This window comes from Streptomyces sp. NPDC037013 (assembly GCF_055607265.1).
Map to the genome: position 1 here is coordinate 1 of NZ_JBVJRV010000006.1, position 113,254 is coordinate 113,254.

Annotated in this window: 91 protein-coding genes, 13 tRNA genes, 1 other RNA gene and 1 riboswitch (1 of these 106 cut by a window edge); of the genes, 51 read left to right on the forward strand and 54 right to left on the reverse strand. The window is 72.1% G+C overall.

The window, feature by feature from the left end; all coding sequences use genetic code 11:
• Positions 1-320: 320 nt before the first annotated feature.
• Entirely contained in the window at positions 321-869 is a 549-nt protein-coding gene (locus tag ACZ7DY_RS22210; RefSeq protein WP_471137750.1) for a MarR family winged helix-turn-helix transcriptional regulator, read from the reverse strand.
• A 122-nt stretch (positions 870-991) separates the two neighbouring features.
• Here ACZ7DY_RS22210 and ACZ7DY_RS22215 point away from each other — a divergent pair, with 122 nt between their 5' ends.
• Positions 992-2,278 carry an MFS transporter gene (locus ACZ7DY_RS22215; protein ID WP_471137752.1) on the forward strand — a complete coding sequence of 429 codons (1,287 nt, stop codon included), beginning with the start codon at positions 992-994 and terminating at the stop codon, positions 2,276-2,278.
• A gap of 6 nt (positions 2,279-2,284) precedes the next feature.
• Here the strand turns inward: ACZ7DY_RS22215 and ACZ7DY_RS22220 are convergent, their stop codons facing one another.
• Positions 2,285-3,982: an ATP-binding SpoIIE family protein phosphatase gene (locus tag ACZ7DY_RS22220; RefSeq protein ID WP_471137754.1), complete on the reverse strand. Its 1,698-nt coding sequence runs from the start codon at positions 3,980-3,982 to the stop codon at positions 2,285-2,287.
• Positions 3,983-4,147: 165 nt separating this feature from the next.
• Complete coding sequence (locus ACZ7DY_RS22225; RefSeq protein WP_471137756.1) at positions 4,148-5,542, reverse strand: NAD(P)/FAD-dependent oxidoreductase; 1,395 nt, start codon at positions 5,540-5,542, stop codon at positions 4,148-4,150.
• A 372-nt stretch (positions 5,543-5,914) separates the two neighbouring features.
• On the opposite strand from ACZ7DY_RS22225, the gene ACZ7DY_RS22230 reads away from it, so the two are divergent.
• Both ACZ7DY_RS22230 and ACZ7DY_RS22235 read left to right on the forward strand, forming a co-directional pair.
• Positions 5,915-6,685 carry a TetR/AcrR family transcriptional regulator gene (locus ACZ7DY_RS22230; RefSeq protein ID WP_471137757.1) on the forward strand — a complete coding sequence of 257 codons (771 nt, stop codon included), beginning with the start codon at positions 5,915-5,917 and terminating at the stop codon, positions 6,683-6,685.
• Positions 6,686-6,904: 219 nt separating this feature from the next.
• Complete coding sequence (locus ACZ7DY_RS22235; RefSeq protein WP_471137758.1) at positions 6,905-8,896, forward strand: sigma-70 family RNA polymerase sigma factor; 1,992 nt, start codon at positions 6,905-6,907, stop codon at positions 8,894-8,896.
• Between the two features lie 19 nt (positions 8,897-8,915).
• Here the strand turns inward: ACZ7DY_RS22235 and ACZ7DY_RS22240 are convergent, their stop codons facing one another.
• Positions 8,916-12,212: an AfsR/SARP family transcriptional regulator gene (locus ACZ7DY_RS22240; protein ID WP_471137760.1), complete on the reverse strand. Its 3,297-nt coding sequence runs from the start codon at positions 12,210-12,212 to the stop codon at positions 8,916-8,918.
• Between the two features lie 117 nt (positions 12,213-12,329).
• Positions 12,330-14,438, reverse strand: coding sequence for an asparagine synthase-related protein (locus tag ACZ7DY_RS22245; protein ID WP_471137762.1), 2,109 nt, complete (start codon positions 14,436-14,438; stop codon positions 12,330-12,332).
• 909 nt (positions 14,439-15,347) lie between these two features.
• On the opposite strand from ACZ7DY_RS22245, the gene ACZ7DY_RS22250 reads away from it, so the two are divergent.
• From ACZ7DY_RS22250 to ACZ7DY_RS22265, 4 genes are all read left to right on the forward strand, one after another.
• A complete protein-coding gene (locus ACZ7DY_RS22250; protein ID WP_471137763.1) occupies positions 15,348-16,790 on the forward strand; it encodes an MFS transporter in 1,443 nt (480 codons plus the stop codon).
• 272 nt (positions 16,791-17,062) lie between these two features.
• Positions 17,063-18,283, forward strand: a complete 1,221-nt coding sequence (gene lhgO, locus ACZ7DY_RS22255) for an L-2-hydroxyglutarate oxidase (protein WP_471137764.1) — start codon at positions 17,063-17,065, stop codon at positions 18,281-18,283.
• Between the two features lie 308 nt (positions 18,284-18,591).
• Entirely contained in the window at positions 18,592-19,401 is an 810-nt protein-coding gene (trmB, locus tag ACZ7DY_RS22260) for a tRNA (guanosine(46)-N7)-methyltransferase TrmB (protein ID WP_471137765.1), read from the forward strand.
• Positions 19,402-19,444: 43 nt separating this feature from the next.
• A complete protein-coding gene (locus tag ACZ7DY_RS22265; RefSeq protein ID WP_471137767.1) occupies positions 19,445-20,827 on the forward strand; it encodes a PrsW family intramembrane metalloprotease in 1,383 nt (460 codons plus the stop codon).
• Here ACZ7DY_RS22265 and ACZ7DY_RS22270 read toward each other — a convergent pair.
• The 11 genes from ACZ7DY_RS22270 to ACZ7DY_RS22320 form a co-directional block, all read right to left on the reverse strand.
• The gene (locus ACZ7DY_RS22270; protein WP_471137769.1) at positions 20,824-21,768 is read right to left on the reverse strand and encodes an aldo/keto reductase; all 945 of its coding nucleotides are present in this window, start codon (positions 21,766-21,768) and stop codon (positions 20,824-20,826) included. The two genes, ACZ7DY_RS22265 and ACZ7DY_RS22270, sit on opposite strands and share 4 nt — an antisense overlap.
• 77 nt (positions 21,769-21,845) lie before the next feature.
• A complete protein-coding gene (locus tag ACZ7DY_RS22275; protein ID WP_471137771.1) occupies positions 21,846-22,925 on the reverse strand; it encodes a M23 family metallopeptidase in 1,080 nt (359 codons plus the stop codon).
• 11 nt (positions 22,926-22,936) lie between these two features.
• Positions 22,937-23,099, reverse strand: a riboswitch (cyclic di-AMP (ydaO/yuaA leader).
• Between the two features lie 220 nt (positions 23,100-23,319).
• Complete coding sequence (locus ACZ7DY_RS22280; protein ID WP_471137773.1) at positions 23,320-24,462, reverse strand: PP2C family protein-serine/threonine phosphatase; 1,143 nt, start codon at positions 24,460-24,462, stop codon at positions 23,320-23,322.
• A gap of 219 nt (positions 24,463-24,681) precedes the next feature.
• Positions 24,682-24,755: transfer RNA gene (locus ACZ7DY_RS22285), tRNA-Met, on the reverse strand.
• A 51-nt stretch (positions 24,756-24,806) separates the two neighbouring features.
• The gene (locus ACZ7DY_RS22290; RefSeq protein WP_471137775.1) at positions 24,807-26,147 is read right to left on the reverse strand and encodes an alginate lyase family protein; all 1,341 of its coding nucleotides are present in this window, start codon (positions 26,145-26,147) and stop codon (positions 24,807-24,809) included.
• A gap of 318 nt (positions 26,148-26,465) precedes the next feature.
• Entirely contained in the window at positions 26,466-27,155 is a 690-nt protein-coding gene (locus ACZ7DY_RS22295; protein ID WP_471137777.1) for a GAF and ANTAR domain-containing protein, read from the reverse strand.
• A gap of 160 nt (positions 27,156-27,315) precedes the next feature.
• Positions 27,316-27,388, reverse strand: a tRNA-Lys gene (locus ACZ7DY_RS22300).
• 75 nt (positions 27,389-27,463) lie between these two features.
• Positions 27,464-29,020, reverse strand: a complete 1,557-nt coding sequence (locus ACZ7DY_RS22305; protein WP_471137778.1) for an amino acid permease — start codon at positions 29,018-29,020, stop codon at positions 27,464-27,466.
• 122 nt (positions 29,021-29,142) lie between these two features.
• On the reverse strand, positions 29,143-31,428 hold the full coding sequence (locus tag ACZ7DY_RS22310; protein ID WP_471137779.1) for a DEAD/DEAH box helicase: 2,286 nt from the start codon (positions 31,426-31,428) through the stop codon (positions 29,143-29,145).
• A gap of 249 nt (positions 31,429-31,677) precedes the next feature.
• A complete protein-coding gene (locus tag ACZ7DY_RS22315) occupies positions 31,678-32,238 on the reverse strand; it encodes a hypothetical protein (RefSeq protein ID WP_471137780.1) in 561 nt (186 codons plus the stop codon).
• A gap of 133 nt (positions 32,239-32,371) precedes the next feature.
• Positions 32,372-32,722, reverse strand: coding sequence for a metallopeptidase family protein (locus ACZ7DY_RS22320; protein WP_471137781.1), 351 nt, complete (start codon positions 32,720-32,722; stop codon positions 32,372-32,374).
• 71 nt (positions 32,723-32,793) lie between these two features.
• On the opposite strand from ACZ7DY_RS22320, the gene ACZ7DY_RS22325 reads away from it, so the two are divergent.
• The 4 genes from ACZ7DY_RS22325 to ACZ7DY_RS22340 all read left to right on the forward strand — a co-directional run bounded on the left by ACZ7DY_RS22325 (position 32,794) and on the right by ACZ7DY_RS22340 (position 34,711).
• Positions 32,794-34,344, forward strand: coding sequence for a metallophosphoesterase family protein (locus tag ACZ7DY_RS22325; protein ID WP_471137782.1), 1,551 nt, complete (start codon positions 32,794-32,796; stop codon positions 34,342-34,344).
• Positions 34,345-34,426: 82 nt separating this feature from the next.
• Positions 34,427-34,499: transfer RNA gene (locus ACZ7DY_RS22330), tRNA-Glu, on the forward strand.
• A gap of 39 nt (positions 34,500-34,538) precedes the next feature.
• A tRNA-Asp gene (locus tag ACZ7DY_RS22335) sits at positions 34,539-34,613 on the forward strand.
• A 24-nt stretch (positions 34,614-34,637) separates the two neighbouring features.
• Positions 34,638-34,711: transfer RNA gene (locus tag ACZ7DY_RS22340), tRNA-Phe, on the forward strand.
• 669 nt (positions 34,712-35,380) lie between these two features.
• On the opposite strand, the gene ACZ7DY_RS22345 is transcribed toward ACZ7DY_RS22340, so the two are convergent.
• The 4 genes from ACZ7DY_RS22345 to ACZ7DY_RS22360 form a co-directional block, all read right to left on the reverse strand.
• Positions 35,381-36,505 carry an ABC transporter permease gene (locus ACZ7DY_RS22345; RefSeq protein WP_471137784.1) on the reverse strand — a complete coding sequence of 375 codons (1,125 nt, stop codon included), beginning with the start codon at positions 36,503-36,505 and terminating at the stop codon, positions 35,381-35,383.
• Between the two features lie 72 nt (positions 36,506-36,577).
• Positions 36,578-37,423 carry a cytochrome c biogenesis CcdA family protein gene (locus ACZ7DY_RS22350; RefSeq protein WP_471137785.1) on the reverse strand — a complete coding sequence of 282 codons (846 nt, stop codon included), beginning with the start codon at positions 37,421-37,423 and terminating at the stop codon, positions 36,578-36,580.
• Positions 37,420-38,229, reverse strand: a complete 810-nt coding sequence (locus tag ACZ7DY_RS22355) for a DsbA family protein (protein WP_471137787.1) — start codon at positions 38,227-38,229, stop codon at positions 37,420-37,422. Before ACZ7DY_RS22355 ends, ACZ7DY_RS22350 begins: the two co-directional genes overlap by 4 nt.
• 63 nt (positions 38,230-38,292) lie before the next feature.
• Positions 38,293-38,667, reverse strand: coding sequence for a hypothetical protein (locus ACZ7DY_RS22360; protein ID WP_471137789.1), 375 nt, complete (start codon positions 38,665-38,667; stop codon positions 38,293-38,295).
• 135 nt (positions 38,668-38,802) lie between these two features.
• Here ACZ7DY_RS22360 and hrpA point away from each other — a divergent pair, with 135 nt between their 5' ends.
• The 3 genes from hrpA to ACZ7DY_RS22375 all read left to right on the forward strand — a co-directional run bounded on the left by hrpA (position 38,803) and on the right by ACZ7DY_RS22375 (position 43,421).
• On the forward strand, positions 38,803-42,783 hold the full coding sequence (gene hrpA / locus ACZ7DY_RS22365) for an ATP-dependent RNA helicase HrpA (RefSeq protein WP_471137791.1): 3,981 nt from the start codon (positions 38,803-38,805) through the stop codon (positions 42,781-42,783).
• Positions 42,784-42,889: 106 nt separating this feature from the next.
• Positions 42,890-42,964, forward strand: a tRNA-Asp gene (locus ACZ7DY_RS22370).
• Positions 42,965-43,091: 127 nt separating this feature from the next.
• Positions 43,092-43,421 carry a DUF6274 family protein gene (locus ACZ7DY_RS22375; RefSeq protein ID WP_471137793.1) on the forward strand — a complete coding sequence of 110 codons (330 nt, stop codon included), beginning with the start codon at positions 43,092-43,094 and terminating at the stop codon, positions 43,419-43,421.
• Positions 43,422-43,910: 489 nt separating this feature from the next.
• Here the strand turns inward: ACZ7DY_RS22375 and bldC are convergent, their stop codons facing one another.
• Positions 43,911-44,117, reverse strand: a complete 207-nt coding sequence (gene bldC, locus ACZ7DY_RS22380) for a developmental transcriptional regulator BldC (RefSeq protein ID WP_003949541.1) — start codon at positions 44,115-44,117, stop codon at positions 43,911-43,913.
• A gap of 486 nt (positions 44,118-44,603) precedes the next feature.
• Positions 44,604-45,449, reverse strand: coding sequence for a DUF8083 family protein (locus ACZ7DY_RS22385; protein WP_471137794.1), 846 nt, complete (start codon positions 45,447-45,449; stop codon positions 44,604-44,606).
• Positions 45,450-45,681: 232 nt separating this feature from the next.
• Between ACZ7DY_RS22385 and ACZ7DY_RS22390 the strand changes: the two genes are divergently transcribed.
• Together ACZ7DY_RS22390 and ACZ7DY_RS22395 are read left to right on the forward strand one after the other, a co-directional pair.
• Positions 45,682-46,761, forward strand: coding sequence for a Leu/Phe/Val dehydrogenase (locus ACZ7DY_RS22390; RefSeq protein ID WP_471137796.1), 1,080 nt, complete (start codon positions 45,682-45,684; stop codon positions 46,759-46,761).
• A 281-nt stretch (positions 46,762-47,042) separates the two neighbouring features.
• A complete protein-coding gene (locus tag ACZ7DY_RS22395; protein ID WP_361172967.1) occupies positions 47,043-47,294 on the forward strand; it encodes a DUF3073 domain-containing protein in 252 nt (83 codons plus the stop codon).
• 141 nt (positions 47,295-47,435) lie between these two features.
• Here ACZ7DY_RS22395 and purM read toward each other — a convergent pair whose 3' ends face one another.
• Both purM and purF read right to left on the reverse strand, forming a co-directional pair.
• On the reverse strand, positions 47,436-48,509 hold the full coding sequence (purM, locus tag ACZ7DY_RS22400; RefSeq protein ID WP_471137798.1) for a phosphoribosylformylglycinamidine cyclo-ligase: 1,074 nt from the start codon (positions 48,507-48,509) through the stop codon (positions 47,436-47,438).
• A gap of 36 nt (positions 48,510-48,545) precedes the next feature.
• Positions 48,546-50,072 carry an amidophosphoribosyltransferase gene (gene purF, locus ACZ7DY_RS22405; RefSeq protein ID WP_471137800.1) on the reverse strand — a complete coding sequence of 509 codons (1,527 nt, stop codon included), beginning with the start codon at positions 50,070-50,072 and terminating at the stop codon, positions 48,546-48,548.
• Positions 50,073-50,285: 213 nt separating this feature from the next.
• On the opposite strand from purF, the gene ACZ7DY_RS22410 reads away from it, so the two are divergent.
• Positions 50,286-51,719, forward strand: coding sequence for a sulfatase family protein (locus tag ACZ7DY_RS22410; protein ID WP_471137802.1), 1,434 nt, complete (start codon positions 50,286-50,288; stop codon positions 51,717-51,719).
• Here the strand turns inward: ACZ7DY_RS22410 and ACZ7DY_RS22415 are convergent.
• The 3 genes from ACZ7DY_RS22415 to ACZ7DY_RS22425 form a co-directional block, all read right to left on the reverse strand.
• On the reverse strand, positions 51,710-52,552 hold the full coding sequence (locus ACZ7DY_RS22415) for an META domain-containing protein (protein WP_471137804.1): 843 nt from the start codon (positions 52,550-52,552) through the stop codon (positions 51,710-51,712). The two genes, ACZ7DY_RS22410 and ACZ7DY_RS22415, sit on opposite strands and share 10 nt — an antisense overlap.
• Before the next feature lie 73 nt (positions 52,553-52,625).
• Positions 52,626-53,435, reverse strand: a complete 810-nt coding sequence (locus tag ACZ7DY_RS22420) for a maleylpyruvate isomerase family mycothiol-dependent enzyme (protein ID WP_471137805.1) — start codon at positions 53,433-53,435, stop codon at positions 52,626-52,628.
• Positions 53,436-53,445: 10 nt separating this feature from the next.
• Positions 53,446-54,087, reverse strand: a complete 642-nt coding sequence (locus tag ACZ7DY_RS22425; RefSeq protein ID WP_471137807.1) for a TetR/AcrR family transcriptional regulator — start codon at positions 54,085-54,087, stop codon at positions 53,446-53,448.
• Positions 54,088-54,180: 93 nt separating this feature from the next.
• Here ACZ7DY_RS22425 and ACZ7DY_RS22430 point away from each other — a divergent pair, with 93 nt between their 5' ends.
• On the forward strand, positions 54,181-55,677 hold the full coding sequence (locus tag ACZ7DY_RS22430; RefSeq protein WP_471137808.1) for an MFS transporter: 1,497 nt from the start codon (positions 54,181-54,183) through the stop codon (positions 55,675-55,677).
• Here the strand turns inward: ACZ7DY_RS22430 and ACZ7DY_RS22435 are convergent.
• The 5 genes from ACZ7DY_RS22435 to purS form a co-directional block, all read right to left on the reverse strand.
• Positions 55,607-56,482 (reverse strand): M23 family metallopeptidase, encoded by an 876-nt coding sequence (locus tag ACZ7DY_RS22435; protein ID WP_471137809.1) that lies wholly within the window; start codon positions 56,480-56,482, stop codon positions 55,607-55,609. The genes ACZ7DY_RS22430 and ACZ7DY_RS22435 overlap by 71 nt on opposite strands.
• A gap of 38 nt (positions 56,483-56,520) precedes the next feature.
• Positions 56,521-57,027, reverse strand: coding sequence for an ArsR/SmtB family transcription factor (locus ACZ7DY_RS22440; protein WP_471137811.1), 507 nt, complete (start codon positions 57,025-57,027; stop codon positions 56,521-56,523).
• Between the two features lie 141 nt (positions 57,028-57,168).
• Positions 57,169-59,418 (reverse strand): phosphoribosylformylglycinamidine synthase subunit PurL, encoded by a 2,250-nt coding sequence (purL, locus tag ACZ7DY_RS22445; RefSeq protein ID WP_471137813.1) that lies wholly within the window; start codon positions 59,416-59,418, stop codon positions 57,169-57,171.
• Positions 59,415-60,095, reverse strand: coding sequence for a phosphoribosylformylglycinamidine synthase subunit PurQ (purQ, locus tag ACZ7DY_RS22450; protein ID WP_471137815.1), 681 nt, complete (start codon positions 60,093-60,095; stop codon positions 59,415-59,417). The genes purL and purQ overlap by 4 nt, the downstream gene beginning before the upstream one ends.
• Positions 60,092-60,373, reverse strand: coding sequence for a phosphoribosylformylglycinamidine synthase subunit PurS (gene purS, locus ACZ7DY_RS22455; RefSeq protein WP_356261532.1), 282 nt, complete (start codon positions 60,371-60,373; stop codon positions 60,092-60,094). Before purS ends, purQ begins: the two co-directional genes overlap by 4 nt.
• 359 nt (positions 60,374-60,732) lie before the next feature.
• On the opposite strand from purS, the gene ACZ7DY_RS22460 reads away from it, so the two are divergent.
• The 8 genes from ACZ7DY_RS22460 to ACZ7DY_RS22495 all read left to right on the forward strand — a co-directional run bounded on the left by ACZ7DY_RS22460 (position 60,733) and on the right by ACZ7DY_RS22495 (position 65,455).
• Positions 60,733-61,050 (forward strand): histone-like nucleoid-structuring protein Lsr2, encoded by a 318-nt coding sequence (locus ACZ7DY_RS22460; protein WP_471137816.1) that lies wholly within the window; start codon positions 60,733-60,735, stop codon positions 61,048-61,050.
• Between the two features lie 110 nt (positions 61,051-61,160).
• Positions 61,161-61,232 (forward strand) — tRNA-Gly (locus tag ACZ7DY_RS22465).
• 79 nt (positions 61,233-61,311) lie between these two features.
• Positions 61,312-61,387, forward strand: a tRNA-Gly gene (locus ACZ7DY_RS22470).
• 158 nt (positions 61,388-61,545) lie between these two features.
• Entirely contained in the window at positions 61,546-62,595 is a 1,050-nt protein-coding gene (locus tag ACZ7DY_RS22475; RefSeq protein WP_471137817.1) for an ABC transporter ATP-binding protein, read from the forward strand.
• Between the two features lie 2 nt (positions 62,596-62,597).
• Entirely contained in the window at positions 62,598-63,383 is a 786-nt protein-coding gene (locus tag ACZ7DY_RS22480; protein ID WP_471138685.1) for an ABC transporter permease, read from the forward strand.
• Between the two features lie 12 nt (positions 63,384-63,395).
• Positions 63,396-64,751: a sensor histidine kinase gene (locus ACZ7DY_RS22485; RefSeq protein ID WP_471137818.1), complete on the forward strand. Its 1,356-nt coding sequence runs from the start codon at positions 63,396-63,398 to the stop codon at positions 64,749-64,751.
• Positions 64,748-65,356: a response regulator gene (locus ACZ7DY_RS22490; protein WP_471137820.1), complete on the forward strand. Its 609-nt coding sequence runs from the start codon at positions 64,748-64,750 to the stop codon at positions 65,354-65,356. The genes ACZ7DY_RS22485 and ACZ7DY_RS22490 overlap by 4 nt, the downstream gene beginning before the upstream one ends.
• Positions 65,357-65,379: 23 nt before the next feature.
• Positions 65,380-65,455 (forward strand) — tRNA-Gly (locus ACZ7DY_RS22495).
• A gap of 47 nt (positions 65,456-65,502) precedes the next feature.
• Here ACZ7DY_RS22495 and ACZ7DY_RS22500 read toward each other — a convergent pair.
• The 6 genes from ACZ7DY_RS22500 to ffs form a co-directional block, all read right to left on the reverse strand.
• Positions 65,503-66,399 carry a phosphoribosylaminoimidazolesuccinocarboxamide synthase gene (locus tag ACZ7DY_RS22500; protein WP_471137821.1) on the reverse strand — a complete coding sequence of 299 codons (897 nt, stop codon included), beginning with the start codon at positions 66,397-66,399 and terminating at the stop codon, positions 65,503-65,505.
• 130 nt (positions 66,400-66,529) lie between these two features.
• Positions 66,530-68,011 (reverse strand): N,N-dimethylformamidase beta subunit family domain-containing protein, encoded by a 1,482-nt coding sequence (locus tag ACZ7DY_RS22505; RefSeq protein WP_471137823.1) that lies wholly within the window; start codon positions 68,009-68,011, stop codon positions 66,530-66,532.
• A gap of 471 nt (positions 68,012-68,482) precedes the next feature.
• Positions 68,483-70,507 carry a hypothetical protein gene (locus tag ACZ7DY_RS22510; protein ID WP_471137825.1) on the reverse strand — a complete coding sequence of 675 codons (2,025 nt, stop codon included), beginning with the start codon at positions 70,505-70,507 and terminating at the stop codon, positions 68,483-68,485.
• Between the two features lie 315 nt (positions 70,508-70,822).
• Complete coding sequence (gene purD, locus ACZ7DY_RS22515; protein WP_471137827.1) at positions 70,823-72,097, reverse strand: phosphoribosylamine--glycine ligase; 1,275 nt, start codon at positions 72,095-72,097, stop codon at positions 70,823-70,825.
• Between the two features lie 157 nt (positions 72,098-72,254).
• Complete coding sequence (locus ACZ7DY_RS22520; RefSeq protein WP_471137829.1) at positions 72,255-74,747, reverse strand: DNA polymerase III subunit gamma and tau; 2,493 nt, start codon at positions 74,745-74,747, stop codon at positions 72,255-72,257.
• Positions 74,748-74,791: 44 nt separating this feature from the next.
• Positions 74,792-74,890: signal recognition particle sRNA small type (gene ffs / locus ACZ7DY_RS22525), an RNA gene on the reverse strand.
• Positions 74,891-75,021: 131 nt separating this feature from the next.
• Between ffs and ACZ7DY_RS22530 the strand changes: the two genes are divergently transcribed.
• From ACZ7DY_RS22530 to ACZ7DY_RS22545, 4 genes are all read left to right on the forward strand, one after another.
• Positions 75,022-75,106: transfer RNA gene (locus ACZ7DY_RS22530), tRNA-Ser, on the forward strand.
• 197 nt (positions 75,107-75,303) lie between these two features.
• Positions 75,304-76,059 (forward strand): hypothetical protein, encoded by a 756-nt coding sequence (locus ACZ7DY_RS22535; protein WP_471137831.1) that lies wholly within the window; start codon positions 75,304-75,306, stop codon positions 76,057-76,059.
• Between the two features lie 95 nt (positions 76,060-76,154).
• Positions 76,155-76,937, forward strand: a complete 783-nt coding sequence (locus ACZ7DY_RS22540) for an ankyrin repeat domain-containing protein (RefSeq protein WP_471137833.1) — start codon at positions 76,155-76,157, stop codon at positions 76,935-76,937.
• 216 nt (positions 76,938-77,153) lie between these two features.
• Complete coding sequence (locus ACZ7DY_RS22545) at positions 77,154-77,879, forward strand: sensor domain-containing protein (protein WP_471137834.1); 726 nt, start codon at positions 77,154-77,156, stop codon at positions 77,877-77,879.
• An 18-nt stretch (positions 77,880-77,897) separates the two neighbouring features.
• Here the strand turns inward: ACZ7DY_RS22545 and ACZ7DY_RS22550 are convergent, their stop codons facing one another.
• Positions 77,898-78,461: a GNAT family N-acetyltransferase gene (locus tag ACZ7DY_RS22550; protein ID WP_471137835.1), complete on the reverse strand. Its 564-nt coding sequence runs from the start codon at positions 78,459-78,461 to the stop codon at positions 77,898-77,900.
• 247 nt (positions 78,462-78,708) lie between these two features.
• Between ACZ7DY_RS22550 and ACZ7DY_RS22555 the strand changes: the two genes are divergently transcribed.
• Positions 78,709-79,041, forward strand: coding sequence for a RidA family protein (locus ACZ7DY_RS22555; RefSeq protein ID WP_471137837.1), 333 nt, complete (start codon positions 78,709-78,711; stop codon positions 79,039-79,041).
• 142 nt (positions 79,042-79,183) lie between these two features.
• Here the strand turns inward: ACZ7DY_RS22555 and ACZ7DY_RS22560 are convergent, their stop codons facing one another.
• Complete coding sequence (locus tag ACZ7DY_RS22560) at positions 79,184-80,785, reverse strand: ABC-F family ATP-binding cassette domain-containing protein (RefSeq protein ID WP_471137838.1); 1,602 nt, start codon at positions 80,783-80,785, stop codon at positions 79,184-79,186.
• Positions 80,786-80,991: 206 nt separating this feature from the next.
• Between ACZ7DY_RS22560 and ACZ7DY_RS22565 the strand changes: the two genes are divergently transcribed.
• The 3 genes from ACZ7DY_RS22565 (at position 80,992) to ACZ7DY_RS22575 (ending at position 82,328) form a co-directional block, all read left to right on the forward strand.
• Positions 80,992-81,585 (forward strand): HhH-GPD-type base excision DNA repair protein, encoded by a 594-nt coding sequence (locus ACZ7DY_RS22565; protein WP_471137840.1) that lies wholly within the window; start codon positions 80,992-80,994, stop codon positions 81,583-81,585.
• Between the two features lie 96 nt (positions 81,586-81,681).
• Entirely contained in the window at positions 81,682-82,023 is a 342-nt protein-coding gene (locus tag ACZ7DY_RS22570; protein WP_471137841.1) for a hypothetical protein, read from the forward strand.
• A 59-nt stretch (positions 82,024-82,082) separates the two neighbouring features.
• Complete coding sequence (locus ACZ7DY_RS22575; RefSeq protein WP_471137842.1) at positions 82,083-82,328, forward strand: hypothetical protein; 246 nt, start codon at positions 82,083-82,085, stop codon at positions 82,326-82,328.
• A 62-nt stretch (positions 82,329-82,390) separates the two neighbouring features.
• On the opposite strand, the gene ACZ7DY_RS22580 is transcribed toward ACZ7DY_RS22575, so the two are convergent.
• Complete coding sequence (locus ACZ7DY_RS22580; RefSeq protein WP_471138686.1) at positions 82,391-83,938, reverse strand: helicase HerA-like domain-containing protein; 1,548 nt, start codon at positions 83,936-83,938, stop codon at positions 82,391-82,393.
• Between the two features lie 210 nt (positions 83,939-84,148).
• Between ACZ7DY_RS22580 and ACZ7DY_RS22585 the strand changes: the two genes are divergently transcribed.
• On the forward strand, positions 84,149-84,445 hold the full coding sequence (locus ACZ7DY_RS22585; RefSeq protein ID WP_003955420.1) for a type II toxin-antitoxin system VapB family antitoxin: 297 nt from the start codon (positions 84,149-84,151) through the stop codon (positions 84,443-84,445).
• A 145-nt stretch (positions 84,446-84,590) separates the two neighbouring features.
• On the forward strand, positions 84,591-85,301 hold the full coding sequence (locus ACZ7DY_RS22590; protein ID WP_471137844.1) for a LytR C-terminal domain-containing protein: 711 nt from the start codon (positions 84,591-84,593) through the stop codon (positions 85,299-85,301).
• A 44-nt stretch (positions 85,302-85,345) separates the two neighbouring features.
• On the opposite strand, the gene upp is transcribed toward ACZ7DY_RS22590, so the two are convergent.
• Positions 85,346-85,981: a uracil phosphoribosyltransferase gene (gene upp / locus ACZ7DY_RS22595; protein ID WP_362375107.1), complete on the reverse strand. Its 636-nt coding sequence runs from the start codon at positions 85,979-85,981 to the stop codon at positions 85,346-85,348.
• Positions 85,982-86,081: 100 nt separating this feature from the next.
• Between upp and ACZ7DY_RS22600 the strand changes: the two genes are divergently transcribed.
• The 9 genes from ACZ7DY_RS22600 to ACZ7DY_RS22640 all read left to right on the forward strand — a co-directional run bounded on the left by ACZ7DY_RS22600 (position 86,082) and on the right by ACZ7DY_RS22640 (position 91,868).
• The gene (locus ACZ7DY_RS22600; protein ID WP_471137845.1) at positions 86,082-86,252 is read left to right on the forward strand and encodes a hypothetical protein; all 171 of its coding nucleotides are present in this window, start codon (positions 86,082-86,084) and stop codon (positions 86,250-86,252) included.
• 251 nt (positions 86,253-86,503) lie between these two features.
• Positions 86,504-87,076 carry a tRNA adenosine deaminase-associated protein gene (locus tag ACZ7DY_RS22605; RefSeq protein WP_471137846.1) on the forward strand — a complete coding sequence of 191 codons (573 nt, stop codon included), beginning with the start codon at positions 86,504-86,506 and terminating at the stop codon, positions 87,074-87,076.
• Between the two features lie 117 nt (positions 87,077-87,193).
• The gene (gene tadA, locus ACZ7DY_RS22610; protein ID WP_471138687.1) at positions 87,194-87,625 is read left to right on the forward strand and encodes a tRNA adenosine(34) deaminase TadA; all 432 of its coding nucleotides are present in this window, start codon (positions 87,194-87,196) and stop codon (positions 87,623-87,625) included.
• 60 nt (positions 87,626-87,685) lie between these two features.
• Positions 87,686-87,773, forward strand: a tRNA-Ser gene (locus tag ACZ7DY_RS22615).
• Positions 87,774-88,206: 433 nt separating this feature from the next.
• The gene (locus tag ACZ7DY_RS22620; protein WP_471137847.1) at positions 88,207-88,386 is read left to right on the forward strand and encodes a hypothetical protein; all 180 of its coding nucleotides are present in this window, start codon (positions 88,207-88,209) and stop codon (positions 88,384-88,386) included.
• Between the two features lie 46 nt (positions 88,387-88,432).
• Complete coding sequence (locus tag ACZ7DY_RS22625; RefSeq protein ID WP_471137849.1) at positions 88,433-88,726, forward strand: Dabb family protein; 294 nt, start codon at positions 88,433-88,435, stop codon at positions 88,724-88,726.
• A 245-nt stretch (positions 88,727-88,971) separates the two neighbouring features.
• Entirely contained in the window at positions 88,972-89,826 is an 855-nt protein-coding gene (locus ACZ7DY_RS22630; RefSeq protein WP_471137850.1) for an RNA polymerase sigma factor SigF, read from the forward strand.
• A gap of 244 nt (positions 89,827-90,070) precedes the next feature.
• The gene (locus tag ACZ7DY_RS22635; RefSeq protein ID WP_471137851.1) at positions 90,071-90,934 is read left to right on the forward strand and encodes an RNA polymerase sigma factor SigF; all 864 of its coding nucleotides are present in this window, start codon (positions 90,071-90,073) and stop codon (positions 90,932-90,934) included.
• Positions 90,935-91,046: 112 nt separating this feature from the next.
• Positions 91,047-91,868: a hypothetical protein gene (locus tag ACZ7DY_RS22640; protein WP_471137853.1), complete on the forward strand. Its 822-nt coding sequence runs from the start codon at positions 91,047-91,049 to the stop codon at positions 91,866-91,868.
• Between the two features lie 194 nt (positions 91,869-92,062).
• Here ACZ7DY_RS22640 and ACZ7DY_RS22645 read toward each other — a convergent pair whose 3' ends face one another.
• Entirely contained in the window at positions 92,063-92,284 is a 222-nt protein-coding gene (locus ACZ7DY_RS22645; RefSeq protein WP_471137854.1) for a hypothetical protein, read from the reverse strand.
• A 174-nt stretch (positions 92,285-92,458) separates the two neighbouring features.
• Here ACZ7DY_RS22645 and ACZ7DY_RS22650 point away from each other — a divergent pair, with 174 nt between their 5' ends.
• The 3 genes from ACZ7DY_RS22650 (at position 92,459) to ACZ7DY_RS22660 (ending at position 96,604) form a co-directional block, all read left to right on the forward strand.
• Positions 92,459-92,986 carry a MarR family winged helix-turn-helix transcriptional regulator gene (locus tag ACZ7DY_RS22650; RefSeq protein ID WP_471137856.1) on the forward strand — a complete coding sequence of 176 codons (528 nt, stop codon included), beginning with the start codon at positions 92,459-92,461 and terminating at the stop codon, positions 92,984-92,986.
• A 97-nt stretch (positions 92,987-93,083) separates the two neighbouring features.
• Positions 93,084-95,582 carry an MFS transporter gene (locus ACZ7DY_RS22655; RefSeq protein ID WP_471137857.1) on the forward strand — a complete coding sequence of 833 codons (2,499 nt, stop codon included), beginning with the start codon at positions 93,084-93,086 and terminating at the stop codon, positions 95,580-95,582.
• Between the two features lie 200 nt (positions 95,583-95,782).
• The gene (locus ACZ7DY_RS22660; RefSeq protein ID WP_471137859.1) at positions 95,783-96,604 is read left to right on the forward strand and encodes a YceI family protein; all 822 of its coding nucleotides are present in this window, start codon (positions 95,783-95,785) and stop codon (positions 96,602-96,604) included.
• A 228-nt stretch (positions 96,605-96,832) separates the two neighbouring features.
• On the opposite strand, the gene ACZ7DY_RS22665 is transcribed toward ACZ7DY_RS22660, so the two are convergent.
• From ACZ7DY_RS22665 to ACZ7DY_RS22695, 7 genes are all read right to left on the reverse strand, one after another.
• Complete coding sequence (locus ACZ7DY_RS22665; RefSeq protein WP_471137860.1) at positions 96,833-97,606, reverse strand: TetR/AcrR family transcriptional regulator; 774 nt, start codon at positions 97,604-97,606, stop codon at positions 96,833-96,835.
• 115 nt (positions 97,607-97,721) lie between these two features.
• On the reverse strand, positions 97,722-99,224 hold the full coding sequence (locus tag ACZ7DY_RS22670) for an MFS transporter (protein WP_471137862.1): 1,503 nt from the start codon (positions 99,222-99,224) through the stop codon (positions 97,722-97,724).
• Positions 99,225-99,354: 130 nt separating this feature from the next.
• Complete coding sequence (locus tag ACZ7DY_RS22675) at positions 99,355-100,104, reverse strand: response regulator transcription factor (RefSeq protein WP_471137863.1); 750 nt, start codon at positions 100,102-100,104, stop codon at positions 99,355-99,357.
• Positions 100,105-100,195: 91 nt separating this feature from the next.
• The gene (locus tag ACZ7DY_RS22680; protein WP_471137865.1) at positions 100,196-101,089 is read right to left on the reverse strand and encodes an amidohydrolase family protein; all 894 of its coding nucleotides are present in this window, start codon (positions 101,087-101,089) and stop codon (positions 100,196-100,198) included.
• A 190-nt stretch (positions 101,090-101,279) separates the two neighbouring features.
• Positions 101,280-102,158, reverse strand: a complete 879-nt coding sequence (locus tag ACZ7DY_RS22685) for a DUF2797 domain-containing protein (protein WP_471137867.1) — start codon at positions 102,156-102,158, stop codon at positions 101,280-101,282.
• Between the two features lie 96 nt (positions 102,159-102,254).
• A tRNA-Arg gene (locus ACZ7DY_RS22690) sits at positions 102,255-102,327 on the reverse strand.
• A gap of 185 nt (positions 102,328-102,512) precedes the next feature.
• Positions 102,513-102,603, reverse strand: a tRNA-Ser gene (locus tag ACZ7DY_RS22695).
• A gap of 257 nt (positions 102,604-102,860) precedes the next feature.
• Between ACZ7DY_RS22695 and ACZ7DY_RS22700 the strand changes: the two genes are divergently transcribed.
• Both ACZ7DY_RS22700 and ACZ7DY_RS22705 read left to right on the forward strand, forming a co-directional pair.
• Positions 102,861-103,283 carry an SSI family serine proteinase inhibitor gene (locus ACZ7DY_RS22700; RefSeq protein ID WP_471137869.1) on the forward strand — a complete coding sequence of 141 codons (423 nt, stop codon included), beginning with the start codon at positions 102,861-102,863 and terminating at the stop codon, positions 103,281-103,283.
• A gap of 168 nt (positions 103,284-103,451) precedes the next feature.
• Positions 103,452-108,035 (forward strand): PAS domain-containing protein, encoded by a 4,584-nt coding sequence (locus tag ACZ7DY_RS22705; RefSeq protein WP_471137871.1) that lies wholly within the window; start codon positions 103,452-103,454, stop codon positions 108,033-108,035.
• 39 nt (positions 108,036-108,074) lie between these two features.
• Here ACZ7DY_RS22705 and ACZ7DY_RS22710 read toward each other — a convergent pair whose 3' ends face one another.
• Entirely contained in the window at positions 108,075-108,650 is a 576-nt protein-coding gene (locus ACZ7DY_RS22710; RefSeq protein ID WP_471137873.1) for a TetR/AcrR family transcriptional regulator, read from the reverse strand.
• 132 nt (positions 108,651-108,782) lie between these two features.
• Between ACZ7DY_RS22710 and ACZ7DY_RS22715 the strand changes: the two genes are divergently transcribed.
• On the forward strand, positions 108,783-110,072 hold the full coding sequence (locus ACZ7DY_RS22715; protein ID WP_471137874.1) for an MFS transporter: 1,290 nt from the start codon (positions 108,783-108,785) through the stop codon (positions 110,070-110,072).
• Positions 110,073-110,149: 77 nt separating this feature from the next.
• Here the strand turns inward: ACZ7DY_RS22715 and ACZ7DY_RS22720 are convergent, their stop codons facing one another.
• From ACZ7DY_RS22720 to ACZ7DY_RS22730, 3 genes are all read right to left on the reverse strand, one after another.
• Entirely contained in the window at positions 110,150-111,820 is a 1,671-nt protein-coding gene (locus tag ACZ7DY_RS22720) for a long-chain fatty acid--CoA ligase (protein ID WP_471137876.1), read from the reverse strand.
• Between the two features lie 125 nt (positions 111,821-111,945).
• Positions 111,946-112,527 carry a SigE family RNA polymerase sigma factor gene (locus ACZ7DY_RS22725; RefSeq protein WP_471137878.1) on the reverse strand — a complete coding sequence of 194 codons (582 nt, stop codon included), beginning with the start codon at positions 112,525-112,527 and terminating at the stop codon, positions 111,946-111,948.
• Positions 112,528-112,698: 171 nt separating this feature from the next.
• Positions 112,699-113,254 carry the 3' portion of a DUF1906 domain-containing protein gene (locus ACZ7DY_RS22730; RefSeq protein WP_471137879.1) on the reverse strand. The gene runs 290 nt beyond the window's last position, so only the last 556 of its 846 coding nucleotides appear in the window; its start codon lies beyond the right edge, outside the window — the gene reads right to left on this strand; it ends in the stop codon at positions 112,699-112,701.

Sequence of the window (113,254 nt, forward strand, 5' to 3'; positions counted from 1 at the left end):
TTTCCCTTTCCGGCGGTTCCGACTCTATCAGATCCTTTCGGGCCTGACTCCCAGTCAGCGGGCGTTGTCCTCACGGCTGTTGGGCCGTTCCGACGTCTCAAACTCTAGCGGGTTTTCCCGGCGACTCATAATCGAGCCTTGGAATTGAATTCGGGCATGCCGAATGCGTTCCGTTGGGAGGTTGTGCAGAGTTTGGTTTGCCGCTCAGCAGCGGCGGGAGGTGCTGTCGCAGAACCGTTACGGCTCCGTGGCAACCCGAAGAACCTTACGGGGCGGGGAGGTGGCTGTCAACCCCCACCCGGCGTGCTCCGGACGGCCCCTCAGTCCAGGTCCGTGAGGCGGCCGCCGGCGTCCGGCTGGGCGTGTTCCACGCGGCGCAGGAGACGGGTCAGTACTTCCCCGAGGGCTCCCCTCTCCTCCTGGGACAGGTCCTGGAGGAGGTCCTCCTCGAAGACCGTGGCCAGGCGCATCGCCTCGAGCCACTTCTCGCGGCCCTCCGCGGTCAGCTCCACGATGACGCGGACGCGGTTGGACTCGTCGCGGTCGCGGGTGACCAGGCCCTCCGCCACCATGCGGTCGATCCGGTGGGTCATCGCGGCCGGCGTGAGCCCGAGCCGCTTGGCCAGGTCGCCCGGGCCCATTTGGTACGGGGCGCCCGAGAGGACGAGTGCCTTGAGGACCTCCCACTCGGCGTTGCTGATGCCGAGGGTCGCGGTCTGGCGCCCGTAGGCGACGTTCATGCGGCGGTTCAGGCGGCCGAGGGCCGAGACGATCTCCTCGACCTGGGGGTCGAGGTCCTGGAACTCCCGCTGATACGCGGCGATCTGTTCTTCAAGTGTCGGCTCGCTCGGGCCGGGGGTGTCACCCATGGCCGCAGTATGGCACGCCCCGACTTGGCATTGAAGTCCTTCGGTGTGTACAGTTTAGGTTCTAACTTTAGCTTCGAAGTCTTCGCTTACGACTCCTAAGGCAGGTGAAAGTGACCAGGGCGATGGGCGCAGCGATGCGTCGCATTCAGGCAGGCAGCGCGCTGAGCGCGTTCGGCATCGGGTTCACGGTTCCGTTCCTCTACGTCTACGTGGCGCAGGTGCGGGGCCTTGGGGCCAGTACGGCGGGGATCGTGCTGGCCGCCTTCGCCATGGCCGCTCTGATCGTCCTGCCCATCACCGGCCGCGTCATCGACCGGCGCGGGCCGCTGCCCGTGCTCGTCGGCGCGGCGGTCGTCGCCTCCGTGGGCGCGGTCGCGCTCGGCCTCGCGAGTGCCGAGACGACGGCGATCCTCGCCGCGGCGCTGCTCGGCGCGGGTACGGCGGTCATGCAGCCGGCGCTCGCGACGATGATCGTCTGGTCGTCGACGCCGGCCACCCGTACGCGCTCCTTCGCCATGCAGTTCTTCCTGCAGAACCTGGGTCTCGGCATCGGTGGTCTCATCGGCGGTCAGATCGTCGACGAGGACCGGCCCGGCAGCTTCACGCTGCTGTTCTCCATCGAGTCGGTGATGTTCCTGGTGCTCGCGGCCATCGCGCTGACCGTGCGGCTGCCACACGCCCCGTCCATCCAGGACGCGATGCCCAAGGACGCCGCCGCGCCGCAGGGCGGGCTGCGTGCGCTGTTGAAGCACAAGGCGATGGTGCAGCTGTGCGTGCTCGGCTTCGTGATCTTCTTCGCCTGCTACGGGCAGTTCGAGTCGGGGCTCTCCGCGTACGGCGTGGAGGCCGCCGGGATCTCGCCGTCGACGCTCGGCATCGCGCTCGCCGCCAACACGGCGATGATCGTGGTCGCGCAGTTCGCGGTCCTGAAGTTCGTCGAGCGGCGCAAGCGGTCTCGGGTGATCGCCTCCGTCGGTCTGATCTGGGCCTTCGCGTGGATCCTCGCGGGGTACGCGGGGCTCGGGCACGGCAGCCAGGCGATGGCGACCGCCGCGTTCATCTCGACGTACGCGCTCTTCGGGCTCGGTGAGGCGATGCTGTCGCCGACCGTCGCGCCGCTGGTCGCGGATCTGGCGCCGGGCGGCATGGTCGGTCAGTACAACTCGGCCTTCGCCCTGGTGAAGCAGCTCGCCCTCGCGGTCGGTCCGGCCGTGGGCGGGCCGATGGGTGCCGCGCTGCACGTGCCGTACATCGTGACGTTCGTGCTGTTCTCACTGGGCATCACGGTGCTCGCGGTGCGTCTCGGGCGCGGGCTCACCCCCGTGCAGAACCAGCCCTCGCTGGCGAAGAGCCCGGTGGTGGCGCAGGGCGGCCCTACTACGGCCGCGCCCGCCACGGCCGACGCGTAACGCCCGCTACTTGGGGAGCGCGAACTCGCACCAGACGGCCTTGCCGCCGCCCGGTGTGCGGCGCGAGCCCCAGTTCGACGCGATCGTGGCGACGATGGCGATGCCGCGTCCCGCCTCGTCGGCGGGTTCGGCGCGGCGGCGGCGCGGCAGGTGGTCGTCGCCGTCGGTGACCTCGATGATCAGCCGGCGGTCGGTGCGGCGCAGGCGGAGCCGCATCGGCGGGGTGCCGTGCTGGAGGGAGTTGGCGACCAGTTCGCTGGCGGCGAGGACGCCCAGGTCGTGCAGTTCCGGTGAGAAGCGCCAGCTGGCGAGGACGCCGGTGGCGAAGGCACGCGCGCGTGGCGCCGCTTCCACGCCGCCGAGAAGCTCCAGGGCGGCGTTGCGGAAGAGTTCGGCGTCCGATCCGGTGCGGGCCGGGTGCTGGAGGACCAGGACGGCGACGTCGTCGTCGTGGTCGGCGGTGACGCCGAGAGCGCGGATCAGGCGGTCGCAGACCACCTGGGGCGTGCCGGTGGCGCCGGCCAGGGCGCGCTCCAGGGAGGCCACCCCTTCGTCGATGTCCTCGCTGCGCCGTTCGACCAGGCCGTCCGTGTAGAGGACGGCGGTGGAGCCGGGGCCGAGCGGGACGGAGCCGGAGGTGTGCAGCCAGCCGCCGGTGCCGAGCGGGGGTCCTGTGGGTTCCTCGGCGCGGTGGATGGTGCCGTTCTCGTCGCGGACGAGGATGGGCAGGTGTCCCGCGGAGGCGTAGACGAGGCTTCCTTCGTTCGGGTCGTGCACCGCGTAGACACAGGTGGCGATCTGGCTGGCGTCGATCTCGGCGGCCAGGCCGTCCAGGAGCTGCAGGACCTCGTGCGGCGGCAGGTCCAGGCGGGCGTAGGCGCGCACCGCGGTGCGGAGCTGGCCCATGACGGCCGCGGCGCGCACGCCGCGGCCCATCACGTCGCCGATGACGAGGGCGGTGCGGCCGCCGCCGAGGGTGATCACGTCGTACCAGTCGCCGCCGACCGCCGCTTCGGTGCCGCCCGGCTGGTACGTGGCGGCGATGCGCAGGTCGTCGGGCTGCTCCAGCTCCTGGGGCAGCAGGGACTTCTGGAGGGTGACGGCCGTCTCGCGCTGGGCGCGCTCGCTGGTGCGCAGGCGCTCGGCGGCCTCGGCGTGGTCGGTGACGTCGGCGGCGAACACCAGGACGCCGCCCGCCTCTTCGGGGACGGTGGCCACGCTGCCGAGCGGCAGGGTGACCGGGGTGCACGTGAAGGTGTACGACCGGCCGGAGGGTGCCTTGCGGGACTTGACGGTGCGGGGTCTGGAGCTGCGCAGGACCTGGTCGAGGAGCGGCAGCAGGCTCAGCTCGTCCAGTTCGGGCAGGGCCACGCGCGCGGGTTCACCGACGGGGCGGGGGCCGAAGGCGGCGACGTACGCGTCGTTGACGTAGGCGATGCGGTGGTCGGGGCCGTGCACGAGGGCGACGAGGGCCGGGATGCGGTCGAGCACCTCGCGGACCGGCAGTTCGTCGACCCCGTCGGGGCGGGTGCCGTCGGGGGCGGGGTCCGGGGGGCCGGCCTCCGCTCCGTCGGTGGGCCGCTCGGCGCGGGCCGCGGGGACGGAGCCGTCGCCGCGCGGTGCGGCGGCGACCGCCTGTTCGGTCCGCGCTGCTGCGCGGCGCTGCGTTCCGGGGAGCCGGGCGCTCCAGCGCGTGAAGTTCACTGCGGTAGGCCTCGTGGTGTCGCTTCTGGATCGGGAACACAGCATGTCGAGACGGACGGTCCCGGGTGTCGGCCTGGCGGCCTGCCCATGGTCACACGAGCAGTCTGACCGACCGGACTGACATCCGTCTGACGCCGGTCCTGTGCGGGGAGTTCCTGTGGCGGGTCAGGGGGACTCCTTCGGGCGCTCGCCTCCGGCCGCGAGTTCGAACTCCGCACGGGGGTGTTCGAGCGATCCGAGGGAGACGATCTCGCGTTTGAACAGGCCGGAGAGGGTCCATTCGGCGAGCACGCGGGACTTGCGGTTGATGGTCGGCACTCTGCTCAAGTGGTAGACGCGGTGCATGAACCAGGCAGGGTAGCCCTTCAGCTTGCGTCCGTAGACGTGCGCGACACCTTTGTGCAGTCCCAGGGAGGCCACGGAGCCCACGTATTTGTGCCTGTACTCCTGGAGCGGCTTGTCGCGCAGGGAGGCGACGATGTTGTCGCCGAGGACCTTGGCCTGGCGTACCGCGTGCTGGGCGTTGGGCGCGCACTCCTTGCCGGCCTCCTCGGCGGTGACGTCGGGGACGGCGGCCGCGTCTCCCGCGGCCCACGCGTGCGTGGTGCCTTCGACGGTCAGCCGGGCGGTGCACGTGAGGCGGCCGCGTTCGTTCAGCGGCAGGTCCGAGGCGGCGAGTACGGGGTGGGGTTTGACGCCCGCGGTCCACACGACGGTGCGGGTGGGGAAGCGCGCGCCGTCGCTGAGGACCGCCACCCGGTCCTCGCAGGAGTCGAGGCGGGTCTCCAGGCGTACGTCGATGTTGCGGCGGCGCAGTTCGCGCACCGTGTACCGGCCCATTTCCTCGCCGACTTCGGGGAGGATCCGGCCGGCCGCCTCGACGAGGATCCACTTCATGTCCTCGGCCTTGACGTTGTGGTAGTAGCGGGTGGCGTAGCGGGCCATGTCCTCCAGTTCGCCGAGCGCCTCGACGCCCGCGTATCCGCCGCCCACGAAGACGAAGGTCAGGGCGGCGTCGCGGATCGCGGGGTCGCGGGTGGAGGAGGCGATGTCCATCTGCTCGATGACGTGGTTGCGCAGGCCGATGGCCTCTTCGAGGGTCTTGAAGCCGATGGCGTGGTCGGCGAGGCCGGGCACGGGCAGCGTGCGGGCGATGGAGCCGGGGGCCAGGACGAGTTCGTCGTACGTGATCCGGGCGGGCCCGGCGCCCTCCTCCTCGGTGGCGAGGGTGGCGAAGGTCGCGGTGCGCTCGGCGTGGTCGACGGACTCGACCTCGCCGATGATGATGCGGCACTTGTCGAGGACGCGGCGGAGCGGGACGACGACGTGGCGCGGTGAGATGGAGCCGGCGGCCGCTTCGGGCAGGAACGGCTGGTAGGTCATGTACGGGTCGGGCGTGATCACGACGATCTCCGCCGCGCCCTGCTTGAGCTCGCGCTTCAGCTTTCGCTGGAGTCTCAGCGCGGTGTACATGCCGACGTATCCGCCGCCGACGACGAGAATGCGCACACAGTCCGGGGATGCGGGGGTGGTCCCCCGGGAGATCGCAGCCTTCACCATCCCATGACGCACCCGGCTTCGGAGTTTGTCCACAGGCCCGGCAATTTGTGTGACCGGCAGCAGTGTGTGCGAAAGGCCCGCCGAGCCGCCGCGGAGCGGGAAAGGTGTGCAGGTCAGCACCGGCGAAGGGGGTGTGGGGGCGGGGTGCCTCAAGGCCGGAAAGGGTCCGTACTCCGATCGGGGGGCTCGCCGTGCGGAACCCGCCTCTTCTGAATTGACCCCCGCTCAACTATGTTCGTGGGACGTCGGGGTGTCGGGGGATGCGCTCGTCGGGCCGGAATTCCGGCTCGCGGAAGGGCTCGCTCCTCACACGTCGGTAGTCAATGGCGGGGAGTGTCTCCGGGGGGAGACGTCATTACCGGGGGAACGTGTATGCACATTCAGGAGACTCACTGGACTTCCGCTGCCGTGCCGGCCTCAGCCGCCGGCCCGAGCGGGAACGGACGTGACATGGGGGAAGGAGCGCGCACGACGCCACTGCGTGTCGACGCACAGCGCAACCTCGAACATGTGCTCAGGGCGGCACGCGAAGTCTTCGGCGAGCTGGGGTACGGCGCGCCGATGGAGGACGTGGCGCGCCGTGCGCGGGTCGGTGTCGGCACCGTCTACCGACGTTTCCCGAGCAAGGACGTGCTGGTCAGGCGGATAGCCGAGGAGGAGACCTCCCGGCTGACCGATCAGGCGCGTGCGGCGCTCGGGCAGGAGGACGAGCCGTGGTCGGCGCTCTCGCGCTTCCTGCGGACGTCCGTGGCCTCGGGTGCGGGCCGGCTGCTTCCGCCGCAGGTCCTGCGGGTGAGCGTCGAGGACGGTCCCGCCGAGGAGGACGGGGTGCGGGTGCCGCAGCAGCGGCAGGCGGCGCCGGACTCCCCGGAGCTGCGTCTCGTCGAGCAGCGCCAGGCGCCGGCCGAGGAGTCGGCCCCGCCGGCTGACGACGCGGGGGCGGCGACGCTGCTCGATGTCGTCGGCCGTCTCGTGGACCGCGCCCGCGCGGCGGGCGAGCTGCGCACGGACGTGACGGTGTCGGACGTGCTGCTGGTGATCGCGACGGCGGCGCCCTCGCTGCCGGACGCGGCGCAGCAGGCGGCGGCCTCTTCGCGGCTGCTGGACATCCTGCTGGAAGGGCTGCGGTCGCGGCCCGCGTGACCCCTCGGGGCACGCGCACGGCGCTCCCATGCGGTGAAGGCTCGACCTCGTGTCGAAGGGCAGACGTTGAGCCTTCCCCGAATGGGTGAACGGTAGTGCTCGGTGCCGTGAATTCACCCCGGACGGGTGGTTGACCGTCGACACCATCGGTCGCGGCGCGACCGTGTGGCACGCTTTCCCGGTGGTCGGGTCTGAGTGTGCAACCGGGGGCGTTCCGCGATGAGTGTTGACGGTCGGGACGAGGCGTCCGGCGGCTTCGGCGAGGAGGCCTCTCCGGGCGGTGCCGGCACCGAGAGCGGCGACCCGCCGGCCCATCAGGTGCCGCCCCAGGGCGGCGCCGGTGGTGGCCCAGGCGGGGGCTCGGGGTCGGCTGCGGCCGGGCCGGGTGGCGCCCCGGAGGGTCCCGCGCCCGGGGCCGGGCCCAGTGTGCCCTCGCAGCGTGCGGGGGGCGCGAGCGTCCCGGTGCTGCCGGACGACGAAGGCCCGCTCTCCGACGCCGACTTGATCGGCCGGATGCGCGGCGGCGACGACTCCGCGTACGCGGAGCTCTACCGCCGTCACGCCGAGGCCGTGCGCCGCTATGCGCGCACCTGCTGCCGCGACGCCCACACCGCGGATGACCTCACGGCCGAGGTGTTCGCCCGCATGCTGCAGGCGGTGCGCGGCGGCAGCGGCCCCGAGCACGCCGTCCGCGCCTATCTCCTGACGACGGTGCGCCGGGTCGCCGCCGGGTGGACCAAATCGGCGAAGCGGGAGCAACTGGTCGACGACTTCGCGGTGTTCGCGGCGCAGGCCGCACGCGGCACGGACGTCTCCGACGACGACACCCTGGACCTCGGCGCGGACGTCCGCGCGATGCACGAGGCCGAGCAGTCGATGGCCATGCAGGCCTTCCGGAGTCTGCCGGAGCGCTGGCAGGCCGTCCTGTGGCACACGGAGGTCGAGGAGGAGTCCCCGAGCGAGGTCGCCACGCTCTTCGGTCTCGACGCGAACGGCACACGGGTGCTGGCGAGCCGGGCCCGCGAGGGATTGAAACAGGCCTATCTGCAGGCGCACGTCAGCGCGACGCTCACCGAGAGCGAGGAGTGCGCCCGCTACGCCGACCGCCTCGGCGCCTACGCCCGCGGCGGCCTGCGCACCCGCGCGGAGCGGGGGCTGCGCAAGCACCTGGAGGAGTGCGCCAAGTGCCGGCTGGCCGCGGGCCAGATCCAGGACGTCGCGAGCGGCATCCCCGCGGTCGTGCCGATCGCCGTCATCGGCTGGTTCGGTGCCGCCGGGTACGCGAAGGTGGCCGCGCTCATCGGCGGCGGCGGCGCGGGAGCGGGCGCGGCGGGTGCCGCGGCCGCCGCGAGCGGCTCCTCCGGCGGTTCGGCCGCCGGGGGCGGTGCCGCCGCGTCCGAGGGGCTCGGCGCGCCGGCGAAGGCCGGCATCGCGGCGAGCGTGGTGGTGGCGGCCGCGGTCGCCGCGGCGATCGCCCTCACCGGGGGCAGCGGCAAACCGAAGGCGGATCCTCCGCCGAAGTCGAAGGAGCCCGCGGTCTCCGAGTCGATCGTGCCGCAGAAGCCGCCGCCCCCCGACCCGAAGCCGAAGCCTCCCCCGCCGCCCGCGCCGAAGCCGAAACCGCCCGCACCCGCGGCGAAGCCCAAGCCGAAACCGCCCGCCGAGGAGAAGCCCGCACCGAAGCCGAAGCCGAAACCACCGGCCCCGAAGCCCAAGCCCCCGCCGAAGCCGAAACCGAAACCACCGGCCCCGAAGCCGAAGCCCCCGCCGCCCGCGCCGCGGGTCTACCAGTGGAGCGAGCTGGAGTACGGCCTCACGGGCGACGGCACCAAGCCCGAGATGCGGCTCACCGAGAGCAGCTGGGTGTGGCAGCGCCGTGGCCTGTCGGTCGGCGACAAGCGGTACTCCCACGGCGTGACCGTGCACGGCCGGTCCTCCGTCACGATCGACCTGAACCGCCGCTGCTCGACGTATGACGCGCTCGTGGGAGTCGACGACATGACGATGGGGCTCGGCAGGGTGCGCTTCTCCGTGTACGCGGACGGGGTGCGGTTGTGGCGGTCGCCGCTGATCAGGGGCGGTGATCCGGCGGTGCCCGTGCGTGTGGGCCTGACCGGCCGCAAGACCGTCAGGCTCGTCGTGGAACCGCACACGCCGTTCGACGCGACGGCCCTCGCGGACTGGGCGCAGTCACGGATGAGCTGCGTCTAGGGCTCCGGATGAGCTCCGTCTAGGGCTCGCGGGCGGGCCGCGGCGGGGTGCGCGGGCCGGCCGGGGCCGCAGGTACGGCCTCGGCGGTCTCGGTGAGCACCGCCTCGGTCGTCAGCACGCTGCCCGCGGCGCGCTCCCGCTCGTATCCGTCGGGGCCTAGCTCGGCGAGGGCGGCCTTCTCCACGCGTTCGGCCTCCGTGGCCTCCGGCAGGGGGCGCGGGTGGCCGTTGCGCAGGGCCGTGGCCGCGGCGAGCATGCGTACCGCGCGCGCGTGGTCGCCGAGCCGGCTCACCAGGGCGGCGGCGGCGTCGATCAGCGACGAGAGGATCACCTCGGAGCACTGGGCCGAACGGGCGGTGCGCAGCGTTTCGGCGATGAGGGGCAGCCCGGCCGCGGGCCCGGACTCGGCGGCGACGACGCGGGCCTCGATCCCGCCGAGGGCCGCCTCGAACTGCGGGGGCGGTGTCCCCACGTCGATCTCGGCGCGTGACTCGTCGCAGAGCCTGCGGGCCCCGGGGACGTCGCCCTCGTCCAGCAGCATCTGGGCGCGCAGCAGCCGTACGAAGGCGCGGGAGTCCGTCACTCCGGACCGGTCCGCCTCCTGGGTCGCCTCGTCGAGGACCTTGGACGCGACGCCCAGGTCGCCCTCGCGGTAGGCGATCTCGGCGAGCCGGGCGAGCAGGAACGGCGCCTCGGCATAGGCACCCACCTCGTAGGCGAGGCGCAGCGCCTCCTCGTACTCGGCGCGGGCCTCGGCGTGGTGGCTGCGGGCCATGGCGGCCTCGCCCGCCGCGCTGCACACCTGGGCGCGCATCCAGCGGTCGCCGACGCGGCGGCTCAGTTCGCGCAGCTCGGCGAGGTCCTCGTCGACGCCGGAGAGGTTGCCGGGCATGTCGACGGCCATGTGGGTGCGGAACATGAGGATGACGCCGAGGTCCCAGTCGGTGCCGTGCCTGCGGCAGTTCTCGACGGTGCTGTTGAGCGGGGCGAGCGCCTCGTTGTGGGTGCCGCCGGTGAAGAAGATCGTGAACGGCCAGATGAGTCCGGGGAAGCGGGCGGCCTCGGGCACCGGCCGCGCGAAGGCCGCGCGCAGCCCCTCCACGTACTCGGGGTCGGCCCAGTCCTTCCGGTGGGGTGGCGTCTCGGTGGAACCGGACTCCGAGAGCAGGAAGAGGTGCAGCAGCCGGAGGTTCATCCACGGCCAGTAGAGCGGGTCGTCCTCGTCGGGCAGGCGGTCGTCCGGGGCAAGCTCCACGACACGGCCCAGCCAGTCGGCGCCCTCCCTGCGGTAGTTGCGCAGCCACCAGAACCAGCCCGTGTGCAGCACCATCGCGATCGCCGCCGCCACGTCACCGGTGTCGATGGTGCGCTGCAGGGCTGCCCGGATGTTGTCGAGTTCGGTCTCCAGGCAGGTGATCCAGGGGAGTTGGCCGGCGGAGCGGAGCAGCGGGTCGGCGCGGGCGACGAGGTCGGCGAAGTACGCCGAGTGGCGGGCCTCCGCCGCGGCGAGCAGCTCCGGGGTCTCGGCGGCGCGCTCGGCCGCGTATTCGAGGATGGTCTCCAGGAGGCGGTAGCGCATGCCGGTGTCCGTGGGGCCTGCGGCCGGGACGGCGACGACCAGGGACTTGTCGACCAGGGCGCCGATCAGGTCGGTGGCGGGCGCGGTGCAGACGGCCTCGGCCGCCGTCAGGTCCCAGCTGCCGGCGAAGACGGACACCTCGCGCAGGACGGTCCGCTCGGCCTCGTCCAGCAGTTCCCAGGACCAGTCGACGACGGCCCGCAGGGTCTGCTGGCGGGGCAGGACCGTGCGGCTGCCGCTGGTGAGGAGGCGGAAGCGGTCGTCGAGCCGGTCGGCGATCTGGCGCGGGGTGAGCAGCCTGAGGCGGGCCGCGGCCAGTTCGATGGCGAGCGGCAGGCCGTCGAGGCGGCGGCAGATCTCGGCGACGGCCGGGGCTTCCTCCTCGGCGTCGAAGCCGGGCCGCACGGCGGCGGCCCGCTCGGCGAACAGGCGGTGCGCGGGGTGGGGCGGCAGCGGCTCCACGGGGCGCACCGACTCGCCCGGCACGCCGAGGGGTTCGCGGCTGGTGGCGAGGATGGTCAGGCCCGGGCAGTGCGTGAGGAGGGTCTCGGCGAGCTGGGCGGCGGCGCCGATGACGTGTTCGCAGTTGTCGAGGAGCAGGAGCAGGGGGCGCTGGGCGCAGTACTCGACGAGGAGGGCGAGCGGGTCGTCCTGCGGTGCGGTCAGCTCGCTGGTCATCAGCACGGTCTCGCGCAGGCCGAGCGCGCTGACGACGGCGCCGGGGACCGCCTCCGGGTGGTCGAGCGGGGCGAGCTCGACCAGCCACGCCCGCGGATGCCCGGCGGCGGCTTCCTCGGCGAGGCGGGTCTTGCCGGAGCCGCCGGGTCCGGTGAGGGTGACGAGGCGGTTCCTCTGCAAGTCCGAACGGATGGCGGCGAGTTCTGGTTCCCGGCCGACGAAGGACGTCAAGCGGGCGCGGATGTTCCCGTTCCGCTCGGCCGGGGTGGGGTGGTCGGAGGGGGCGACCGGTGCCTCGTGGGGCGGGTCCGGGTGCGGGTTCGGGTCCGGGTGCGGCGCGTCCGCCCCTTCCAGCAACTGGGCGTGCAACGCGCGCAGTTCCGGCCCCGGGTCGGTGCCGAGGCCGTCGGCGAGGGTGCGCCGCGCCTCCTCGTAGGCGGCGAGCGCGTCCGCCCCGCGCCCGGCCGCGCGCAGGGCGCGGATCAAAAGGGCGTGGAGCGTCTCGTCGTACGGCTGGACGGCGGTCAGTTCCCGCAGTTCCGGTACGACATCGGGGGCGCGGCCCAGCGCCAGGTCCGCCTCGATCCGTGCGCGGACGGCGTCGGCGCGCAGGGCGTCGGGGCGCGCCGCGACGCCCTGGTCGGGCAGGTCGGCGAGGGCGGGCCCGCGCCACAGGGCGAGCGCCTCGCGCAGGGAACGGGCGGCTCCGGCAGGGTCCCCGCCGTCCAGCGCCCGACGGCCCTCGCGCACGAGCCGCTCGAAACGGTGCAGGTCGACGTCGTCGGGAGCGACCGCGAGACGGTAGCCGCCGGGGGCCGACGCGACGGCGTCCTTGCCCACGGCACGGCGCAGCCTGCCGATCAGCGCCTGCAGGGCGGCGTGGGCGTCGGCCGGCGGGTCGTCGGCCCAGACCTCGTCGATGAGGGTGGCGACGGTGACCGCGCGGTTCGCGTGCAGCGCGAGGGCGGCGAGAAGCGCGCGCAACCGCTGGCCCCCTACGGGCAGGGGAAGGCCGTGGTCGTCGTACGCCTCGGTGGCGCCCAGAATTCTGTACCGCACCAAGCCATTCTCCCCGCTGAAGCACGCCGGGGCGCGTGCTTTCTTTTTGGCAGCGCGTCGAGGGGGTGGGGGCGTGGGGGGCGGGCTTCGGAGGAGGTCGACGGGCGGGGCCCCGCCTCAGAGTGCCGATGCTCCGCTCGACGGGCGGTGGCCTGTTCCTAGGGCGCCTCTTTGCGGGGCCACACTCCCCGTAGGAACAGCCCGTTGGCGTGCCGGCGTGCCCGTCCAGCACGTTCCTCTTCGCGACAGGAGCCTGCGCAGCCACAGTTCGGTGGAGACGAGGTCGGCCAGGCCGTCCAGGGGCAGCGGCTCTCCCTCGGCGGCCGAGCGCAGGGCCTTGCGGACGACGCGGGCCTCCACCAGTCCCGCCTGGGCGAGCAGGGGCGTGTCGAAGAGGGCGATCAGCTCGTCCACGGCGACGCGGATTCCGGTGCGGGCGGCCGCGTTCGAGGCGTGGGACGGGGCGCCCCAGCCCGGTGGCAGGTCGGCGACGCCCGCGCCCTCCAGGACGGTCCGCAGGATCGCCGCCCTGGCCCCGGGCTGGACGCGCAGGGCTTCGGGGAGCGCGCGGCAGGCGCGCACGACCTGGTTGTCCAGGAAGGGGGCGTGCAGGCGCTGGAAGCGCACCTCGGCGGCCTGTTCAAGGACGCGGAGGTCCGCCGCGTGCCGGGCGAGGGCCGCCCGCGCGCGGAACTCGCCGGGGCGCTGGCCGGGACCCCCCGCGCGCAACGTCGTGTCCTGGAGGCGAACCGATACTTCAGCGAGGGCCTCCCCGGTCAGCCAGCGGGCCGCGGGCCCCGGTCTGGCCCACGCGAGGGCGGCGAGCGACGCCCCCACCGCTCCGCCCGGTTCGTCGAAGCGGCGGTGCAGCAGCCGGTCGGCGAGCGATTCGACGCCCGCGCGGTGCGGCATGCGGGCCAGCTTGCGCGCGGCACCGTACACGCGCGCGGGGACCATCACGGAGCCGTCGGCCTTCGCCAGCGCCGCCACGGGCCGCACCATGTGGCGCCGCTTGCGGTCCATCAGGAGGTCGGCGAGGCGGGCCGGGTGCGCGTCGAGGACCTGCCGGGCGCCGTACCCCGTGAAGTGGTCGGCGCTGCCCGAGGAGAGCCGGGCGCGGTGGCGCTGGGCGGTGACCAGGGTGGCGCTCGGCTCGTCCGTCAGGGGGCCGTCGAGGTTGGCGTAGGGCAGGGCGTCCTCGCCGCCGGCGACGACCACATGGTGCAGGCGGGGGTTGGCGGCGAGGGCGCCCGCGCGTTCCAGTTCGGCCTCGCGGCCCTTGACGGCCAGGTCGTTGAAGGTGACGGCGAGGAGCCGCTCCCCCGCGCCCGTGCCGTGCCCGAGGACCGTGCCGGGCATCCCGGGCAGCCCGGCGGCGAGAAGGGCGAGGGTTCCGGACGCGGGGCCTCCGGAGAGGTCGGCTCCGATGCCGGGCACCGGCATGCCGCGGGCGGCGCGCCGCTCGGCGGGGCCCATGCCGGGGACCGGGCCGGGGTCGACGTCCATGCCGGGCACGTGGCGGGGGGCGGTGAGGCGGGCGCGTACCGCCTCGATGAGGGCGTCCCGGACGCCGTCCACCGCGCTGTCGGCGTCGCCCGGGGGCGCCGCGACGGCCAGCGAGGCCACCGGCTCGTACCCGGCGATCTCGCGTGCGCCCGCGCGCAGGATCAGCGCATGCCCCGGGGGTACCCGGCGCACGCCCTGGTAGGGGGTGGAGTCGTGCAGCGCCTCGGGGACGTCGGGGGCGGCGAGCAGGGCCGCGAGGTGGCCGATGTCGAGGTGGGCCTCGACGAGGTCGGCCAGGGGCAGCGCGGCGGTCGCGTAGGCGGTGCCGCCCGCCCAGGGGGTGTAGAAGACGGGGCGGGCGCCCGCGAGGTCACCGGCGATCATGACGCGGCGGCCGACCTGGACGACCGCCGTATAACTGCCGGACCAGGCGGTCAGATGGCGCAGGGCGCCGCCGCGGGCGGCGATGAGGCCGACGCGCAGCTCGTCGTCGGAGGCGCCACAGGTGCCGAGGACCGCGATGCGGGTCTGCTCGTCGGCCGTCACTGTCCGTACTTCGTCGGCGCGCCAGTCGCCCACCGCCCAGAGCGGATCGGGGTCGCCCCACAGGAGTTGGGAGCCCACCGGATGCACGGTCTCGCCGTCGTCGCCGGTGGCTCCTGCCGAGCCCAGGAGCGAGGACCTCGCGGTGGTACTGCTCCACCCCACCAACCACCGCATCGCTGCCTCCACAGGCTGTGGACGAACCGTCGGCGAAGCGCCGCCGGCACGGCCGACCGGTGCACCGAAGAACTGGGGACCCATGCTGCCACGAAGGAGGCGCGCGGGAAGGCCTGCGGGACGGCTTGCGGCACAGTGAATGCGCCGCGGAGAAGCGGTGGTTGAAGGACGCGACGACGGCGCCCTCCTCGGCGGGGCCCCGGGCAGACACCGGACAGACCCCGGGCAGGCTCGCGCCGACACCCCGCGTCCGCGGCCCGCACGACGCGCGCGACCGCACCCAACTCCCCACCCATGGGCGAAATGCCCCTTTGGGTACACGGGCGTTTTTCGGCCAAATCGGCCTGGGATGAGCCCACCACGGAACCGTTCGAAGGCAACGCACAGCCCGGGAGGCGGTGTTCGCCTCCCGGACCGGTCCGCCGCCCGCGGGGATGGAGGCGGCGGTGTCCCCCAGCCCACTGACTCCAGCGCAGCGGGCCGACCCACGCACCGCCAATGGAAGCGCTCCCCCCATGGCCGGAGAAGAGCGCACACACGGGCGCACGGCCACACGACGGGAGCACGCCGAGGCATCGACGCGCTTCCGTACGGGCAACAATCTCGCCATCCGGAACTGCGCCTCTTAACGCTTGGGATGCGGCGAACTACGCTGTGTGTGCTGATGTTTTCGCGGAGGCATATACCTGGAGGATCGGCCAAACGCTCTTGCGGCCGCCATTCCGGCCACCGCGCACGGGGGCCCGGGCACCACGCCCGGACCGCGGTGCGCACCGGCCCGGGTCAGGGTGCCCGTGGCCCATGCCACGGCGCTCACGGCCAGGGGTGCCGCTGCCCCCGGGGGAACCCAGCACGAATGCCGAGCGGTCCAGCCACTGCCCGGCAGCCGTCTGTGTCGAGGGGTGGCGCATGTCCAGGGAGCAACGCGGGCCGAACGAAAAGCTCGGCACCGTTCTCGCCCTCGCGGGAATCAGCAATGCGGGACTCGCCCGCCGGGTCAACGACCTCGGCGCACAACGCGGGTTGACGCTCCGTTACGACAAGACATCGGTGGCCCGCTGGGTCTCCAAGGGCATGGTGCCCCAGGGCGCCGCGCCCCATCTGATCGCGGCGGCCATCGGGCAGAAGCTCGGCCGCCCCGTACCGCTGCACGAGATCGGCCTGGCCGACGCCGACCCCGCGCCCGAGGTGGGCCTCGCCTTCCCGCGCGACGTGGGGGCCGCGGTGAAGTCCGCGACCGAGCTGTACCGCCTCGATCTGGCCGGCCGCCGCGCGGGCGGCGGCATCTGGCAGTCGCTGGCCGGCTCCTTCGCGGTCAGCGCCTACGCCACGCCCGCCTCGCGCTGGCTCATAACCCCGGCCGACAGCTCCGTGGCGCGCGACGTCTCCCGCGAGGCCGCACGCGACCTCGCGCACGCCGACGACGGCGCGCCCATGAAGGTCGGCCACAGCGACGTCCTGAAGCTGCGGGAGGCCGCCGAGGACGCCCGCCGCTGGGACTCCAAGTACGGGGGCGGCGACTGGCGTTCCTCGATGGTCCCGGAGTGCCTGCGGGTCGAGGCGGCGCCGCTGCTGCTCGGCTCGTACTCCGACGAGGTCGGCCGGGCCCTCTTCGGGGCGTCGGCCGAGCTGACGCGCCTCGCCGGGTGGATGGCCTTCGACACGGGCCAGCAGGAGGCCGCCCAGCGCTACTACATCCAGGCGCTGCGGCTCGCGCGCGCGGCGGCGGACGTGCCCCTGGGGGGATACGTCCTGGCCTCCATGTCCCTCCAGGCCACCTACCGCGGCTTCGGGGACGAAGGGGTCGACCTCGCGCAGGCCGCCCTGGAGCGGAACAGGGGCCTGGCCACCGCCCGCACCATGAGCTTCTTCCGGCTCGTCGAGGCGCGGGCACACGCGCGTGCCAATGACGCGCAGGCGGCGGGGGCGGCGCTGCGGGCCGCCGAGGGCTGGCTGGAGCGGGCCCGCGACGGCGACAACGACCCCAGCTGGCTCGGCTTCTACTCCTACGACCGCTTCGCCGCGGACGCCGCCGAGTGCTACCGCGACCTGAAGGCGCCCCGGCAGGTGCGGCGCTTCACGGAACAGGCGCTGTCCCGCCCCACCGAGGAGTTCGTGCGCTCGCACGGCTTACGCCTCGTGGTGTCGGCCGTCGCCGAGCTGGAGTCGGGGAACCTCGACGCGGCCTGCGAGCAGGGGACGCGGGCGCTCGAGGTCGCCGGACGGATCTCCTCCGCGCGGACCACGGAGTACGTGAAGGATCTGCTGCACCGCCTGGAGCCGTATGGGGACGAGCCCCGGGTGGTGGAGCTGCGCGAGCGGGCGCGACCGTTGCTGGTGGCCCCGGCGTAGGGGCGCGGGTTCGGGGGGTGGGTCTTGGGGGCGGGTTTTCGGGGGCGGGGTTCTTGGACAGCCGCTGAGGGCGGCGGGGCGGCCGCAGGGTTGCCCGGGTCCCCCGGGTTGCTCAGGCCTCTCGGGCTGCGCCCTGTCTGCCGGCGCGGGTGGTGAACGGGTGGGTGGGGGCGGATGAACCCGCGCGGAGCGGTGGGGGTTGATCCGGCGTCCCAGGTTTGGCGGCGTTGTCAGTGGCGCAGGGCAGTATCTGTGGTGGGAGGTGAGGCGCGGTGAAGAAGGTCGCGTACGACTGCGACGTGCTGGTGATCGGCGGGGGGATCGTCGGGCTCGCGACGGCGTATGCCCTCACGCGCACCGCCCCCGGCACCCGGGTCACCGTCCTCGAGAAGGAGCCGGGCCCCGCCCGCCACCAGACGGGGCGCAACAGCGGCGTGATCCACAGCGGGATCTACTACCGCCCGGGCTCCCTCAAGGCGAGGTACGCGGTCCGCGGCGCCGCCGAGATGATCAAGTTCTGCGCGGAATACGACATCGCGCACGAGGTCACCGGCAAGCTGATCGTCGCCACCGAGCGCGCGGAGCTTCCGCGCCTGCACGCCCTCGTCCAGCGCGGCCGGGAGAACGGCATCCCGGTCCGCGAGCTCGGCCCCGCGCAGATCACCGAGTACGAGCCGGAGGTCCGCGGCCTGGCCGCCATCCACGTGGGGACGACGGGCATCTGTGACTACGGCGCGGTGGCGAGACACCTGGCCGAAGCCTCCGGAGCCGACATCCGCTACGGGGCGGGCGGGGACGTCGTCCACATCGACCGGCGCCCCGACCGCGGCGTGGCGGTCCGCACCGCCGACGGCACGATCGTGCGCGGCCAGGTCCTGGTGAACTGCGCGGGGCTGCACTGCGACGCGGTCGCCCGGCTCAGCGGGGACGACCCGGCCATGCGGATCGTCCCGTTCCGGGGGGAGTACTTCGACCTGGCCCGGCCCGAGCTGGTGCGCGGCCTCGTCTATCCCGTGCCGGACCCGGCCTTCCCGTTCCTCGGCGTCCACCTCACCCGGGGCATCGGCGGCGGCGTCCACGTGGGGCCGAACGCCGTTCCGGCGCTGGCCCGCGAGGGATATGCCTGGTCGGTCGTCCGGCCCCGCGAGCTCGCCGGGACGCTCGGCTGGCCCGGTTCCTGGCACATGGCCCGCCGCCACTGGCGGTACGGGGCGGGGGAGCTGCGCCGTTCCGTCTCCAAGTCCGCGTTCACGGAGGCGGTGCGGAGGCTGCTGCCGGCGGTCGGGCCCGAGGACCTGGTGCCCGCGGCCGCGGGGGTGCGGGCGCAGGCGGTGCTGCGGGACGGGACGTTGGTCGACGACTTTCTGATCCGGGAGGGGGCGCGGACCGTTCACGTGCTGAACGCGCCCTCGCCTGCCGCGACGGCGTCTCTCCCTATTGGGAGGGAGGTTGCTCGGCGTGCGCTTGGGGCGCTTCGGGGGGTGGGGGGCTGAGTTTTTCGGCTGACGGGCCGTCGTGGCTGGGCACGCAGTCGCCCTCGTCCGTCCAGTAACCCCACCCGGCCCACTGTGCGCAGTTCCCCGCGCCCCTGAAAACACCGCCCCCCGTCCGTCCAGTAACCCCACCCCTGCCGACCGTGCGCAGTTCCCCGCGCCCCTGAAAACACACCCCCCGCACCACCGCCAACCCCGTCCGCCCAGTCGCCGCACACCGGCCGACCGTGCGCAGTTCCCCGCGCCCCTGCCCCCTCCGCTCTCGGTCTCCCCGAGGAGCCCCCGTAGGCCGGTAAAATTGCTGCACTGTGTCTGAGTCATCCCATACCCCCGAAGCCCCACGGTCGTCCGGGCGGCCGCAGGCCGTGCCGCGGTTTCCCGGGGGGCCCTCGCCCGATCCCGCCGGCTCGCACCATGAGCGGCGGATCCGTAGTTTCCAGCCCCGGCGCAGCCGGGTGACCGCCGGGCAGGAGGACGCGCTGCGGCGGTTGTGGCCCACGTGGGGCCTGGACATCGACGGGATGGGCACGCTGGATCTCGCGGAGCTCTTCGGGGACGGCGGGAAGTCGTCCGACAAGCCCGTCGTCCTGGAGATCGGCTTCGGCATGGGCGAGGCCACCGCGCAGATGGCCGCCGCCGACCCGGACACCTGCATCCTCGCGGTCGACGTGCACACCCCCGGCCAGGGCAACCTCCTCGCCCTCGCCGAGCGCAACGGCCTCACCAACGTCCGCGTGGCCAACGGCGACGCGATCATCCTGCTCCGCGAGATGCTCCCGCCCGCTTCGCTCGACGGGCTGCGCGTCTACTTCCCCGACCCCTGGCCCAAGGCCCGCCACCACAAGCGCCGCCTGATCCAGCCGGAGTTCCTGACGCTGGCCGCGCCCTCCCTCAAGCCCGGCGCGCTGCTGCACTGCGCGACCGACTGGGAGCCGTACGCGGAGCAGATGCTTGAGGTGCTCACCGCGCACCCCGATTTCGAGAACACGCAGGCCGACGGCGGATACGCCCCGCGCCCCGACTTCCGGCCCCTCACGCGCTTCGAGGGTCAGGGCCTGACCAAGGGCCACGTCGTCCACGACCTCCTGTTCGAGAGGACCGGCCGCCGCGAGGCGTGAGGCACCGTCGCGGCCGTCGTCATCCCTCGTTAGGGTCAACGACGTGGCCACGAGTCCTCCGTATCCGATACCCCCCGAGGCGCCCGCCCCGGGGGAGCTGCGCCGCGTCCGCTGGTGGCAGCGGCGCGCGATACGCGGAGCCGCGCTCGTCACGCTGCTCGCCCTCTCGGGGCTGGTGATCCTCGCCCTGGTGCGGGAGCAGACCGGCACCGAGGGGTTCCTGGTCGGGCTCGGCCTCGCGACCGTGCCCGTGCCGCTGCTCGTCGCCGCCTTCCGCTGGCTGGACCGGGTGGCGCCGGGCCCCTGGCGGAATCTGCTCTTCTCCTTCTCCTGGGGCGCCTGCGCGGCCGCCCTCATAGCGATCGTCGCGAACAGTTTCGCGATCCGCTGGATAGCCACCGCCACCGCCGACCCCGGCAGCGCCGACACCCTCGGCGCGACCGTCATCGCCCCGATCGTCGAGGAGAGCGCGAAGGCCGCGGCCGTGCTGCTCGTCTTCCTCTTCCGCAGACGTGACTTCACGGGGCTCGTCGACGGCGTCGTCATAGCGGGGGTGACCGCGACCGGCTTCGCGTTCACCGAGAACATCCTCTATCTGGGCAACGCCTTCGTCACCGACCAGCTCAGCCGCGAGAGCGGCCTGGCCTCCGTGACGGCCGCGACCTTCTTCGTGCGGGTCGTCATGTCGCCGTTCGCCCACCCGCTGTTCACGGTCCTGACCGGCATCGGCTTCGGTTTCGCCGCGTTCGCCGCCGAGCGCCAGCATCTGCGCCGGGTGCTGCTCCCGCTCGCCGGGCTGCTGCTCGCGATGGGCATGCACGCGCTGTGGAACGGCTCGGCGGTCTTCGGGCAGTACGGCTTCTTCACCGTGTACGCGGCCTTCATGCTCCCGGCGTTCGGCCTGCTGACCTGGCTGGCGGTCTGGACCCGGCAGCGCGAGCTGCGCATGATCCGCGCCGAGCTGCCCGTGTACGCGGCGGCGGGCTGGCTCACGCCGCCCGAGCCGTACGCGCTCGGCTCGATGCGCGCCCGCTCACTGGCCCGCGACTACGCCTCGTACACCTGGGGCAAGGCCGCGGCCCGCACGGTCGCGGAGTACCAGATGTACGCGACGTCGCTGGCGTTCCTGCGCCACCGCGGGCGCCGCGGCCGGGCCGGCGCCGACTTCGTCGTACGCGAGCGGGAGCTCCTCGAAGAGCTCTGGGAGCGCCGCGGTCCGTCCCGGCCCGCCCTGGCCTACGCGGCGGGCGCGACGGCACCACCCCCGCGCCCCATGCCGTACGCCCCGTACACCCCCTACGTCCCGTACGCGCCCGTCGCCCACGGCTTCCCCCACCCGCCGCAGCCGTACCCGGCGTACGGACACGCATACGGGTACGGGTACGGCCGTCCGGGCGCGTACGAGACCAACCCCTACCGCTCCTAGGCGGACGCCGCCGTCAGGCGCGCGACCTCCGCCTCCGTCAGCTCGAGGTCGCCCACCGCGAGCAGCGCCGGCAGCTGTTCGACCGTGCGCGCGGAGGCGATCGGCGCCGCGACGGTGGGCTGGGCCGCAAGCCAGGCGAGCGCCACGGTCGCGACCTCGGCGCCCCGCTCCCCGGCGATCTCGTCGAGCGCGGCGAGGACACGGTTGCCGCGCTCGCTGCCCACGTACTTCTCGACGCCTCCGCTGCGCGCGCTCTGCACCTGCGCGCCCGGGCGGTACTTGCCGGTGAGGAAACCGGAGGCGAGCGCGTAGTAGGGGACGGCCGCGAGGCCGGAGCGCGAGGCGACCTCCTGGAGCGGGCCCTCGTAGGTGTCGCGGGAGACGAGGTTGTAGTGCGGCTGCAGGGCGACGTAGCGCGCGAGGCCCTCGCGGTCGGAGAAGTCGAGGGACTCCTGGAGCCGTTCGGGGGTGATGTTGGAGGCGGCGATCGCCCGTACCTTGCCGTCCCGCACCAGCCCGTCGAGGGCGCCGATGATCTCCTCTACGGGGACCGACGGGTCGTCGTAGTGCGTGTAGTACAGGTCGATGCAGTCGGTGCCGAGACGGCGCAGGGAGGCGTCGACGCCGCCCTTGATCGTGGCCGGGGAGAGGCCCTTGAAGTCGGGGTGCGCGCCGACCTTCGTGGCGACGACGACGTCGGAGCGGTTGCCGCGCCGGGCCAGCCACTCGCCGATGAGGGTCTCGGACTCACCGCCCTCGTTGCCCTCCACCCAGGCCGAGTAGACGTCGGCGGTGTCGATGAAGTTGCCGCCCGCGGCGGTGTAGGCGTCGAGGACGTCGAAGGACGCCGTGCGGTCGGCGGTCCAGCCGAAGACGTTGCCGCCGAGGGAGAGGGGGAACACCTCGAGGTCGGAAGAGCCGAGTCGGCGAAGAGAAGTCATACGTTCCGCAACGTCCGGGACGGAAACCGAATTCCGTCCCGCACTTCAAGGAACCGTCAAACCCTCGCGGACAGTGCTCAGGGGTTGAGCCCCTTGCTCTGGAGCCAGCCCAGCGGGTCGATCCCGGTGCCGTCGGGGGTGTGGACCTCCAGGTGGAGGTGCGGCCCGGTGACGTTGCCGGTCGCGCCGACGCGGCCGATGACGTCGCCCGTGCTGACCTTCTGGCCCGCGCTGACGTTGAGCGAGGACTGGTGGCAGTACCAGACCTCCGTGCCGTCCTCGAGTTCGAGCACGGTGCGGTAGCCGTACGCGCCCGCCCAGCCGGCCTCCTTGACGGTGCCGGTGTGCACGGCCTTGAGCGGGGTACCCGTGGGAGCGGCGAAGTCCAGGCCGGTGTGGTGGCCCGAGGACCACATGGACCCGGCGTCGCCGAAGTGCGAGGTGAGCGTGTACGAGGAGGTCGGGATGGCGTAACTCTTGGCGAGCTTGGCAAGGCGCGCGGCCTCGGCCTTGGCCTTGCGGGCCTCCTCCTGCTTCTTCTTCTCGGCGGCGGCCTTGGCGTCCGCCTTCCGCTCGGCGGCCTTCTGCTGCGCGGCGGCCTCGTCGGCGGCCTTCTTGACGGCGGCGTCCTCGGCGGCGGTGCGTACGGCGGAGTCCGCCTGGTGCTGCTGGTTCTCGGCCTGCCGCATGATGCGGGCGCGCAGTGCCTCGCCCGCGTCGGTGGTGCCCTGTTCGGCGTCGGCGGTGCTCACGCCGGCCGCGGTGAGCGGCGTCGCGGCGGCGACGGACGGAGCGGCCTCCGCCGTGTCGCCGGCCAGCAACGAGCCGACGCCCGGCAGGGATTCGGCGTCCGGCAGCGAGTCCGCGACGGTGCCCACGCCCGGCAGGTCCGGCATGGATATGGCGACCGGCGGCTTGCCGTCCTGCGCGGTGGCCATGCCGCCCGCGCCGACGGCCGCGATGACGCCCACGCCGAGCACGGTGGAGCTGCGGGCGAGGCCGCCACCGGCCTTCTTGTGCACACGGTGCCTGCCGCGGACGGGACGGACGGACTCCTCGGTGGGGTTCCACTCGTCGAAGGAGCCCTCGTCGTACGGACCGAAGTCGTCGTCATTCGGTATGTACACGGCTTGGGGGGCAGGCCGGTTGGACGCCACTGGGGCGCACTCCTTTCCTTCCTTCTCGCCTACCGGGTTAGCTGACGGGTTCGGAGCAGGAAGGTCTCCTACGGGCGCCTGGCGCGGATGCACGGATGCATGAGGCGCAGATGCCCGATTCACCCCAAGTTGGTGGTTCCCCGGCTCCCTTGCGGGATTAGGCGCGTGCGCACGGAGCCGCCTCTAGTGACGGCTGGGACGACCGCGCTGCGTTATCGAACGTTAATAGACAGCGGGTCGGTATTCCAAGCCGTTCCGGTTGATCGTTAACGCTGATCGCCTGTACGTATCGGGACACGGGGTGCCGGAACGGGGCGAGTTGACCCACCTTGGTCCGCACCGGAACTTCACATTCCCTTGACAGGATGTCAGTTGCCCTGCGGAACGGTGAACTTCAGTCACCGGTGGTGACGTCCGGATCCCCGGCGACGGGCCGCCGCACGGCGAGCAGCGCCATGTCGTCGGTCATCCGGCCCCCGGTGTGCCGCCGCACCTCCTCGGCGAGCGCGGCGAGCAGCGCGCGCGGACCGCCCCGCCCCGGGAAGATCCGCCCGCCGAGCCGGGTCGCAGGGTCGTAGAACGTGCCCTCCGCGTCCCGGGCCTCCGACAACCCGTCCGTGTAGAAGAGCAGCGTCGCGCCCGGCGGGAACTCCGTCTCGTCCGCCCGGTCCGGCCAGACGCCCAGCTCGCCCATGCCGAGCGGGAGCGCGGGCTCGGTCGCCGTCAGGACGCACAGCCGCCCGTCCCCGCGCAGCAGCAGCGGCGGCGGATGCCCCCGGTTGATCAGCCGTACGCCGCCGTCGGCGTGCCGGATCTCGGCGAGGACGGCGGTGGTGAACCCCTCGAAGGCGTCCAGACCGTCGCGCCGGGTGCCCTCGCGCGCGAGGGCCCGCTCCAGGCGCTGGGCCACCGCCTCCAGGGTGGTCTCCTGCTCGGCGGCCTCCCGGAAGGCGCCGATGACGACGGCGACCGCCGCGACCGCGCCCATGCCCTTGCCCCGCACGTCGCCGACGATGAGCCGCACCCCGTGCGGGGTGTCCTGCACGGCGTACAGGTCGCCCCCGATGAACGCGTCGGCCTGCGCGGCCTCGTACCGCGCAGCGATGTCGAGGCCGCCGATCCGCGGGTCGGGTTCGGGCAGCACGGCGCGCTGGGTCGTCTCGGCGATGGAGCGGGCGTTGGCGAGCCGGTCGTTGCCGCGCCGCACGACGCGGTTGATGACGATGGCGAGGGCGGCGACGGTCACCACGGTGATCACCTCGGTGACGGCCTCGACATGGCTGCCGACCGCGTTGCCGAAGTGCAGGAAGAGGACGGCACCGGTGGCCGCGGCGCCGGTCAGGACGGTGCTCAGCAGCGAGTAGAAGGGGGCGGCGATCAGCGGGGCGGCGGTGTAGAGGGGAGCCGCGGTGAAGTCGGGCGGGGTCGACACGTCGTATGCGACGCCGAGGACGAGCAGCAGCAGGGGCAGGGACCGTACGAAGGCCTTCTCGTGCGCGGTGGCACCCCTGGCACCGCATCCGCCTCGCTGCCCCACCGCTCGTCTCCCGCCGCCTCCGCGCCCATCACCGCGCTCCACTCAGGGTTCCCCCGGCGGGGAGCGGATGCGACCTGGTGCGGGCCGACCGGGTTACCCGGCGGGCGTGACACGAAGACACCGACACGAAGACACGGCATGGAAAACACGGCATGGAAAACACGGCGTGAAAAACACCCAGGGCCGGGAAGCTGATGCTTCCCGGCCCTGGGCCTTCAGTAGCGGGGACAGGATTTGAACCTGCGACCTCTGGGTTATGAGCCCAGCGAGCTACCGAGCTGCTCCACCCCGCGTCGGTGAACCCAACAGTACGCCATGCGAAGGGGTGCGTCGAACCACTTCCGTCAGGGCGCGGCCTCGCCCGCGTGCGTGAGCGTCTCCCAGGCCACGAAGAGGCCGTCCGTGCCCTCCGGGCGCCGCTGCTCGGTGTACTTCTCGGTGTACGGCATCTCCAGGTGCAGCCGGCCGTGCAGGTGGTTCAGGCCGACCTCCGTGTCGGGCCCCATGTCGCGCCGGACGGTGCCGCCGCACAGCCACGGGGGCGCCTTCTCGCCCAGCTGGTACCTGGCGTGGAACTCGAAGGCGGCCCGCAGCCGCTCCTTGGCCTCCCCGTACAGGTCGACGCCCTGGTGCCGGGCGGTCTCCGCCATGTGCGCGGCGGCGGCGAGGGAGTAGCTCGCGTGCTTGAAGTTGCGGCAGGTCTCCTGGGAGATCCCGTCGGTGAAGGTGTCCTGCCCGAACCAGTACTTCTTCAGCTCGGCCGCGGTGTCGATGCCGCTGCCCTCCGGGGAGACGGGCAGCTTCCCGTCCGACTCCAGATAGAAGTAGGCGGGCACGCGGGTCCTGAAGTGGTGCACGGCCTTCTCGAACGTCGCGTGGTCGTCGAGGAAGACGGCCATCGACATGGTGGCATCGGCCATCACCAGGTCCCAGTTGCCGTTGAAGTCGGCGGAACCGTCCCTGACCTGCGGCAAGTAGGCGTTGCGCAGCATCCGTTCGAAGCGCAGCAGCGCGCCGTCGTCCCACCCGTCGTACGTGTAGCGCACGGCCTCGGCGGCCCGCGCCCAGGACGAGGCGGCCCAGGCGGTCTGCAGCCCGGCGTTGGCCTCGGTGTGGCCGGTGATCACCTTCGACCAGGCGTCCATGATCTGCACGGCCTTCTCGGCGTGCGCGCGGTCACCGGTGATGTTCCAGAGCAGGGCCTGGGTGTACGCGGCCAGGGCGTCCTCGCGCTCTTCGACGCAGCCCCGGCCGGGGCGGGTGTCGGGCGGGCACTCGACGACGGCGTACGGAGTGGCCCGGTAGTCATCGGCCGCGAACCTGCTGCCCCGCATCTGTTCGAACGCCTTCAGCCAGGGCTGCTCACGGGCCCGGACGTGCGCGCGGGCCCGGTCGAGCTGTTCCTTGCCGACCAGGACGCCGGGGTGGGTGAACGCGAGGTCGAGGGGGCGGGCCGCGGCCGTACGGGTGTCCGACCCGCCGGAACCGCCGCCGCACGCCGCGGCGAGGGCCACGAGGAGGGGCGCGAGGAGGAGGACGAGGACGCGCCGCCGCTTTCCGCGTACGGGGGCGGCCGGCCTGTCTCCGCGTACGGGGGCGGCCGGCCTGTCTCCGCGTACGGGGGCGGCCGAACTGTCTCCACGTACAGGGGCGGCCGGACTGTCTCCACGTACGGCTGCGGCCATGCTGCACCTCCGGGTCGGGCCCACTGCCCTGGCAGTTCAGCCTGGCCCGGAGTGCGGGCCCGCGCATGGCCGGACTACGCCGTCCGGGCGACGCTCGCACTCCCCCGCGCACGGCGTGCTCTTTTTGCGCACGCCGTATGCGCCGATTGAGGCGCGCGGGGCTGGGGACCTGGGAGGCAGGCCCTGGTTCAGCGGCGATCCTCTAGAGGGCTGGCCGGGCCAGGTTCCTCCGGTTCAGCAAAGAGCCGGGGGAGCCGCGCGAGACCCGTGCGGGGCCCCGGGCACCGGTGTGTCCGCGCGCCCGGAGCACCGGTACGGCTAGGTGATGCCGCCCCGCTCGCAGACCTGCCGCGCCACGTCACGCAGCTTCATGTTGTTCTCCTGCGAGAAGCGCCGCAGCACGTCGAAGGCGTCGTCCTCGGTGATGCGGTGGCTGCCCATGAGGATGCCCATGGCCTCGCCGATGGTGTGCCGGGTGGCGACCGCCTGTTCGAGCTGGGCGTGGCCGCGGGCGCTGGAGAAGGCGACGGCGGCATGCGAGGCGAGCAGCCAGCCGGCCACCTCGCTGGCCTCCGTGAACGCCCCCGTACGACAGGAGTAGAGGTTGAGGGCGCCGAGGTCCTCGTCCTCGGTGAAGAGGAGGAACCCCATCATGCTGCCCACGCCGAGCTCGCGGACGCGAGGGGCGTACGCGGGCCAGCGGGGCTGCTCACCGGTGAGGTCGGCGATGCGGAACACCCGCTCCCCCGTCGACCTGCGGGCCGCGTCGAAACAGGGCCCTTCGCCGAGCTTCTCCTGCAACCGGTCGCTGTCGACGACGAGTTGCTCGGTGGCCGCCAGCGTCGCCACGCTCTTCCCCCGCAGGACGAGGATCCCGGCGGCGTCGCAGCCGTCGACCAGCTCGACGGCGGAGGTGGTGATCTGGCGCAGCGTGGCCTCCACGGACTCCTGCGCCAGGAGATCCCGCGCCAACGACGCCATCTGCAACGCGAACCGACGCCAGTCCATGAGTACCCGCCCCTCCCCTGCCCGGCCTCGCCCGCCAGCCTGCCACGCGCACGCCCCCGCGGCCCCCGTCTTCGCACACAGGGTCCCCGCAAGGAGCACGAAAGCGCCGGAACACACCACAGGCCCAGATCGGATCTCGTCCGGCCTGGGCCTGAGCGGGTAGACCGTGTGGGACTCGAACCCACAACCAATGGATTAAAAGTCCACTGCTCTGCCAATTGAGCTAACGGTCCTCGGCGGTGCACCCCCGAGCATAGCGGGACGGGCCCCGCCTTCCGATCGGGTATCGCCGTCGAGGGCCGGCGCGGTTACGGATCGAGGGGTTCCGGACGTGTCGCGCGGGCGGCGTCGCGGGCCCGCGTGCGCGCGTGTTCCGGGTTGAGGAACCAGTGCCTGGCCGAGGCCAGCCACCAGATCGCCGCGAAGCCGAGGACGACGAGCACCGCGATCGGGGCGTAGTTGAACGTCTCCCACGTGACCGGCGAGACCTGCGGCAGCATGAACAGGACCGTGATCACGCCGACCCACGCCACCGCCACGATGCCGACCGGACGCGACCAGCGGCCCAGATGCCAGGGCCCGCGTTCGAACGCCTCGCCCTTCCGCAGCCGCAGCAGGGTCGGGACGACGTAGGCGATGTAGAGCCCGATGACGGCGATCGAGGTCACCGCCGCGTACGCCGTGACGTTGATCAGATACGGCAGGCCGAGCACCAGCGCGCCGAGCGCGGCCAGCCACACCGCAGCGACCGGGGTCCTGGTGCGCGGGCTGACCGTGTGCCAGATGTGCGAGAAGGGCAGCGCGCCGTCCCGCGAGAAGGCGTAGATCATGCGGGAGTTGGCGGTCACCGACGCCATGCCGCAGAAGAGCTGGGCGCCGATCACGACGAGCAGGAGCAGCTTGCCGGAGGTGGCGCCGAGCGCGTCGAGGAGGATCTGGGCGGGCGGCGCGCCGGTCGCCGACCCGCGGGCGCCCTCGTACGACTGGATGGCGAAGGTGAAGCCGAGGAGCAGCACGAACCCGGCCACCCAGGACGTCCAGATGGCCCGGACGATGCCCTTGGGGCCGGCGGTCGAGGCGTCGTGGGTCTCCTCGGTCATGTGGGCGGAAGCGTCGTAGCCGGTAAAGGTGTACTGCGCCATGAGCAGGCCGATGAGGGCGACGTACAGGCCGCTGCCCCACCCCGTGTTGTTCACGAACTCGGTGAAGACGAAGGACGCGGACTGGTGGGAGTCGGGGGAGAAGGCGAGCGCGCCGACGATGACGGCGACGCCGGCCACGTGCCACCACACGCTGACGCTGTTGAGCAGCCCGACGATGCGCACGCCGAAGGTGTTGAGCAGGCCGTGCAGGACGAGGATCGCGGCGAAGAGCAGGATCGTGCGCTCCTCGGTGACCCGGAAGTCGAACTGGAGGTTCAGGTACGCGCCCAGGAAGGACGCCGCGCCGAAGTCGATGCCCGCGGTGACGGCGACCTGCCCGAGGACGTTGAACCAGCCCGTGAACCACGCCCAGGCCGCGGCCGAACGGGCGGGCGCCAGACGGTGCGCCCAGAAGTAGAGACCGGCAGAGGTCGGGTACGCGGAGCAGATCTCCGCCATGGCGAGCCCGACGAAGAGCGTCATCAGGCCGACCCCGACCCATCCCCAGGTGATCAGGGCGGGGCCGCCGGTGTTCATCCCGAACAGGTACATGGTCAGGCACCCGGACAGGACCGAGATGATCGTGAACGAGACGGCGTAGTTGGAGAACGCCGACATCCGACGGGCGAGCACCTGCGTATAACCGAGCTGAGCAAGCCGCTCCTCATCGGAACCGGGCGCCGGCTGCGGTGGCTGTTTCCATTCACTCGGGTCACTTGTCATGCCCCCAGCGATTCCCTCGGCGGCGACCCGGCATGCGCCGCGGGCGGCCACAAGATGGCCCGGACACAGCAGTGGCCCCCACCCGTAGCGGGTGGGGGCCACATGCCTATGCGTCAGTGCCGTCAGCCGTTGCGCTTCCAGCGCGGCTTGTCGTCGCGGCGGCCGAAGGAGCCCGTGCCGGAGCCGGTGCCCGGGCGGTCGTCGCGGCGGTTGTACGACGGGCGGTCGTGGCCGCCGGAGCGGAAGCCGCCGGAGGGGCGGTCGTCGCGGCGGTCACGGTTGAAGGGGCGGTCGCTGCCGCGGTGGCCGCCGGAGGGGCGGTCGTCCCGGCGGAAGCCGCTGCCACGGTTGTCGTCACGGCGGAAGCCGCCACCGCGGTTGTCGTCGCGGCGGAAGCCACCACGGTCACCGCCACGGTCGCCGCCGCGGTCGTCGCGGCGCTCGAAGGAACGGCCGCCGCGGTCGTCACGGCGCTCGTCGCGGCGGAAGCCACCGCCACGGTTGTCGCCGCCACGGTTGTCGCCGCCACGGCTGTCGCGGTTGAAGCCGCCACCGCGGTTGTCGTCACGGCGGAAGCCGCCACGGTCGCCGCCGCGGTCGTCGCGGCGCTCGAAGGAACGGCCACCGCGGTCGTCACGGCGCTCGTCGCGGCGGAAGCCACCGCCACGGTTGTCGCCGCCACGGCTGTCGTCACGACGGTCGCGGTTGAAGCCGCCACCGCGGTTGTCGCGGCGCTCGTAGTTGCCCCGCTCGTCACGCTGCGGACGGCGGTTCTCGTACGAGGAGGAACGGTCGTCGCGGACCGGACGCTCGGCCACGGGCTGCTCCGGGACGGAGACGGCGGCCTCGACGACGGCCTCGGCGGCAGCGGCGGCCTCGGCCACCGCGGTCTCCGGATCCTCGCCGCGCTCGCGGGCGGCACGCGCGGTGAGGCGGTCGGCCTCCTCGCGCAGCTCGGCGGCGCGGCGCTGGGCGCGCTCCAGCTCCTTGGTGAGCTCCTTGACCTCACGCTCGGCCTGGGTCGCGGCGTTGCCCGCGGAGTCGGCCTGCACCTCGGTCATGGAGCGGGCGCCGGTGATCTCGGCGACCTCCGGCTCGAAGGTGCCGCCGCCGTTGATGATGTGGCGGCTGGCGTCGACGCCGGCGTCCTCCATGAGGCGGAAGATCTGGCGGCGCTGGTGCGGCAGCGAGAGGGAGACGACCGTGCCGGAGCGGCCGGCGCGCGCGGTGCGGCCGGAGCGGTGCAGGTAGTCCTTGTGGTCGCCGGCCGGGTCCACGTTCAGGACCAGGTCGATGCCGTCGACGTGAATGCCGCGGGCGGCGACGTCGGTGGCGACGAGGGCGTTGACGTAGCCCTTCTTGAAGTCCTCGAGCACGCGGGTGCGGGCACCCTGCGTCATGCCGCCGTGCAGCGCGTCGGCCTTCACACCGGAGTCGCAGAGCTGCTCGGCGATGCGGTCGGCGCCCAGCTGGGTGCGGACGAAGATGATGGTGCGGCCCTTGCGCGCGGCGATGGCGGCGGTGACCGGCGCCTTGTCGCGGGGCTTCACGATCAGGATGTGGTGCGACATGGTCGTGACGTTGCCCTGGGCGCTGTCGACCTCGTGCGTCACCGGGTCGGTCAGGTAGCGCTTGACCAGCGTGGAGATCTCGTTCTCCATGGTGGCCGAGAACAGCATCCGCTGGCCACCGGCCGGGACCTTGTCGAGCAGCTCCGTGACCTCGGGCAGGAAGCCCAGGTCGGACATCTGGTCGGCCTCGTCGAGCACCGCGATCTGGGTGTTCTCCAGCGAGCAGGCGCCGCGGTTGATGATGTCGCGCAGGCGGCCCGGGGTGGCGACGAGGATGTCGACGCCGCGCTCCAGGGCGTAGATCTGGTTGCCCATCGACGTACCGCCGCAGACGACCTTCATCTTCAGGCCGAGCACGTCGCCGTAGGGCTGGAGGGCGTCCGCGACCTGCATCGCGAGCTCACGGGTCGGGGTGAGGATGACGCCGCGGGGCTTCTTCTTCTCGGTGCGGCCCTCGGCGGCCAGCGTCGCCAGCATCGGCAGACCGAACGAGAGGGTCTTGCCGGAGCCGGTGCGGCCACGGCCGAGGATGTCCTTGCCGGCCAGGGCGTCCGGGATGGTCGCGGCCTGGATCGGGAAGGGCGAGGTGACGCCGTTCTGGGCGAGCTTGCGGACGATGCCCTCGGGCAGACCGAGGTCGCCGAAGGTGAGACCGGGCTCGGCGTCGGCGTCGGCCTCGGGGGCCTCGGCGTCGGGGGTGACCTCGGTGACGTCCGCGGCCTCGGGGACCTCGACCGGCTCGACGGTCTCGGTGACGGCCTCTGTGGCATCACTCACGACGGTCTCGACGATCTCGTTCTCGGGCAGGACGGCGTGGTCAGAACTGAAAATGGACATGCGAAATGCGAAACCTTCCGGAGTCTCGGCACGCGCCCGTCAACTCCGTGATTTCGCAATGGACCGCCTCGATGCGGTCAGCCACGGCAAGGGAGAGTACGCGCCACGCGGCGCTCTTCTGTGTCGGCGCCGGGCAAATGGGATCAAACGATCTACCACCATACGCACCCCCCACCCCAAATGGCAAACCGCCCCCTTTCCGGGGCCCGGCTCCAGGCCTCCCGCACCCCGGCACGGCCGCCCGGAGAGCTACTGGGGGCCCGCCTCGGGAGAGGGCTCGCGCTGCTCGATCTGCGCGGCCCTGCGCTGCAGCTGGGCGTCCTGCCCCGACCCCTCGTGCGCCGAGGACGACGGCTCCGGAGTGGTCGGATCCGGCGTCGGGGTCGGCGTGGGCCTGGGCGGGGTGGGCGCCGTGCTCGTCCGGGTCGCGGTCGGTTTCGGCCGCGTCGGCGTGGGTCTTCCCGGCCCGCCCTGCTCCGTCGGTTTCGCCGCGGAGGACGCCGAGGACGACTCCGAGGGCTTCGCGCCGCGCGGCCCGGACTTGCCCGAACCCGCGGACGACCCCTTCCCGTGCCCCTTGCCCTTGCCCTTCCCCTTGCCGCCCTCCCGGCCGTGCTCCCCGCCGGCCTCGACGTCACCGCCGTGCTTCACCGGGCCGCCGTCGGGGGCCGCCGCCCCGCTCCGGTGCCCCGCGGACCGGTCGGGGCCCGGGGCGCCCTTCCCGTCGTCGCCGATGCTCATGCAGCCCGCGGTCGCCGCTACGGCCACCGCGACCGCGGCCCAACGGACGGGAACGTACAACTGGCGCACGGCCGAGCACCTCCTGAGGCGCTGAGAATCGAGACGCCCTGCCCAACTCCCCCGGCCCGCAAGAGGACACGGAGGGCAACCCCCCGAAGGCCCGTCCCGTCGCCGTCCCGCACACCCTGGCGGACGGCCTCGCTCACCCGTACCCGAGCGCGTGCAGCCGGGCGTCGTCGATGCCGAAGTGGTGGGCGATCTCGTGCACCACCGTGATCTCCGTCTCGGCGACCACCTCGTCGCGCGAGGCGCACATCCGCAGCGTCGGCCCGCGGTAGACGGTGATGCGGTCGGGCAGGACGCCCGCGTACCACTCGCCGCGGTCGGTCAGCGGGGTCCCCTCGTACAGCCCGAGCAGCTCGGGGTCGTCCGAGGGCGGCTCGTCCTCGACGAAGACGGCGACGTTGTCCATCAGCCGCGTCAATTCCGGCGGAATCCGGTCGAGGGCCTCGCCGACCAGTTCCTCGAACTCCTCGCGCGTCATCTCCAGCACTCCCCCATTGTCGGCCACCTCACCGCCGCCGTCCCGGCATACCCGTCGCCGTACTTGGGCATACGGGACCAATGGCCCGCGACTTCGCCGTCGTCCCCCGGGGCGTACGCAGGGCGACCACCGCCCTCCTAGGCCGCCACCGCACCCGCGCCCGCACCCTCGCCACCGACGACGGCTCCGCGCGCCACCCGCTCAAGTCCGCCCTCGGCCTGATCGCGGTCGTCCTCCTCGGCGCCTGGCTCGGCCTGCTCGTCGTCGGCAGCGTCCGCGCGCCGGTCGGCCCGATGGACACCCGCATGACGCTGCGGCCGTCCGTCTCCGGCGGCACGAAGATCGACGTCTCCCCGCTGGGCGCCCTCGAACTCCGCTCGCACACCGCCCCGCTCCGCCTCGACGTCGACGTGGACCGCCTCGACCCGGTGCGGGCCCAGGCCCTGGTCGACCATCCCGAACGGCTCTCCGGACTCCAGGACGAGATCGCGCGCGACGTCGGGCACGGCACGCTCGACCTCGCCGTACGCTCCTGCGTCGCCGTCGTCTTCGGCGCCACGGCGCTCGGCCTCGCCGTCTACCGCCGGCCGCGCCGCGCCCTCGCGGCGGGCGGCCTGGCCCTCGCCCTCCTCGCGGCCTCGGGCACGGTCGCGTACGCCACCTGGAACCCGAAGTCCGTCCTGGAGCCGAAATTCTCCGGCCTGCTCAGCAGCGCCCCCTCGGTCGTCGGCGACGCCCGCAGCATCGTCAGCGAATTCGACGTCTACCAGCAGGAGTTGGCGCGCCTCGTCACCAACGTGACCAAGCTGTACGACGTGACGTCCACGCTCCCCGCGTACCAGCCGGACCCCACCACGGTGCGGGTCCTGCACGTCTCCGACATCCACCTCAACCCGGCCAGCTGGAAGATCATCTCGTCCCTCGTCGACCAGTACGACATCGACGTCATCGTCGACTCCGGCGACACCATGGACCACGGCTCGGCCACCGAGAACGGCTTCCTCGACCCCATCCGGGACCTCGGCGCGCCCTACGTGTGGGTGCGCGGCAACCACGACTCGCACACCACCCAGCGCTACCTGGAACGCTTCAAGAACGTCCACGTGCTCGACGACGGCAGGGCCGAGACCGTCGCGGGCCTGCGCTTCGCGGGCATCGGCGACCCGCGGTACACCCCCGACCGCTCGGCGAAGACCGACGGCGACGCGGTCGAGCACATGGCGGGCATACGCCTCGCCTCCGCCCTGCGCGCCGAACGGGCGGCCGGCACCCCCGTCGACGTGGCCATCACGCACGACCCCACGGCCGCGCGGGAGACGGACGGCGAGGTCCCGCTCGTCCTCGCGGGCCACATCCACCACCAAGAGATGGAGGTCATGGAGCAGGGCACGCGGCTGCGCGTGGAGGGCTCGACGGGCGGCAGCGGGCTCCGCGCCGTCGACGACAAGTACCCCGACCCGGTCCAGGCGTCCGTCCTCTACCTCGATCGGACGAGCAAACGCCTCCAGGCCTGGGACGAGATCGAACTGGGCGGGCTCGGCCTGACGAAGGCGGAGGTCAGCCGCCATCTCCCCAAGGAGAACCGCCCCGGTGCGCCCACCTCGCCGACGCCATCGGCCCCCTCCCCGTAAACCGTTTTGGCGATAGCTCCCCGCATCCCATATGCTTCTCACGTCCCCGAAGCGCTGCAAGGCGCACACGGCGGGCCTCTTAGCCCTCATCGTCTAGTGGCCCAGGACGCCGCCCTTTCAAGGCGGTAGCACGGGTTCGAATCCCGTTGGGGGCACGCAACACCATGTGCGAGACTGGTTCTCGCAACATGCTTGGTCCTGTGGAGCAGTTTGGAGTGCTCGCCACCCTGTCAAGGTGGAGGCCGCGGGTTCAAATCCCGTCAGGACCGCTTGCGATTCCTCGCGGATCGCGTGGCTGGGTAGCTCAGTTGGTACGAGCGATCGCCTGAAAAGCGATAGGTCGCCGGTTCGATCCCGGCCCCAGCCACCTCTCCAGAAGCCCCCCGGCTCCCCCGGCGGGGCTTCTGCCGTTTCCGGCCTCTCGCGCCCCGCACCGGTGCTTCCCCTTAAACAACCCCGCCGCTGCGCGGCGGATAAACAACCCCGCCGCTGCGCGGCGGATACTTCCCACCCACCCACCCGTTTACCCCGCACCGCAGGGTTGGAGTAGGGGCGGGTGGGGGGCGTTGCCCCGCGCCGTGCGGTGGGGGTAGGGGCGGGTGGGGGGGGCGTTTCCCCACACCGCAGGGCAGGAGTAGGGGCGGGTGGGGGTGCGTTTGCCTGCGCCGCTGGGGTGGGGTGTTGTGGGGCGGAGGGCGGCCGGGGTGGGGCCCCAGGCTCCACCGGGGCGCACTCGCGTACGAGACGGGAGGGGACGTGGGGGTATGTGCGCACGGAGCACCGAGCCAGCTCTAGCGTCTTTGTTCGTGCAGCGCGGCGCAGGGATAGCGAGTACGCACATACCCCCGCGGCCCCGCACCCGCCAACAGTCCTAGGCGCAGACACCAGCCCGAGCGAAGCCGCACACACCCCGCCCCGCCCCGCCCCCGCCGACCAACCCGAGGCGACACCAGCCACCATGCAGCCGCGCACGCCCCCGCACCCCGAGACCAGCCCCAAGCGCAGGGCCCCGGCCCACCTCAGTCGTCTGTGTTGCTCAGCTCGCGTGTGCCGGGGTCGAAGTTCGGCCGCCCGGGTGCCTGTGGCGCCATACCCAGAACACCGTGCTCGACAGCAGCGCCCACCCCGCCAACACCAGAAACGGAAACGCGTGCTGGTGGCCGCCGAAGTACACCGCCGTGTGCTGCGCGTTGACCGACGCCCCCGGCGGCAGCCACTGCCCGATGTGGCCGAGTACGGACGGCAGCAGCGGCCACGACACCGCTCCCCCGGACGACGGGTTGCCGAGGAGCACCATCAGCCCCCACGTCGGGATCATCGCCCACCGCCCGAACAGCGTGTTGAACATCGTGAAGACCATCCCCGACGTGAACATCGTGAGCGCCAGGATCAGCCAGGATTCCACGAAGGGCAGGTCCACCGCCCCCAGCCACCAGTCCACGACGGCCGCGATGACGAACGCGCCGAGCAGCGCGTACAGGATGGTGAACCCGATCCGTTCCGCCGGGTTAAGACCCCGCGCGTGCACGCTCAGCTGAATCGCCCCGACGAAGCCGATGATCACGGCGGCCAGCGAGATGTAGAAGATCGCGAGCCCGCGCGGGTCGCCCTCCTGCAGCGGATTGATGTCCTTCACCGCCACCGGGACCCCGACCTTCTCGCCGACCTTCGGCGCGGTCTCGGCGAGCACCTGCGCCACGGAGGCGCCGGACGCCCCGGAGAGGTCGAGCGTCACCTTCCCGCCCCCGGAACGCCCGGACGGCCCCGCGTCGAGGATCGCGAAGACCTTCTGTTCCTCCATGTCCTGGCGCGCCGCCTCCCGGCTCTCGTACCGCCGCACCTCCAGCGACGCGTTCAGCGCCTTCTCCATGCCTTCGAGGAACGCCTTGCCGCGCGCCGAGTCCGGCGCGTCGACCACCGCGGTGGGGATGTGGTGGGGGGTCGGGTTCGCCATGGAGTACGTGTACGAACCCGCGAAGAGCCCGGCCGCGGCCGCCAGGATGAACACCAGCACGATCGCGGGCAGGAACGGCGACTCCTTGAACGCGTCCCACCGCTCACTCCGGCTGGGCACACGCCCATGCGCACCATGCGCACCGTGCGACTCCGGCTCCCGCTCCGGTCCCAGCTCCCGCTCTCGCTCCGTCTCCTCATCAGGCATACGAATACGCTAAACCACGTAAAAGCATCCGACCCATCCAGTACCTGCGCTTATAGCTCTTACTTCCCCACATCACTCAGCAGTCGACGAAACGGACTTCTCCCGCTTCCGCCACCCGCGTACCGCCAGCCCCGCCCCCACCAGCACCACGACGCCGATCAGCAGGACCGAATCCGGTACCGCGCGGCCCACGCCGCCCGCCCACTGCTCCACCGCGAACGAGTCGTCCACGTCGAGCAGCCCGGGCAGCGCCGTCGTCCCGTCGTAGGCCAGGAACAGCGCGCCGAGCGCGACGAAGAACAGCCCCGACAGCAGCGACGTCGTGTGCAGCTCGAACCGCCCGAGCCGGAACGTCCGGCCCCGCAGCCACTTGCGCCGCCCCAGGTCGAACCGTTCCCAGAGCAGCGCGAGCAGGAAGAGCGGTACGGCCATCCCGAGGGCGTAGACGGCGAGCAGCAGCCCCCCGTAGACCGGGCTGCCGCTCACCGCCGCCACGGTCAGGACGCTGCCGAGGATCGGGCCCGCGCAGAAGCCGGCGAGCCCGTACACCGCTCCCAGCGCGTACACGGAGAACGCGGTGGTCGGCCGGATGCGCCCCGAGAGCTCCGCCATCTTCCGCGAGGCGAAGCCCATGCCGAGGATCTGGAGCACCCCGAGCCCGATGATCAGCCAGCCGGCGACGAGCACCAGCTGGTCGCGGTGGCCGAAGAAGAACCGTCCGGCGTAGGAACCGGCCGCGCCGAGCGGCACCAGGGTGGTGGCGAGGCCGGCGTAGAAGATGCCGGTCCGTGCGACGAGGCGCGAGGCGGAGTCGATCGAGTAGGCGAAGAAGGCCGGCAGCAGCAGGGCGCTGCACGGGCTGACGAGGGCGAGGAGTCCGCCCAGGAAGGCGGCGAAGTACCCGACGTCGGCGGTCACTTCCCCTCACCCCCACCCGCGCCCGCGGCACCCTCCGCACTCTTCGCACCCTTCGCGCTCTTCGCCGCCGCGTCGATCGCCTGGTGGAAGACCTCGTCCGGCTGCGCGCCGGAGACGGGCCTGCCGTTGATCAGGAAGGACGGCGTCGACGCGGCGCCCAGCCCGTACGCCTCCTCCTGGTCCTTGCGCACCGCGTCCCCCGCCGCGTCGCTCCCCGCGTCGTCCACGAACCGGTCGACGTCCTTGACGCCGGCCTCCCGCGCGAGCTCCTTCAGACGGCCGTCGCCGAAGCCCTTCTCCTTGGACCCCTCGGCGTACGCGGCCTCGTGGAACTGCCAGAAGCGGCCCTGCCGCCCCGCCGCCCACGCGGCGCGCGCGGCCCGCTCGGAGTCCTTGCCGAAGATGGGGAAGTTGCGCCATTCGATGCGCAGGGTGCCGTCGTCCACGTACTTCTTCACCAGGCCCGGCTCGGTGTCGCGGGCGAACTTCCCGCAGAAGCCGCACTTGAAGTCGGCGTACTCGACCATCACGACGGGCGCGTCCGCGCGCCCCCGCGCCAGCGGGTCCTTGGCGTCGCGCCGCGCGAGCTTCTCCAGCTCGGGGTAGACGCCGGCCTGCGCTCCGGCGTCGGGGGAGGCGCCCTCGGCCTCCTCCCGCACGGTGCTGTGCGCGGGGTCCGCCGGCTTGGTCGCCGTGTACGAGGCGACGCCGAGCAGCAGCGCGGCGACGGCGACGCCCGCGCCGATGGCGATGTTGCGGCTCTTCTTGCTCTGGTTCTTGCTGTTGTTCTTGCCGTTCTCGGGCATCAGAGCGATCTCTCTTGTCCTGTTGTCGTACGTCGTTGAAGGGGCCCCTGAGACAGGGGCCTCCTACACGCGCAGGACAGAGAGGCCGACCGGCGACGGCGGCACGAGCTCCGGCGGGCCGCGCCCGGGGGCCAGGTCGAGGACCGCCTGGTCGGCGCCCCAGGAGCCGGCCCCGCCGTGTGCCTCGTACAGCGCGGGCAGCAGTTCGTGGGCGGAGCTGGAGCGCGGCGGCGACGCGGGGTGCTCCCCGCTGTCCTGCCGTGTGCCCTTCCCGCAGCCGGGCCCGTCGTGGCCCACCGCCGAGTGCGCGACCGGAACCTGAACAGCGGACGCGGCGGACGCGGCAGGCGCGGCGGACACCGGAGCGCAGAACACCCCGAGCACGACGAGCAGCACCGCCACCAGGGGGCACCACGGCGTACGCACACGGGACAACATCCCCGGAATCGTACGTGCCGGCCCATCCCACCGGGAAAAGGCGCCCCGCCCGGAGAAGGCCCCCGCCCGGGAAAAGCGGACGCCAGGGAAATCGGTTCGCCACTGCCGAGTCGCGGGTGAGATCCTGGAACCCGTATGTCTACGCAGCCCGCCCTCACCCTCGACGCCCTCGCCCCCCGCCTGACCGAGCTCTCGCTGCGCGACGAGCACCGGATCGGCCGGCGGCTGGAGGGTGCGCGCCGGATCCGTAAGCCCGAGGCCCGCGCCGCCGTCCTCGCCGAGATCGCGGCGGACGTCGAGAAGGCCGCCGCGCGGATGGCCGAGCGCGGCTCCCGCGTGCCCGCCATCAGCTATCCCGAGCAGCTGCCGGTCAGCCAGAAGAAGGACGAGATCGCCGAGGCGATCCGCGACCACCAGGTCGTGATCGTCGCGGGTGAGACCGGTTCGGGCAAGACCACGCAGATCCCCAAGATCTGCATGGAGCTGGGCCGGGGCGTGCGCGGCATGATCGGGCACACCCAGCCCCGCCGGATCGCGGCCCGCACGGTCGCCGAGCGCGTCGCCGAGGAGCTGGACACCCCGCTCGGCGAGGCCGTCGGGTGGAAGGTCCGCTTCACCGACCAGGTCGGCGCCGACACGTACGTGAAGCTGATGACGGACGGCATCCTCCTTGCGGAGATCCAGACCGACCGCGAGCTGCGCGCGTACGACACGATCATCATCGACGAGGCCCACGAGCGGTCCCTCAACATCGACTTCCTGCTCGGCTATCTCGCCCAGCTGCTGCCGAAGCGGCCGGATCTGAAGGTCGTGATCACCTCCGCGACCATCGACCCGGAGCGGTTCTCGCGGCACTTCGGGGACGCGCCGATCGTCGAGGTCAGCGGGCGGACGTATCCGGTGGAGGTGCGTTACCGGCCGCTCCTCGAAGAGGACGGCGACGACTCCGACCGCGACCAGATCACCGCGATCACCGACGCCGTCGAGGAGCTCCAGGCCGAGGGCAAGGGCGACATCCTCGTCTTCCTCTCCGGGGAGCGCGAGATCCGCGACACGGCGGACGCGCTGAACAAGAAGAACTACCGGTTCACCGAGGTCCTCCCGCTCTACGCCCGCCTCTCGCACGCCGAGCAGCACCGCGTCTTCCAGCCGCACACCGGCCGCAGAATCGTCCTGGCGACCAACGTCGCCGAGACGTCCCTGACCGTCCCCGGCATCAAGTACGTGATCGACCCGGGCACGGCCCGCATCTCCCGCTACAGCCACCGCACGAAGGTGCAGCGGCTGCCCATCGAGGCGATCAGCCAGGCCAGCGCCAACCAGCGCAAGGGCCGCTGCGGCCGTACGTCGGACGGCATCTGCATCCGCCTGTACAGCGAGGACGACTTCCTCTCGCGCCCCGAGTTCACGGACGCGGAGATCCTCCGCACGAACCTCGCGTCGGTCATCCTGCAGATGACGGCGGCCGGCCTCGGCGACATCGAGAAGTTCCCCTTCATCGACCCGCCGGACCACCGCAACATCCGCGACGGCGTCCAGCTCCTCCAGGAGCTCGGCGCGCTCGACCCGGGTCAGAAGGACCCGAAGAAACGGCTCACCGAGCAGGGCCGCAGGCTCAGCCAGCTGCCCGTCGACCCGCGGCTGGCCCGGATGGTCCTCGAGGCCGACAAGAACGGCTGCGTGCGCGAGGTCATGGTGATCGCCGCGGCGCTCTCCATCCAGGACCCGCGCGAGCGCCCGGCGGAGAAGCAGGCGCAGGCCGACCAGTTGCACGCCCGCTTCAAGGACGAGACGAGCGACTTCCTCGCGTACCTGAACCTCTGGCGGTACGTGCGCGAGCAGCAGAAGGAGCGCGGCTCGTCCTCCTTCCGCCGCATGTGCAAGGCGGAGTACCTCAACTTCCTGCGGATCCGCGAGTGGCAGGACATCTATACGCAGCTGCGCACGGTCGCCAAGCAGATGGGCATCCATCTGAACGAGGACGACGCCCCCGAGCAGCACATCCACGTCTCCCTCCTGGCCGGCCTGCTCTCCCACATCGGGATGAAGGACGTGAAGGAGTCGAAGGAGAGCAAGGAGAGGGACCCCAAGCAGCGCGGCGGCGGGCGCAACGAGTACCTCGGCGCGCGGGGCGCGAAGTTCGCGGTCTTCCCCGGCTCGGCGCTCTTCAAGAAGCCCCCGCGCTTCATCATGTCCGCCGAGCTCGTCGAGACCTCCCGCCTCTGGGCCCGGGTCAACGCGCGCATCGAGCCGGAGTGGGTCGAGCCGCTCGCCCAGCACCTCCTGAAGCGCACGTACAGCGAGCCGCACTGGGAGAAGGACCAGGCGGCGGTGATGGCGATCGAGAAGGTGACGCTGTACGGCGTCCCGATCGTCACCGACCGCAAGGTGAACTACGGCCGCATCGACCCCGAGGTCTCCCGCGACCTGTTCATCCGCAACGCGCTGGTGGAGGGCGACTGGCGCACGCACCACAAGTTCTTCGCCGCCAACCGCAAGCTCCTCACCGAGGTCGAGGAGCTGGAGCACCGGGCGCGCCGCCGCGACATCCTCGTCGACGACGAGACCCTCTTCGACTTCTACGACCAGCGGGTGCCGGCGGACGTCGTGTCGGGCGCGCACTTCGACTCCTGGTGGAAGAAGAAGCAGCGCGAAGAGCCCGAACTGCTCGACTTCGAGCGGTCGATGCTGATCAACGAGAAGGCGCAGGGCGTCTCCAAGGCCGACTATCCCGACTCGTGGCGCCAGGGGCAGCTCACGTTCCGGGTGACGTACCAGTTCGAGCCGGGCGCGGACGCGGACGGCGTCACCGTGCACATACCGCTCCAGGTCCTCAACCAGGTCACCGACGAGGGCTTCGACTGGCAGATCCCGGGCCTGCGCGAGCAGGTCGTGGTCGAGCTGATCCGCTCCCTGCCCAAGCCGGTCCGCCGCAACTACGTCCCCGCGCCCAACTTCGCGAAGGCGTTCCTGGAGCGCGCGGTGCCGATGCAGGAGCCGCTGCACGTGACGCTGGCGCGCGAGCTCCAGCGGATGGTCGGTGTGCCGGTCTCCCCGGACGACTTCGACCTCACGCGCGTACCGGACCACTTGAAGATCACGTTCCGGATCACCGACGAGCGGCGCAGGAAGCTCGCCGAGGACAAGGACCTCGACTCGCTGAAGCTCCGGCTCAAGCCGAAGGCCCGCAAGGCGCTCTCGCAGGCGGCCGCGGCGACGGCGGAGCGGTCGGGCGGCGCGGCGGTCGAGCGCTCCGGGCTCACGGACTGGACGATCGGCACGCTCTCGCACGTCTTCGAGACCCGCCGGGCAGGCCAGCCCGTGAAGGCGTACCCCGCGCTCGTGGACGACGGCGACACCGTCTCCGTACGCCTCTTCGACACCGAGGCGGAGCAGCGGCAGGCGATGTGGCGCGGCACCCGGCGCCTCATCCTGCGCAACATCCCGGTGAATCCGGCCAAGTTCGCCTCCGACAAACTCACCAACCAGCAGAAGCTCGCCCTTTCGGCGAACCCGCACGGCTCCATGCAGGCCCTCTTCGACGACTGCGCGATGGCCGCCGCGGACCAGCTGATGGCGGACTTCGGCGGGCCCGCCTGGGACGAGGAGTCGTACCGCAAGCTCTTCGACAAGGTGCGCGCGGAGATCGTCGACACGACGGTGCGGGCGGTCGGCCAGGTCCAGCAGGTCCTCGCCGCCTGGCAGGCCTGCGAGCGCCGCCTGAAGTCGGCGAAGAGCCCCGCGCTGCTCCCCAACCTCGCGGACGTGCGGGAGCAGCTGAACTCCCTCATCAAGCCGGGCTTCGTGACGGAGACGGGGCTGCGCCGCCTCGCGGACCTGATGCGGTACATGGTGGCGGCGGACCGGCGGCTGCAGCAGATGCCGACCAACGTCCAGCGGGACACCGCCCGCATGGAGAAGGTCCGCGAGATGCGCGACGAGTACCTGTGGCTGCTCGAACAGATGCCGCGGGGCAGGCCGGTGCCGCAGGAGGTCCTGGACATCCGCTGGATGATCGAGGAGCTCCGCGTCAGCTACTTCGCGCACGCGCTCGGCACGGCGTATCCGGTCTCGGACAAGCGGATCGTGAAGGCGATCGACGCGGCCGCGCCGTGATCCCGGTGTGACGAGCCGGGCGCACAGCGTGAGTTCGACCGCCGGGCCTGCACTGCTGTAGAGTCCTGTCTCGCAGCGCAACGCAGTAATCGGCGCCGCGAAGCAAGGTCCTGTGGAGCAGTTTGGAGTGCTCGCCACCCTGTCAAGGTGGAGGCCGCGGGTTCAAATCCCGTCAGGACCGCAGTGCGTACGGGCCGCATCCCCTCGGGGATGCGGCCCGTTGTCGTGCCCGCAACCTTGACTGCGTCACATTCCCCCGGTACCCCGGAGAACAGGGAGCCGGCGGGAGGCTCCCCAGGAGGTGACGCATGTCCGCTTCTTCGGCTTCCCCGGCCTCTTCGACGCCTTCATCGCCCTCGTCGCCCTCGGCTCCCCCGGCGTCCTCGGCGTCCGTCCGGCACGAGACGCGCGCCCTGCTGCGCGCGCACCTCGCGGCGGCCACCAGCTACCGCCATCTGACCCGGCACTGCCCGATCTGCCATCAGCTGCTGCGGCTCGCCCTGGAGCCCTCTCAGCCCGCCCACGGCGAACGGGAGGCTCCCGAGGGCGCCTTCGTCGTGGAGAGCGCCGCACGCGGCGCGTCGGGGAGCGACCCGGGCGCGGCGCCCGGCGAGGACGAAAGTCCCCCCGACGCATGACCAATGCCGAGGCGCGCCCCGCCCCGGCGGTGGGAGGCTGGAAGCGGAAGGCCTTCGGATGTCGCCACGACCCCTCTAGCGCAGGGGTGTTGTGCGCAACAAGATGAACGGCGTGTGACGGGTGTCACCGAACAAGTTTTGGGAACCCCGGAACTTACGCCCTCCCTACAATGGGCCAATTTAATATGTGCAATTGCACCACCTCCGGTGCCACACCCCGGACGGCTCTCCAGGGACCACCGGACTCCGACAAGGGCACGCACGAACCCGCCCACCAGCGGCTCCTCGGCACACAAAAAAGATCGCGCTGGACCCGGCGGAGTCCAGCGCGATCGAACGACGCACCCATGTGTCGCAGGCGTGGGCCCCGTTGGGGCGGGACCCTTGTCGTGTGTAGCCATATGTCGGACGTACGGCCAGGTTGGGGGACCCGGCAGCAGTGGTGCTCTTCGCCCGAGTTGTGCGGGTTACTGCTGGTTAAGCGGTAGTTCAGGCCTCGCTGCGCTGCTGCGGAATGCCCGCGAGCAGTGCGCGGACCTCAGCCTCGCGGTAACGGCGGTGTCCGCCGAGCGTGCGGATCGACGTGAGCTTGCCGGCCTTCGCCCAGCGCGTGACCGTCTTGGGGTCGACGCGGAACATCGTGGCGACCTCGGCGGGGGTCAGCAGCGGCTCGGCATCAGGGGTGCGAGCGGTCATGAGCGGCCTCCTCGGGAGAACCGAACCTTCTCGGTTCATTCCTCTAAATTCTGCACCTTGACCCGCGTTGCCCGAAATGGCGGACGCGAGTCGAGTCGGTTATAGGACGAACGGCTTGTCCTCGGCACTACAACTACACCATCCGTCCAGCCACGTCGGCCAAACCGATGGAATTGCCCTCCCAGGTGTTCATCACCGACGGAAGCCGATGGACCATGCCATAGCGGACAGTCACGCCACAGTGACGATCAGTCACAGAGCGATCAGGAGTCAACAGACCCCCCATAGAGTGCAATGCTGAGCATTCCGCCCGTACTTGGGCGGAAGGAGCCCTCCCCGGACTCCTTGTCCTATTTTGGCATGAGGAGGGGTGATGGGCGCAAGAGCCCACTAAGTGCGGTCCGTCACGCTTGAGGCAAAGGCCCGGATCAGGACCTACGTCCCGGCGGGCCGCGTAACGCCTCCGCCGCCGCAAAGCCCGGCCCTTCAGTTGGCGAACTGGAGGTCCCGGACCGCCCGCCATCGCCCCACGAGCCTCGCATACGCCTCACCGGCCGCCACCCCGTCGCCGTTGCGCAGCGCCTCGATGCCCTCGGCCACGTCCGCCGCCGAGTGGTCCTCGTCGAGTTCGTCGGCGGACAGGGCGTGCACCAGCCCCCCGTAGTCCAGCTCGACCAGGGAGCGGGGGTGGAACTCCTCCAGCCAGCGGCCGACGTCCGTGAGCCCGTCGATGAGCGGCCCCTCGTCCAGAGTCTCCCGCAGCGTCTTCAGACCCCGCGCGACCCTCCGCCGCGCCTGCACCATCGGGGTGCGGTAGCGCAGCGCCGGCGGGGCGCCGTCCGCCCCCTCCTTCTCGCGGCTCCGCTCGTCGTCGGAGACGAGGACGAACCAGTGCAGCGGCACCTGCCACGTGGACGTACGGATCCAGGGGCGCGCGTCGGGGTTGCGGGCCAGCCACTGCTCGTAGTCCGCGGCCGTCTGGCGCCGCAGCACCGGGGGGAGCACCGCGTCGAGGACCGTCGGGGGCAGCTGCCCGGCCAGCTCCCCCATCGCCTGCCAGCCGCGCAGCCGGGTCCGCCACGGGCAGACGCACAGCACCCCGTCGACCTCCACCACGAAGGCGTCGCCGCTCTCGTGCACCGGCACGGGCACGGGTGGCGTGGGGACCAAGTCGGCCAGCGAGCGGCGGAGTTCGTCCTGGCAGGAGGGCAGGTCCGGGCGGCGGGCGTACCGCGCCCAGTGGCCGCGCTCCGGCTCCGGGAAGGCGGCAAGCGGCTCGTACACACGCAGGTAGGCCGCATACGGGACCGACACCGATGACACCTTGGGCACGGCTGCTCTCTCCCCCACGTACCAGCTGGAAAACACTGCCCAGCGTGCCACGGCCGAAGTCGGCCGGAACCCCTCCCGCGCCCGCTCGCGCCCCGCGCGTACTCCGGGAGGGGGTGATCCTCGGCACCGGGCGGCGGGACGCGGTGGACAGCCTCTAGTCTCATGCCCATCGGACCCCCGCCACCCGTACGGGAGCCCGCCCAACCGCCGCACTCGACCGGGAGTCACCACAGTGACCGAAGCAGACAACGGCGTCCTGCACACCCTGTTCCACTCGGACCAGGGAGGCCACGAGCAAGTAGTGCTCTGCCAGGACCGTGCCAGCGGCCTCAAGGCCGTCATCGCCATCCACAGCACCGCCCTGGGCCCGGCCCTCGGCGGCACCCGCTTCTACCCGTACGCCACCGAGGCGGAGGCCGTCGCCGACGTCCTGAACCTGTCGCGCGGGATGTCGTACAAGAACGCCATGGCCGGCCTCGACCACGGCGGCGGCAAGGCCGTGATCATCGGGGACCCCGAGCAGATCAAGAGCGAGGAGCTGCTGCTCGCCTTCGGCCGCTGCGTCGCCTCGCTCGGCGGCCGGTACGTGACGGCCTGCGACGTCGGCACGTACGTCTCCGACATGGACGTCGTGGCCCGCGAGTGCCGCTGGACCACCGGCCGCTCCCCCGAGAACGGCGGCGCGGGCGACTCCTCGGTGCTCACCGCCTTCGGCGTCTACCAGGGCATGCGTGCCAGCGCCGAACACTTGTGGGGCGACCCCTCGCTGCGCGGCCGCAGGGTCGGTGTCGCGGGCGTCGGCAAGGTCGGCCACCACCTCGTCGAACACCTCCTGGAGGACGGCGCCGAGGTCCTGATCACCGATGTCCGCGAGGAGTCGGTGAACCGCATCCTCCACAAGCACCCTTCGGTGACGGCGGTGGCGGACACCGAGGCGCTGATCCGGACCGAGGGCCTGGACATCTACGCGCCCTGCGCACTGGGCGGTGCCCTGAACGACGACTCCGTGCCGGTCCTCACCGCGAAGGTGGTGTGCGGTGCCGCCAACAACCAGCTCGCGCACCCCGGCGTGGAGAAGGACCTCGCCGACCGGTCGATCCTCTACGCGCCGGACTACGTGGTGAACGCGGGCGGGGTGATCCAGGTCGCCGACGAGCTGCACGGCTTCGACTTCGACCGGTGCAAGAAGAAGGCGTCGAAGATCTTCGACACCACTCTGGCCATATTCGCTCGCGCAAAGGAGGACGGCATTCCGCCGGCAGCCGCGGCCGACAGGATCGCCGAGCAGCGGATCTCGGAGGCGCGCGGCTGATGCCATGAGAGGGCCCCGCCGACGCGATCGAGAGACAAGACTCACCCCCGTCGGCGGGTCGCCCGGCAAGAAGAGGTTAAAATCGCAGTTGACCAGCGAGGACGGGGCTCCTCGCGGGTTCTGCGCCGAGGCGCGTCCTGCGGGCGACGTACCGTATGGCCGCAGGAGCAGGTACCGTGGAAGCCCTACGGACCGGTCTCTCCGAGGAGAGTCCGTTCCAGATCATGAACGCGTGTCAAGACTCTGGGGCCGTCGAGCCCCGTATCCGAGGGGGTCGAGCCATGGGGCGCGGCCGGGCAAAGGCCAAGCAGACGAAGGTCGCCCGCCAGCTGAAGTACAGCAGCGGCGGGACTGACCTGTCGCGTCTGGCCAATGAGCTGGGCGCTTCGACTTCGCAACAGCCGCCGAATGGCGAGCCGTTCGAAGACGACGACGAGGAAGACGACCCGTACGCCCAGTACGCGGATCTGTACAACGACGACGAGGACGAGGACGACGAGTCCGGTCCGTCGTCGCAGCGCCGCGGCGCTTGACCTCGTTGCAGACGCAGCATTCGTTGACTACGCGGCCTTCGCAGTTCTCGTAGCAACCGCACTTCACCCGGTCCGGGGTGGTCACCACCCCGGACCGGGTTTTGTGCTGCCCTGACGGCTGCCGCACGGGCTGCCCCCGGCCTACTCGGCGTAGTCGCCCACGAGCTCGGCGCCCGTGGCGTGGTCGGCGCGGTCGGTGATCTCGCCCGCGACCCAGGCGTCCACGCCGCGGTCCGCGAGGGTGGTGAGCGCCGCGTCCGCCGACTCCTCGGGGACGATCGCGATCATGCCGACGCCCATGTTCAGCGTCTTCTCCAGCTCGAGGCGCTCGACCTGTCCGGTCCTGCCGACCACGTCGAAGACGGCACCCGGCGTCCAGGTCCCGCGGTCGACGATCGCGTGCAGGCCGTCCGGGATGACCCGGGCGAGGTTGGCCGCGAGGCCGCCGCCGGTGATGTGGCTGAAGGCGTGGACGTCGGTGGTGCGGGTGAGCGCCAGGCAGTCCAGGGAGTAGATCTTGGTGGGCTCCAGGAGCTCCTCGCCGAGGGTGCGGCCGAACTCCTCGATCTGCCGGTCGAGCGCCCAGCCGGCGCGGTCGAAGACCACGTGCCGGACGAGCGAGTACCCGTTCGAGTGAAGACCCGAGGACGCCATGGCGATGACCGCGTCACCCTTACGGATGCGATCGGGGCCGAGCAGGCGGTCCGCCTCGACCGCGCCCGTGCCGGCGCCCGCCACGTCGAAGTCGTCCGGGCCGAGCAGCCCGGGGTGTTCGGCCGTCTCGCCGCCGACGAGGGAGCAGCCGGCGAGGACGCAGCCCTCGGCGATGCCCTTCACGATGGCGGCGACCCGCTCGGGGTGGACCTTGCCGACGCAGATGTAGTCGGTCATGAAGAGCGGCTCGGCGCCGCACACGACGATGTCGTCCATGACCATCGCGACGAGGTCGTGGCCGATCGTGTCGTAGACGCCCATCTGACGGGCGATGTCGACCTTCGTGCCGACGCCGTCGGTCGCGGAGGCGAGCAGGGGGCGCTCGAAACGCTTGAGCGCGGAGGCGTCGAAGAGCCCGGCGAAGCCGCCGAGGCCGCCGAGGCCCGCGACCTCGGGGCGCTGGGTCTTCTTGACCCACTCCTTCATCAGCTCGACGGCGCGGTCGCCCGCCTCGATGTCGACGCCCGCGCTTGCGTAGCTGGCACCAGTGGTCTCAGACATGACGGTGAGAACTTTCGTGTCGTACTGCGTGGGGTCTTACGGGCGACGGATCGCGTCGCTGGCGGCGGTGGCCGCAGGGCCCGCGGCCAGTTCCGTCTCCAGAAGCTGCTTGCCGAGCAGTTCGGGGTCGGGCAGGTCCATCGGGTACTCGCCGTCGAAGCAGGCGCGGCAGAGGTTCGGCTTGTCGATGGTCGTGGCCTCGATCATGCCGTCGATGGAGATGTACGAGAGGGAGTCGGCGCCGAGCGAGGTGCCGATCTCCTCGATCGTCATGCCGTTGGCGATGAGTTCGGCGCGGGTCGCGAAGTCGATGCCGAAGAAGCACGGCCACTTCACGGGCGGGGACGAGATCCGGATGTGGACCTCGGCGGCGCCGGCCTCGCGGAGCATCTTGACCAGGGCGCGCTGGGTGTTGCCGCGGACGATCGAGTCGTCGACGACCACCAGCTTCTTGCCCTTGATGACTTCCTTGAGGGGGTTCAGCTTGAGGCGGATGCCGAGCTGGCGGATGGTCTGCGAGGGCTGGATGAAGGTCCGGCCGACGTACGCGTTCTTGACCAGGCCGGCGCCGAAGGGGATGCCGGACGCCTCCGCGTAACCGATCGCGGCGGGGGTGCCGGATTCGGGCGTCGCTATGACGAGGTCGGCCTCGACCGGCGCTTCCGCGGCGAGTTTCCGGCCCATCTCGACGCGCGAGAGGTAGACGTTCCGGCCCGCGATGTCGGTGTCGGGGCGCGCCAGATAGACGTACTCGAAGACACAGCCCTTGGGCTTCGCTTCCGCGAATCGGGACGTTCGCAGTCCGTTTTCGTCGATCGCGACGAACTCGCCGGGCTCGATCTCGCGGACGTAGGAGGCGCCGCAGATGTCGAGCGCCGCGGACTCCGAGGCGACGACCCAGCCGCGCTCCAGGCGGCCGAGGACCAGCGGGCGGATGCCCTGAGGGTCGCGGGCCGCGTACAGCGTGTGTTCGTCCATGAAGACGAGGGAGAAGGCGCCCTGAACGTCCGGGAGGATCTTCATGGCGGCGTCTTCGATGGTCAGCGGCTTGCCGTCGTCGTCCACCTGGCCCGCGAGGAGAGCCGTCACCAGGTCGGTGTCGTTGGTCGCCGCGACCTGGGTCGCGCGGCCGTTCTCCTTGGGCAGGTCGGCGACGAGCTCGGCGAGCTGCGCCGTGTTGACGAGGTTGCCGTTGTGCCCGAGCGCGATGGAGCCGTGCGCGGTGGCACGGAACGTCGGCTGGGCGTTCTCCCAGACGGAGGCCCCGGTGGTCGAGTAGCGGGCGTGACCGACCGCGATGTGACCCTGGAGCGAGCCGAGAGAGGTTTCGTCGAAGACCTGGGAAACGAGGCCCATGTCCTTGAAGACGAGGATCTGGGAGCCGTTGCTGACCGCGATTCCCGCGGATTCCTGGCCCCGATGCTGGAGGGCGTAGAGCCCGAAGTACGTGAGCTTTGCGACCTCTTCGCCCGGAGCCCAGACACCGAAGACGCCGCAAGCGTCCTGGGGGCCCTTCTCGCCGGGAAGCAGATCGTGATTGAGTCGACCGTCACCACGTGGCACGTCTTCGAGTGTAGGCGAGATCGACCACTGGTCCGAATTGGGGATACGGGGCCTGCACGGAGGGTGAGCAGGGCGCTGTGGCGGCGCCGCGCCCGCGCGGTGACCGGGGCGTGTTTCCGGCTCACGACACGGCTGTGAACTGCGACGACGGCTTCGTGAACAGAGGCGGGGACGCGTTGACCCCGGTCCCGCGGCCCCGTGAGGCTCCTCGGCATGCAGCCTCATGGATCGTCACGCCCCGCACGGCCGGCCCCGAACTCCCGGTCCTCGCACGTGTCCCGGCGCTCGTTCGCGGGCGGTGTGGCCGGCGCGGCCGCCGCCGTCGGGGTGGGCGCGGGGAGCGCCGGCGCGCGCGCCGCCGAGCGGCCCTTCGCCGCCGCCCCCGGGCGCCGCTCCGGGCGGCCCAACATCCTCTTCGTCCTCGGCGACGACCTCGGCTGGGCCGACCTCTCGTCCTACGGGTCCCCGCACATCAGGACCCCGCACCTGGACCGCCTGGCCCGGCAAGGTGTCCGTTTCACCGACGCGTACGCGGGGTCCGCGACCTGCTCGCCGACCCGCTTCAGCCTGTACACCGGGCGATTCCCCGGGCGTACGAAGGGCGGGCTCGCCGAGCCGATAGCGGACAGGTCGGTGGGGCTCGACCCGAACCACCCGACGCTTGCCTCGCTGCTGCGGGACGCCGGGTACGCCACCGCGCTGATCGGCAAGTGGCACTGCGGGTATCTGCCGGACCACTCGCCCACGAAGTCGGGTTGGGAGGAGTTCTTCGGGAACTTCGGCGGGGCCCTGGAGTACTACTCGAAGCTCGGGCTCGGCGGGGAGTACGACCTCTACGAGGGCGACGCCACGTACAAGGATCTGCGCTACTACACGCGGATCCTGACCGAGCGGGCGAGCGAGTACGTCCTGCGGGACCATGACCGGCCGTGGCTGCTCAACCTCAACTTCACCACCCCGCACTGGCCGTGGATCGCCGACGGGGACGAGGCGGAGAGCGCCGCGATCGTGCGCAGGATCAAGGCGGGGGAGAAGGGTGCGCTGACGCACCGGGACGGCGGGTCCGTCGAGAAGTACACGGAGATGGTGCAGGACCTGGACCGCTCGGTCGGCGAGGTCCTCAAGGCGTTGAGGAAGTCCGGGCAGGAGCGGGACACGCTGGTCTTCTTCGCCTCCGACAACGGCGGTGAGCGCTTCTCGTACAACTGGCCGCTCTCCGGCAACAAGGGCTCGCTCAAGGAGGGCGGCATCCGGGTGCCGACCATCGTGCGGTGGCCCGCGCGGCTGGACGGCGGGCAGGTCAGCCACGAGCCGGTCTTCACGCCGGACTGGACGGCGACGCTCCTGGAGGTCGCCGGGGCGCGCCCGCATCCGGCGTACCCGCTGGACGGGACGAGTCTCGCCCCCTATCTCCTGCGGGGCGAGGACATCGCGGAGCGCGAGCTGTTCTGGCGGGTGCGCGGGGAGCGGGCGCTGCGGCGCGGCGACTGGAAGTACTACCGCGGCAAGGGCGGCCCGGACCAGCTGTTCGACCTCGCGGCCGACCGGCGCGAGCAGGCCGACCGGAGCGCGGGTGAACCGGCGCTCCTCGCCGAGCTGAAGGCGGCGTGGGAGCGGACGGACCGGGAGCTGCTGCCCTACGAGTGAGAGCCGCCGGCGTCCGCGGTGATCACGGTGCCGTCGGCGGCGGTGAGCCGCAGGGTGGAGCGCCGCACCTCGTACCGTGCCGTGCCGTCGAAGAGCTTGAGGAGCCTGCGTTCGGTGGCCATCGCCTCGCCCCCGCACATCTTCCGGGTGGTGGCGGGTGCGCCGAAGGTGATGCGGCCGTCCTTCGCCTCGGCCTTGGCGGTGACGTCGTTGCAGCCGAGGTTGCCGCGGACCTTGCCGTCGTCGCCGAAGGTGAGATGGACCCTGCCGGTGACGTCCTTCGGCAGGGACGCGGCGGTCCCGGCGTCGCCGACGGAGTTCACCGTCCACTTGGTGCCGGTGAGCGGGGCGTCGGGCGGTGCGGGCTGTGAGGTGAAGTCCACGCGGTCTCCCTTGGCGGTGGTGAGGGTCATGCGGTCGCCCGTGACCTTCGCGGTGAACTTCCCCTTGCCGAGGGCGCGTGCGAGGTTCTCCTCGAACTTCATGCGGTCGCCGCCCGGGCAGGCCCGCTTCGTCAGCAGGGGCTCGCCGAAGTCCAGGCGGTCGCCCTTGACCGAGACGTCGAACCCGGCGTGGTTGCAGCCGTAGCTGCCGCCGGCCCGGCCGTCCTCGCCGATTTTGAGGTAGGCGCCCTTGGGGGCGTCGTACGTCCGGCCGCCCACGGTGAGGCGGTCGACGTTCCACCGGACGCCGGTGACGTGGTGCCCGCTGCCCGCGGAACGGCCGCCGGAGTCGCCTGCGGAGCCGGCCCCCGACTCGGTGCCGCATGCGGTGAGCAGCAGCCCGGCGGAGGCCAGCGCGGTCAGGGTGAGAGTCAGACGCTGCGTGTGCATGACGATGTGACGGGACAAGTGGGGGGACCGGTTCCCTTCGCTCCCCCCACCGTCACCTCATGACCGGCAGCGGTCAACTCATGATCGGCAGCAGTCCCGAGAGGTCGGCCCGCTCCCCGCTGGCACTGACCTTCGCCGCGTCCAGGGCGCTCGCCCAGTCCGCCCGGCCGGTCGCGAGGCGGATCCAGGTGAGCGGGTCGGTCTCGACGACGTTGGGCGGGGTGCCGCGGGTGTGCCGGGGGCCCTCCACGCACTGCACGACCGCGTACGGCGGGATCCGCACTTCCGTCGAGGCGCCCGGCGCCTTCACCGCGAGGGCGTCGGCGAGCACCCGGGCGCAGGCGGCGAGTGCCTGGCGGTCGTGGGGTATGTCGAGGCCCGGCACCGCGTCGTTCAAGTCGTCGGTGTGGACAGTGAGTTCGATGATGCGGGTGACCAGGAACTCGCCGAGGGGCATGGCGCCGAGGCGGGACGGCACCAGGCGCTCGTCGTTCGCGGCCGCCGGGGACTTCAGGGCCTCCTCGACGTCGGCGAGGGTGCGGGTGAGCAGCTCGTCGAGGCCGGCGCCGACGCTCTTCGCGCCGGCGCGGGTGGCCTCGTCGACCATGGGGGCGGCACTGGCCGTCACGAACGGCCAGTCGGCCAGGGTCATTTCGGGCTTCTCCGGCTCCGGGAGGCCGAGGTAGTCGTGGACGGTGGAGAGGCCCATCGCGATGTGGACCGCCAGGTCGTGCACGGTCCAGACCCCGAGCCGGGTCGGGCCGGCGAGCTGGTCGGGGGTGAGGGCGCGGACCGCCTCGCGCACGTGGCCGAACTGGGCGACGACGGCGGCGCGGGTCTTGGCGGAATCGTAGGAACGCGTGCGCTTCTTGGCCGGTGGCATGGGGCTGAGCCTAAGTGTTTTCGGGGTACCCCTGAAGCCCCTTTTCCACCAAATCGAAGGCGCGTTCCGCGAGGGCCGCGCAGTCGTCCGCGATGTCGTCGGCCCGGTCGCCGGCGAGCAGCCTGCGGTGGTTCTCCAGGATCACCGCGTCCCGTGCCGCGACGAGCTGGTGGGCGGCGACGCCCGCGAGCAGCCGGTCACCCGTCTCCTCGGCGAGGACCTGCGCGAGGAGCTCGATGCCGCGCATCTGGAAGAACAGGGTGCGGCGCGCCAAGGCCGGTGTGTCGGTGATGAGTTGGCGCATCTGGACCAGCCGTACGTCGTCGGAGAGGCCGATCGAGGGGTCGCGTTCGGCCACCTTGGCGAGGAACTGGCGGCGCAGCGCGGCGACGGCGGACTCGCCGGGGGCACGCTCGCGCACCGCCCGGGCGGCGTCGCCGACGTGGTCCTCCATCGGGCCGAGGAGGACGTCCTCCTTGGTGCCGAAGTAGTTGAAGACCGTCATCTTCGAGACCTCGGCGGCGGCGGCGATCTCCGCGACGGAGACCTTGTCGAAGCCGCGCTCCAGGAAGAGGTCGAGCGCGCTGCGCCAGATCCGCATCGCGGTCTGCCGCTTCTTGCGCTCCCGCAGTCCCACCGGTTCCTCAGCCATACCCGCACTGTACCAGGATGAATTTTTGGTCCGGATAAATTTTCTTCTCGGACGAAACATTGACTGAGTATATTTTTATGGCATGGTGGCGGCATGCCCGTCACCACCGCACCCCACGCGACGACCGCCCCCGAGACCGAAGGCCGGCCCAGGCTCGCCCTCGCCCTCTGCCTCGCCACGATCGTCCTCGCCGTCCTCGACATGCAGATCGTCTCGGCCGCCACCGTGCCGATCGTCCGCGACCTCGACCCGGTCCACGGCGTCGACTCGATCCCCTGGCTGGTCAGCGCCTACGCCCTCGCGGGCGCCGCGATGCTGCCGCTCTACGGCAAGCTCTGCGACGTCGTCGGCGCCAAGCGCGTCTTCGTCACCGCCGTCGCCACCTTCCTGCTGGGCTCCGCGCTCTGCGGCGCCGCCCAGTCCATGGGCCAGCTGATCGCGGCCCGCGCCGTCCAGGGCATCGGGGGCGGCGGCCTGATGAGCGTCACGATGGTGGTGCTCGCCCAGCTCAAGGGCCCCGGCGAGGCCTCCTCCAGGAACGGCGGCTTCGGCGGCGTCGTCGCGGGCGGCGGCATGGCGCTCGGACCCTGGCTCGGCGGCCTGCTCGCCGACCACGCCAGCTGGCGCTGGATCTTCTACATCAACCTGCCGATCGGCATCGCGGTCCTGATCGCCTCCGCCTTCGTGCTGAAACTGCCGCACAAGCCCGCCGCGCGCCGCGCCATCGACTACCCCGGGGCCGCGCTGGCCGCCGCGTTCTCCGTGGCGCTGCTCCTGGTCACCGACTGGGGCGGCAAGGAGTACGGGTGGTCCTCACCCGTCGTCATCGCCCTGCTCGCGGCCGCCGCGCTCACCCTCGCGCTCTTCCTGTGGCGCCAGGCCACGGCGGCGGAACCGGTGCTGCCGCTCTCCCTGTTCAAGGTCCCGCAGCTGCGCCGCGGTTTCGCCATCCAGGGCCTCTCGGGCGCCGCGATGATGTGCGTCATCTATTACGTGCTGGTCTACCTGCAGGTCGCGCGGGGCGTCTCCAGCTCGTCGGCCGGGCTCTATCTGCTGCCCATGGCGGCCGGCATGACCGCCGTCGGGCTGCTCTCGGGCCGCCTCGCCGCCCGCGGCTGGTCCGCGCGGACCTTCACCATCGGCGGCACGGCGACCACCGCCGTCGCCTTCGGCCTCCTCGCGACCGTCGGACCGGACACCTCGCTCTGGCTGATCCGCGCCGAACTCCTGCTGGCGGGCATCGGATTCGGCCAGCTGATCGGGCAGCTCATCCAGCTCGTCCAGGACTCCGCCCCGCGCCACCAGCTGGGCGTCGCGACGACGGCCGTCCGCTTCTTCCAGACCCTCGGCAACGCGGTCGGCACCGCCGTGTTCGGCGCGGTGCTGCTCCGCCGGTACGCGGCGGACGGGCCCGGCGGCGACATCGCCGCGATCCCCGGCCTCACCGGGGACACGCACGCCGCCGCCGTACAGGCCTACGTCGACGCCACCGACCTGGTCTTCCTCTGCGGGGCGGGCGTCATGCTGCTCGGGACCCTGCTCGCCCTGCGGCTCCCCCGCCGCTCCCCGGCTCCCCGTCCGGCACCGTGAACACCTCGCCGTTGGCGGGCACCCCGACCCCGCGCCACCGGAACGGCACACCCCGCGCCGTCGTCTTGTCGGGCCCGTCCATCAGCTGGAAGTGCACGTGCGGCTGGGTGGAGTTGCCGGAGTTGCCGCACTCGCCGAGCACCTGACCCGCCGTGACCCGGTCGCCCGCCCCCACGGCGAGCGAGCCCCGCCGGACGTGCGCGTACAGGGCGTACGTCCCCTCGCCGAGGTCGAGGACGATGTGGTTGCCGACGATGCGGCGGGCCCCGCCGAGCGTCCTGCCGACGCCCTCGACCAGCCAGAAGTAGAGGACGCCGAGGAGGGAGCTGCGGCTGAGGTGGTCGCGCTGGCCGTCCTCGGCGTGCACGACGGTGGCGTCGGCGACCGCGTGCAGCGGCGCGCCGAACGCCGGGTAGGCCTCGTTGCGGTGGGCGACGGGCCAGAACCAGACGGGGGCAGGGCGGCCGGGCCCCTCCGCGGGCTCGGCCACGATGTCGATGGCGTAGCTCTGGCCGAGGCTGTGCGTGCCGTGGCTCGGCACCTTGTCGGCGGGGCTGTTGAGGGCGGCCCAGCGGCCGGTGACCGGGGCGCCGATCTCCACCGGCGCCGGGGGCTCGGCCTCGATGTGCCGGCGGGCGGAGCGGGAGTTGGCCAGGGTGAGGGCGATGGCGCCGAGCGCGGGCAGCCAGCTCACCCAGTAGCCGTAGGGCAGCTCCACGAAGAACCGGACGGCGATCTGGACGAAGAAGATCACCCACAGCCCGTGCTGGACCAGCGCGACGGCCTTGCGGCGGCGTTCGGACATGACTTCCCCCTGGTACGTGTACGTGGTGCCGAGAACGGTCAGGTCACGGGACGGGCGGCGGTGAGCACCACGAGCAGCGGCACCACCCGCCCGGCGGGCACCTCGTACCGCCCGCGTTCCGTGCTGTGCAGCCAGCCCGCGCCGGTCAGCTGGCGCAGGTGGTGGTAGATCTGGCCGGTCGTGCCGACGTCGTCGAGCGCGGCCAGTTCGGCGGCGGTGCGCAGTCCGCCGAGGATCTCCCGCAGCAGCCGCAGCCGTACGGGATTGCCGAGCGCGGCGAAGGACTCGGCCGCATCCGACCAGTCGCCCTCGAACACCGTCTCGGTGAGCAGGCCGTACTGCCAGTCGTACCGGTGGCCCGTCGGCACCCGCACCGTCCCGGTGAACAGGACGGCGCCGTCCGCGTCTCCGGAGACCGGGTGCCGCGCCTTCAGGGCATCGAGCGCCCAGAAGTCGCCCTCGCCCACCGGGGGCGCGACCGGACCCGCGCCTTCCAGCTCCGCCATGCGCCGTTCGAGCTCGGCGACCCGCTGCTCCAGATCCATGAGGAGGAGATTACGTAATTACGTAATGACGTGCAACCGTGATCCGTCATGTCCTCCGCGCCCGGTACTGCCCAACCAGCCCCGAAAACGACGGAGCCCCCGCCCGGACCAGGTCCGGGCGGGGGCAACCGAGAGGAACCGTCAGGCGAAGAGCCCCGGGATCGTCTCCTCGTGGGCCGCGCGCAGCTCGCTCAGCGGCAGCGTGAACTCGCCCTGCACCTCGACCGCGTCGCCGTCGACGACACCGATGCGGCGCACCGGCAGACCCCGCGCCCCGCACATGTCGGTGAAGCGCAGCTCCTCGCTCCGCGGCACCGAGACGACCGCGCGCCCCGCCGACTCGGAGAAGAGGAAGGTGAACGCGTCCAGGCCGTCCGGCACGACGAGCCGGGCACCGCGGCCGCCCCGCAGGCACGACTCGGTGACGGCCTGCACGAGGCCGCCGTCCGACAGGTCGTGCGCGGCGTCGATCATGCCGTCGCGCGAGGCCGAGATGAGGATCTCGGCGAGCAGCTTCTCGCGCGCCAGATCGACCTTGGGCGGCAGCCCGCCGAGGTGCCCGTGGATCACCTGCGACCAGGCCGAACCGCCGAACTCCTCGTGCGTCTCGCCGAGCAGGTAGAGGAGCTGGCCCTCTTCCTTGAACGCCATCGGCGTACGGCGCGCCACGTCGTCGATCACACCGAGGACGGCGACGACCGGCGTCGGGTGGATCGCCGCCTCGCCGGTCTGGTTGTAGAGCGAGACGTTGCCGCCGGTGACCGGGGTACCGAGCTCCAGGCAGCCGTCCGCGAGGCCGCGGATGGCCTCGGCGAACTGCCACATGACGTCCGGGTCCTCGGGCGAACCGAAGTTCAGGCAGTCCGAGATGGCGAGCGGCTTGGCACCGGACGCGGCGACGTTGCGGTACGACTCGGCGAGCGCCAGCTGGGCGCCCGTGTACGGGTCGAGCTTCGCGAACCGGCCGTTGCCGTCGGTGGCGATGGCGACGCCGAGGCCCGTCTCCTCGTTGATCCGGATCATCCCGGAGTCCTCGGGCTGGGCGAGCACGGTGTTGCCCTGCACGAAGCGGTCGTACTGGTCGGTGACCCAGGACTTGGCGGCCTGGTTCGGGGCGGCGACCAGCTTGAGGACCTGCTCGCGCAGCTCGGCCGAACTGGCCGGGCGCGCCAGCTTGTTCGCGTCGTCGGCCTGGAGGGCGTCCTGCCAGGACGGGCGGGCGTACGGGCGCTCGTAGACCGGGCCGTCGTGCGCGACCGTGCGCGGGTCGACGTCGACGATCTTCTCGCCGTGCCAGAAGATCTCCAGGCGGTCGCCGTCCGTCACCTCACCGACGACGGTGGCGATGACGTCCCACTTCTCGCAGATCTCCAGGAAGCGGTCGACCTTGCCGGGCTCGACCACGGCGCACATGCGCTCCTGCGACTCACTCATGAGGATCTCCTCAGGGGTGAGCGTGGAGTCGCGCAGCGGCACGTCGTCGAGGTCGACGCGCATGCCGCCGGAGCCGTTGGACGCCAACTCGCTGGTGGCGCAGGAGAGTCCGGCGGCTCCCAGGTCCTGGATGCCGACGACGAGCTTCTCGGCGAAGGCCTCCAGGGTGCACTCGATGAGGAGCTTCTCCTGGAAGGGGTCACCGACCTGCACGGCCGGGCGCTTGCTCGGCTTGCTGTCGTCGAAGGTCTCGGAGGCCAGGATCGAGGCGCCGCCGATGCCGTCGCCGCCGGTGCGGGCGCCGTACAGGATGACCTTGTTGCCGGGGCCCGAGGCCTTCGCGAGGTGGATGTCCTCGTGCCGCATGACGCCGATGGCACCGGCGTTGACCAGCGGGTTGCCCTGGTAGCAGGCGTCGAAGACGAGCTCGCCGCCGATGTTCGGCAGGCCCAGGCAGTTGCCGTAGCCGCCGATGCCCGCGACGACTCCGGGGAGCACGCGCTTGGTGTCGGGGTGGTGCGCGTCGCCCATCCGCAGCGGGTCCACGACCGCGACCGGGCGGGCACCCATCGCGATGATGTCGCGGACGATGCCGCCGACGCCGGTGGCCGCGCCCTGGTAGGGCTCGACATACGAAGGGTGGTTGTGCGACTCGACCTTGAAGGTGACCGCGTACCCCTGGCCGACGTCGACGACGCCGGCGTTCTCGCCGATGCCGACGAGCATGGCGTCGTTCTCGGGGACCTTCTCGCCGAACTGCCGCAGGTGGACCTTGCTGCTCTTGTACGAGCAGTGCTCGGACCACATGACGGAGTACATGGCGAGCTCGGCGCCGGTCGGGCGGCGGCCGAGGATCTCGCGGACGCGCTCGTACTCGTCCTCCTTCAGGCCCAGTTCGGCCCAGGGGAGCTTGACGTCGGGCGTCTCGGCCGCGTGCTTGACGGTGTCCAGAGTCATGCGTTGACCAGCTTCTTCAGGATCGAGGTGAAGAATCCGAGGCCGTCGGTGCGGCCGGTCCCGATCAGCGGCTCGACCGCGTGCTCGGGGTGCGGCATGAGGCCGACGACGTTGCCCGCCTCGTTGGTGATGCCGGCGATGTCACGGAGCGAGCCGTTCGGATTGCCGTCGAGGTAGCGGAAGGCGACGCGGTCCTCGGCCTCCAGCATGTCCAGGGTCCGCTCGTCGGCCGTGTACCGGCCGTCGATGTTCTTGAGCGGGATCAGGATCTCCTGGCCGGCCGTGTAGTCGGCGGTCCAGGCGGTCGATCCGTTCTCCACGCGCAGCTTCTGCTCGCGGCAGATGAAGTGCAGGTGGTTGTTGCGCAGCATGGCGCCGGGCAGCAGGTGCGTCTCGGTGAGCACCTGGAAGCCGTTGCAGATGCCGAGGACCGGCATTCCGGCCTTCGCCTGCTCGATGACGGACTCCATCACCGGGGAGAAACGCGAGATGGCGCCGGCCCGCAGATAGTCGCCGTAGGAGAACCCGCCGGGCAGCACCACGGCGTCCACCTGCTTGAGGTCCTTGTCCTTGTGCCACAGCGGCACGGCTTCGGCGCCTGCGACGCGGACGGCGCGCTGGGTGTCGCGGTCGTCGAGGGTTCCCGGGAAAGTGACGACTCCAATTCGAGCAGTCACTTCGCGGCCTCCTCGGCCTTCTGCGTCTTCTGGTCTTCTTCGACCTTTACGACGAAGTCCTCGATCACGGTGTTGGCGAGGAAGGTTTCCGCCAACTCGTGGATACGGGCGAGGGCGGCGTCGTCGACGGGCCCGTCCACCTCGAGTTCGAACCGCTTTCCCTGACGTACGTCGGAGATGCCCTGGAAACCGAGGCGCGGCAGTGCACGCTGCACCGCCTGGCCCTGGGGGTCGAGGATCTCCGGCTTGAGCATGACGTCGACTACGACGCGTGCCACTGGCACTCCCGGTGTGTGGTGCGTGGTGCTGGCGTGTACTGCTTGCGATGTGCTGAGCAGGTCCCTTCAGACTACCGGCACAAAATTTCTACTCGCGTAGATTCGTAGCAACCTACGAGATGACGGTCACGTTCCGGTGATCAAACAGGTAGCGAACCGGGAATCTTCACGATGAATCCATGAAAGATCACACATCGTCTTTCGCGCCTGACACGCGGAGGTATTGGGACAGGCTTCACAATGCATTGCCGGGCACTGTACAAAGGAAATGGCAATAGTCGATACTTTGCCCAAAACATCCGTGCAGTCGGCATCACCGCATGTCAAGGCGGTAGAGCCGCGCGAAGGGACCGATATTCGTGGCGCAACGTGTCGTGGTCACTCTCTTTGACGACATCGACGGCGGGGAAGCGGCGGAAACGGTCGCGTTCGGTCTTGACGGCAAGTCGTACGAGATCGACCTGAATCAAACCAATGCCAGGAAACTCCGCACGGCCCTGGCCCCGTACCTGGAGGCGGCCCGCAAGCAGGCCCGCTCCGGCGTCGCCTTCCGGCACACCGCCGTCTCCCCCGACCCGTCGGCGGTCCGCGCCTGGGCGCGCTCGCACCAGATGGACGTGCCGCCCCGCGGCCGCATCCCCAAGAAGGTCTACGAGGCCTTCGAGGCCGCCAACTGACCCGGCGGGCCCGCCCCGCGGCAACCGACTTGCGCTGCACCCCTCCCGGTCGGCTAAAGTCTGGAGCACGCCGAGGGGCGAGGCCGGAAGGCCGGACCTCACGGAGTCGTGCGGGTGTAGTTCAGTAGTAGAACATCCCCCTTCCAGGGGGAAGGCGCAGTGTGCAATTCCTGTCACCCGCTCCGCATCGCTCACCGACCGGTCCTCCGGTTGCGGTAAGCTGATGCACGCGCCGATCGGTGAGAGCCGGTCGGAGGCAATGCGAACGTAGCTCAGTTGGTAGAGCGCAACCTTGCCAAGGTTGAGGTCGCGAGTTCGAACCTCGTCGTTCGCTCCAGATGAGAGGCCCCGGTCAATGCCACCGGGGCCTTCTTCATGCCCCGGCCCGATGCCCCCGCCCCGATGTCCCCGCGCCCTGGCCCCGCTGACATTTGTCATGCGGGCCGATGACACCGCGCACTGCCGACGACCCTCCGGCGGGGAGAGGCTCGGTACATGACTGACCAAGTGATCGACGTGTCCGGTCTCCGGCGCGTGTACGGGGGCGGTTTCGAGGCGGTGCGCGGGATCTCCTTCACCGTGGGACGCGGTGAGCTGTTCGCGCTGCTGGGCACCAACGGAGCCGGCAAGACCTCCACCGTCGAACTCCTCGAAGGACTCGCCGCACCCGCCGCCGGCCGGGTACGGGTGCTCGGACACGACCCGTACACCGAACGGGCCGCGGTACGGCCCCGCATCGGCGTCATGCTCCAGGAAGGCGGATTCCCCGCCGAGTTGACCGTCGCGGAGACCGTACGGATGTGGGCCGGCTGCACCAGCGGCGCCCGCCCCGCCCCCGAGGCCCTCGAACTCGTCGGTCTCGGCAGGCGCTCCGGTGTCCGCGTCAAACAGCTCTCCGGCGGCGAGAAGCGGCGCCTCGACCTCGCCCTCGCGCTCCTCGGCCGGCCCGACGTGCTCTTCCTCGACGAACCCACCACCGGACTCGACGCCGAAGGGCGCAGGGACACCTGGGAGTTGGTCGGTGAACTGCGCGACCAGGGCACCACCGTCCTGCTCACCACGCACTACCTCGAAGAGGCCGAGGCGCTCGCCGACCGGCTCGCGATCCTCCACGAGGGCCGCATCGCCGCCGAGGGACGCGTCGCCGACGTGGTGGCCGCCCAGCCCTCGCACGTCGCCTTCGAACTGCCCGAGGGGTACCTCCCCGGCGACCTGCCGCCGCTCGCCGCACTCGGCGTGAGCGGACACGAGGTCACTGGCCGGCGCATCCGGCTGCGCACCGACGAACTGCAGCGGACCGCCACCGGGCTCCTGGTGTGGGCCAGGGACGCGGGCGTCGAACTGACCGGGCTCGACGTCCGGGCCGCCTCGCTCGAAGAGGCGTTCCTGCGGATCGCCCGCGAGGCGGAGAACGGCGGGACGGGCGAGACCGGCCGATCCGCCGGGACCGGCGCATCCGTCGGGACCGGCCGATCCGTCGGGACCGGCCGATCCGTCGGGACCGGCGCATCCGTCGGGACCGGTGGGAAGGAGATGGCGGCATGAGCATGAGCATCAGCACCACGGCCGTGACCACCCCGGCCCGGCGGATGCGGGCGCTGGCCCGCGCCGAGCTCACCCTCCTCCTGCGGAGCAAGGGCACGCTGTTCGCCGCGCTGTTCGTGCCCTTCGTCATTCCGGTCACGATGAAACAGACCGCCAAGGACATGGACCTGAAGGGCACCGGACTCGACGTCGGGACCGTCGTGCTGCCGGCCGCCCTCGGCTTCTCGCTGCTCTTCGCCGTGTACTCCGCGCTCACCGCCGTCTACACCGCGCGCCGCGAGGAACTCGTCCTGAAGCGGCTGCGCACCGGCGAACCGCGCGACCCCGAGATCCTGGCGGGCGCCGCGCTGCCGTCGGTCTCCATCGGCATCGCGCAGAGCCTGGTCCTCGCCGTCGGCTGTGCCGTCCTCCTGGACACCGGCGCGCCGGACGCGCCCCACCTCGTCCTGCTCGGCCTCGCCCTGGGCCTCGTCATGTTCGCGGCGCTGGCGGCCGTCACCGCGAGCTTCAGCCGGTCCACGGAGTCCGCGCAGGTCATGACCCTGCCCCTGATCTTCGTCTCGATGATCGGCTCCGGGCTCTTCGTACCGCTGGAGGTCATGCCCGACCGGCTCGCGTCGGTCTGCGAACTCCTCCCGCTCTCCCCCGTCATCGAGCTGATCCGCGGCGGCTGGGCCGGCGGCCTCACCGCCTGGGACGCGCTGGGCGCCGCCGCCACGGCGGTGGCCTGGACCCTGCTCGCCGTGTTTGCTGTACGCCGGTGGTTCCGCTGGGAACCCCGGCACTGAGGGAGGCACCGGGTGCTCATCGGCCGTACGAGGGCCTGGCAGCGACGCTGGCACGAGCGGAGCAAGATCGAGAAGGTCGAGCTCCAGAGCGTGGCCATGTGGTACGCCCTGCCCTGGATCTTCTTCATCAGCTGGGGGTCGCTGCCGCTCGGCCTCAGCCTGCGCCACGAGACCGCCCCGCAGCTCCTCGGCTGGACGCTGATCGCGGTGGCCGGGGCGCAGAGCGTGCACGCCAACCGCACGCTGCGGCGCTCCGTCGACCACTACCTCGGGCGCGCCCCGATGCCCCGCCGCGACCTCGCGGTGGGCCTCGCCCTGCTCGCCGTCGCGGAAGGGCTCGCCCTCGGTCTCCTCGCGGTGGACGGGGTCACCGACGGGATGCTCGGCCTGACCACGCTCTACCTCGTGGTCCCGTACGGCCAGTCGCTCGCCTTCGCCGTCTCCCTCAAGGAGTTCTTCCTCCGTTTCGCGGTCCTCGACGCCGTGGTCGTGGCCGGCTGCGCCGCGGTGGGCGCGCGCGGCGCACAGCTCGCCGCCCATGCCGCGCTGGTCGCCTTCGGCGGCGCGGTGACCCTGCTCTCCTCCCGCTGCGGCGCCTGGACGCTCTCCGTCATGTGGGAGGCCGACCGGGCCCGCGAGGTCGAGGCGCGCCTCGCGGTCGCCGAGGAGCGGCTGCGGTTCGGGCGGGACCTGCACGACGTGATGGGGCGCAATCTGGCCGTCATCGCCCTCAAGAGCGAGCTCGCCGTGCAACTCGCCCGGCGCGGCAGGCCCGAGGCGGTCGACCAGATGGTCGAGGTCCAACGCATCGCCCAGGAGTCCCAGCGCGAGGTGCGCGAAGTGGTGCGCGGCTACCGCGAGATCGACCTCGGCGTGGAACTCACCGGCGCGCAGGGCGTCCTGGAGGCGGCCGGGATCCGCTGCCGGGTGACCGGGTCGGCCGCCGGGCTGCCCGCCGCCGTGCAGTCGGCCCTCGGCTGGGTCGTGCGGGAGGCGGCCACCAACGTGCTGCGCCACGGGGACGCGGCCCGGTGCGACATCACCCTCGCCGTGGCCGGCGGGCACACCACCCTGGTCGTCGAGAACGACGGGGCGCCCGGAAAGCCGTCCGCGGCGCGGGGCGGCTCCGGGCTCGCGGGGCTGCGGGAGCGGCTGGACGCGGTGGGCGGGACGCTGGAGTGGAGCTCGTACGACGGCGTGTTCCGGCTCTCCGCACGGGTGCCGCAGCCGCGCACGGACGCCCGCGCTCCCCTCCCCCGGCCCACTGCGGCCACCACTGCCACCCCAACCGCCCCAGAAGCCCCAGCCGCCCCACCTACCGGAACCACCGGAACCACCGGCTCCCCCGAAGAAGAGGCCCTGCTGTGAGCCTTCGCGTGCTGCTCGCCGACGACGAGCACCTCATCCGGGGCGCGCTCGCCGCGCTGCTCGCCCTAGAGGACGATCTGGTCGTGGTCGCCGAGGCCGCGACGGGCCCCGAGGCGATCGCCATGGCCCGCGCCCACCGGCCCGACGTCGCCGTCCTCGATCTGCAGATGCCCGGCGCCGACGGTGTGAGGGTGGCCACAACCCTGCGCGACGAACTCCCGCACTGCCGGACCATGATCGTGACGAGCCACGGCCGCCCGGGACACCTGAAGCGGGCGCTCGCGGTCGGCGTGCGCGGCTTCGTGCCGAAGACGGTGAGCGCCCAGCGGCTCGCCGAGATCATCCGGACCGTACACGCCGGAAACCGTTACGTGGACCCGGAGTTGGCCGCCGACGCGATCTCCGCCGGGGACTCGCCGCTGACCGCCCGCGAGGCCGAGGTGCTCGAACTCGCCGCCGACGGGGCACCCGTCGCGGAGATCGCCGAGCGCGCCGCGCTCTCCCAGGGAACCGTCCGCAACTACCTCTCCTCGGCGGTCACCAAGATCGGCGCGGAGAACCGTCATGCGGCGGTGCGTCTCGCCCGCGAGCGAGGTTGGGTATAGTTGTCCTCGCGCTTCGGCGCAACGCGGACGTAGCTCAGTTGGTAGAGCGCAACCTTGCCAAGGTTGAGGTCGCCAGTTCGAACCTGGTCGTCCGCTCCACCGAGAAGGCCCCGGTCACATCGACCGGGGCCTTCTCCGTGCGCCGCCTACCAGGGCGTGCCCGTAAGACGCTCGTACGCCTCGATGTACTTGGCGCGGGTGGCGTCCACGACCTCCTGCGGCAGCGGCGGGGGCGGCTGCTCGCTCCGGCGGTCCCAGCCGGAGGCGGGCGAGGTCAGCCAGTCCCGCACGTACTGCTTGTCGTACGAGGGCTGGGCGCGGCCCGGTTCCCACTGGTCGGCGGGCCAGAACCGCGAGGAGTCCGGGGTCAGCACCTCGTCGGCGAGGACCAGCGCCTCCTCCTCGAAGCCGAACTCGAACTTCGTGTCCGCGAGGATCAGGCCGCGGTCGCGCGCGATGTCCCGCGCCCGGCCGTAGACGGCGAGGGTGGCCTGGCGCAGCTGCGCGGCGGTCTCGGCGCCGACCTGGCGGGCGACCTCCTCGTACGAGACGTTCTCGTCGTGCTCGCCCACGGCGGCCTTCGCGGCCGGCGTGAAGATCGGCGCGGGCAGCTCCGAGCCGTCGACGAGGCCCTCGGGCAGGGCGAGGCCGCAGACGGTGCGGGAGTCGTTGTACTCCAGCAGCCCCGAGCCCGTCAGATAGCCGCGGGCGACGCACTCGACGGGGATCATCCGCAGCGACTTGCAGATGAGGGTGCGGCCCTCCCAGTCGGCGGGCGCGCCCGGCGGCAGCTCCGTGGAGATGACGTGGTTCGGCACGAGGTCCGCGAGCTGGTCGAACCACCACAGGGAGAGCTGGGTCAGGACGCGGCCCTTGTCGGGGATCTCCGAGGGCAGCACCCAGTCATAGGCGGAGAGGCGGTCGCTGGCGACCATGACGAGCTCGCCCGCCTCGTTCTGGTACAGCTCGCGCACCTTGCCGGTGTGGAGGTGGACCAGGCCCGGCACCTCAAGAGGCTCGGGCTTTTCTACGAATCCGGACACGGTTCCCTCCCGTGGTTCTGGCCAAGTGAGGTCGATTCTCCCGCATCGGGCATGCGGTTTTGGCCATGGGTTGTGCGGGTGACGTCCGCAGGCGTGGCGGTGGGGCCGTCCGCGCCCGCGGGCAGCGGGTTCAGTCGCGCTTGCAGATGCGGTCGAGGAGGTTGGCCGTGGCGCGCTGGATGCGGGCGTCCACATGGCCGGGCCGGTCGAGCGCCGGGGACCAGGCGAAGGTGCCGGAGGCGAAGACCAGGGCCCCGGAGGGCGCGCGGTAGAGGGACGACTCCTGGTGGCGGGTGGTGCCCTCGGTGTCCTCGTACGGGGAGTGGGCGAGCAGGATGCGGCCCTGGTGCTCGGGGAGGGCCGTCCGCGGGAAGTACCGGTCGGCCTCGCCCGCCACCAGACCGTCGATCTCGTCGCCGTCGTGCGCCCCGGTGGCCTCCCACAGCCAGTGGTCGGCGTTGCGGACGACGAGGGGGCGGGGCTCGGGGACGCGGCCCGCGTACTGGATGCCGAGCAGCTGCTGCTCCGCCTTGTCCTGCTCGCGCCAGAGCGCGGGCCGGCCGGGACCGCGCCGCTTGCGGCAGGTGAGGAGCCGGTCCGCGACACCGGACGGCGAGGGTCCCAACTCCACCTGCCAGTACATGGTGTTGGCGGAGAGGAAGACCAGCGAGGTGCCGTGGTCGCGGGCTCGCTCGGCGGCGCGGCGCATGGGCGTCGACCAGTACTCGTCGTGGCCGGGGAAGACGAGGCCGCGGTACCGGGTGGGGTCGATGCGGCCCGCGTGCAGGTCTCGGGCGTCCGCGTACGCCAGGTCGTAGCCGTACCGCTCGGCCCAGCGGATGAAGTCGTAGGCGTGGCCCACGTGCAGGGGCAGGCCCGCGCCCGCGTACGGCCGGTCGAAGGAGACCGTGACGGCGGCCTCGCTCTCGCCGAGGAGACCGCCCTGCTCGTCCCACGCGTGGTAGAGGCTGGCGCCCGTGCGGCCGTCCTCCGGGTAGAGGTTGTACGCCTGCCAGGTGATGTCCGGCAGGAGCAGCAGGAGGTCGGCCGGGTGGTCGTCGCGGACGGTGAAGGGGACGTGCGAGCGGTACCCGTCGGCGGTGGTGAGGACCGCCACGTACGCCCCGATGCTCCAGTAGCCGGGGATCTGCAGCCGCCAGGAGAGCCACCAGTGGTGGCAGGAGACCGTGCGGTCGGCGGTGAGCGGGGCGGGCTGGACGATGCCGGAGAGGCGGGGGCTGGTGGTGATCTTCGACGCGCCGTCGCCCCCGTAGTGCCCGATTCGGTAGATGTCGACGCTGAACTGCTGCGGCGGGTCGACCGTGACGTGGAAGTCGATCGCCTCCCCCGGTGCGGCGGCGCCCGTCGAGGTGAACCCCTTGATCTGGCGGTGCACGTCATCGGCGTTGAGGGGCCCGCCGGTGCGGGGCGCGGGGATGTCCGTCGCGCCGGGGGCGGGCGCGTGGTCGACGTACCAGGGCACGACGTGGCCCGTGTCGTCGAAGTAGTGCTCGGCTCCGCGCAGCCAGGGCAGCGGCCCCTGACCGAAGGGGTCCGACACGGCGTGCGCGAGCGCGCCCGATTCCCATCGACGGTTCGGCTCCGACCTCATCCCTGCCCCTCCCTCGCTCCCCCGAGCCTGCGGCGCCTTGGTGCGTACGGTCCGGCGGCCGCTCCCAGCACATCACATTACGCAGGCGGCCCGTCACCGTTCGTCGCGAATTGACGTGAACGGAACGTGACATTCCGGGCAACATGGCGGAAGGGGTGGCGGAGGGGTAGCGGGTGGGGTGGCGGGGCGGGGGGTCACGAGCTGGGAGCACTGCTCACCGTGGTCGCCCGGGGGCGCGGGTTGGGGGGCGCGGGTTGGGGGGTGGGGGGTGTTGGGGTGGTGGGGGTTGCGAGGAGGGGACGGGCGCTCCGGGGGCAGGTCCGGAGGCGGGGCGCGGGGCTCGGAGCGCAGGGGACCCGGGGCGCAGGGCTCGGGGCTCGGGGCTTCATGTCTGCGGCATGCTCGGCGCTGGCCCGCCGCTGAGCGGCCGAGCGGGGCGAGTCGGTGGGAGCGGGTCGGGAGTGTTGTGCGTCAGACCAGGCGGACCGGTTTTTCTGGGCGGATGCCCAGGCGGGTGAGCCAGTCCCGCAGCGGGGACGGGTCGCCGTCCTCGACGAGGCTCAGCACGCGGGGCGCGAGGTCCGCCGCGCGCTCGCCGTCGACCAGAAGGGCGGGGCCGTCGAGCCAGTCGAGGCCGGGCGCGGCCCCCGCCGTGTCCACGGCGGCGCAGCACACCATGGCCGTGACGTGGTCGGCGAGCACTTCGCGGCCCGTGCGCGGGGGCTGGAGCGGGAAGAGCGGCAGCGCTCCGTCGTCCCAGAGTGCCTCGTCCGGTCCCTGACCGGTGGGCGCGGGGCGGGGCGGGGCGGCGGCCTCCTCGCGGGCGAGCTCGGCGGTGAGACCGGCGGCGAGCATCCCGCCGAGGCTCCCCTCGTCGGCTTCGTCGGCCTCCTCGTCCACCTCGGGGAAGAGCGTCTCCGAACGGTCCGGGTCCTCGGGGGCCGTCCTGGGGCCGGACGGGGTCTGCTCGGTGGGCCGGGTGGCGGTGTGGTTTTCGCCGTGCGCGGGGGCGGCAGCGTCGTCGGTGGTGCCCGGGGCGTCGGCACCCAGGGTGGCGTCGCGTCGGCTCCCGTTCGCCGAGGCGCCACCCCCCGTACCGGCCACCGGCGGCGGCGTAGGCGCGATCGTGAGGTGGTCCAGGACGCGGTCGAGGGTCGGGCCGTCGGGGTCCGGGGCCATCGCGTCGGCGGCGCGGCCGGATCGGGTGACGCCCAGGGAGTCCAGTACGCGGTGGAGCCGGGCCGCGTCCATGCGCCACTTCCGGTCGACGACCTCGTCCGGATACTCCTGCCAGGCCACCGGCGCCCAGTCCGGCCCCGCCTCGGCGGGACCCCCGTGGAAGAGGCGCGCTGCCAGCAGCGACGCCGCCTCGTCCACCGAGCCGGGCTCCTCGAGCAGGTCACAGGCAGGGCGCTCGCCCAAGCGGGAGGCGAACCCCTCCGCCAGGCGGTCCCTGCGGGAGAGCTCGGTGAGCGCGGAGACCACGCCCGCGTCCAGGCGGGAGGGCCAGCGGCCCATGCGCCAGGCGGGCAGCGCCACCCGCGTCAGGAGGCGGTCCCACCCCGCGTACGCGAGGCCGACCTGCTCCTGGGCGACGATCCGCACGCCGAAGTCCACGGCCTGGGCGCGCTCGGCGGCGGCCGCGGCGACACCGCGCTCCATCTCGGCGGCGTGCACGCGGCAGTGGCGCAGCAGCAGCCGGGCGACCCGGCCGATGCCGCCGAGCACCAGGCGCGGAAGGGCGCCGCGGCCCGGGGCCGCGGCGACCGCGACCGCCGCGTCGAGCCCGCGCACGAAGCGGCGGGCGGCGGCTATGTCGGGGTGCGCGGATGGCCCCGTACCCGCGACGACCGGGGCGAGCACGGCGCGCAGCTCGCCGACCCGCATCCACCACAGGAACGGGGAGCCGATGACGAGAACGGGGGCGACGGAGGCCGGCCGATGCGGGGCGCCACCGGCCCCGCGCGGACCGTGCGGGCCGTGCAGGCCGTCGGAGCCCGCACCAGCCGCACCACCCGCACCGTCCGCCGTACCGACGGCGGCGGTGGCCGCCCGGTCGCGGCGGTCCCGTGCGGGCGGGCCGTGCGCGGGGTGGGTGCGGTCCTCCAGCCAGCTGTCGCAGTCCGGGGTGAGCGCTATGGCCGAGGGTGCGGGCACGTCCAGGCGGTCGGCGAGGTCCCGCACCAGGCGGTACAGGTCGGGGGCGGACTCCTCGGCGATCGGGACGGTGGGGCTCAGGGCGGGTCTGGCCCGCGCGACGACCAGGGCGACCCCGGCCGCGCCGAGCAGGACGAGCACGGCGACGCCGGTCACGACCCAGCGCACGGCGTCCCAGCTCCCGCCGCCCGCATGACCCATGACGCCCGCCGCGATCAGCACGACGGCGACGGCCGCGGGCAGCAGGGCGACGGCCAGCGCCCTGCTGCGCAGGCGCAGCACGGCGAGAGCCCGGGAGCGCGCGGCTTGCGCGCCCACCTCCACACCCGTACCTGACACGACCGATGGCACCCCCTGCTGCCTACTGCTCGGCCGCCGGCGTGTGCCGGCGGCGTACATCAATGGCCTTGGCTTTGCTCACTCCCCCACTGTGGCACCCGCCACCGACATCGCAATGCCGGTGGTCTGTTTGGCTCTGGGTGCCTTGAACGCTTGCGCCGCACCCTAGTTGGGGTGTCCGCCCCAGTCAGCCGGATGGGCCACCGGTCACTCGATGGAATGGCTTTGGCTAAAGGTGGATGCCGAAAAGGCCCCGGATCCAGTGTCAGATCCGGGGCCCGAGGTTGGCCGAAAGTCACGCGGAAGCGGCGTGGATCACGCCCCCGCCGCCTCCGCAGCTGCGTCCGCGGCTGCCTTCGCCGCGATGTCCGTGCGGTGCTGGGACCCGTCGAGACGGATGCGGGAGAGGGCCGCGTACGCGCGCTCGCGGGCCTCGCCGAGATCGGCGCCGGTCGCCGTCACGGAGAGCACGCGGCCGCCCGCGCTGACGACGGCGTCGCCGTCGCGTGCCGTCCCGGCGTGCAGGACGTACGCGTCGGGGGCCTCCTGTGCCGCCACCTCGTCGAGCCCCTCGATGGGGTCGCCCGTGCGGGGCGTGCCGGGGTAGTTGTGCGAGGCGACGACCACGGTCACCGCGGCGTCGTCGCTCCAGCGCAGCGGGGGCAGGTCGGCGAGGTTGCCGGTCGCCGCGGCCAGCAGGAGCCCGGCGAGCGGGGTCCGCAGGCGGGCGAGGACGACCTGGGTCTCGGGGTCGCCGAAGCGGGCGTTGAACTCGATGACGCGTACGCCGCGGCCGGTGATCGCGAGCCCCGCGTAGAGCAGCCCCGAGAACGGCGTGCCGCGGCGGCGCAGCTCGTCGACGGTCGGCTGGAGGACGTTCCGCACGACGTCGTCGACCAGCTTCGGGTCGGCCCATGGGAGCGGGGAGTAGGCGCCCATGCCGCCCGTGTTCGGGCCCTCGTCGCCGTCGAGCGCGCGCTTGAAGTCCTGCGCGGGCTGGAGCGGGACGACCGTCTCGCCGTCGGTGACGGCGAAGAGGGAGACCTCGGGGCCGTCGAGGAACTCCTCGATGACGACGCGCTCGCAGGCGAGGGCGTGCGCACGGGCCACGTCGACGTCGTCGGTGACGACGACGCCCTTGCCCGCGGCGAGGCCGTCGTCCTTGACGACGTACGGCGCCCCGAAGGCGTCCAGGGCCTCGTCGATCTCGGCGGGGGTGGCGCAGACGTACGACCGGGCGGTCGGCACGCCCGCGCCCGCCATCACGTCCTTGGCGAAGGCCTTGGAGCCCTCGAGCCGCGCGGCCTCCTTGGAGGGCCCGAAGGCGGGGATGCCGGCCGCGCGCACCGCGTCGGCGACGCCCGCGACGAGGGGGGCCTCGGGGCCCACCACGACGAGCCCGGCGCCCAGCTCCTGGGCGAGGGCGGCCACGGCGGCGCCGTCGAGGGCGTCGACCGGGTGCAGCTCGGCCACCTCTGCGATGCCGGCGTTGCCGGGGGCGCAGTGCAGCTCGGAGACGTCGGGGTCGAGGGACAGAGAGCGGCACAGGGCGTGTTCGCGGGCACCACTGCCGATGACGAGGACCTTCACGGTGGTCAGCCTAGCCCGCGGGGCGGGATGCCTTTGTACGGGCTGCCAGTACGGGCCCCGGATGCTGTTGTACGGGCTGCCAGGCCAGGTCCCGGGATGCTGTCGTACGTTCCTCCAGCTCGGTGCGCGCGCCTCGCCCGCCCACCGGTCCCCGGACCTACTCGTTCGGGTACTCGTCGACGACCGTCGCGCCCAGTTCGCGGACGATCAGGTCGTGGCCCGAGAGGGCCGATTCCACCAGGTCCGGGTCGTCGTCCTCGGGGATGTCGTCCTCGGGGGACACGTGCTCCGGGGCGGGCGCGGTGGGCGCGGCCGACCGCGGGGACGGGGCGGGGTCCGGAGAGGGCGGGGGCGGCGACTGGGGGGTGGAGGCCGCCGGGGACGGGGAGGACTGCTGCGAGGGCGTGGCCGGGCGCGGGGCCGCCGGGGCACCACCGCCGAAGCCTCCCGAGCCCCCTGAGCCTCCTGAGCTCCCGGAACCGCCGAAGCCGCCCGAGCCGCCGAAGCCACCTGAGCCGCTCGAGCCGCCGCCGAAGTTCCCCGCGGCCGGCGGGGGCGCGGAGCCGCCGGACGGGTCGACGATCGCCTCGACCTTCCACTGCACACCGAACTGCTCGGACAGAGCCGCCCGCAGCACGTCCTCGCTGCCGCTGCTCGCGAAGTTGTCCCGCGCGCCCGCGTTGACGAAGCCGATCTGCAGGGTCGTCCCGTCGAACCCGGCCACCTGGGCGTTCTGGCTGAGCAGAATCCAGGTGAAGCGGCGGCGGTTCTTCACCGCCTCCAGGATGTTCGGCCACAGGGTGCGGGGGTCCGGGCCGCCCGCGGGGGCCGCGGCCATCGGGGCGGGGGCCTGCGGGGCCGGGGAGGGGTGGCTCTGCGCCGGGGCGGGGGCCGGGGAAGGCGCCGGGGACGGGGCGGGGGCCGCCGGGGCGCCACTTCCCGCGCCGGCTGCGGTGGGCCAGCCACCCGGTCGGGGCGCAGCCTCCGGGGCGGCCGCCTGGGGCGTGGGTGTGGGCGTGGGCGAGGGGGCCGCCGGGCCACTGCCGGGCGCCGAAGCCGTCGGCCAGCCGCCGGGGCGCCGCTCACCGGAGGGGGCGGCCGGAGGGGAGGCGGGGGGCGCGGCAGGGGCGGCAGGGGCGGCAGCGGCGGCGGGCGCCGGCTGGGCGTGCGTGGGTGAGGACGGGGGTGCGGGCGGAGCGGACGCTTCCGGCCCCTGCCCCGAGCCCTGTCCCAGGTCCTGACCCGGCCCCTGCCCCTGGGACGGCGCTCCGGAGCCTCGTACCGCGGCGCGCGCGGCGGCCGGCCCACCGCCGGGCGGCACCGACGGGACGGGCTGGGCCGGCTGGAAGGGCTGGGCGGGCTGAGCATGCTGGACCGGCGACGGCCCGTCCATGGGCATGGCGACGCCGGGCTGCTGCACGCCCGCGTGGGCCTCGGGCCCCGGGACGTACCCCACGGAGGGGCCGGGGCCGCGGTTGCCCGGGACGAAGTTCCCGCCGCGCTCCAGGCGGTCGAGGCGGGCCATGACCGAACGCTCGTCGTCGTACGCCGCGGGGAGCAGCACGCGCGCGCAGATCAGCTCCAGCTGGAGCCGCGGGGACGTGGCGCCGCGCATCTCCGTCAGGCCCTCGTTGACGATGTCGGCGGCGCGGCTGAGCTCGGCGCCCCCGAAGACGCCGGCCTGCGCCTGCATCCGCTCCACGACGTCGGCGGGCGCGTCGATGAGGCCCTTCTCGGCGGCGTCCGGCACGGCCGCGAGGATCACCAGGTCCCGCAGCCGCTCCAGCAGGTCGGCGACGAAGCGCCGCGGGTCGTTGCCGCCCTCGATGATGCGGTCCACGACCTCGAAGGCGGCGGCCCCGTCCCCGGAGGCGAAGGCCTCGACCACGGAGTCGAGCAGGGAACCGTCGGTGTACCCCAGGAGGGACGTCGCCATGGCATACGTCACACCGGCGTCGCCCGCGCTCGCGAGGAGCTGGTCCATCACGGACATGGAGTCACGCACGGAGCCGGCACCGGCCCGTACGACCAGCGGGAAGACGCCTTCCTCGACGGCCATGGACTCCTGGCCGCAGACCTCGGCGAGGTAGTCCCGGAGCGTGCCGGGGGGGACCAGACGGAAGGGGTAGTGGTGGGTGCGCGACCGGATCGTGCCGATGACCTTCTCGGGCTCGGTCGTCGCGAAGATGAACTTGAGGTGCTCCGGCGGCTCCTCGACCACCTTCAGCAGGGCGTTGAACCCCGCGGAGGTGACCATGTGGGCCTCATCGATGATGTAGATCTTGTACCGGCTGGACGCCGGGCCGAAGAAGGCCTTCTCGCGCAGGTCACGCGCGTCGTCCACGCCACCGTGCGAGGCGGCGTCGATCTCGATGACGTCGATCGAACCCGGCCCGTTCCTCGCCAGGTCGCGGCAGGACTGGCACTCGCCGCAGGGCGTGGGAGTGGGACCTTGCTCACAGTTCAGGCAGCGGGCCAGGATGCGCGCGCTCGTCGTCTTGCCGCAGCCGCGCGGGCCACTGAACAGGTACGCGTGATTGACCCGGTTGTTCCGCAGCGCCTGCTGCAGCGGGTCTGTCACATGCTCCTGCCCGATGACCTCGGCGAACGACTCCGGGCGATAACGGCGGTACAACGCGAGAGACGACACGCATACGAGGTTATAGGCGACCACCGACAACCCCGACCGCCCCAACGCAAAGCGCCCCTCACGCACCCGCCAGAGCCGACCTACCCTTGCTGCCTTCCGGCCCTGGGGGAGTTCAGTCAGATAGCGCCACGTGAGGGGCTGGCCCCCACAGTAGCGGATCCCCCGCCCCGGAAGCGACGCCGGCCCCGGCCGGGAACGACGCCGGGGACGATCACGACGGCGACCTCGGGATCGTGTTCGCGAGCACTCCCCAACGTCTTGTATTGTTTGCGGCGGAGGATTCGCCTAGTGGCCTAGGGCGCACGCTTGGAAAGCGTGTTGGGGGCAACCCCTCACGAGTTCGAATCTCGTATCCTCCGCACCCGCCCGCAAGGGCAGACGAAGGCTCCGACCGCACAGCGGCCGGAGCCTTCGTCGTTCTCCGGACCGGTTTCCGGACGGGCACGGAGATACGCAGGGCATGTGAGGCACGTACACGTAGAGGTGGGCGGTGGCGGTTCGGGTGTGGGGGTGGGGGGTCTCCTCTGTGGGGCGGGTGGGCCGGTGGGGGCGGGCCGTGGTGGTTCATGAGTGGCGGCAGGTCGTCGTCGGGGCCGTGGCGCGGCTGCGGGAACGCGGGCCCCGCGGCATCTCGCTCGCCGTGTTCGCCGCTCTCGCGGTCCTCGGGCTGCACGAGTTCCAGCAGACCGATACCGGGGCCGGTGTGCTGCGTGTGGTCAGCGAGGTGCGGGGGGATCAGCCGTTGTGGCTTTCCCTGTTGCGGACTCCCGTCTCGCTCTTCGTACCCGCGGTGGATCTGCCGGCCTGGGGCGGGCTGCCGCGGCTGATTCTCGCCTTCGCTCTCGCCGAGCTGTTCTTCGGGCGCATACGCACCATGGCGGTGGCCTCCACCGTCACGCTCGCCGGAACGCTAGGGGCACGGCTGATGTTCGCCCTTGGGCCCGACCGGCTCGGGCTGCCCGCCGAGGCCGCGCACGCGGTGGACACCGGTACCTCCGCCGCCATCGTCGGGCTCTACGCCTACACGGCCGTCGTGCTGCGGGCACCCCTCCTCTTCCTCGCGGCCGTCGTCCCTACGGTGGCCGGTTCGATCGCCGATCTCGATCTCGCGGGGCGCGAACACCTCGTCGCCGTGGCCGTCGCCATGCTCCTCGGCGCGCTCTCGCACCGGGCCACGAAATCCGTCGCGCGCTCCGCCGTGCACCCCGCGGTGCACCCCGCTGGTACGTCTGTGCGAACGGTCGGGCAGGTACCGGAGGAAGGCGGGCAGGAAGAGCTGCCCGAAGAGCTGCCCGTTGTCAGTGGCCGCTGACAGAATCGGGGGCAGTGGTCGGTCGTCCGCGGCGGACCGGGCCGATGTGGCTCAGGCGGATGCCGCTCAGGCCAAAGTCGATCAGGAGGTCGGGCATGGCGGTTCTCGACGTGAGGGATCCCCTGGCCGTGGCGGTCACCGAAGCGATCCGTTCCGGTGACGTTCCCGCGCTGCGGAAGCTGCTCGACGCGCACCCCGGCCTGGCGTCCACGGGCATCAGACAGGGCGGTGCGGCCGCGGGGACGCGCAGCCTGCTGCACATCGCCACGGACTGGCCGGGGCACTATCCGGCGGGCCCGGAGATCATCGGCGTCCTGGTCGCGGCCGGCGCCGACCCCGACGCCCCCTTCATCGGCTCGCACGCCGAGACTCCGCTGCACTGGGCCGCGAGCAATGACGACGTGGCGGCGCTCGACGCCCTCATAGCGGCCGGCGCGGACATCGAGGCGACCGGGGGCGTCATCGCGGGCGGCACCCCGCTGGCCGACGCGCGCGGATTCGGACAGTGGCGCGCGGCGAGGCGGCTGCTGGAGCACGGGGCGCGGACGACGTTGCAGGACGCGGCGACGTTGGGGCTCCTCGATCGTGTCACGGAGCTGGTCGAGGGTCGGTCCGGGCAGACCGGCGGAAAGAAAGAGGAGGGGGCGGCCCAGGGGGTGGGGCGGCCCGACGCAGACGACATCGCCGGTGCCTTCTGGGGCGCCTGCCACGGCGGGCAGCTGGCCACCGCCCGCTATCTGCTGGAGCGGGGCGCCGACCTCGACTGGGTCGGGTACGACGACATGACCCCGCTGGACATCGCCCTGGCGGCCGGCGCCGAGGACCTCGCACGCTGGCTTCGCGCCCAAGGGGCCAGGCGGCGTGCGGAGTTGAGGTGAGGGAGGGGGACGGACGGCAGGTGCTGTTGCGTTCCCGGCGTGCGGGCTCCGGTCCGCCTGCCCTGGACAGGGGGCCTAGCACCACCCCGCAGACACCGGATCACCCTATGTCGCGGGGGCCGGGAGTTCGCGATCGTAAGACGACGTCAGCACGGCACGTCCCTTCCGCTCCGACCGCTCCCCTCCCCTCCCCACCGCGACGATCCGAGGCCCGCCATGAGCACCAGCACCCTGCCGAACACCGCTGCACCGCAGCACACCACTTCGCAGTACGGCTCTTCGCCGTACGGGTCCACCGAGCGGCCCGGGTTCTGGCGTGCGCCCTTCTCGGCCGTCACCTACCGCGAGATCGGCTACGTGCTGGCGTCGTTGCCCGTCGCGATCGCCGGGTTCACCTTCGCCGTGACCATGTTCTCCCTCGGCACGGGGCTGCTCGTCACCCTGCTCGGGCTGCCCGTCCTCGCCGCGACGCTCGCGGGCGCACGAGCCCTCGGCGGCGCCGAACGGCGCAGGGCCAGCACCGGACTCGGGCTCACCGTCGCCGGTCCCGCCGCGCTCGCCCCGCCGCGCGGCGACGGCTTCGGGGGCCGGGTCAGGGCCCGGCTCGCGGACGCGGCGGGGTGGAAGGGGCTGCTGTTCCAGGTGATCATGTTCCCCTGGCGCGTGCTGAGTTCCGTCCTGACGGTGACGTTCCTGGTCACCGGCTGGGTGGTGGCGCTCTTCCCCACGTACTCCTGGGTCTTCCACCGTTACGTCGGCTGGCCCGGCTACCGCGTCTACGACTACACCTCCGGCGGCACGCGGCACCAGTACTACATCACCTCGCCCGCCCAGACCGCCGCGGTCGCCCTCATCGGCGCCGTGCTCGTCTTCCTCACCCCGAAGCTGGTCCGCGCCCTGACGAGCGTCGACCGTGCCGCGGTCCGCTCGCTGCTGGGCTGAGTCCGCTCGTAACCGCGGTCAGTTGGTGTGCTCGTCGGGGGCGGCGTAGCAGCGCAGGGCCACCCGCACGCCGGGGCCCCACTCCTGTTCGACGACGTCCAGGAGTTGCCAGCCCAGGCGTTCGTAGAGGGCGGCCGCCGCGGCGTCGGAGGAGACCACGTCCAGGACCGGGTGGAGTCCGCGCGTCCGCGCCTCCCGTACGGCCCGCCCCATCAGCAGCGCGCCGATGCCGTGGCCGCGTGCCTCCGGCGCGACGAAGAGACGGCTGACGACGGCGGTGCCGACGGCCTCTCCGCCCGTACGCTCGCTCCACAGGCCGGGCGCCTCGTCCCCCGGGCCGGGCCGGGCGAGCCCCACGTGCCCGGCGATCCGCCCGTCGAGCTCGGCCACCCAGGCGCCGATCGCGGCCTCGCCCGCCAGCCACCCGGCGGGCTGGGCGGGCCAGTTGACGGGGTAGCCGTCACCCTTGTGGACCGCGGCGAGCACGCCGACGCAGGCCTCCAGATCGCGTTGGCCGGAACGTTCCCGCAGCCGCAGGACCGGGTGGCCGTCGGCCGCGTCGGCGGCACGGTCTCGTCTCATCGGAGCATCGAATCACAGCCACGGGGCCGGCACAGGTGTCCGGCGCAAGTGGCCATTGAGCCATGTGTGCGTTTGGGGAGGAATCGGATCGCGTCGGGGTGGGGTGCTGCTGCGTGCGGTGGCTCTCGGGGAAATGGGGTCCTGGGGTTCTGGGGTCCTTGGATCGCTTTCTTCCTGCGGAACTGCCTTAGTGAGTGCGGCAGTTCTTGCGGTACGTCGGTAGGGGCCAACTTGCGAGCCCTCGGGAATGAATCCCAGAATCTCGCGGCTGACGATCGCGCAGGGGCAGGCGCCGATTGATGCCCAGGGAGCCACGGTCGGCGCTAGGGACTTCGAGACGCAAGCCCGTCAGGCGCTCGCGAACCTGTCGACGGTCCTCACTAACGCGGGCTCCAGCCTCGCCGAGGTGGTCAAGGCGACCGTGTTCGTCACCGACATCGCGCAGCAGGACATCTTCGCCAAGTTGCGCGCGGAGTACTTCCCGGACAAGCCCCACCTCGCGGAGTCGTTCGTGGAGGTCTCCTCACTCGCCAACCCCGAGTGGATGATCGAGATTGAGGCCATCGGACTCGTTCCGTGATCCTGGGTACTTACAGGACGGCTCCTCCTACGCATCCGGCGCACCGGAGTCTTCGTCCTGTGGCGTCGCCCTCATCGCCGGGGCCCGCCCGGCGAAGGCCGAGCCCCGGCGACAAGCCGCCCCCCTCCCCGCGCCGCCTCCCTCAGGAGAGGCCGACCAGTTCGCGGTAGTCCGTGTTCCACAGGTCCTCGGAGCCGTCCGGGAGCAGTAGTACCCGGTCCGGGCGCAGTGCGTCGATGGCGCCCTCGTCGTGCGTGACCATCACCATGGCGCCGGGGTACGCGCCCACGGCTCCCAGTACCTCGTCCCTGGAGGCCGGATCGAGGTTGTTGGTGGGCTCGTCGAGCAGCAGGACGTTCGCGCCGGAGTGGACGAGGCCGGCCAGCGCGAGCCGCGTCTTCTCGCCGCCGGAGAGGACGGCGGCCGGCTTGTCCGCGTCGTCCCCGCCGAACAGGAACGATCCCAGCACCCCCCGCACCTCGCCGTCGGTGAGCTGCGGGGCCGCCGCCGCGAGGTTCTCCCGTACCGTCTTCGTGCCGTCCAGGGTGTCGTGCTCCTGCGCGAAGTACCCGAGCCGCAGGCCGGGCCCCGCCACCACCCGCCCCGCGTCGGGACGTTCACGCCCGGCGAGCAGCCGCAGCAGCGTCGTCTTGCCTGCGCCGTTCAGGCCGAGGACGACGAGCCGGCTCCCGCGGTCGACGGCCAGGTCGACACCGGTGAGGACGCGGTGGGACCCGTACGCCTTGGTGAGGCTGATCGCGCCGAGCGGCATCCGGCCGCACGGGGCGGGTTCGGGCAGCCGGATGCGCGCGACCTTCTCGCCGCGCCGCACCGGTTCCGCGTCCGCGAGGAGCCGCTGGGCACGCCGGTCCATGTTCTTCGCCGCGGTGGCCGTGGCGACGTGCGAGCGCATCTTGTCGGCCTGGGCGCGCAGCGACGCGGCCTTCCGCTCGGCGTTGGCGCGTTCGCGGGTACGCCGCCGCTCGTCCGCCGCACGCTGCGCGAGGTAGGTGTGCCAGCCGGTGTTGTGGACGTCGACGGCCGCGCGCCGCGGATCGAGGTGGAAGACGCGGTTGACGACGTCGGCGAGGAGCCCGGTGTCGTGGCTGATGAGGACGAGTCCGCCCGCGTACCCCGCCAGGTATCCGCGCAGCCAGCCCACCGAGTCGGCGTCGAGGTGGTTGGTCGGCTCGTCGAGGAGCAGGGTCTCGTGGCCCGAGAACAGGATCCGGGCCAGCTCGACGCGGCGCCGCTGACCGCCCGACAGGTCGCCGACGGGACGGTGCAGGGTGCGCTCGGGCAGCCCGAGTCCGGCGGCGACACGGGCGGCCTCGGCCTCGGCGGCGTACCCGCCGCGCGCCTGGAAGCGGTCGTCCGCACGGGCGTACGCGGCCATCGCCCGCTCCTGCGCGGCCGGACCCGTGGCCCCCGCCATGGCGGCCTCGGCGGTGCGCAGCGCGGCGACCGCCTCGTCCAGGCCGCGGGCGGACAGGATGCGGTCGGTGACGGTGGTGGCGGGGTCGGCGGCGCCCGGGTCCTGGGCGAGGTGGCCGACGGAGCCGGTACGGGTGACGGTGCCGGCGGCGGGGACGGCCTGCCCGGCGAGGATCTTCATCAGCGTGCTCTTGCCGGCGCCGTTGCGCCCGACCAGGCCGATGCGGTCGCCGGGGGCGATGTGGAAGGAGCTGTCGGACAGCAGAAGGCGGGCACCGACGCGCACGTCGACACCTCGGACGGTGATCATTGGGTAACGCTCCGCAATAGCGAATGGACACACGGGTGACGTGGAGGCGTGTGTCCTGGCTAGGAGATGCGGGGCGTCGACATACGGCCAGGATACGGGGGGTGGGGTCGGGACGCACGGGGATTTCGTCCCCGACCCCGCCCCCTTCGCCCTCCCCGCACCGCCTCCCGCCTGCGACGGGAGCCGGTGCGGGGGATCATCGACGCATGGACGTGACCCTTCACCTCGCGCAGGAGCCGGCGGCCGACGAACTCCTCGGCCGCAGTCCGCTGGCCGCGCTCGTCGGCATGCTGCTCGACCAGCAGGTCCCCATGGAGTGGGCGTTCGCGGGCCCGCACACGATCGCCACGCGCCTGGGGGCCGACGATCTCGACGCGCACGAGATCGCGGCGTACGACCCCGAGGCCTTCGCGGCGATCCTCTCCACGAAACCGGCGGTGCACCGCTACCCGGGTTCGATGGCCAAGCGGATCCAGCAGCTCTGCCAGTACCTCGTGGAGCACTACGACGGTGACCCCACGGGCCTCTGGCGGGACGCGTCCAGCGGGGCCGAACTCCTCAAGCGCCTCAACGACCTCCCCGGCTTCGGCAAGCAGAAGGCCCAGATCTTCCTGGCCCTCCTCGGCAAGCAGCTCGGCGTGCGGCCCGAGGGGTGGCGCGAGGCGGCCGGGGACTACGGCGCCGACAAGGCGTACCGGTCGGTCGCGGACATCACGGGGCCGGAGTCCCTCAAGAAGGTGCGGGCCCACAAGCAGGAACTCAAGGCGGCGGCGAAGAAGTCGACGGCCACCCGGTCGTAGCTCTAGCTCTAGGTCCAGTAGCTCTAGCCCTAGCCCATGTGGGCGTATCTCCGCTCTGCGTGATCAAGTGTCCGTCCACCCGGGGACATGCCCTCCATGAGCGCCCCGCCCCCACCCCGTCGACGCCACCTCGCGTGGCCCCGGGCGCTGCTCACCCTTCTCGTACTGCTCCTCGCGACCCTCGCCGCAGCCCCCACCGCCCAGGCGAGCCCGCCCCCGCCCGCCGTGGCCTCCACGGAGAACAGCGGCAACGAAGCCCCGCAGGACATCTCGGAGACGGCGCTCCGCCTCCCGACCGGTCACGCCACGCGCCTGCCCGGCCCCCGCGCCTCCGCCCCGGCCCCCGCAGCCCCCCGCCGCACCTCATCCGCCCCGCACCCGGCCCCGCTCCACCACCCCCGCGTCCCGACCCCCCGCTCCGTGGTCCTGCGCTGCTGAGAGGGAGAGACCGGCACTCCATGCCCTCTCAGCTGCTGAGAGGGAGAGACCGGCACTCCATGCCCTCTCCCGACAAGGCAACAGCGCAGATCAAGGACACCGTCATGCCCATGGACCCCTACGCGGCCCTGCAAGCGCTCCTCCGCGCAGAAGCGGTACGCAGCGACCCGGTACGCGGCGACGCGGTACACGCTGACCCCGTACGCACTGATCCCGTACGCACCGCCCCCTCCGAGAGCGACCCTCGTCCCGAGCACCCCGGCGAGCACGAAAAGCGCCGGCCGGACGACGAGAACGACGCCTGACACCCACCCCCACACCCACCGGACGGCCCGGCACCGGCGTCAGGCAAGGCACACCGCCCGCCTCAGCGCCGCCGCCGGGCCGTCCCGAACACCGATCGCGAGATCTCCCGCCCGATCTGCGTCCCCATCGACCGCAGCAGGGACTTGAACATCCCGCTCCCCACCACCTGCTCCACCACAGAACCGCCACCCTTCGGTTCCCGCGCCGCCTTCTCCGCCTTCTCCGCCCTCTCCGCCCTCTCCGCCTCCTGAGCGGTCAGCTTCTCGTACGCGGACTCCCGGTCGACCGCGTCCGCGTACCGCGCGTACAGGACCGACGACCGCACCGCCGCCTCCAGCGCGCCCTTCTCCACGGGGGCCATCAGCGACTCGGGCGCCCGCAGCCGCGTCGCCGCGACCGGTGTCGGCGCGCCCTTCTCGCTGAGTACGGTGATCACGGCTTCGCCGGTGCCGAGCCGGGTGAGCACCTCCGCCAGGTCGTACGGCGAGTCGGGGAAGGTCCGCACCGTCGCCTTCAGCGCCTTCTGGTCGTCGGGCGTGAACGCCCGCAGCGCGTGCTGGACGCGGTTGCCGAGCTGCGCCAGTACGTCCGCCGGTACGTCCTTGGGCGTCTGCGTCACGAAGAAGATGCCGACCCCCTTCGACCGGATGAGCCGCACGGTCTGCGTGATCGCCTGGAGGAAAGCCTTCGACGCCCCGTTGAAGAGCAGATGCGCCTCGTCGAAGAAGAACACCAGCTTCGGCTTCTCCACGTCGCCCACCTCGGGCAGGTCGTTGTAGAGGTCCGCGAGCAGCCACATCAGGAAGGTCGAGAAGAGCTGCGGCTTGTCCTGTACGTCGGCCAGCTCCAGGACCGACACGAGCCCCCGCCCGTCCGGCGCGAGCCGCAGGAACTCGCTCGTGTCGAACTCCGGCTCCCCGAAGAAGTCCGCCATGCCCTGCGCCTCGAACGCGGTGAGCGCCCGCAGGATGACCCCGGCCGTCACGGACGAGAGCCCGCCGATGCCCTTCAGCTCCGGCCTGCCCTCGTCCGAGGTCAGGAAGGTGACTACGGCCCGCAGGTCCTTCAGGTCGACCAGTTCGAGGCCCTTCTGGTCGGCGTAGTGGAAGATCAGGCCGAGCGACTGTTCCTGGGTCTGGTTGAGCTGCAGCACCTTCGAGAGCAGTACGGGCCCGAAGCTGGTGATCGTGGCCCGTACCGGAGTCCCGGTCCCGATGCCCCCGAGCGCGTAGAACTCGCTCGGGAACGCGGTCGCCTCCCACTCCTGTCCCACGTCCCCGGCCCGCTCGGCGACCTTGCCGCCCGCTTCTCCGGGGGCGGAGATCCCCGAGACGTCCCCCTTGATGTCCGCGAGGAAGACGGGGACGCCGTGCGCGGCCAGTTGTTCGGCGATGAGCTGCAACGTCTTGGTCTTGCCCGTGCCGGTGGCGCCGGCGACGAGGCCGTGCCGGTTGAGCATGGGCAGCGGGATGCGGATCTGCGCGTCGGGGAGGCACCGCCCGTCCCAGAGCAGCGCGCCCAGGTCGAGGGCGGGCCCGGCGAAGGAGTATCCGGCGGCGATCTCCGCGGCCTCCTGCGGCAGCACGCCTCCCGCACCCTCCTGCGGCACCTCGCCGCCCGTCACCCCGACGCCCGGCGCGGACTCGTTCGGGCGGTTCGCGGGGCCCGGCGTGGACGGAATCGGCTGGCTTTCGCTCACTACGGCCCCTGTTCCCGGCTGGTGCGTTTCCGGTTTGCCCCGCTTTACGGCGTCATTTCCCAGACTCGCACTCCGTCGCCATGGCTGCGCCCGGAGAGCCTTGACCGGTAGGCTTTCCGTGTGATCTTCAAGCGCATCGGAAACGGCCGGCCGTACCCCGACCACGGCCGGGAAAGCACCCGGCAGTGGGCGGACGTCGCACCGCGTCCGGTCCGCCTCGATCAGCTCGTGACGACCAAGGGCCAGCTCGACCTCGAGACCCTGCTCGCCGAGGACTCCACGTTCTACGGCGACCTCTTCGCGCACGTCGTGAAGTGGCAGGGCGACCTCTATCTGGAGGACGGCCTGCACCGCGCGGTCCGCGCCGCGCTCCAGCAGCGCCAGGTGCTCCACGCGCGCGTGCTCGAACTGGGCTGAAACCGGGCCGAGAGGCCGCGTCCCGCCTCCGCGCCCTGTTCCGCGGGCCCGCGTCCGGACGGGCATTGGCCCTTTCGGGTTGGACTGCACCCCGAGTAATGATCATTTAGTAGGCATCGCCGCCCGGCCGCACTACGCTGCGCCCATGAGCATGCTCACTCCCCCCGGCATGGGCGGCGAATACCGCATCACGGGGGACAAATACCCACGGATGCGCCGCCCCGACGGGCGCCGCAGGATCGTCCTTGCGGTCATCGCGTCCGTCGCGGTCGCAGGCCTGATCGGCTGGGGCACTCTGCAGCTCATCGACGTCTTCACGGGCGGGCACAAGGCGACGGCGGCGGGCCCGGCGACCCGGAAGAACTGCGACCGCGGAACGGCCTCCGGCACCGGCACCGACGCCTCCGGAGCAGGCTCCCGCTCCACCGCCGCAAACGCGTCCGACGCCTCCGACACCTCGAAGGCCAAGCCGCTGCCGAAGCCGCGCCAGATCACCGTCAACGTCTTCAACGCCACGCCCCGCGGCGGCCTCGCCAAGAACACCGCCGACGAGCTCAAGAAGCGCGGCTTCACCATCGGCAAGGTCGGCAACGCATCGAAGGCGTACGACAAGAAGGTGAAGGGCACCGGCATGCTGCTCGGCGCCAAGGCGGCCGCCGAGACCGCCCTCCCCGTCCTCCGGACCCAGCTCGCGGACGCCGAACTCAAGGCCGACGGCCGCAAGGGCGGCGAGGTCGACCTGATCATCGGCACCCGGTTCAAGAGCCTGGCCAAGAAAGAAGACGCCGACAAGGCCCTGGCCGCGCTGGCCAAGCCCGAGTCGACGTCCTCGACATCCGGCAAGAAGAACTGCTGACCCCGGATCGCTGATCCAGGGCCGCTGTCCCCGAAGTACTACTCCTACTCCGCCGCGCCGTACATCCGGTCTCCCGCGTCCCCGAGGCCCGGCACGATGTACCCCTGCTCGTTGAGCCGCTCGTCGACCGAGGCCGTCACGACCGTCACCGGCGTCCCCGCCAGCTCGCGCTCCATGATCTCCACGCCCTCGGGGGCGGCGAGCAGCACCACGGCGGTCACGTCGTCCGCGCCGCGCTTGATGAGCTCCTGGATCGCCGCGACGAGCGTGCCGCCCGTGGCGAGCATCGGGTCGAGGACGTACACCTGACGGCCGGAGAGGTCGTCCGGCATGCGCGTCGCGTACGTCGAGGCCTGGAGGGTCTCTTCGTTGCGCACCATGCCGAGGAAGCCCACCTCGGCGGTCGGCAGCAGCCGCACCATGCCGTCGAGCATGCCGAGGCCGGCGCGCAGGATCGGCACGACCAGGGGCCGCGGGTGGGAGAGCTTGACGCCCGTGGTCCGCGAGACCGGGGTGTCGATGTCGACCTGCTCGGTGCGCACGTCCCGGGTGGCCTCGTACGCGAGCAGGGTGACCAGCTCGTCGGCGAGGCGCCGGAAGGTCGGGGAGTCGGTGCGCTTGTCGCGCAGCGTGGTGAGTTTGTGCGCCACCAGCGGGTGGTCGACGACGTGGATCCGCATGACATCAACAGTAACCGGGCCCGGCCCCCTCGCCTCTCGCTGGCATCAATACCGCCGTCCGAGGGAAGGTGGGGACGTACGGACTGAGGTGGTGTGGCCCATGGCGGAGAGCAAACCGGAAGACGAGACGGACACCGAGCGTCGCAGGCGGCGCGCCCAGTTCCTGCGCGAACGCACCGAGGCCATCGAGCTCCGCGACCGCGTGAAACCGCGCCGGGCCCGGGCGGCACGCATGCGGCAGCAGATGCGCATGCGCACGTTCCGCTGGTAGCCGCGGCCCGCGGCAGACGGCCCCGCGGCGGGCCCGTAGGGGCCTCGTACCGGGCCGCACGGGTCGTGAAAGCCCCCCGCGCGAGCCGCCCGCGCGAGCCCGGGAAAAACACGACGCGGAACACAGCGGGCGGAAGACCTCTCCTGACGGCGCCGTTTCTGCCACGATTCCGAATGGGCGGGGCTTCGTACAGCACTCCCCGCTCCCCGACCTCGCCGGGGGGACCCCAAAACCGCCAACCGGCACTGCCTATGACCAGTGGGAGAGTCACGGTGTACTTCGCCGCACTGCTCGCGCGCACCGAAGACGGGTGGGAAGCGAGCGACACGGAGCTCGACGATGTGGAGACCCTGGCGGATCTGGCCGACCTGGCCCGTGAAGCCACGGCTGACTACGACGACGACACAGTGCTCGTCTTCATCGAACAGGAAGACGCGTGGTTCGGCGTCGTCCGCGTGGACGGTGAGGAGGATCCCCGTATCTACGTGTCGGACGCCGCCGCGGCCGCCCGCAGCTCGTACGGGGAGATCCTGCTCACCGACGAGATGCTGGGCCGCGACCCGGACGACGAAGGGGCGGACGACCTGGAAGCCCTCGACCTCGACGGTACGGAGGACGGCGAACCGGAGGAGTCCGGCGCCGGCCCCGACACGGACGACGCCCCCGGCACCTCCGGCGCGCCGGCCGGGCCGCTGGGCGACACGGAGATCCTCGCCGACCTCGGTGTGCCCGAGAAGAATCTGCTCGGTCTGCGGAGCGGCGAGGCGCTCAACGAGATCGCCGACATCCTCGGGGCGGCGGAGGTGCTCGAAACCGTCCGTTAGGTTCCCCGTGTGACCGACCCGACCGACCTGACCCACAGCGACCCTGTATCCGACACCACACCCGATCCCGTATCCGACGCCGTACCCGATCCCGTGCGCGACCGCTGGCGGGCGCCCATGCGGCTCGCTCTGGCCGAGGCCGAGCTGGCCGCCGAGGGCGGTGACGTCCCCGTCGGCGCCGTCGTGCTGTCCCCGGACGGCACGACGGTGCTCGCCACGGGCCACAACGAACGCGAGGCGGCCGGCGACCCGACCGCCCACGCGGAGGTGCTCGCCCTGCGCAGGGCCGCCGCCGCGCTCGGCGAGTGGCGGCTGACCGGCTGCACGCTCGTCGTGACGCTGGAGCCCTGCACGATGTGCGCCGGGGCGCTCGTGCAGTCCCGCGTGGACCGGGTCGTCTACGGAGCGCTCGACGAGAAGGCCGGAGCCGCGGGCTCCCTCTGGGACGTCGTACGCGACAGAAGGCTCAACCACCGCCCCGAGGTCATCCCCGGAGTCCTCGCCGAGGAGTGCGCCGGACAGCTGACGGACTTCTTCCGGAAGCGCTGATGCCGGGGGCCGCCCAAACGGATTTCAGAACACGGGCCACTTTGGGCTAGAGTTCCTCTCGGTAGCGTGTCCGAGCGGCCGAAGGAGCTCGCCTCGAAAGCGAGTGAAGGGTAACCCCCTTCCGTGGGTTCAAATCCCACCGCTACCGCTCTTCACACGAGGGGCCCGTCCAGTCGGACGGGCCCTTCGTCGTACGTACGGTCAGGTGAGCGGAGGCGGGAACGCGGAGAGCCCCGGTGCCGTCTCGGGGCACCGGGGCTCTCTTCCGCAAGGACGGGGGAAGCGGCATCGGGGGGACAAACCGCTCCCCCCGACGAGGACCGAACCCTCAAGTCAGCGCCGCCGTCAGGGGGGAAGCAGACGGCGCGGACCCCGCAGTGGGGTCGGTCCCTTGCCCGTGGATTCCTGCCAGATCCGCTGGGCACATCACCAATCCTGCGCCCCGTGCCACCTCACCCGCGCAGGCAAAGGACCTCTGCTGCCGGGCCGTTGGTCCTTAAAAGCCCCGTCAGTACGGTCCGGGTTAGACTCACCGCCGTCACAGGGGTCACACGGGGCGCGGGCAAGGGGAGGCCAGGATCGTGGCAGTGCAGTGGAAGAAGGTCGGCCTCTTCGCGGTGGTCGTCTTCGTGCTCTACGTGATCATCACCGACCCCGCCAAAGCCGCCGACTACGTGCAGATAGGGTTCGAGGGAATTTCGAGCGCCGCTCAGAGCATCGGCGACTTCATGACGTGGGTCGCCAACGGAGGCAAGGACTGAGCGGCCGCCGCGGCCGTCAGGCCCCGCCCCTCTCCAAGGAGTGCCCGTGATCCGCCATCTGGTCCTCTTCAAGCTCAACGACGGCGTGCGGCGCGACGAGCCGCGCGTGGTCGAGGGCGTCAAGGCCTTCCGCGCCCTCGGCGGGCAGATCCCGGAGCTGACGTTCTGGGAGTGCGACTGGAACATCACCGACCGCCCCATCGCGTACGACTTCGCCATCAACTCGGCGGTCGAGGACACCGATGCGCTGAAGCGGTACCTCGAGCACCCGGCCCACCAGGCGGGCGTCGCGCTGTGGCGCGAGTTCGCCACGTGGGTGATCGCGGACTACGAGTTCTGACCCCTTCGCCCCCGCCGCTCCCGGGCCCGCCCCCGGACCCCGCGACGAGCCTTTCGGACGGCCCCGCACCACGACGGTGCGGGGCCGTTCCGCGTCTCCGGGCCCAACTTGCCCGTCAACACGTAGTTATCGGGTGCTTGCACACAGTGCACATGTCTTGTGATGCTATGACCGCTTTTGACGGATGAGTTGACCGAGGTCGACCGAGCTTGACCGTGCCTGTCTGAGAAGGGGTGGCGTTGCCCGTGCCGGCCAGTACTGCGCCCGAAGCTCCACCCGCGAAGGCCGCGCCCGAGGCGCCCCCGCTCGCCAAGCCCTCACCGGGAACCGGGAGCACGCGAGGCGCCGACACCCGGGCCCTCACCCAGGTGCTCTTCGGCCAGCTCAAGGAGCTGGAGCCGGGCACCCCCGAACACGGCCGGGTGCGCGGGGCGCTCATCGAGGCCAACCTGCCGCTCGTGCGGTACGCCGCCGCGCGGTTCCGCAGCCGCAACGAGCCGATGGAGGACGTCGTCCAGGTCGGCACCATCGGACTCATCAACGCCATCGACCGGTTCGACCCGGAGCGCGGCGTGCAGTTCCCGACCTTCGCGATGCCGACCGTCGTCGGCGAGATCAAGCGGTACTTCCGCGACAACGTCCGCACCGTCCACGTACCGCGCCGGCTGCACGAGCTGTGGGTGCAGGTCACCGGGGCGACCGAGGACCTCACCACCGCCTTCGGGCGCTCGCCGACCACCTCGGAGATCGCCGAGCGGCTGCGCATCACCGAGGACGAGGTGCTCGCCTGCATCGAGGCCGGCCGCTCGTACCACGCGACCTCGCTGGAGGCGGCCCAGGAGGGCGACGGGCTGCCCGGCCTGCTCGACCGGCTCGGCTACGAGGACCCCGCGCTCGACGGCGTCGAACACCGCGACCTCGTGCGCCACCTCCTGGTCCAGCTGCCCGAGCGCGAGCAGCGGATCCTGCTCCTGCGCTACTACAGCAATCTGACGCAGTCACAGATCAGCGCCGAACTCGGCGTATCGCAGATGCACGTCTCGCGGTTGCTGGCCCGGAGCTTCGCACGCCTCCGGTCCGCAAATCGGATCGAGGCGTAACCGTATCGAGTGGAGTGCCGGCGCGGCTGTTGCCGACGGCACTCTTTGCTGAAAAGCCTCAGACCCCCTCTTTCCTGCACGGATGTCACCCTTGTTTGTCGACAAGTAACTACAGCGTGTTGCCGACATGTGACATTCTGCTGGAACCGCGTTTGCCGTAGCCCCACCTCCGGTATTCAGGTGGAGGCTGCGTTCCTCCGACGGGAGCGCCCGCCGCGACCGTCCGCGACCTCAAGGGGGTGGCATGTCCGCAGACCAGGGCAGCTCGAAGGTGCTCACGCTCACGCTCACCAAGAGCCCGAGCGAATCCGCGCCCGACGCGCTTCACAGCTCAACAGCCTCGGAAGCCATCGACACCCGGACCCTGTCCCGCTCCCTCTTCCTGCGGCTCGCCGCGCTCGACCAGGACAGCCCGGAGCGCGCCTATGTGCGCGACACGCTCATCGAACTCAACCTCCCGCTCGTGCGGTACGCGGCGGCCCGCTTCCGCAGTCGCAACGAACCGATGGAGGACATCGTCCAGGTCGGCACGATCGGCCTGATCAAGGCGATCGACCGTTTCGACTGCGAACGCGGCGTGGAATTCCCGACGTTCGCGATGCCGACGGTCGTCGGCGAGATCAAGCGCTTCTTCCGGGACACCAGTTGGTCGGTGCGCGTGCCGCGCCGCCTCCAGGAGCTGCGCCTCGCGCTCACGAAGACCAGTGACGAGCTGGCCCAGCGGCTCGACCGCTCGCCGACCGTCCCCGAACTCGCCGCGGCGCTCGGCGTATCGGAGGAGGACGTGGTCGACGGCCTCGCCGTCGGCAATGCCTACACCGCCTCCTCGCTCGACTCCCCGACCCCCGAGGACGACGGCGGCGAGGGCTCCCTCGCGGACCGCCTCGGGTACGAGGACACGGCCCTGGAAGGCGTGGAGTACCGCGAGTCCCTCAAGCCGCTGCTCGCCAAGCTGCCGCCGCGCGAGCGCCGCATCATCATGCTGCGCTTCTTCGCCAACATGACGCAGTCGCAGATCGGCGAGGAGGTCGGCATCTCGCAGATGCACGTCTCCCGGCTCCTCACGCGCACGCTCGCGCAGCTGCGCGACGGCCTCATCTCGGACTGACGGACCCCGCTTCCGTACGGGAGCGGCTGACGCCCCGTCGCCAACTTGCCCGCGCGTGGCCGGTGTTGCTGACGGGGTTCCTAATTGACGGGCCGTCAGCCACACTGGCGCGATGCGACGTGGTGTGCGGAACGTGCTCGGTGCGGGTGCCGCCGTGGTGTGTCTCGGCGGACTCCTCGCCGCATGCGGCGGGGAGAGCGGCGACGGTTATGTGGCGACCGGCGCGGCCGGCGCGGGGCCCGAGCGGGCGGCGGGCAAGGCCGTGGGGCCCACCGGCGACGTCCGGCTGGTCCCGCTGGACCGGGGCGGCGACAGCGATCGAACGGCCGCGGGCGCGGACCCGGACGCCCCCGGCACGGCCGAAGACCACACGGGCCAGGACGGCGCGGAGGGCAGGGCGGCCGACGGGCCCGGCGGTGCGGACGCGGCATCCGGCGCCGGAGGCGCGGCCTCGCGGGGCGGCGGCACGAACTCCCGTGGTACGGACGGCCGTTCCGGTTCCGGAGGCTCATCCACCCCGGACCCGGGCACGAGCACGCCCGGCGGCACGGACGATCGCGGCCCAGGCCCAGGCCGGGGCCCAGGCCCCGGGCCCGGCCCGAACCCGAGGCCGGAGCCTCCGAGCGGGCCCGCCGCGCTCAGTGTCGGCGACCCGGAGCGGGCACCCGCCGACAAGCGCTGGTGCGAGAAAGTGACGGTCACCTTCCGCAACACCGGTGGTACGCCCGTGCGTTCGGGGACGGTCACCTTCGGTACGCACATCATCGGCGCGCTCGGCGTGGACTGGGCCACGGTCGAGTCGACGGTGCCGCTGCCCGCGCCGATCGGGGCCGGAGAGAGGAAGACGAAGACCTGGCCGGTGTGCGTGGACGCGTGGCGGGTGCCGCTGGGCATGCATGTGGAGACGCGGGACGTGTCGGTTAAGTGGGACTAGGGCCTGCGGCCGACGTCGGGTGTTGATTCGTCTGCGGGCGCGTCGTGGCTGGTCGCGCAGTTCCCCGCGCCCCTGACCGCTCGCCCCTTCGGGGCTCGATGCGCCGGGTGGCCTCAGGGGCGCGGGGAACTGCGCGAGCAACCACGACGCGCCCGCAGACGCAACGGCACCCGCACCCGCACCCGCAAGCGCCGCTAGGCCAGCGCCAGCCAGGCCACGCCGGCCACGATCGCCACCGCGAGGATGACGCCGATGATCAGGCCCACGCGCGGGCCGGAGGAGGAAGCCGCCGCCTGCTGCTGACGGCCCTGCGGGGCCTCGTCGACGAAGGCGCGGAACATCTGCGTGCTGCCGGCCGGGTCGGGGTTGCCCTGCGGGGCCTGGTGGCCCTGGTTGCCCTGGGGGTTGTGTGCCATGAAGCAGGACCCTAGCGAATCCAGCGCTCCGGGCCCAACCCCCTCTGGCCAGGGACTTTACGCGCCAGGTCCCAGAGCTTTGCCGACTCTTTAGTCCGGTGCCCCACTTTTAGTTTGCCTGCGGCAACCAACTGCTTCTATCGTTGCCCTAAGCAACAAAAAAGAGGAGGTGCCGTGGCCGCGCAGCGTCAGTACGAGGAACTGGCCCGACAGCTCAGCGCCATCGGTGCCGTGAAGCGTGGCCTCGGACGCGGTCTGCCGCACGACTGCCCCGCCGGATCCGCCGCCGTACTCATCCTGCTCGACCGGCACGGCGCGATGCGGATGAGCAGGCTCGCGGAGCTGCTCGCCGTCGACACGTCGGTGACCAGCCGCCACGTCGCCCATGTCGCGGAGAGGGAGTGGATCGTCCGCGATCCCGACCCCGCGGACAAGCGCTCCCGGATCCTGCGGCTCACGCCCGAGGGCAAGGCCAAGGTCGACGAGCTCTCCGAGCTCTCCATCCGGACGCTCACCCACTACTTGCACGACTGGAGCGACGAAGAGGTCGTCCAGCTCAGCACGCTGCTCGCGCGCCTGCGCGACAGCTTCGGGGACTGCCGCGCGGCTTCGGCCCGCCCCACGGCGGGGCCGCACGCGGCCCAGTCCCCTTCCCCCCACGACGTGCGGACCACGTCGCAGACCACCCGTACACCCGCGTAAGAAAAGGAAATCCATGGCAACAACCACACCAGCCGGTGTGCGGGGCAGCCATGCCAAGCACGGAGCCCCTCACGGCCACTCCGGTGAGAACGCTCCGATGACGCACCGGCAGATCATGGAAGCGCTGTCCGGGCTGCTGCTCGGCATGTTCGTGGCGATCCTGTCGTCGACGATCGTCTCCAACGCGCTGCCGGAGATCATCGGCGACCTCGGCGGCGGCCAGTCCGCCTACACCTGGGTGGTCACCGCGTCGCTGCTCGCGATGACCGCGACGACCCCCCTGTGGGGCAAGCTCTCGGACCTCTTCAGCAAGAAGGCCCTGGTCCAGATAGCCCTGATCATCTACGTCGGCGGCTCGGTCGTCGCCGGTCTCTCGCAGAGCGCAGGGATGCTGATCGCCTGCCGCGTTGTGCAGGGCATCGGCGTGGGCGGACTCTCCGCCCTCGCGCAGATCGTCATGGCCGCGATGATCTCCCCGCGCGAGCGCGGACGGTACTCCGGTTACCTCGGCGCCACCTTCGCCGTCGCCACCGTCGGCGGTCCGCTCCTCGGCGGTGTCATCACCGACACCTCGTGGCTCGGCTGGCGCTGGTGCTTCTACGTCGGCGTGCCCTTCGCGATCATCGCGCTGATCGTCCTGCAGAAGACCCTGAAGCTGCCCGTCGTCAAGCGCGACGTGAAGGTCGACTGGGGCGGCGCGTTCTTCATCAGCGCCGCGGTCTGCCTGCTGCTCGTCTGGGTCACCTTCGCCGGCGACAAGTACGACTGGATGTCGTGGCAGACGGCCGCCATGGTCGGCGGCTCGATCGTCCTCGGCCTGCTCTTCGTGCTCGTCGAGACGAAGGCCAAGGAGCCGATCATCCCGCTGCGGCTCTTCCGCAACCGGACCATCACCCTCGCCTCGCTCGCCTCGCTCTTCGTGGGTGTCGCGATGTTCGCGGGCACGGTCTACTTCAGCCAGTACTTCCAGCTGGCCCGCGGCAAGTCCCCGACGATGTCCGGCGTCATGACGATCCCGATGATCGGCGGCCTGTTCATCTCGTCGACCGTCTCCGGCCAGGTCATCACCAAGACGGGCAAGTGGAAGGCGTGGCTGGTCAGCGGTGGCGTCCTGGTGACGGCGGGCCTCGGCCTGCTCGGCACCATCCGGTACGACACCGAGTACTGGCACATCGCGATCTTCATGGCCCTGATGGGTCTCGGCATCGGCATGATGATGCAGAACCTGGTGCTCTGCACGCAGAACCAGGTCGCCCCCGAGGACCTCGGCTCCGCCAGCTCCACCGTCACCTTCTTCCGCTCCCTGGGCGGTGCGATCGGTGTCTCGGCGCTCGGCGCGATCATGTCCACGCGGATCACCGACTACGTCAAGGACGGCATCGCCGATCTCGGCCCGAAGGCCGCGGCGCAGTTCGGCCACGGCGGCACGGGTGGCGGTGGCATCCCGGACCTGGACAAGATCCCGGAGCCGTTCCGCACGGTCATGGAGAGCGCGTACGGGCACGGCATCGCCGATGTCTTCCTGATCGCCGCCCCGCTGGCGCTGATCGCCTTCCTGATCACGCTGTTCATCAAGGAGGTGCCGCTGCGGACGTCGGGCGGCATCGCCCAGGCCGCCTCGGCGACCACGGACGGCGCGGCTGGGGCCGACGCCCCTGCCGACGCCACGGCTTCCGCCGCTCCCGCGGCCACCGCCGAGCAGCCCGTGCTCGCCTCCGTCGCCTCGCACACCGACGCCGGGGCCGAGGGGCCCGAGGGCACGCAGCGGCTCGCCGCCGTGGCCTCCGCCACGGAGGCCGGAGCGGGCGGGTCCGGGGACCTTCCCCCGGTCACCGGCGGCATCCCGGTGCGCGGCTTCGTCCGCGGCGCCGAGAGCGCGCCCGTCCCGCAGGCCGCCGTCACGCTGATCTCCCTCGGGGGACGGCAGCTCGGCCGCGCGGTCGCGCAGGGCGACGGCGCCTACACCGTCGACGCCCCGGGCGCCGGGTCGTACGTGCTCATCGCCTCCGCCGACGGGTTCCAGCCGCAGGCCTCGACCGTGGTCGTGGGCGAGGACGCGCTCTCGTACGACATCCTCCTCAGCGGCACCAGCGGGCTGAGCGGGCTCGTGCGCGACGCCGACAGCAAGCTGCCCGTCAGCGGTGCGATGGTCATCGTGACCGACGTGCGCGGTGACGTCCTCGCCACCGGACTCTCCGGTGAGCAGGGCGAGTTCACCTTCGCCGAGCTGGTCCCCGGCACCGTCACCATCGCGGTGAACGCCGCCGGTCACCGGCCGATGGCCCTGCCCGTCGAGGTCGGCGGCGCCGGGGTCACCCGGGTCGAGGTCGAGCTCAGCTCCGGCGCGCAGGTGCTCGGCACCGTGCGGGCGGGCGGCGCGGCGCTGAACGACGCCCGCGTCACGCTCGTGGACGCCGCGGGCAACGTGGTCGCCACCGCGACCACCGGGTCGGACGGCGCGTACGCCTTCACCGACCTGGACAGCGGGGAGTACACGGTCATCGCGACCGGGTACCCGCCGGTGGCCACGGGGCTGACGGTGTCCGGCAGCGGCGTCGACGGCCACGACATCGAACTCGCCCACCCGGGCGAGTGACCGACCCCGGCCCGTGGCCGCGCTCCGAGCGGAAGCGCGGCCTTGGGCCGGTCGCGGAAAGGGCCCCCGGGCCGGCGGTGGCATTCATGGCAGGGGACGGCCGGCCACCGCCGCCGGGGGCCGTCTCGTCCGCGCAGCAGCGCGGACGTGAGCATGGACTTTGGGGCTTCCTGAGCGGAGCCCGGCAAGGAGTAAACGGGATGGCACTCAGCGCTCGGATCCGCACACGTGACGGGTGGGCCGTGTCCCACGCCGTCGTCACGGTGACCGACATGACCGGGACGCAGGTACTGCGGGCCGCCGCGGACGAGGACGGCGTCGTACGGGACGGGACCGCCCTCGCGGCCGGGCCCTACACCGTCATCGTCACCGCCGTCGGGTACGCGCCCGTCGCCTCCACGGCGCTCGTCACCGCGGGCGGGCGGGCGGAGGTCGGCAACGTCGTCCTCGCCCGGCAGGGCGGCACGGAGCTGCCGCCGCCCGGCCCGTGGGCCATCGACCCGGCGCACTCCACCGTCGGCGCGGTCGCGCAGCACCTCGGGATCACGAGTGTGCACGGGCGGTTCACGGAGTTCGGCGGGCGGATCGAGATCGCCGAGGACGTCGAGAAGTCGCGGGTCGAGGCGGTCATCCGGTCGGCGTCGATCGATACGGGCAACGGGATGCGGGACGGGCACCTGAAGTCGCCCGACTTCCTCGACGTCGAGCAGTACCCGGAGATCACGTACCGGTCGAACGGGCTGACCCCCGCGGGCACGGACCGCTGGACGGTCCACGGCGAGCTGGGCATGCACGGGGTCGTACGGCCGGTCGACCTGGAGCTGAGCTACCTGGGCACCGGGGCGGACCCCTGGGGCGGGACGCGGGCGGCCTTCCGGGCCACGACGGAGCTGCGACGGGAGGACTTCGCCATGAACTACAACCAGGTGGTGCAGGCGGGGATCTCGGCGATCGGCACGACACTCAAGGTCGAACTGGACATCCAGGCGGTCCAGGGAGAGTCGCTGCCGCAGGCGGGCTGAGGGGGGCGGCGCGGGTAAACCCACCCCCACCCTCGCCCCTACTCCAACCCTGCGGCGCGGGCAGACCCACCCCCACCCCAGCCCCTACTCCAGCCCTGCGGCGCGGGGCAAACGGGTGGGTGGGTGGGAGGTATCCGCCGCGGAGCGGCGGGACTGTTCGTGGCCGCACGGAGGGGACAGGGAGCAACCCCCACCGGCCCCCGGCCCCGCCCCGGCCCGGAGGGCGGATTACGTGCGGGCCAGGAGGGACTCGATCCCCGCGATCATTAGATCGAGGGCGATCGTGAAGTCCCGTTCCCACATTTCCTCGACCGTGTCGCTCCCCCGCGCCGCCATCAGCTCCTCCGCACTCTCCAGCAGCCCGTGCGTCGCGAGCTCGTCCCGTACGGTCCCGGCCGCCTCCTGGTAGTACTCCTCCGGCGACAGCCCCGCCTCCGCGCACCGCGAGAGATAGTGGCCCTCGATCGTCCCGAAGCCGTACACGAACTGGAAGACCGCCGAGATCGCCCCGTTCTGCGTGTACGCGGGCAGGCCCGTGTTCCGCACCGTGTGCTGGATCGCGCGGGCGAACGCCAGCCAGTTCGGGCCGATGTTGAGGTACCTGCCGACCAGCGGCGAGACCCAGGGGTGCCGGATGAGCATCGCCCGGTACTCGTCGGCCAGGGCCCGGAGCTGGTCGCGCCACTCCCCGGGCGCCGCGTCCGGGTCGGGCAGCCGCATCTCGCCGCAGACCGAGTCCAGGGCGAGCTCCAGGAGGTCCTCCTTGGTGTCCACGTACCAGTAGACGGACATCGCCGTGACGTTGAGTTCCGCGGCGAGCCTGCGCATGGAGAACTTGTCGAGGCCCTCCGCGTCCAGGAGGCGGACCGTGGCCCCGGTGATGCGGCCCCGGTCGAGGCCGCTCGGCTGATCGCCCTTGCGGCCGCTGCCGCGCGGGTTCTTCGCCTGCAGCCAGACGCTCGTCCGCGCCGTGTTCTTCGTGCGGCCGGCAGCCTTCGCCATGGCGCGCCTTCCTCGTTGGTCCTCGGTCCTGGAGCGGTTGTCTCCGGGTGTGGGTGGCGGCGTGGGGGAGGACGGACGGCCCGTGACGGAACGGGATGGTCCGCCCTCCCCGATGCTATGCCGCTGTCTTACCCACGGAGTCTGCCCTTTCCGCCCGGTGCAGCAACGCGGCGGCCAGGATGCCGCCGGCGAGCACCGCCGCGGCGCCCACCAGCTGACTCGTCTCCAGGCCGGAGGAGAACGCGTCGGCGATCCGCTCGCGCTCGCCCGCCGACCCCGCCGCGGCCATCGCTGCGGGGAAGGAGGCGGCGGAGACCGCGACGAGCCCGGCGAACCGGGAGTTGAGGACCGCGCCGAGCACGGCGACGCCCAGGCCGTTGCCGAACTCCGCGAGCGTGCCGTTGATGCCCGCGCCCACGCCCGCCTTCTCCGGCGGGATGGCGCTCATGATGGCGTTGGCCATGGCCGGCATGGCGAGCGCGATGCCCGCGCCCATGACGATCAGGCCGAGCAGCAGGCCGTTGTAGTTGTCGCCGCCGAGCAGCGCTATCGCGGCGAGGCCCGCCGCGAGCAGGCTCATGCCGGACGCGATCGTGATGGGCGTGCCCATCTTGGCGTGCAGCTTCGCGCCGACGCCCGCGAGGTTCAGGGCCACGATGGTCACCGCGAGCGGCGCCGTGCGCAGCCCCGCCTCCAACGGCTCGTATCCGAGCACGAACTGGAGGTGCTGGGTGAGCAGGAAGAGCGAACCGCTCAGGCCGAAGGCGACCAGGATGGCGCCCGCCACGGCACCGACGAACCGCTGGTTGCGGAAGAAGTGCATGTCCAGCATCGGATACGGGACGCGCAGCTCCCAGAGCGCGAACGCGCCGAGGACGAGTACGCCGACGGCGGCGGAGACCAGTACCCGGGCCGACGTCCAGCCGTGCTCGGGGCCGGAGATGATCGCGTAGACCACCGCGGCCATGCCGACGGTGGAGAGCAGCGCGCCGAGGAGGTCGGGGCGGTCGCCCTGGGGATTCTTGGACTCGGGGACGAGCCTGAGGACCGCGGCGAGGCCCAGCAGCGCCACGGGGATGTTGACGAGGAAGATCGACCCCCACCAGAAGTGGTCCAGCATGAAGCCGCCGAGCAGCGGTCCGGCCGCGAACCCGAGGGAGTTGATGGTGGCCCAGAGGCCGATCGCCTTGACGCGCTCGGTGTCGTCGAAGATCTGCACGACGACCGCGAGGGTGGTGGTCATGAGCAGCGCGCCGCCGATGCCCATGCCCGCGCGGGCGGCGATGAGCTGCCCGGAACTCTGGGCCAGGCCGGCCGCGAGGGAGCCGGTGCCGAAGAGGGCGAGGCCCGCGGCGAGCAGCTTCTTGCGGCCGTAGCGGTCGGCGGCGCTGCCCGCGGTGAGCAGCAGACCCGACTGGACCAGCGAGTACGCGTTGATCATCCACTGGATGTCGGACGTGGACGCGTCCAGCTCCCGGGTGAGGGAGGGGATCGCGACGCTGAGGACGGTGTTGTCCAGCAGCACGGTGAGCTGCGCCAGGCAGATGACGCCGAGGATCAGCCAGCGCTGCGGGTGCCTCTGCGAGGCGGTGGGGGTCTCGGCGGTCGTTGCCGTCATTCAGCCCTCCCTCTCTGTTCTACGGTGTACGGGGCGTGCTTGATTCACACCGTAGAACGGGTCCCGTACGGCGTACAAGGGAATTGTTCGGGGGAGGGAGGCGTAGGACGGGCTGGGGACCGCGCGCGGCTCACGACGGGACGGGTACCGCCGCCTTGATCAGGTATCCCGCCCCGCGCCGCGTATGGATCATCGGCTCGCGTCCGGCGTCGATCTTCCTGCGGAGGTACGAGATGTAGAGCTCGACGATGTTGGCCTGGCCCCCGAAGTCGTAGTTCCACACCCGGTCGAGGATCTGCGCCTTGCTGAGGACGCGCCGCGGATTGCGCATGAGGTAGCGCAGCAGCTCGAACTCGGTGGCGGTGAGGTGGATGGAGTCCCCGCCCCGCGTCACCTCGTGGCTGTCCTCGTCCAGCGTCAGGTCCCCCACCACCAGGGTGGACGCGCTGCGCTTGTCGGCGGCGCCCGCGCGCCGGATGAGTCCGCGCAGCCGCGCCACCACCTCTTCCAGGCCGAACGGCTTGGTGACGTAGTCGTCGCCGCCGGCCGTGAGCCCGGCGATGCGGTCCTCCGCCGCGTCCTTCGCGGTGAGGAAGAGCACGGGCACGTCCGGCATCTCGCGGCGCAGCCTGCCGAGCACGGAGAGGCCGTCCATGTCGGGCAGCATCATGTCCAGCACCACGACGTCGGGCCGGAACGCGCGCGCGGCCCGCACCGCGCCCGCGCCGTCGGCGGCGCTGCGGATCTCCCAGCCCTCGTAGCGAAGGGCCATGGAGAGCAGGTCGGTGAGCGACACCTCGTCGTCCACGACGAGCACGCGGACGGGGCTCCCGTCCGGCCTGAGCGGTTCGGTACGCACCTGAGGCGAGGTCATGGTCATGGCATTCACCCTGCGCCGCGCCTCTGAGAGCACTCTTGCGCGAACCTGTGAATTCCCTGAGAAACGCGCCCGCGCCCCTGCCCGGCCGGACTCAGCCGATCCGGAAGAGCCGCGCGGCGTTCCCGTACACGACGCCCCGCAGCCACGCGTCGCCCAGGCCGAGCCGCTCCAGCGACTCCAGCTGATGGAGGTACGTGTAGGGGATGTTGGGGAAGTCGCTGCCCAGCAGCACCTTCTCCCCCAGGTCGGCCAGTCTCGCCGACTCCTGCGCCGGGAACGGCATCAGCGCCTCGCTGAAGTCGGTGAAGGCCATGGTCGTGTCGAGCCGCACCTGTGCGTACCGTTCGGCGAGCGTGAAGAATTCGGCGTACTCGGGCATCCCCATGTGCGCCACGACGACCGGCAGCCGCGGATGGCGCGCGAGGAGCCGGCCGATCGGGCCCGGCCCGGTGTGCTTGCCCGGCTCGGGGCCGGACCCGCAGTGCGTGACGACCGGCACGCCCGCCTCGGCGAGCAGCCCCCACACCGGATCGAGCAGCGGGTCATTGGGGTCGTAACCCCCCACCTGCACATGCGACTTGAAGACCCGCGCCCCCGCCTCGACGGCCTCCCGCACATACCGGTCCACCCCCGGCTCCGGGAAGAACGTCGCCGTGTGCAGACAGCCGGGGGTGCGCCGCGCGAAATCGGCGGACCACGCGTTGAGCCACTCCGCCATGCCCGGCTTGTGCGGATACAGCATCGAGGTGAAGGCCCGCACCCCGAACTCCCCGAGCAGGCCGACGCGTCGCTCCTCCTCGTGCCGGTAGGTGATGGGCCACTGGACGGGCGCCCCCGCCGTCCCGAAGGAGTCGAAGTACGCCCAGACCTTCTTCAGCACCTGTTCGGGCATGAAGTGCGTGTGTACGTCGATGAGTCCGGGCACCCCGAGCCGCTCCCAGAACCGCCGTACGGCAGCGGCCTCCGTACCGATGCTCTCGCTCACAACCGGGCTCCTCTCGACCGGCCCGGTGCTGTGCCGGGGCGTACGGTGCCGGCGACGTACGCACGAAGCCGACGCGGCCCGGCACCCCGCCTCCGGCGTGATCACGCATGCCGCCACCCTCGGGCCCGCACCGCACCCACGTCCACCCCTGGAGGCAGGAACCACCACCCTCCCCGCGCCGGGGCACCCGTCAGAAGAGCCCCTCCTGCTCGGCCGCCCCGCCGCCCCCCGCGTCCGCCACGGCCCGGACCGGCACCGTCACGCCCGCGTCCGGCCCGGCCGCCACCAGCTCCCACCCCACGAGCACGCGTGTATCGACGGCGAGGACGCCCCCGCCCCCGACCTGAAGGTGCAGATCGGGCCCGGCGGCCGCGACGAGCCGCCCCGCGACCGTCCCGCCGTCGACCAGCTCCCACACCACCGAACCGACGACCCCCGGCCCGGCCGCGAGCCCGAACGCCTCCGAGTGGTCGACGGCCTCGAACGCCACCCGCTCCAACGACTCCGCCCACCCGTCGAGGCCCACGGCCCGCCGGTGCAGCTCCGCCAGCTCCCGCGCCCGCTCAGGCCACTCGGGCAGCGCGCCCCGGACCTCCCGCTTCCGCGCGTACGGCACCCGGTCCGGCACGCCCAGCGCGGCGCGCAGCAGCTCCTCCGTACGCCGCGCCGCCATCAAGGGCCCCCGCCCCAGCCAGCAGAAGGCCACCGCCCCCTGCTCCAGGAGCCGCACGGCACCCCGCTCCTCCGCGGTGATGCCGACCTTCACCAGCCCCGGCCCGAACCACGCCAGGTACACGCGGTACGTCCGCGGGTCGTCGGGCACACCGTCCGCCGCCACCGAGAACGCCCGGTCCAGCCGCGCGCACTCCGGGCAGCGCGCCTGCGTGGCCCGGCCCGGCACGACGGCCCGCAGCGGACACGGATTGCCCCGCGCCCCCACGCACCGCCGCTCCCCGACGGCCCGGAACCCGATCTCCGTTCCGTACGCGAGTGCGCTGTCCCGGCCGCCTTCCCACCGCAGCACGGGCCCGCCGCCCGGCCACCCGAGCCCCGCACACCGCCACACCACGCCCGCCACGCTCCTCACCCGCCGGGACGGACGCCTTCACAGCGTCCGGACAACGCAAGAGGCCCCCGGATGATCTCCGGGGGCCTCTTGCTCATGTGCACTCGGCAGGATTCGAACCTGCAACCTTCTGATCCGTAGTCAGATGCTCTATCCGTTAAGCTACGAGTGCTTGTTTTTTCTTTTGTTTCTGTCTCCGCTCCCCGGCCCTTCGGCCCGCTCGCGGCGACAGGAAGAACATTACATGACTGCCGCCGCCATGTGAAATCCATTAGGCGGACCCCTTGTGAGCTGCGGAAACGTCCGCCATACGAGCGAAGCCCCGGTCCAGATGGACCGGGGCTTCGGATCATGCTGCGGAGGCGGAGGGATTTGAACCCTCGATGGGCTTTAAGGCCCAAACCGCATTAGCAGTGCGGCGCCATAGACCGGACTAGGCGACGCCTCCAGCTTGCACACCTGCGCGAGCGCGGGGGTGCGTGCAGATGATGACACAGCCGGGCGGCCTGTCACCAATCGCGGCTCCACGGTACTAGTCGCGCGGCCCGCAGGGCAAAGCGTGCCGCGGCACCGCAACGTCGCGCGGCGTACGGCGTTAGAGCGGTAGACCACCCGTCCCTTCCACTCCTCTCCCTCCTCTCCCTCCTCATCCCTCTGATCTTCTCCGTCCTCCGTTTCCCGTCCTCCGTCACCGTGGAGCCTGAAATGCTGCGTCGTCTCACCCTCACCGCCGTCGCCTCCGTCGCCGCGCTGTCCGCCGTGCCCGTCTCCGCCCACGCCACCGCGCCCCTGCCGACCCCCACGGACCGGCTCACCGTGACCGTCACCGACGCGGGCGGCGACAGCGACGGGACGTACGTACTGAAGTGCCACCCCACCGGCGGCTCGCACCCGGACCCCGCCGGGGCGTGTCAGCGGCTCCGGGAGGTCACGGTGTGGGGCCGCGACCCGTTCGCGCCCGTGCCCAAGGACGCGATGTGCACGATGCAGTACGGCGGGCCCGCCACCGCGCGCATCACGGGGACCTGGCAGGGCCGGCCCGTCGACGCCAGGTACGAGCGCAGCAACGGCTGCGAGATCGGGCGTTGGGACGCTCTCGTGCCGGTGCTGCCCGCAACCTCCGCGTGACCAGGCAGTACTGAAAACTCACAGCTTCTGCGTGCGACCTCCCTTACATCCGGCGTCGCGGGCGCAACCTCTCCCCGTAGACTCCCTCCCGTGACACGCCACGGGCCGAGGGGCAAGATGGCCTGAGCGAGTCGGCAAGAAGCGGTACATCAGGGAGGAAGCGTCGTCGTGAGCAGCAGGCCATCCCGAGGCGCTGCTCGCCTCGCAGCCATACTCGACGCGCTCCCGGACGCGCTGGTCCTCGTCAACGCCAACGGCACGGTGGTGAACGCCAACGCCATCGCGCTCGAGGCGTTCGAGGCCCCCGGCACCGCGCTCGTGGGGCGCGGTCTGCTCGATCTGCTGCCGGAGTTCGACTCCCGGCTCATCCCCGGATCCATGCGGCGCCCGGACACCATCGACGAGCGCGGTCGCACCAAGCCGACGCGGATGACCGCCCGGCGCACGGACGGCATCGAGTTCCCCGTCGAGGTGACCAGCTCCCCGCTGGAGGACGGCAGGAACGCGTACGACACCCATGGGTACACCGGCGACGAACTGCTCATGCTCGTCGTACGGGACCTTTCGGGCACCGTGGACACCGAGGCCGAACTCGCGCGCTCCCAGCGGCAGACCGAGATGATCCTGCGCGCGGCGGCCGAGGGCGTCGTCGGGACGGACACCGACGGCCGGGTCGTCCTCGTCAATCCGGCCGCCGCCCAGATACTGGGTTTCCGGGCCAGTGACCTCGGCGGCCAGGAACTGCACCCGCTGGTCCTGCACTCGCGCGCCGACGGCGAGCCCTTCCCGTACGAGGAGTCCCCGCTCGCCGACACGCTGCGCTCGGGCCGCAAGCACCGGGTGCGCGGGCAGGTCCTGTGGTCCAAGAGCGGCGCCAAGGTGCCGGTGGACCTGACGACGTCGCCGGTGCGCGACGGGGACCAACTGGTCGGCGCGGTGATGACGTTCACCGACCGCAGGCCCTACGACGAGCTGAACGAGAAGTACGAGGCCGCGCTGGCCCGGCACGCGGAGGAGCTCGCCGCCGCCGCCGAGCTGCGCGCCGAGGAGATCAAGGCCGCAGAGGAGCAGCGGGCCGAGGAACTCGCCGCCGAACAGGAGCGGTACGCGGCGCTCGCCGAGCGCGAGAAGGACCGCTTCGAAGAGCTGGCCGAGCGCGAGAAGACGCGGTACGAGGCGCTGGCCGCCCGGCACGAACAGCTGCTCGCCGTCCTCGGTTCGTCCCTGCGCGGGCCCCTCGACGAGCTCCGCCGCGAACTGGCCGCTCTCGCCTCGGACGACGCCGGCCAGCTCTGGCCCGAGGCCAACCAGGTCCTGCACCACCTGTCGGCCGGGTACGCCCGGATGACCACGCTCGTCGACAACGTCCTCGGCTTCCAGCGGCTCGACGCGGGCGACGAACAGCTGTCCCGTACGCCGGTCCTGCTCGACGCGGTCGTCGCCGCCGGCGTGGAGGGCGCGGTCGAACTGATCGGTCCCGGGCGCGCGCAGTTCGCGGTGCACGCGCCGCCGATCGAGCTCTTCGCCGACGCGGGCCGGCTCGCCACGGCTCTCGCCCACCTCATCGCGGACGTGGCGGGCATCGACGCGACCGGGAACACGCGCGCGGGGCTCGGTATCGGTGGTGCTGGTGGCGGTGCTGGCGCCGGTGCCGGTGTTGGTTCTGGCGTCGACTCGACCATCGTGGTGGCCGCCGCCCAGCGCGGCGAGGTCGTCCGCATCGAGGTGCGTGGGCCGTACGCCGGGGGAGACCCGGTGCACGAGCCGATCGTCCGGGGCATCGTGCGCGCGCACGGAGGCGTGCTGCAGACGCACGAGGTGCCGGGTATGGGCGGCAGTGCGTACGTTCTCGAGGTGCCGATCGGGGCGGCTACGGAGGGGGCCGGTACGGGGGCGGGCTCTACGGAGGCGGCGGGTTCGCCTTCTTCGCCCTCCCTGTCCTCTTCTTCAGCTCTGCCTTCCGGCGGCGCTCCCGGCAGTTCGGTCGTCGTGCCCGAGCAGGCTTCGGCCACCTCGGGCGGCGGGCGTCGGCGTGCCCGGCGGGCCTCGGTGGACTCCTTCTTGGACAGCGCTGTTCCGGGTGACGGGGACTCTGTTCCCGGGGGCACGGAGGGCGGCGGCCTGGAGACAGGTGGTGCTGGTGCGGCCACTGGTACGGGGCGGCGCAGGGGACGGCGTGCGGCCGAGGCCTCTCCGGAGAGCCTCGGCGGGTCCGTGGTCACCGGTCCGGGGACCGCTCTGACCACCGGTCCGGGTGGCGGTGCGGACGTCGGTCCGGGGAACGGTCCCGGAGCCGGGGGGCAGGCTTCGGAGACGTCCGGTGGCGCATCCGGCGGTGCTTCCGGTGGTGTCTCCGGAGGCGGTACGGGACGACGGCGCGGTCGGCCGAGTGCCGCCGAGGGTGCCGTGATGACGGCCGCCGAACACGCGGCCGGATCGGCGGCGTTGGGCGAGACCGTGCCGCCGCAGGGTGTGCCTGTCGCCGAAGGGGCGACCGGGCGCCGCGCCCGGCGGTCCGGTGAGCAGCACGCGCTGCCCGCGCTGGCCTCGGGCCCGTCGGAGGCCTCCGCCGCCGCCCCGGGCACGGGTGTCGAGCTCGCCGCGGTCGAGTCCGGACACGGTGACGCCGCCGCGCGGCCCACCGGGCGCCGGGCACGGCGCGCGCTGGCCGCCGCCAGGGAGCGGGCCGCCGCGGAGGAGGCGAACAGCGGGCGCGTCTTCGCGCTGCCGCCCGCCACGGCCGACCGCGTGCCGGAACAGGACGTCGCGGGGTACGCCGCCGGACACGTCCCGGGCCAGGAGTACGCGGCCGCGCAGGAGATCACCGGTCAGCACGGGGCGGCCGTTCACCCCGGGGACGACGACCACACGCCGCCGCAGCCCCACCCGGCGCAGGCCCCCACGGGCCGCCGCGCCCGCCCGGCGCCGGTGCCTGAGGCGGCGCCGCAGGTGCCGGGGGTCGCGCAGGGTCCTCGCGCTCCGCAGGTTCCTGGGGTCCCGCAAGGAACGCCCCCGGAGGGGACTCCCGCCGGGGTCCACAACCCGAATCCGATGGCGGCCCAGGCCGAGAGCCAGCCCCAGCCCCAGCCCCATCCGCACGCCCAGGTGCAGTCCCAGTCCCAGGCCCAGGCCCAGACTCCGAGGCGCCGTCGCGCCGGTGAGCCCGGCCCGCTGCCCGCACCGCAGCCGTGGCCCGACGGCACGACCCCGCCCGGCGGCGTGCCCGCTCAGGAAACCCCGCACTCCGGTGGCACCCCCGCGCACGGCATTCCGTCGCCCGCCCGGGGCACCGCCCTTCCGCCCGAGCACGGCCCGCAGGCCCGGGCGGCCCAGCCGCTGCCCGCCGAGGCCCCGGCCGGGGACCCCAACTCGACGCAGGGCCGCTCGATCAGCGTGCGCACCCTCGGGCAGGGCGTGCCGTTCGGCCAGCAGATCACCGAGCAGCAGCGCGGCCGACAGGGCGGCACAGCCGTACCCGCCCAGAACCAGCCCGGCCAGAGCCAGCCGAGCCAGAGCCAGCCGAGCCAGAGCCAGCCGAGCCAGAGCCAGCAGCCGCCGCGGAACGCCCGTATCCCCCAGGCACCCCAGGCGCCCCAGTCTCCGCGACCCCCGCTGCCGCCCCAGTCCCCGCAGCCCGGCCAGGCGGCCCCCGCCTCCCAACAGGGCCAGGCCCAGCCGCAATCGGCACCCGGCGCGGCACAGCAGGCCCCGTCGCCGTCCCAGTCGCAGACGCTCGGCGGTTCCGGGCGCCGGCGCCGGCTCGGCACGCCCCCCGACCCCACGGCCGACGAGCGCCCCGAGAACGCGGCGCGCCCGCAGCCGCCCCAGCCGCACACCCCGCCCCCGGGGCACCCCCAGCATCCGCAGCACCCCCAGTCCCGTATCGCGTCCACCACCGAGGGCACCGGACGGTCGTACGCGATCGGCGCGCCGGACGAGGACGCCGACGAGGGGCCGGAGCCGCTGGACGGTCCCGGCGGTGCCGTCGAGGTCGCGAACCGGCCCCAGCCGCAGCCGATGGACGACGAGTTGCCGCCCGAGCCGCTGGACAACCCGCGCCGTCTCCTGGTGTGGCCCGCGCCCGATGTCACCACGCAGCAGGCGCTGAGCGACCGCGGCTACCGCCCGGTGATCGTGCACTCGCGGGAGGAGGTCGACGCGCAGATCGCGGCGTTCCCCGCGGCACTCTTCGTCGACCCGCTCACCGGTCCGATCACGCGTACCGCTCTGCAGTCGCTGCGTCAGGCCGCCGTCGCCGCCGAGGTGCCGGTGCTCGTGACGGCGGGCTTGGGCCAGGCGACGCGCGAGGCGGCGTACGGCGCCGACCCCGCCGTACTCCTGAAGGCCCTCGCGCCGCGCGACAGCGAGCAGCACCCGCCCCGGGTCCTGCTCATCGAGGAGCACGAGGAGATCGCGCTCGCCCTGACCGCCACGCTGGAACGGCGCGGCATGCAGGTCGCCAGGGCCGAGAGCGACGCGGACGCGGTGACGCTCGCCGCGCAGATGCGGCCGAACCTGGTGGTGATGGACCTGCTGCAGGTACGCCGCCGCAGGGCCGGGATCGTCGACTGGCTGCGGGCGAACGGGCAGTTGAACCGCACCCCGCTTGTCGTCTACACCGCCGCCGTCGACGAGACGGACCTGCCGAAGCTCGCGGCGGGCGAGACCGTCCTGTTCCTCGCCGAGCGCTCCACCAGCAGCGAGGTGCAGAGCCGGATCGTGGACCTGCTGGCGAAGATCGGCACGAACTAGAAGGCCGACAGGCCCGTACGGGGCGGCGGCACGACCGGCTCAGGCGGTGATGCGCCGTACCGCCGCCTTGATGGAGGCGCGCAGCCGCTCGCGGTCGGCGTCCTCGTCGCCGACGAGGATCCGCCGCATCTGGGGCACGGCCGTGGACCAGCCGGCCAGCGCGACCACCATGAAGAGCAGGTGGGACGCGGGGACCTCGTCGCTGATGACCCCGCGGGCCTGGGCGTCGGCGAGGACGGCGACCTTGCGGTCGTAGTGGTCGCGGCGCTCCCGCTCGTCGGGGAGCTCCTCGGTGCCGTACTCGATGCCCTCCCAGAAGAGCAGGCGCAGCAGCTCGGGATGGGCGGCGTGGTAATCCATCAGCCGGTCCATCCAGCCGTCCATGTCGTCCGCGTCGACGGGGTTGGCGACGGCCATCTCCAGCATGCGCTTCTCCAGCACCTGCGTGAACAGCTCCGCCTTGTTGCCGAAATAGGCATAGATGAGCTGCTTGTTGGCCTTCGCCTCGCTCGCGATGCGGTCGATGCGGGCGCCCGCGATGCCGTACCGGGCGAATTCGGCGACGGCCGCCTCGAAGATCCGCGCCTTCGTGGCCTCGGGGTCTCTCACTGCCATGCGGACAGCGTATCGAACCCATTCGGGTAACCAACTGGTTGGTTGCTTGACAGGTCGACGAGACCGGACGCAGACTCTTTCCAACCAACCAGTTGGTTGCCAGTTGTCGCCCACTTCATGGAGCCCGTCCCCATGCCGACACCCCCGACATCCACGCCCTCCACCTCACCCACTTCCTCCACGTCACCCGGCCCGCCCCCGCCACCCACCGCTCCGCATCCCCTCCCCGTCCCGCACGGCGTCTTCCTCGTCCTCATCTCCGTCTGCAGCGCCGTGACGGCCGCGAACATCTACATAGCGGCGCCACTGCTCCCCCTGATCGCCCGTGACTTCGGCTCCACGCCGTCGGCCGTCGCGTGGGTCGCCTCGGTGGCCCAGTTCGGGTACGCGGCGGGGCTGCTGTTCTTCGCCCCGCTCGGTGACCGGGTCGACCGCCGCAGGCTCGTCGCGGTGCTCTCCGTGGTCGCCGCCGTGGCGCTGGGCGTGGGCGCGACCGCCTCCGGGGCCGCCGCGCTCGCCGCCGCCGTCCTGGTGGCCTCCACGGCGACGGTCGTGCCGCAGCTGCTCGTGCCGCTGGTCGCCGAGCGGGCGCCCGCGCACCGGCGGGCCAGTCATGTCGCGGCGGTCATAGCCGGCCTCTTCACCGGGATCGTGGCGGCCCGCGTCCTCGGCGGGCTCGCCGGGCAGGCCTTCGGGTGGCGTCGCGTCTTCGTGGGCGCCGCCGTCCTCACCGCGGTGCTCGGTCTGGCCTCGGCCCTCGTGCTGCCCGTCGAGCGCCGCCGCAGGACAGGCCCGCTCTTCGCCGGTCTCGCCCAACTGCCCGGGGTGGTGCGGGCCTCGGCCGATCTGCGGCGCGCCTGCGTACGCCAGGGCGGGATGTACGGGGCGTGGAGCGCGCTGTGGACCTCGCTGGCCCTGCTGCTCACCGAGAGCGGCGCGGACGGGTACGGCATGTCGACCGCCACCGCGGGCCTCTTCGGTCTCTTCGGACTCGCGGCCTCCGTCGTGGCACCGATCGCGGGCGGCCTCATGGACCGCTTCGGCGCCGCGAAGGTCATCTCGTACGCGTACAGGGCGGCGGCGATCTCCGTGCCGTTGTTCTGGCTCGGGGGCAGTGCTCTCTGGGCCCTGTGCGCCGGGGCGGTCGCCCTGCACATGGCGCTGGTCGCCAACCACGTCGCCAATCAGACGCTGGCGCTGACGACCACCTCGACGCCGGCGGTCGCCAACACCGCCTATGTGGTGGCCGGTTTCGCGGGCGGCGCGCTCGCCTCCGCCCTCGCGGGGACCGCCTTCACCCACTGGGGCTGGACGGGCGTGTGCGCGGTCGCCGCGCTCTGGCTCGTGCTCAGCTGGGCGACGACCGCGATACCGGGACGCCGGGCCGGCCGGAGGACCACCGGCAGCAAGACGGCCGCCTGACGCCCGGCACCAGCCCCGTCGTCCTAGCCCCCCCTCCCGTCCCCGGTCCCCAGCCCTCGCCCTCCGCCCCGCCTCCGTCAGAGTCGCGTGACGTCCAGCTCGCCGGCCGCGTACTGCCTGCGCAGCACCTTCTTGTCGAACTTGCCGACGCTGGTCTTCGGGACCGCGGGAATGACCGCCCAGCGCTCGGGGAGCTGCCACTTGGCCACGGTGCCCGCGAGGAAGTCGCGGAGCGCGGTGTAGTCGGTGGTCGCACCCTCCTTCAACACGACCGTGGCGAGCGGGCGTTCGCCCCACTTCTCGTCGGGGACGGCCACGACCGCGGCCTCGGCGACGTCGGGGTGGGACATCAGGGCGTTCTCCAGCTCGACCGACGAGATCCACTCGCCGCCCGACTTGATGACGTCCTTGGCCCGGTCGGTGAGGGTCAGGAAGCCGTCCGCGGTGATCACGCCGACGTCACCGGTCTTCAGCCAGCCGTCCTCGCTGAACTTGTCCTCGGGGCGGATGAGTTCGCCGCCCGCGCCGCCGTAGTAGGCGCCCGCGATCCAGGGGCCGCGCACCTCCAGCTCGCCGGCCGACTCGCCGTCCCATGGCAGGTGTTCGCCGTCGGGGCCGACCAGGCGGGCCTCGACCGAGGCGGGGAAGCGGCCCTGGGTGAGCCGGTAGCCGAACTCCTCGTCGGTGCCGACGGCGTGGGCCGGCGGGCGGGCGACCGTGCCGAGCGGGGACGTCTCGGTCATGCCCCAGGCGTGACAGACCCGCATGCCGAGCTGGTCGAAGGCCTCCATCAGGGAAGGCGGGCAGGCCGAGCCGCCGATGGTGACCTGGCCGAGCGAGCTGACGTCGCGCGGCTTGGCGGTGAGCTCGGCGAGCAGGCCCTGCCAGATGGTGGGGACGGCCGCCGCGTGCGTGGGCCGTTCCGCCTCGATCATCTCGGCGAGCGGCGCGGGCTGCAGAAACCGGTCCGGCATCAGCATGTTCACGCCCGTCATCAGGGTGGCGTGCGGCAGGCCCCAGGCGTTCACGTGGAACTGCGGGACGACGACCAGTGAGGTGTCGGCGTCCGTCAGACCCATCGACTGCGTCATGTTGACCTGCATCGAGTGCAGGTAGATGGAGCGGTGGGAGAAGACGACGCCCTTGGGGTCACCGGTGGTGCCGGAGGTGTAACACATGGCGGCCGCGGCACGCTCGTCCAGCTCGGGCCAGTCGTATGTGGTCGGCTTGCCGGCGATCAGGTCCTCGTACTCGTGCACCTGGGCGCGGGCGTCCGCCAGCAGGGAGCGGTCGCCGGGGCCGGAGACCACCAGGTGTTCGACGCTCGTCAGCTGCGGGAGGAGCGGGGCGAGGAGGCCGAGGAGGGAGCCGTTGACGATGACGACGCGGTCGGCGGCGTGGTTGACGATCCACGTCAGCTGGTCCGCGGGCAGCCGCAGGTTGAGGGTGTGCAGGATGGCGCCCATGCAGGGCACGGCGAAGTAGGCCTCGACGTGCTCGGCGTTGTTCCACATGAACGTCGCGACGCGTTCGTCGTCGGTGACGCCGAGGTCCTCGCGCAGCGCGTGGGCCAGCTGGGCCGTGCGCTCGCCGAGTTCGCGGTAGCTGCGGCGCTGTGGGGCACCGTCGCCGGTCCAGGTGATGACCTGCGACGACCCGTGCACGGTCATCCCGTGCCGGAGGATGCGGGTGACGGTCAGCGGTACGTCCTGCATCGTGCTCAGCACGGCGTCCTCCTGGGGCGACATCGCCTACGCGGCAGTAAGGGTTGCGCTGATTCTGCGCGCATACCGCTCGGTATGTCACTACTCCAGAGGATGATCGATCATCGACCGCGTCCCGGCACGTCCCCGGTGCACCGCCCCCGTGGCGGTCAGCGGACCGGCGTCAGCTCCGGGTCCTCGCGGAGCTTGCCGAGCGCGCGCGAGACCGCGCTCTTGACGGTGCCGATGGACACCCCGAGCACCTCGGCGGTCTGGGCCTCGCTGAGGTCCTCGTAATACCTGAGGACGACCATCGCCCGCTGCCGCGCCGGCAGCTTCGTGATGGCACGCCACATCGCGTCGCGCAGCACCTGCTGCTCGGCCGGGTCCCCGGTCGGCGCCACGTCGGGCTCCGGCAGCTCGTCGCACGCGAACTCGTCGACCTTGCGCTTGCGCCACTGGGAGGTGCGCGTGTTCAGCAGCGCCCGGCGGACATATCCGTCGAGCGCGCGGTGGTCCTCGATCCGGTCCCACGCGACATACGTCTTGGTGAGAGCGGTCTGCAGCAGGTCCTCGGCATCGCTCGGGTTCGCGGTCAGCGAGCGGGCGGTGCGCAGCAGTACGGGCTGGCGGGCCCGTACGTAGGACGCGAACGACGGATACGCAAAGGGCCCGGCGGCCCGCGTCGGACCCGGCCGCCGCGTCGCGGCCTTCGATGCGCTGGTGCACACGGACACCATGGATGCGGTCATGGCTCCACGCTAGAAGCGCCCCCTACTTCTGCGGATCGGCCGCAGGTCCCGAAGCGATGTCCGCCTCAGGTTGTACGAGTGGGGCCGGCTCCACCTCCTACAGGTGGAGGGGAGGGGGCGCCCCCCTGAGGGTTCGCCCCCGAGAACGGGCGGTGGGTGACCGCCCGCCGGCTAGCCGATGCGGGCCACCGGTGCGTGCATCTGGTTGCGGTCGATCACGAGCGTGCGCCCGCCGTGCCGCTCCTTCACGTCCCCCGCGTACTGGTGGATACGCCGGGCCGGCTGCCAGGCGCCGCGGGCGAGAGCGGGCTCACCGGCGAGGTTGGGCTTGGTGTGCCAGCGCGCGAACCACATGACCGACGGCAGGTCCCGCACGCCGGCCCGCCGGGCCTTCTCCATGTGTGCCACGCCGGAGTCGGCGCTGCTGTAGAAGCCGGGGAGGTAGCCGGAGCCGCGCACCGTGCGGTTCCAGGAGCGGATGAAGGCGAGGGTGGTGACGGCACAGCTCTTCTGGCCGTAGGAGTACGCCTCCATGTCGAGGTAGAGCGGGCTGCCCTTTTGGAGGCCCATCGCCTTGGCCGCGCGTACCGCATCGCGCCCTTCCTGCTGCCCCCGGCCCCAGGGGTACCGGCCGATGGGGACGTGCTTCTTGTTCTTCGCTGTGACACACGGCGACTGGGAGCCGACGTAGATCGGCAGGACCCGCCAGCCCATCCGCTGCACCGCG

What these genes read in the sequence shown, in the direction of transcription:
- ACZ7DY_RS22600 (WP_471137845.1), top strand. Translation starts at nt 86,082, where the DNA reads ATGGCGGAGAGCAAACCGGAAGACGAGACGGACACCGAGCGTCGCAGG.
- ACZ7DY_RS22475 (WP_471137817.1), top strand. Translation starts at nt 61,546, where the DNA reads ATGACTGACCAAGTGATCGACGTGTCCGGTCTCCGGCGCGTGTACGGG.
- ACZ7DY_RS22415 (WP_471137804.1), bottom strand. Translation starts at nt 52,552, where the DNA reads ATGCACACGCAGCGTCTGACTCTCACCCTGACCGCGCTGGCCTCCGCC.
- ACZ7DY_RS22360 (WP_471137789.1), bottom strand. Translation starts at nt 38,667, where the DNA reads ATGTTGTCCCGTGTGCGTACGCCGTGGTGCCCCCTGGTGGCGGTGCTG.
- ACZ7DY_RS22250 (WP_471137763.1), top strand. Translation starts at nt 15,348, where the DNA reads ATGTCCAGGGAGCAACGCGGGCCGAACGAAAAGCTCGGCACCGTTCTC.
- ACZ7DY_RS22555 (WP_471137837.1), top strand. Translation starts at nt 78,709, where the DNA reads ATGAATCCCAGAATCTCGCGGCTGACGATCGCGCAGGGGCAGGCGCCG.
- ACZ7DY_RS22270 (WP_471137769.1), bottom strand. Translation starts at nt 21,768, where the DNA reads ATGACTTCTCTTCGCCGACTCGGCTCTTCCGACCTCGAGGTGTTCCCC.
- ACZ7DY_RS22290 (WP_471137775.1), bottom strand. Translation starts at nt 26,147, where the DNA reads ATGGCCGCAGCCGTACGTGGAGACAGTCCGGCCGCCCCTGTACGTGGA.
- ACZ7DY_RS22505 (WP_471137823.1), bottom strand. Translation starts at nt 68,011, where the DNA reads ATGAGGTCGGAGCCGAACCGTCGATGGGAATCGGGCGCGCTCGCGCAC.
- ACZ7DY_RS22640 (WP_471137853.1), top strand. Translation starts at nt 91,047, where the DNA reads ATGCGACGTGGTGTGCGGAACGTGCTCGGTGCGGGTGCCGCCGTGGTG.
- ACZ7DY_RS22550 (WP_471137835.1), bottom strand. Translation starts at nt 78,461, where the DNA reads ATGAGACGAGACCGTGCCGCCGACGCGGCCGACGGCCACCCGGTCCTG.
- ACZ7DY_RS22575 (WP_471137842.1), top strand. Translation starts at nt 82,083, where the DNA reads ATGCCCTCTCCCGACAAGGCAACAGCGCAGATCAAGGACACCGTCATG.
- ACZ7DY_RS22655 (WP_471137857.1), top strand. Translation starts at nt 93,084, where the DNA reads ATGACGCACCGGCAGATCATGGAAGCGCTGTCCGGGCTGCTGCTCGGC.
- ACZ7DY_RS22440 (WP_471137811.1), bottom strand. Translation starts at nt 57,027, where the DNA reads ATGGATCTGGAGCAGCGGGTCGCCGAGCTCGAACGGCGCATGGCGGAG.
- ACZ7DY_RS22645 (WP_471137854.1), bottom strand. Translation starts at nt 92,284, where the DNA reads ATGGCACACAACCCCCAGGGCAACCAGGGCCACCAGGCCCCGCAGGGC.
- ACZ7DY_RS22710 (WP_471137873.1), bottom strand. Translation starts at nt 108,650, where the DNA reads ATGGCAGTGAGAGACCCCGAGGCCACGAAGGCGCGGATCTTCGAGGCG.
- ACZ7DY_RS22305 (WP_471137778.1), bottom strand. Translation starts at nt 29,020, where the DNA reads ATGACAAGTGACCCGAGTGAATGGAAACAGCCACCGCAGCCGGCGCCC.
- ACZ7DY_RS22560 (WP_471137838.1), bottom strand. Translation starts at nt 80,785, where the DNA reads ATGATCACCGTCCGAGGTGTCGACGTGCGCGTCGGTGCCCGCCTTCTG.
- ACZ7DY_RS22605 (WP_471137846.1), top strand. Translation starts at nt 86,504, where the DNA reads ATGACCAGTGGGAGAGTCACGGTGTACTTCGCCGCACTGCTCGCGCGC.
- ACZ7DY_RS22675 (WP_471137863.1), bottom strand. Translation starts at nt 100,104, where the DNA reads ATGACCATGACCTCGCCTCAGGTGCGTACCGAACCGCTCAGGCCGGAC.
- ACZ7DY_RS22480 (WP_471138685.1), top strand. Translation starts at nt 62,598, where the DNA reads ATGAGCATCAGCACCACGGCCGTGACCACCCCGGCCCGGCGGATGCGG.
- ACZ7DY_RS22425 (WP_471137807.1), bottom strand. Translation starts at nt 54,087, where the DNA reads ATGGCTGAGGAACCGGTGGGACTGCGGGAGCGCAAGAAGCGGCAGACC.
- ACZ7DY_RS22570 (WP_471137841.1), top strand. Translation starts at nt 81,682, where the DNA reads ATGAGCGCCCCGCCCCCACCCCGTCGACGCCACCTCGCGTGGCCCCGG.
- ACZ7DY_RS22660 (WP_471137859.1), top strand. Translation starts at nt 95,783, where the DNA reads ATGGCACTCAGCGCTCGGATCCGCACACGTGACGGGTGGGCCGTGTCC.
- ACZ7DY_RS22540 (WP_471137833.1), top strand. Translation starts at nt 76,155, where the DNA reads ATGGCGGTTCTCGACGTGAGGGATCCCCTGGCCGTGGCGGTCACCGAA.
- ACZ7DY_RS22700 (WP_471137869.1), top strand. Translation starts at nt 102,861, where the DNA reads ATGCTGCGTCGTCTCACCCTCACCGCCGTCGCCTCCGTCGCCGCGCTG.
- ACZ7DY_RS22565 (WP_471137840.1), top strand. Translation starts at nt 80,992, where the DNA reads ATGGACGTGACCCTTCACCTCGCGCAGGAGCCGGCGGCCGACGAACTC.
- ACZ7DY_RS22295 (WP_471137777.1), bottom strand. Translation starts at nt 27,155, where the DNA reads ATGGACTGGCGTCGGTTCGCGTTGCAGATGGCGTCGTTGGCGCGGGAT.
- upp (WP_362375107.1), bottom strand. Translation starts at nt 85,981, where the DNA reads ATGCGGATCCACGTCGTCGACCACCCGCTGGTGGCGCACAAACTCACC.
- hrpA (WP_471137791.1), top strand. Translation starts at nt 38,803, where the DNA reads ATGTCTACGCAGCCCGCCCTCACCCTCGACGCCCTCGCCCCCCGCCTG.
- ACZ7DY_RS22410 (WP_471137802.1), top strand. Translation starts at nt 50,286, where the DNA reads ATGCAGCCTCATGGATCGTCACGCCCCGCACGGCCGGCCCCGAACTCC.
- tadA (WP_471138687.1), top strand. Translation starts at nt 87,194, where the DNA reads ATGCGGCTCGCTCTGGCCGAGGCCGAGCTGGCCGCCGAGGGCGGTGAC.
- ACZ7DY_RS22375 (WP_471137793.1), top strand. Translation starts at nt 43,092, where the DNA reads ATGTCCGCTTCTTCGGCTTCCCCGGCCTCTTCGACGCCTTCATCGCCC.
- ACZ7DY_RS22225 (WP_471137756.1), bottom strand. Translation starts at nt 5,542, where the DNA reads ATGGTGAAGGCTGCGATCTCCCGGGGGACCACCCCCGCATCCCCGGAC.
- purM (WP_471137798.1), bottom strand. Translation starts at nt 48,509, where the DNA reads ATGTCTGAGACCACTGGTGCCAGCTACGCAAGCGCGGGCGTCGACATC.
- ACZ7DY_RS22310 (WP_471137779.1), bottom strand. Translation starts at nt 31,428, where the DNA reads ATGTCCATTTTCAGTTCTGACCACGCCGTCCTGCCCGAGAACGAGATC.
- ACZ7DY_RS22420 (WP_471137805.1), bottom strand. Translation starts at nt 53,435, where the DNA reads ATGCCACCGGCCAAGAAGCGCACGCGTTCCTACGATTCCGCCAAGACC.
- ACZ7DY_RS22230 (WP_471137757.1), top strand. Translation starts at nt 5,915, where the DNA reads ATGCACATTCAGGAGACTCACTGGACTTCCGCTGCCGTGCCGGCCTCA.
- ACZ7DY_RS22670 (WP_471137862.1), bottom strand. Translation starts at nt 99,224, where the DNA reads ATGACGGCAACGACCGCCGAGACCCCCACCGCCTCGCAGAGGCACCCG.
- ACZ7DY_RS22720 (WP_471137876.1), bottom strand. Translation starts at nt 111,820, where the DNA reads ATGTCGCCCCAGGAGGACGCCGTGCTGAGCACGATGCAGGACGTACCG.
- ACZ7DY_RS22635 (WP_471137851.1), top strand. Translation starts at nt 90,071, where the DNA reads ATGTCCGCAGACCAGGGCAGCTCGAAGGTGCTCACGCTCACGCTCACC.
- ACZ7DY_RS22325 (WP_471137782.1), top strand. Translation starts at nt 32,794, where the DNA reads ATGGCCCGCGACTTCGCCGTCGTCCCCCGGGGCGTACGCAGGGCGACC.
- ACZ7DY_RS22210 (WP_471137750.1), bottom strand. Translation starts at nt 869, where the DNA reads ATGGGTGACACCCCCGGCCCGAGCGAGCCGACACTTGAAGAACAGATC.
- ACZ7DY_RS22245 (WP_471137762.1), bottom strand. Translation starts at nt 14,438, where the DNA reads ATGCGGTGGTTGGTGGGGTGGAGCAGTACCACCGCGAGGTCCTCGCTC.
- ACZ7DY_RS22355 (WP_471137787.1), bottom strand. Translation starts at nt 38,229, where the DNA reads ATGCCCGAGAACGGCAAGAACAACAGCAAGAACCAGAGCAAGAAGAGC.
- ACZ7DY_RS22430 (WP_471137808.1), top strand. Translation starts at nt 54,181, where the DNA reads ATGCCCGTCACCACCGCACCCCACGCGACGACCGCCCCCGAGACCGAA.
- ACZ7DY_RS22345 (WP_471137784.1), bottom strand. Translation starts at nt 36,505, where the DNA reads ATGCCTGATGAGGAGACGGAGCGAGAGCGGGAGCTGGGACCGGAGCGG.
- ACZ7DY_RS22715 (WP_471137874.1), top strand. Translation starts at nt 108,783, where the DNA reads ATGCCGACACCCCCGACATCCACGCCCTCCACCTCACCCACTTCCTCC.
- ACZ7DY_RS22725 (WP_471137878.1), bottom strand. Translation starts at nt 112,527, where the DNA reads ATGACCGCATCCATGGTGTCCGTGTGCACCAGCGCATCGAAGGCCGCG.
- ACZ7DY_RS22395 (WP_361172967.1), top strand. Translation starts at nt 47,043, where the DNA reads ATGGGGCGCGGCCGGGCAAAGGCCAAGCAGACGAAGGTCGCCCGCCAG.
- ACZ7DY_RS22545 (WP_471137834.1), top strand. Translation starts at nt 77,154, where the DNA reads ATGAGCACCAGCACCCTGCCGAACACCGCTGCACCGCAGCACACCACT.
- ACZ7DY_RS22235 (WP_471137758.1), top strand. Translation starts at nt 6,905, where the DNA reads ATGAGTGTTGACGGTCGGGACGAGGCGTCCGGCGGCTTCGGCGAGGAG.
- ACZ7DY_RS22665 (WP_471137860.1), bottom strand. Translation starts at nt 97,606, where the DNA reads ATGGCGAAGGCTGCCGGCCGCACGAAGAACACGGCGCGGACGAGCGTC.
- ACZ7DY_RS22215 (WP_471137752.1), top strand. Translation starts at nt 992, where the DNA reads ATGGGCGCAGCGATGCGTCGCATTCAGGCAGGCAGCGCGCTGAGCGCG.
- ACZ7DY_RS22590 (WP_471137844.1), top strand. Translation starts at nt 84,591, where the DNA reads ATGAGCATGCTCACTCCCCCCGGCATGGGCGGCGAATACCGCATCACG.
- bldC (WP_003949541.1), bottom strand. Translation starts at nt 44,117, where the DNA reads ATGACCGCTCGCACCCCTGATGCCGAGCCGCTGCTGACCCCCGCCGAG.
- purL (WP_471137813.1), bottom strand. Translation starts at nt 59,418, where the DNA reads ATGACTCTGGACACCGTCAAGCACGCGGCCGAGACGCCCGACGTCAAG.
- ACZ7DY_RS22435 (WP_471137809.1), bottom strand. Translation starts at nt 56,482, where the DNA reads ATGTCCGAACGCCGCCGCAAGGCCGTCGCGCTGGTCCAGCACGGGCTG.